Source organism: Streptomyces sp. NPDC007896 (assembly GCF_042959425.1).
GTDB lineage: Bacteria > Actinomycetota > Actinomycetes > Streptomycetales > Streptomycetaceae > Streptomyces.
In genome coordinates this window covers 412,042-524,660 of sequence record NZ_JBIBKX010000001.1, presented here as the reverse complement: position 1 = coordinate 524,660, position 112,619 = coordinate 412,042, and the positions used below count along the sequence as shown (strand labels likewise).

Sequence of the window (112,619 nt, the reverse complement as noted above, 5' to 3'; positions counted from 1 at the left end):
CCGCCCGCACCCGGTGTCCGGTCAGCAGCGCCAGCTCGCTGCCGTCCGGAACCCGTACGGGCTGCGGCAGCCCGGCCGGCACCTCGACGGCGGGCCCGTCGTGCGGATGCGAGAGCAGGACCTGCCGTACGCCGCCCAGCGAGTGCCCGGCGCGGGCCGCGGCGAACGCGGCGCCGGGCGTGAGGTCGAGCAGCAGGGTGCCGTCCACGAGCAGCGCGGTGGCCGCCCGCGCGTCCTCGCCGAGCGCACTCGCACAGGCCGCACAGGGACAGTCGGGACGGGGCAGGCCCTCGGGGGCGCCGGTGCCGAGCAGAGTCAGTTCCACGCCCTGATTTTCCCGTGTCACCGTGGGTGGCGCGCGTTCGGGTGCAGCGCCCGCAGGCGCGCTGGGCCGTTCAGGACCCGCGACGCGTGCCGCGACTCGCGATCTTCTGTTCCGCACCCGGCTCAGCGCCTGGACGAGGGTGTCCAGGCCCAGTTCGTGACGACCGACCTCGGAATCAATCATCTCCCGTGCTATTTTTGTGAGCAACCGTTCAACTATGGAGGTCGGGATGGGGCGCAGACAGCTCTGGGACCGGGACGAGGTGCTGGCCTCGGCCATGCGGCTCTTCCGCCACCGGGGGTACCTCGGCGCCTCGCTGCGGGACATCGAGGAGGCCACCGGACTGCACCCGGGGAGCCTGTACCGGACCTTCCAGAGCAAGGACGGCCTGTTCCACGCCGCCCTGGACGCCTACAACGAGCGTGTGGTGCAGGGCCGGGTCCGGGTCCACCTGCTGGAGCCGGCGGACCCCCTGGCCGGCATCCGTTCGTTCTTCACCTCGGTGATCGAGACCGGCGCCGAGCCCGACCCGGGCTGCCTGCTCACCAACACCGCCGTCGAGTCCTTCACCCTTCCCCAGACCGCCGCCGGCGTGCACCACGGCCTGGCAGCGATCGAAGGCGGCTTCGCCGACGCGCTGACCCGCGCCCGGCAACGCGGCGACACGCCCCCGGACCTGGACGTCGGGACCACGGCCGCCCACCTGCTCGCGCTCTACCAGGGCCTGCTGGTGCTCGTCCGGGCCGGCCTGCCCCGCACCACACTGCACAGCGTCACCGACGGCGCGATGGCGTCGATCGGCTCCCTGAGGACCCCACGAAAGCAGGACGACCATGAGTGACACCCAGCGGCTTTGGAACGACTACGCCGCCTGCTGGTCGGCCGAACCCGCCGACCGGCTCGCCGCCCTCGGCGCGGTCGCGGTGGACGAGGTCGCCTACCGCGACCCCGGGACCGAGGTCGGCAGCCTGACCGAACTCGCTGCCTACATGGCCGGCTTCGCCCAAGCCTTCCCCGGCCACCGGTTCCGCATCGACGAAGTGCTGGAGCACCACGACCGCTCCCTCGCCCGCTGGACCCAGCTCGGCGGGCAGGACGAGACTGCGTCGACCGGCGTCAGCGCCGCCCGCCACCACGAGGACGGGCGCCTCGCCGACATCACCGGCTTTTTCCTCCCGGCGTAGCTGGACGATTGATTTCGAGGTCAGTGTTCGTAGGCGGTGAGTGATCGCAGGGCTGGCCGGCCGGTCTTGTCGTTGTGTCAGATCGCTGCGGTCAGCGCGAGGATGCGCTGCAGGATCCGGACGGTCACGCCGGTCGGGGTGCGTCCGCCGTGGCGTTCGAGGTCGAGCTGACCCTTGAGTGTCCGAATTCGCCGACTCGATCAGCTGCCGGAGCGGCTTGAACAGGTGCGATCCGGCCCGAAGGCACCAGACCCCGCTCACCGGCACTGCCAAGGCCCCGCCGCTTTTCTGTGACTTGATCGGCCGGACAGGCCCTAGGCTTCGGACGGGAGCCGGATCTTGTGCGGCTTCCGCTGTGCAGTGTGCTCATACCTGGGAGGCGTACATGGCGGCATGGACGTGGCGGTTCGAGAAGTCCGACGGGACAGAGGTCCAACCCGCGGTGCAGCCCGAGGAGTTCACCACACAGGGGGATGCGGAGTCCTGGATCGGCGAGGTCTGGAAGGACCTCCTGGAGGGCGGCGCGGACCAGGTGTTCCTCTTCGAGGACAGCACGAAGATCTATGGGCCGATGAGCCTGCACGCCGAACCGGAGTAGGCCGGCCGGGGTTGCCGGGACCGCTCCCGGCAACCCCGTTCGCCGTGCGTCAACCCCTCGCCGCCGCCTTCATCCCGTACCTACTGCTCGCCCAGCCGCACGTCGACCGTCCGCTCGGTCCCGCCCCGGACGAACGTCACCCGGGTCCGTCGGCCCGGCTTGTCGGCCGCGAGCGCCTCGGCGAGCGAGGTGAGGGTGGTGATGTCGTTCGTGCCGATCCGGGTGATGATGTCGCCGGGCCGGATGCCCGCCGTGTCGGCCGCGCCACCGGGCTTCACCTCGACCACGGCGACACCCGCGGGAGCGTAGGTCTCGTCGAGCACCGTACGGCCGGTGATGCCGAGCGCGGCCCGCCCCGAGTCGGTGACCTTGCCGGTTCTGATGATCTGGTCGGCGATCGTCCGCACCATCGAGGCGGGGATCGCGAATCCGATACCGGGCGCCGTGCTGTTCCCCAGGCTCGGGTCCGTCGCGGCCAGCGTGGGAATGCCGATGACCTGCCCGTTCAGGTTGACGAGCGCGCCGCCGCTGTTGCCCGGGTTGATCGCGGCCGACGTCTGCACCATGTTGGCGATGGTGGCCCCCGTCCCGCCGCCGGTGCTGCTCTCGCTGACGGTGCGCCCGGTCGCCGACACGATGCCCTGGGTCACGCTGGACGACAGACCGAGCGGCGAGCCCATCGCGAGCACGATCTGGCCGACCTCGACCTTCTCCGAGTTCCCGATGGTGGCCGCCCTCAGCCCGCTCGGCACCTTGTCCAGTTCGATGACGGCGAGGTCCTGGCCCGGGTAGGTGTACACGAGCTTGGCCGTCAACGCGTTCTGGCTGTTGGCCGTCGTCACCCTGAACGTCTTCTCGGTCCCGACCACGTGCGCGTTGGTGACGATGTGTCCCTGGTCGTCGTAGACCACGCCTGAGCCCAGGCCGTGGCCCGCCTGGATCTGCACCACCGAGGGCAGGACGTTCTTGATCACCTTCAGATACGCGTTCTGCAGATCGTCGGCCGCGAGCGGGACGACGGCCTGGGTCGTCCCGTCCTTCGTCCCGTTCCTCGTGCCGCCCTTCTGGGCAGGCGACCCGGCGTCGGAACAGCCGGAGAGCAGGGTGGTGGCGCAGACGAGGGCGGTCATGGGGAGCAGCAGACGCGATATGCGGGCACGGGTGGCAGCCATGTCCCGAGTGTCCCTTTCGCGGCTCTGTTCCGGCTTGTGGTGCAGGGCCGAACAGGGGGCGACCGGGCAGCGGTCAGCCGCGTACGCCGCAGGGATCGATCAGCCGCGTACGCCGCAGAGATGCAGCAGGGCCGCCACCTGGCGATAGGGGTCCGTCCGCCCGGCCCGCTCCTCCGCGGCCAGGAGAGTCTCCACGTCCTCGGGGACGGGGGCCCCGTCGGGCGCCGTGTCCGTGAAGACCCGCACGCCGTACCAGGCGTGCAACGCCGCCCCGATCCCCGCGAGCGTCGACGTCAGCGTGGCGAGCCGGTCCGCGCGGACGGCGAGGCCGAGCCGATTGACGTAGGCGTCCGTGTCGAACGCGGCCAGGGTCGCCGTCCAGTCCCCGGACAGGCCCGGCCGCATGGCCAGCGCGTCGGCGTTGCGCACCAGCAGCGAGAGCAGTCCGCCCGGGGCCAGCATCCGCGCCAGCCCCGCGAGGAGCGGGTCCGGCTCCTCGACGTACATGAGTACGCCGTGGCACAGCACCACGTCGAAGCTGCCGGGCAGGAAGTGCACGCCCGTCTCGCGTCCGTCGCCCTCGATGAGCCGCACCCGGCTCCGGATGCCCTCGGGTTCGGCGGCCAGCGCCTCCCGGGCCACGGCGAGCATCTTCGCGTCCTGCTCGAGGCCGGTCACCTGATGCCCGGCGCGGGCCAGCCGCAGCGCCTGCGTGCCCTGGCCCATTCCGACGTCGAGCACCCGCAACCGCTGCCCGACCGGGAACCGCCCTGCTATCTGCTCGTCGAGCTGCCGGGCCACCAGCTCCTGTCGTACGACATCACGCAGTCCGCCCAGCTTGCTCAGCCAGGCATCCGCCGCGCCTCCGGAGAACGATGTCGCGCTCAGGGCCGCTCTCCGCGCTTGACCTGCGGCTTGGGCAGCCGGAGGCGACGCATCTGGAGGGTGCGCATCAGCGCGTACCTGACCGCACCTTTGGTGGGCACGTCGGGGAAGCGGGCGGGCAGCTGCTTCTTCAGACGGATCGCGATGCCGATCGAGTCGACCACGATCATCACGATCACCACGAGCCACAGCAGCAGCGCGACGTTCTGCAGCGGGCCCACCCGCACCATGCTCAGCACGAGGATGACCACGGCCATCGGCAGGAAGAACTCCGCGACACAGAAGCGCGAGTCCACGAAGTCGCGTGCGAACTTCCGCACCGGCCCCTTGTCACGGGCGGGCAGATAGCGCTCGTCGCCGTTGGCCAGGGCCTGGCGCTGCTTCTCCATCTGGACACGACGTTCGTCGCGCTGCCGCTTGGCCGCCTCCTTGCGCGTCGTCGGCGTCTGGGCGACGCTGCGACGCTGGGTCTGGGCCTCACTGCGCTTGGGCGTGGGGCGGCCCTTGGGGGCCTGCGGGTCACGGGTCTGCTTGGAGTCGGTCACCTGCGCCTTGTCGGCGGGGGCCTTCTCTTCCTTGGCACGGCTTCGGAACACAAAACCCAAGGGTACGGGGTGCGGCGGCATGGACGTCGTTCGAGTGGGGAACGATCCGGCAACACCGCACGTCTGTAGTGGGACAGAGGGGACGTTGTGTACGGGTGGACCCCGAGTCCCACCTACTCCCTACGCCGGAGCGGTGCCGTACGCAGTCGTCCTTGGGGATGAGCGCATCCGTCCCCGAACAGTGCGGTAATGGATGCAGGGCCCGTACTGTGGGTTCTGTTGCAGTACCTGGAGCTGAAGTCCGTCAGAAGGGGGCGCGCGAAGCCCATGAGCGGTGTCATGAAGCGTATGGGGATGATCTTCCGCGCGAAGGCGAACAAGGCCCTTGACCGGGCCGAGGACCCGCGCGAAACCCTCGATTACTCGTACCAGAAGCAGCTGGAGCTGCTGCAGAAGGTGCGCCGCGGCGTCGCGGATGTGGCGACCAGCCGCAAGCGCCTCGAACTTCAGCTGAACCAGCTCCAGAACCAGTCCACCAAGCTGGAGGACCAGGGCCGCAAGGCGCTCGCGCTCGGCCGCGAGGACCTGGCCCGCGAGGCGCTCTCCCGCCGGGCGGCGCTCCAGCAGCAGGTGACGGACCTGGAGACGCAGCACCAGACCCTCCAGGGCGAGGAGGAGAAGCTCACCCTCGCGGCGCAGCGACTCCAGGCCAAGGTGGACGCCTTCCGTACCAAGAAGGAGACCATCAAGGCGACCTACACGGCGGCCCAGGCGCAGACCCGTATCGGAGAGGCCTTCTCCGGCATCTCCGAGGAGATGGGCGACGTCGGCATGGCGATCCAGCGTGCCGAGGACAAGACCGCGCAGCTGCAGGCCCGCGCCGGCGCGATCGACGAGCTGCTCGCCTCCGGTGCGCTCGACGACCAGTCCGGTCTGGCCAAGGACGACATCCAGAGCGAGCTGGACCGGCTCTCCGGTGGTACGGATGTAGAGCTGGAACTGCAGCGCATGAAGGCCGAGCTCGCCGGTGGTTCGCCGCAACAGGCGATCGAGGGCGGCACGGGACAGTCGCAGTCGCAGTCCCAGCCGCGGGACACCCCGCGCTTCGACAAGCAGTGACCCACACCTAGGGCGCCTGAGGAGGGCGACATGATCGTACGGATCATGGGGGAGGGGCAGGTGAGGTTGGACGACAGCCACCTCACCGAACTGAACAAGCTGGACGACGAGCTGCTCGCCGAGATGGAGAGCGGTGACGAGGCCGGCTTCCGCCGCACCCTGACCACTCTTCTCGACTCGGTCCGCCGTCTGGGCGCTCCGCTGCCCGACGAGGCCCTGGAACCCTCGGACCTCATCCTCCCGTCCCCGGACGCGACCCTCGACGAGGTCCGCGCCATGCTGACCGACGAGGGCCTGATCCCAGGCTGACGGTTCCCTCCGGGGGTGAGCGGGGGGACCTCCTCAGCTCCGGAAGTGCCTTGGCCGCGGGCCGGTGGGGGCTTGTCGCGCAGTTCCCCGCGCCCCTGAAGGGCGCTGCGTCGTCGGCGATGTCCAGAGCCCCGTTCCGCCCCCTGCAAGGGCCCCGTACCGTAAAACGAGTGAGCACCCTAGAGCGCGCGAAGTACAGACTCCGCGCGCATCCCATGGCCCTGGACGCCACCCTGGCGACCGGCGTACTCGTGACGATGATGGCCGGCTCCTTCGTCGACCCCCACGGGGAGAACGGAGCGACCTGGGGCACGCACACCCCGAACGCCCTCAGCCTCACCCTCATGGTGCTCAGCGCCGCCGCCCTCGTGTTCCGCCGCCGCGCCCCCAGAACGATCCTCGCCACGACCGGCGCCTTCTCCGCCCTGGAACTGGTGGCCAGCGACCCCAGAGCCCCGGTGGTGATGTCCGCCGTCGTCGCCCTCTACACCGTCGCGTCGGCCACGGACCGCCCCACCACCTGGCGCGTCGGCCTGCTCACGATGACGGTGCTGACGGCCTGCGCGATGCTGGTCGGCCCCCTGCCCTGGTACGCGCAGGAGAACCTCGCGATCTTCGCCTGGACGGGCATGGCCGCCGCCGCGGGCGACGCCGTACGCAGCCGCCGCGCCTTCGTGCACGCCATCCGCGAACGCGCCGACCGCGCCGAGCGCACCCGCGAGGAAGAGGCCCGCCGCCGGGTCGCCGAGGAGCGGCTGCGCATCGCCCGCGACCTGCACGACGTCGTCGCCCACCACATCGCCCTGGTCAACGTGCAGGCCGGAGTCGCGGCCCATGTGATGGACAAGCGCCCCGACCAGGCCAAGGAAGCCCTCGCGCACGTCCGCGAGGCCAGCCGCTCGGCCCTCAACGAACTGCGCGCCACCGTCGGCCTGCTGCGCCAGTCCGGCGACCCCGAGGCCCCCACCGAGCCCGCCCCGGGCCTCGCCCGCCTCGACGAACTCGCCGACACCTTCCGCAACGCCGGACTCCCCGTCGAAGTCGCCCGCGCCGACCACGGCACCACCCTCCCCGCCGCCGTCGACCTCGCCGCGTACCGCGTCATCCAGGAAGCCCTCACCAATGTGCAGAAACACGCGGGCCCGGAGGCGAAGGCCGAGATCAGCGTCGTACGTGTGGGCCCGAACGTGGAAGTGACCGTCCTCGACAACGGACCCGGGCAGGACGACGGCCCGGAGGAGGGCGGCGGGCACGGGCTGCTCGGGATGCGCGAGCGGGTCACCGCGCTCGGCGGCACCTGCACGACCGGTCCCCGCTACGGGGGCGGCTTCCGGGTCCATGCGATCCTTCCGGTCAAGAACCGCACCGCGCCCGCCCTGGGGGACTCCGCATGACCATCCGTGTCCTGCTCGCCGACGACCAGGCGCTGCTGCGCAGCGCGTTCCGTGTCCTCGTCGACTCCGAGCCCGACATGGAGGTCGTCGGCGAGGCGTCCGACGGCGCGGAGGCGCTGCGGCTCACCCGGGAGGCCCGCGCCGACGTGGTGTTGATGGACATCCGGATGCCGGGCACCGACGGCCTCGCCGCCACCCGGCTGATCAGCGCCGACCCGGGACTCGCGCACGTACGGGTGGTCATGCTGACGACCTTCGAGGTCGACGAGTACGTGGTGCAGTCGCTGCGGGCCGGCGCCTCCGGCTTCCTCGGCAAGGGCGCGGAGCCGGAGGAGTTGCTGAACGCCATCCGGATCGCGGCGGGCGGCGAGGCACTGCTGTCCCCGGCGGCCACCAAGGGGCTGATCGCCAAGTTCCTCGCCCAGGGGGACGGTTCGGACGAGGGCCGGGACTCCGCCCGGGCCGAGCGGCTCCAGGCGCTCACCGGGCGCGAGCGCGAGGTGCTCGTCCAGGTCGCGGGAGGCCACTCCAACGACGAGATCGCCGAGCGGCTGGAGGTCAGCCCGCTCACCGTGAAGACGCACGTCAACCGGGCCATGGCCAAACTCGGCGCCCGCGACCGGGCCCAACTCGTCGTCATCGCCTACGAGTCGGGCCTGGTACGCCCGAGGGTGGAGTGATCCCGGTACGCCCGAGGGCGCAGTGATCTCCGAGTTACGGCAGCGCCAGCATCCGCTCCAGCGCCAGCTTCGCGAACGCCTCCGTCTCCTGGTCCACCGCGATGCGGTTGACCAGGTTGCCCTCGGCGAGGGACTCCAGGGTCCACACCAGGTGGGGGAGGTCGATGCGGTTCATGGTGGAGCAGAAGCAGACCGTCTTGTCGAGGAAGACGATCTCCTTGTCCTCGGCCGCGAAACGGTTCGCCAGGCGGCGGACCAGGTTCAGCTCCGTGCCGATCGCCCACTTGGAGCCGGCCGGAGCGGCCTCCAGCGCCTTGATGATGTACTCCGTGGAGCCGACGTAGTCCGCCGCCGACACGACCTCGTGCTTGCACTCGGGGTGGACGAGGACGTTCACGCCGGGGATGCGCTCGCGGACGTCGTTCACCGAGTCCAGCGAGAAGCGGCCGTGGACCGAGCAGTGGCCGCGCCACAGGATCATCTTGGCGTCGCGCAGCTGCTGCGCGGTGAGGCCGCCGTTCGGCTTGTGGGGGTTGTAGAGGACGCAGTCCTCCAGGCTCATCCCCATGTCGCGGACGGCGGTGTTGCGGCCGAGGTGCTGGTCGGGGAGGAAGAGGACCTTCTCGCCCTGCTCGAACGCCCACTCCAGGGCCCGCTGGGCGTTGGAGGAGGTGCAGATCGTGCCGCCGTGCTTGCCGGTGAACGCCTTGATGTCGGCGGACGAGTTCATGTACGAGACGGGCACGACCTGCTCGGCCACCCCGGCCTCGGTCAGCACGTCCCAGCACTCGGCGACCTGCTCGGCCGTCGCCATGTCGGCCATGGAGCAGCCCGCGGCGAGATCGGGGAGGACCACCTTCTGGTCGTCGGACGTCAGGATGTCCGCGGACTCCGCCATGAAGTGCACACCGCAGAAGACGATGTACTCGGCCTCCGGGCGCGCGGCGGCGTCGCGGGCCAGCTTGAAGGAGTCACCCGTGACGTCGGCGAACTGGATGACCTCGTCGCGCTGGTAGTGGTGGCCGAGCACGAAGACCTTGTCCCCGAGTTTCTCCTTGGCCGCACGGGCGCGCTCCACGAGGTCCGGGTCGGACGGCGAGGGCAGGTCTCCGGGACACTCCACGCCGCGCTCGCTCCTCGGGTCGGCCTCACGGCCGAGCAGCAGCAGGGCGAGGGGCGTCGGCTGTACGTCGAGCTCCTGGGTCTGGGCGGTGGTCACGACACGCACCCTTTCTGTTCTGCGCTCGCTTGGATCACGGGGATGATCCAGCGGGACATTCGGACTAGCCTTTTCGTCGAAATGACGCTATCTATCATAACCGCTTCACGTCATGTTGACGATGCCCATAGTGTCGATGTGACGTGAATCCCGGAGGTTGTCCACAGGTCGCTGTCCGCGCTGCGGAGCGTGTGCGAGCATGGGAGACGAGAACGGAAAGACCACGGAAAGGCAGACTCTCGGCCCGGAATGAATCCGCGGCCCCGACGGTTGCAATCGTCGGCAAGCAGTCTCCGTACAACCCGGGAGAGAAGCAGATGTCCGTATCGGACGAGAAGACCACCGTGAGCGACGGCATCATGCTGTCCGACGCCGCCGCGGGCAAGGTCAAGGCCCTGCTCGACCAGGAAGGCCGCGACGATCTGGCGCTGCGCGTCGCCGTTCAGCCCGGCGGCTGCTCCGGTCTGCGCTACCAGCTCTTCTTCGACGAGCGCTCCCTCGACGGCGATGTCGTCAAGGACTTCGGTGGCGTCAAGGTCGTCACCGACCGCATGAGCGCTCCGTACCTGGGCGGCGCCTCCATCGACTTCGTGGACACCATCGAGAAGCAGGGCTTCACGATCGACAACCCGAACGCGACGGGCTCCTGCGCCTGCGGCGACTCCTTCAGCTGAGCCCCGGCCGACTGCCGAACGCGTAACGCGTACGAAGGCGGCGTCCCCCTCCGACAGGGACGCCGCCTTCGCGTATCCGGGGCCAGGTGCAGAACGGTACGGACCGCTCCCGCGCCTATCGCGCCCGAGGCGTCTTCACCGAGGCGCCGGCCACCTTGCCCTCCGGGATCGGCGTGCCGTCCGACCCGACGACCTTCCGGTCGCCGAGCGGCCGGTCGAGGTGCACCGTCTTCTCGTACACCTTGGCGATGAGGATGCAGATCTTGCCCTGCCACGGGGTCTCGGTCACCTTGACGGTCACCTTGTCCGTGCTCTCGCTCGCCGAGGCGGAGTAGTCCGCGCACACCCCGCCCGTGAAGCTCACGGTCAGATCCTTGCCGTCGGCCGTGTAGCCCTGCACCTTGACGTCGCGGGACGTGGGCGCCGCGGTCGGTCGCGGGCTGGGGGTGGCGGTCGGTGTCGGCGCCCGGCTCGGCTCCGGCGAGGTCAGGTACTTCGGGTCGACCGCCGGATGCGTCACCGTGAAGGCGGAGTCCGTGCCTGTCGGCCGTACCTCGAACAGCCAGGAAGGCACCAGCGTCTGGTGCCCGGACACGAAGTGCGAGGCCAGCCCGAAGACGGCCTTCTCGACGGCCACCGACTCCCGCTTCGGCACCGCCGTCGACGCGCCGCACGGCGTCTCGTCACGGTCCTTCAGCGGTACGGCACTGGCGCAGCCGCCGGGTCCCATGCGCCCGCCGCCCGGCGTCGCGAGGGAGGCCGGAGCGTTCATCAGGTCCAGGGTCTTGCGCGCGCTGATCACGGGATACGTGTCGCCCTTGACCGGCGTCTTCAACAGGCCGTTGCCGCCCACCACCTGGCCGTCCGGGCCGACCTGGACGCCGGTCGTCCAGCCGTACGTGGGCAGGCCCCCGACCTTCGGGTCCGCGTTCACCACCCGTACGGCGCCCATGAGCTCGCTCGCGTCCAGCTTGGCGTCGTCCTGGCCCAGCGCCTTCAGCACGGGCACGGCGGCCTTCTTCGCGGCGGCCTCGGTCACCGCGTGGCTGCTCGGAGAGCCGGGGTCGCTCCTGCACACCACGCCCTTGCAGTTGTCGGTGCCGGGCGCATACCGGCTGAACGTCCAGGTCCCGGGGGCCCGCCGGTTCACCTGGAGGCTGGGTCCCGAGCCGTCCTTGTCCTGGCCGACCTTCCAGGTCTCGCCGGTGAGCTTCGGGGTGCCCGCGATGTCGAGGGCCTTCGCGAGGCGGGTCACCTCGGCCGCCGTGACCTCGCCCTTCGCCGCGTAGACGGGCGCGGAATGCGGGCCGGCGGGCAGGGCGGCGTCCGCGTGGTAGGTCGTGCCGTAGGGGTTGGGCTCACCGGGCGCGATATCGCCCGTACCGCCCGTGCCACCCGTACCGCCCTCGGTGTAGCCGTCGAGGGCCAGCGGCGGGGGAGTGCCGTCGGCGCCGGGGGTCGCGGAGTGGCCGCGGTCGCTCCCGCCGCCGGACGCGGTCGCGGCGACATAGGCGCCGCCACCGCCGACGAGCAGCACCGCCGCCGCTACCGACGCGACGGCCGCCGGGGAATGGCGGCGGCGCGGCTTCGCCTGCTCGCCGCCGTCCGCGGGGGGCTCGGGCGCTTCGGTCTCGGGTCGCTCGGTGCTCACCGCATCGCTCCTTCTGGTCGTACACCGCATCCCCTTTACGGGGGACAGCGATGGGACGCAGCGGGGGAGCGCACGGTTCCCTGCGGGCGCCGTTCGGGGCCGCCCTCTTCGAGATCCTTTCGGGTCCTGTCAGTCGCCGTAGTCGGACATCGCGTCCAGCAGGCGGGCGGACGCGGGAGGCACGGTCACCCCGTGGATGCGCGACGGGGACACGGGAAGGTCAGGACGGGAGATGATCGGTTCCGGCGCCGCCCAGTGCCGAGCCATGGCGCCGTCGCCGCGCAGCGACGCCAGGTCGCCTTCGAGGTCGTGCGGAACGGAGCCGTGGACCTTGAGGTTCGTCATGACGGAACCGTATGCACGCCGAGCGTTACGAAGAAAGACCTACTATCGGGTAGTTTTGACCGCTTCAGAGGGCACGTGCCGACCGGGTAGCGTGAACTGTCAATCCCCCTCCGTCGCAGGAGCGTGTCCTCGCCGTGCGTATCGCAGTCACCGGCTCCATCGCCACTGACCACCTCATGACCTTCCCCGGCCGTTTCGCCGACCAGTTCGTCGCGGACCAGCTGCACACGGTCTCCCTGTCCTTCCTGGTCGACAACCTCGACGTACGCCGGGGTGGCGTCGGCGCGAACATCGCCTTCGGCATGGGACAGCTGGGCACCCGGCCGATCCTGGTCGGGGCCGCGGGCTCCGACTTCGACGAGTACCGGGCGTGGCTCGACCGCCACGGCGTCGACACCGACTCGGTCCGGATCTCCGAGGTGCTGCACACCGCGCGCTTCGTGTGCACCACGGACTCCGACCACAACCAGATCGGCTCCTTCTACACGGGCGCGATGAGCGAGGCCCGGCTGATCGAGCTCAAGTCGGTCGCGGACCGGGTCGGCGGCCTCGACCTCGTCCTGATCGGCGCCGACGACCCGGAGGCGATGCTCCGCCACACGGAGGAGTGCCGCTCCCGCACGATCGCCTTCGCCGCGGACTTCTCGCAGCAGATCGCCCGTATGAACGGCGACGAGATCCGGATACTGCTGGACGGGGCGACCTACCTCTTCTCCAACGAGTACGAGAAGGGGCTCATCGAGTCCAAGACCGGCTGGAGCGACGAGGAGATCCTGTCGAAGGTCGGTCACCGTGTGACGACCCTCGGCGCACGGGGCGTGCGCATCGAACGGGCCGGTGAGGACCCGATCGAGGTCGGCTGCCCGGACGAGGAGCGCAAGGCGGACCCGACGGGCGTCGGCGACGCGTTCCGCGCCGGTTTCCTCTCCGGCCTCGCCTGGGGAGTCTCCCTGGAGCGCGCCGCCCAGGTCGGCTGCATGCTCGCGACACTGGTCATCGAGACGGTCGGCACCCAGGAGTACCAGCTCCGCCGCGCCCACTTCATGGACCGCTTCACCAAGGCGTACGGCGACGACGCGGCCATCGAGGTCCGGGCCCACCTGGCCTGATCACCGAGGTCCGGGCCCGCCCGGCCTGATCAGGACAGCCTTCCGGCCGACCGCCTAGGACACCCGGCGGACCACATAGGCGAAGCCGTGGTCCGCCGGCTCCTCCCCGACGTACTCCTGCCCCCGCATCTCGCACCACGCCGGGATGTCCAGGCGGGCGGCCTCGTCGTCCGAGAGGACGCGAACCGTGCCGCCCACCGGCACGTCCCCGATGACCTTGGCCAGTTCGATGACCGGGATGGGGCAGAGCTTGCCGAGGGAGTCCACCACGAGCGCGTCGGAGTCGGAGGGGGACGGGGAGGGCGCCGCCGACGCCGTCGGGGCGCCAAGTTTCTCGCGTACGTCCGCGACCGCGCCCGGCAGCACCGACAGGAACCGGTCGATGTCCTCGGACGGCGTACCCGGCGGCAGCGAGATTCGGACGTTGCCCTCGCTCAGGACGCCCATCGCCTTCAGGACATGGCTCGGGGTCAGCGTGCTGCTCGTACAGGAGGAGCCGGAGGAGACCGAGAAGCCCGCCCGGTCCAGTTCGTGCAGGAGTGTCTCCCCGTCGACGTACAGGCAGGAGAAGGTGACGATCCCCGGGAGCCGGTGAACCGCGTCCCCGACCACCTCCACGTCCGGGACCAGTTCGGGCACCCGTACGCGGATCCGTTCCGTCAGTTCCCGCAGGCGCGCGGCCTCCGCGGCCGCCTCCGCCCGTACCGCCCGCAGCGACGCCGCCGCGGCCACCACGGCCGGGATGTTCTCGAAGCCCGCCGCCCGCCCCGACTCCCGCTCGTCCACGGGCCCTTGGGGAGCGAACCGCACCCCCTTGCGCACGACGAGCAGTCCGACCCCCGAAGGGCCGCCCCATTTGTGGGCACTTGCCGTCAGGAGGGACCAGTCGCCCTCCACCCGGCGCCAGGGCAGTGACTGCGCCGCGTCCACCAACAGCGGCACCCCCGCCGCCCGGCACGCCTCCGCGACCTCCCGCACCGGCTGCTCCGTCCCCACCTCGTGGTTGGCGGACTGGAGGCACGCGAGCGCGGTGTCGGGGCGCAGGGCGGCGGCGTAGGAGGAAGGGGAGACGGTGCCCGCGCGGTCGACGGGCACCGTCGTCACCGAGCCGCCCGCCGCCTCGTGGACCTCTGCCGAATGGAGTACCGACGAGTGTTCGACAGCTGACACGATCAGGTGGCGTCCGACGCGCCGGCGGCCCGCCAACGCACCCTCGATCCCGGAGTGCACCGCCCGGGTGCCGGACGAGGTGAAGGTCAGCTCGTCCGGGCGGCACCCCACCGCCTCGGCCGCCGCCTCGCGCGCCGCGTCGAGCAACAGCCGGGCCCGCCGCCCCTCCCGGTAGAGCCGCGCGGGATCGGCCCACCCCTCGTCGAGTGAGGCCTGCAGGGCCTGCCGGGCGACGGGATGAAGAGGAGCAGCGGAAGCAGCATCGAAGTAGGCCACACCCCAACGCTAAAGCCCCGGTCAGGGCAGCGCCTCAGAGGGGCGCGGGGCTGTGACATCTGCGGCTCCGCCGCGGGGCGCGACAAGCCACAACGAGCCCGCAGCCGCCGAAGGACCTGGTCGACCGGGCTACGAGGCACCCGAACCCCCCGTCAGAAAGCGACCCAGGGCGGGGCATCCCACCCCTTCAGAGTGACCCGCGGCGCGTTGGGCACCCTCCCCGCGCGACCCCAAATAGCGTCCAGTAGGGTTTGGTCCGCATAAACATCCAAACCCCTGCCCGACGCAGGGCGGCGACCGACCAGCGAGAAGGCCGCAGCCAACCGCGCGGGCGAGACTCTCGGGAAGGCGCTACGTGAGTCCCAACGGCTCCGACCGCTCGCCGCGGCGCCCGATGCGGCGGAAGCTGCTGCAGGCACTGACTGCGGGCCTGGTCCTGGCGACCGCCACCGGTTGCACATACAAGGACTTCCCCCGCCTTGGTATGCCCACCCCGACCACAGAAGAGGGTCCGCGGATCCTCTCCCTGTGGCAGGGGTCGTGGGCGGCCGCGCTCGCCGTTGGCGTGCTGGTGTGGGGCCTGATCCTGTGGAGTGTGTTCTTCCACCGGCGCAGCCGCACCAAGGTCGAAGTTCCTCCGCAGACCCGGTACAACATGCCCATCGAGGCGCTGTACACGGTAGTCCCGCTCATCATCGTCTCGGTGCTGTTCTACTTCACCGCCCGCGACGAGACGAAGCTCCTCAGCCTCAAGCCGAAGCCCGACGTCACGGTCAACGTGGTCGGCTATCAGTGGAGCTGGGGCTTCAACTACATCGAGGACGTTCCCGGTGTCACCGGCAACGCCAAGATCGACCCGAACCTGCGTGCCATTCCGGACCGGTTCAAGAAGGACTTCCCGGCGAACGCCGGTGGTGTCTACGAGGTCGGTACGCCGGGTGAGCGGAACCCGCAGACGGGCAACCCCGGTCCGACCCTCTGGCTGCCCAAGGGCAAGACGGTCCGCTTCGTCCTCACTTCGCGTGACGTCATCCACTCCTTCTGGGTGGTGCCGTTCCTGATGAAAATGGACGTCATCCCGGGCCACACCAACTCCTTCCAGGTGACCCCCAACAAGGAGGGCACCTTCCTGGGCAAGTGCGCCGAGCTGTGCGGCGTCGACCACTCCCGGATGCTCTTCAACGTGAAGGTCGTCTCCCCCGAGCGCTACGAGGCCCACCTCAAGCAGCTCGCGGCGCAGGGACAGACCGGTTACGTCCCGGCCGGCATTGAGCAGACGGGCCACGAGAAGAACCGGGAGACGAACAACCTGTGAGCATCCTCAACGAACCTCAGGGTGCCGGGGCAGCCGAAGACTCGTACGAGAACGAGCTGCCGGTGCGGCGCAAGCAGCCGGGCAACGTCGTGATCAAGTGGCTCACCACCACTGACCACAAGACGATCGGCACGCTCTACCTCGTCACGTCGTTCGCGTTCTTCTGCATCGGTGGCGTCATGGCGCTGCTGATGCGCGCCGAACTGGCTCGCCCCGGCACGCAGATCATGTCGAACGAGCAGTTCAACCAGGCGTTCACGATGCACGGCACGATCATGCTGCTGATGTTCGCGACGCCGCTGTTCGCCGGCTTCACGAACTGGATCATGCCGCTGCAGATCGGCGCGCCCGACGTGGCGTTCCCGCGGCTGAACATGTTCGCCTACTGGCTCTACCTGTTCGGCTCGCTCATCGCGGTCGGTGGCTTCCTCACCCCGCAGGGCGCGGCCGACTTCGGCTGGTTCGCCTACAGCCCGCTGTCGGACGCGGTCCGCTCGCCGGGCGTCGGCGCCGACATGTGGATCATGGGTCTGGCCTTCTCCGGCTTCGGCACGATCCTCGGTGCGGTCAACTTCATCACCACCATCATCTGCATGCGCGCCCCCGGCATGACGATGTTCCGCATGCCGATCTTCGTGTGGAACGTGCTGCTCACCGCGGTGCTGGTGCTGCTGGCCTTCCCCGTGCTGGCCGCCGCGCTGTTCGCGCTGGAGGCGGACCGAAAATTCGGTGCGCATGTGTTCGACGCCGCCAATGGCGGAGCCTTGCTATGGCAACACCTCTTCTGGTTCTTCGGCCATCCAGAGGTGTACATCATCGCTCTACCATTCTTCGGCATCATCTCCGAAGTCATCCCGGTGTTCTCCCGCAAGCCGATGTTCGGCTACATGGGCCTGATCGCCGCGACGATCTCCATCGCCGGTCTGTCCGTGACCGTGTGGGCGCACCACATGTACGTCACCGGTGGCGTACTGCTCCCGTTCTTCTCCTTCATGACGTTCCTCATCGCCGTGCCGACAGGCGTGAAGTTCTTCAACTGGATCGGAACGATGTGGAAGGGGTCCTTGAGTTTCGAGACCCCGATGCTCTGGGCGGTCGGCTTCCTGATCACCTTCACCTTCGGTGGTCTGACCGGTGTCATCCTGGCCTCGCCGCCGATGGACTTCCACGTCTCGGACTCGTACTTCGTGGTGGCGCACTTCCACTACGTGATCTTCGGTACGGTCGTGTTCGCGATGTTCTCCGGATTCCACTTCTGGTGGCCGAAGTTCACCGGCAAGATGCTCGACGAGCGCCTCGGAAAGATCACCTTCTGGACGCTGTTCGTGGGCTTCCACGGCACGTTCCTGGTGCAGCACTGGCTGGGTGTCGAGGGCATGCCGCGTCGCTACGCGGACTACCTCGCCGCAGACGGCTTCACCGCGCTGAACACGATCTCGACGATCAGCTCGTTCCTGCTCGGCCTGTCGATCCTGCCGTTCTTCTACAACGTGTGGAAGACCGCCAAGTACGGCAAGAAGGTCGAGGTCGACGACCCGTGGGGTTACGGCCGCTCGCTGGAGTGGGCCACGTCCTGCCCGCCGCCGCGCCACAACTTCCTCACGCTGCCGCGGATCCGTTCCGAATCCCCGGCCTTCGACCTGCACCACCCGGAGATCGCCGCTCTCGACCAGCTCGAGAACGCCGGTCACGGTGAGAAGGCCCTCGCTGGTGGCAAGGAGGCCGGCAAGTGAAGGTCCAAGGCAAGATGTTCCTCTGGCTGGCTGTCTTCATCCTCGTCATGGCGATCGTCTATGGCGTGTGGTCGAAGGAGCCGGCCGGCACCACGGCGCTGTTCCTGGCCTTCGGCCTGAGCGTGATGATCGGCTACTACCTGGCCTTCACGGCCCGGCGGGTCGACCAGCTGGCGCAGGACAACGACGAGGCCGATGTCGCGGACGAGGCCGGCGAGGTGGGCTTCTTCAGCCCGCACAGCTGGCAGCCGCTCGCGCTCGGTGTCGGCGGCGCGATCGCCTTCATGGCCGTCATCTTCGGCTGGTGGATGCTGTACTTCGGGTTCCCGCTCATCCTGATCGGCCTGTGGGGCTGGGTCTTCGAGTACTACCACGGTGAGAACCGCACCCAGTAGCACGCTCGCGGTCCCGTAGCGATCGCTGGACACCCCGGAAGCCCGGATTCTCCTGACGGAGAGTCCGGGCTTCCTCTTTTGCCGCACGTCGCATCCCCCACACGGCTCACTCGCCGCGCCATGGTTGACGGGTGTTCATAGCGTGAGTCCATGAATCACGCACCGCGAATCCGCACGGTCGTCAGCCGCACCACGCTGGTGGTCGCCCTCGGCGCGGCCGCCGCTGCCTGCGGCGGAAGCGGCCACCCGCTCTCCGCCAGGCCGTACGACGCGGCGGGTCAGCTCTCCTTCACCGACGTGGTCGGCGACAGCCGCAAGGTCGACCCGGACAAGCCGCTGGAAATCACCTCCAAGGGCGACGACGAGCGCATCACCGATGTGACGGCCGTCGACGCGTCGGGGCGCTATGTGGCCGGCGAACTCGCCGCCGACGGCACCCGGTGGCACAGCACCTCACCGCTGGCCGCGGGTGCCCACTACACGGTGCACGTGAGCACGGAGGACGAGGACGGCGCACCCGGCCGCCAGATCGTCGACTTCGAGACGACCGCGCCCACCACGAACAAGCCCCTGGGCGTGACGCTGGGGCCCGTCTCGGGCGAGTACGGCGTCGGTCAGCCCATCACCGCCGAACTCAGCGCCCCGGTCAAGGACAAGGCCGCCCGCGCGATCGTCGAGGGCGCCCTGAAGGTCGACTCCGTGCCCGCCACGGAGGGCGCCTGGCACTGGGTGGACGACAAGACGCTGCACTACCGCCCCAAGGAGTACTGGCCCATCCACGCCACCATCCAGGCCCACAGCAACCTCAAGGGCATCAAGGTCGCCGACCGGCTCTGGGGCGGCGACGCGAAGCCCCTGACGCTCACCACCGGGGACCGCTTCGTCGCCGTCACGGACGCCGCCGCGCACTCCATGACGATCTACAGGAACGACCAGGTGATCAACCAGATCCCCGTCACCACCGGCAAGCCGGGCTATGAGACCCGCAACGGCGTCAAGGTCGTACTGAGCAAGGAACCCTACGTACGGATGCGCGGCACCACCGTCGGCATCGCCGAGGGCAGCGCGGACTCCTACGACCTGCCCGTCTACTGGGCGACCCGGGTCACCTGGAGCGGCGAGTACGTGCATGCCGCGCCCTGGTCGGTGGGGGAGCAGGGGTCCGCCAACGTCAGCCACGGCTGCACGGGGATGAGCACCAGCAACGCCGAGTGGTTCTTCAAGAACGTCCGCCCGGGCGACATCGTGAAGGTCCAGAACTCCAACGGTGACCAGATGACCCCGTTCAACAACGGCTTCGGCGACTGGAACGTCGACTGGAAGGCCTGGCGCAACGGCAGCGCTCTGACAGCGGGCACCCCGGAGGGCCCGAAACCGATGGACCGGGCGAGGCTGCGCCCGGAGAGCGTTTGAGATCGTCCCGCGCCCCGGAAGGGGGGCGCGGGGCTGTCTTCTTTCGCGGCTCCGACGCGGGGCGCGAGCAACCACGCATCACCTGCAGACGCCGGTCTACGTGGCGGAGCGAGCTCTCAGGCGCCCAAAAGGGCCTTGCGGCGGAGCAGCGAGGCCAACGCGGAGGCGAACTCGACCGGATCCACCGGAAGGGTCACCGCCGCGTCCGCACGGCTCCACGTGGCCAGCCAGGCGTCCTGAGGCCGCCCGATGAGCACCAGCACGGGCGGGCAGTTGAAGATCTCGTCCTTGATCTGCCGGCAGACGCCCATGCCGCCCATCGGAACAGCCTCGCCGTCCAGCACACAGACGTCGATCCCGCCCTTGTCCAGCTCCGTCAGGACGGCGGCGGGCGTGGCGCACTCGATGAACTCGACCTGGGGGACGTCGGGGGCCGGTCTGCGGCCGGTCGCCAGCCGCACCTGCCCCCGGGTGTTGGAGTCGTCGCTGTAGACCAGCACCGTGGCGGTCGGCTGCATTGTTCCTCCACGCATCTAAGAAGCACGGCATTGCTCGGGAACTCCTGGTACCGATGGCGCGGATGCTACCCCCTCGAACACCTCGTCAACACCGGTTCGGACAGGGCTTCGATGGGCCATACGGGCTGGACACAACCCATCAACACCCCGAACGGCACCCCCGGGCGTGAGGGCGGGATAAGCGACCGACATAATGTCGGTCGTGGCGACAGCAACGACAGTAGAAACCGGGCACGCGCACCCGTCGGTCAATCGACCGAACCTCACCAGCGTCGGAACCATCATCTGGCTGAGTTCCGAGCTGATGTTCTTCGCGGCCCTCTTCGCGATGTACTTCACCCTGCGATCGGTGACCGGACCGGATCACTGGAAGGAGATGGCGAGCCATCTCAACTTCCCGTTCTCGGCCTCGAACACCACGATCCTGGTGCTCTCCTCCCTGACCTGCCAGCTCGGTGTGTTCGCCGCCGAGCGCGGGGACGTGAAGAAGCTCCGGATGTGGTTCACCGTCACGTTCGTGATGGGTGCGATCTTCATCGGCGGTCAGATCTTCGAGTACACCGAGCTGGTCAAGAAGGACGGGCTCTCGCTCTCCTCCGACCCGTACGGCTCGGTGTTCTACCTGACCACCGGTTTCCACGGCATGCACGTGACGGGTGGACTCATCGCCTTCCTGTTTGTCCTCGGTCGCACCTACGCGGCCAAGAGGTTCACTCACGAGCAGGCAACCGCAGCCATCGTCGTGTCCTACTACTGGCACTTCGTCGATGTCGTCTGGATCGGCCTCTTCGCCACGATCTACATGATCAAGTAACCGGGCGGCGTCCGCGGCGAACCGATCGCACGCGACGAACCGATCCATTTCCAGAAGCATCGACGCAGAAGATCCTGACACCGGGGTAATCCGTGAAAAAGCTCTCCGCACGACGACGCCATCCGCTGGCGGCGGTCGTCGTCCTACTCCTCGCGCTGGCGGCCACCGGGGGGCTGTACGCCGCGTTCGCACCCGCGAGCAAGGCGCAGGCCGATACGACCGCCCAGTCCCTTGCCATCGACGAGGGCAAGAAGCTCTACTCCGTGGGCTGCGCCAGCTGCCACGGAACCGGCGGTCAGGGGTCCTCCGACGGGCCGAGCCTGGTGGGTGTGGGCGCCGCGGCGGTCGACTTCCAGGTCGGCACCGGCCGTATGCCGGCCCAGCAGCCGGGTGCTCAGATCCCGAGCAAGAAGGTCATCTACTCGCAGGCCGAGATCGACCAGCTCGCGGCGTACATCGCCTCGCTCGGCGCCGGTCCCACGATTCCGACGAAGAGCCAGGTCAGCCCCGAGGGCGCGGACATCGCCAAGGGCGGCGAGCTCTTCCGTACGAACTGCGCGCAGTGCCACAACTTCACCGGCAAGGGCGGCGCGCTGACGCACGGCAAGTACGCGCCCAGCCTTGAGGGTGTCGACCCCAAGCACATCTACGAGGCCATGCAGACGGGCCCGCAGAACATGCCGTCCTTCCCCGACACCACGCTGTCGGAGAAGAACAAGAAGGACATCATCGCGTACCTCAACGCGGTCAACGGTGACGACACCGAGAGCCCCGGCGGTCTGGAGCTGGGCGGCCTCGGGCCGGTCAGTGAAGGCCTCTTCGGCTGGATCTTCGGTCTTGGCGCCCTGGTCGCCGTCGCCGTCTGGGTCGCCGCTCGGACCGCAAAGGCCAAGAAGTCATGAGTAGCCAAGACATTCCAGAAGAGAACCTGCCCGCTGAGCAGGTCGACGAGCACGGTCACGGCGCCGTAGCCCTCGCGGACGAGACCAACCCGTTCGCGGACCCGGGCCTGCCGCCCCACGAGCCCCGCATCCAGGACATCGACGAGCGGGCCGCCAAGCGGTCCGAGCGCGTCGTCGCCATGCTGTTCACGTTGTCGATGCTGGCCACCGTCGGCTTCATCGCCTCGTACGTGGCGATCCCGAGGGACAAGTCGATCTTCGTCTTCCCGCTCGGGCACATCAGCGCGCTGAACTTCGCGCTGGGGATGACCCTCGGTGTGGCGCTGTTCGCGATCGGCGCGGGCGCGGTCCACTGGGCCCGCACCCTGATGTCCGACGTGGAGATCGCCGACCAGCGTCACCCGATCGAGGCGGAGCCCGAGGTCAAGGCCAAGGTCCTGGCCGACTTCAAGCAGGGCGCCAAGGAGTCCGCGCTCGGCCGCCGCAAGCTGATCCGCAACACGATGTTCGGCGCGCTGGCCCTGTTCCCGCTCTCCGGCGTCATGCTGCTGCGCGACCTGGGCCCGCTGCCCGGCACCAAGCTGCGCCACACGCTCTGGTCCAAGGGCAAGCTGCTCGTCAACATGAACACGAACGAGCCGCTGCGCGCCTCCGACGTCGCCGTCGGCTCGCTCACCTTCGCCAAGCCCGAGGGCCTGGAGGAGCACGACGAGGACTTCCAGCTCCAGATCGCCAAGGCGGCCCTGATGATCGTCCGGCTCCAGCCGGAGAACATCAAGGACAAGCGTGAGCTCGCCTGGTCACACGAGGGCATCGTGGCGTACTCGAAGATCTGCACCCACGTCGGTTGCCCGATCTCCCTGTACGAGCAGCAGACGCACCACGTGCTCTGCCCCTGCCACCAGTCCACCTTCGACCTCTCCGACGGTGCCCGAGTGATCTTCGGCCCGGCCGGTCACGCCCTGCCGCAGCTGCGCATCGGCGTGAACGAACAGGGCTACCTCGAAGCGCTCGGCGACTTCGAAGAGCCCGTCGGTCCTGCCTTCTGGGAGCGCGGATGAGCACTACCACCACTTCCGACTCGCGCCCCTCGCGCGAGAAGGCCCCGGCCGGCGAGAAAGTCGCCGACTGGGCCGACGGACGGCTCGGGATCTACTCCCTGGCCAAGTCCAACATGCGCAAGATCTTCCCCGACCACTGGTCGTTCATGCTGGGTGAGATCTGCCTCTACAGCTTCATCATCATCATCCTCACGGGTGTGTACCTGACGCTGTTCTTCCACCCGTCGATGAACGAGGTCACGTACCACGGCAGCTACGTCCCCCTGCAGGGACAGCTGATGTCCGAGGCGTTCAACTCGACCATGCACATCTCCTTCGAGGTGCGCGGTGGTCTGCTGGTCCGGCAGATCCACCACTGGGCGGCGCTGATCTTCCTCGCCGGCATGTTCGTGCACATGATGCGCGTGTTCTTCACGGGTGCGTTCCGCAAGCCGCGTGAGGTCAACTGGCTGTTCGGCTTCCTGCTGTTCGTCCTGGGCATGTTCACCGGCTTCACCGGTTACTCGCTCCCGGACGACCTGCTCTCCGGCACCGGTGTCCGCTTCATGGAGGGCGCGGTCCTGTCCGTGCCGGTCGTCGGCACGTACCTGGCGTTCTTCCTCTTCGGCGGCCAGTTCCCGGGCGGCGACTTCGTCGCGCGGTTCTACTCGGTCCACATCCTGCTGCTGCCGGGCATCATGCTCGGCCTGGTGGTCGGCCACCTGATCCTGGTCTTCTACCACAAGCACACGCAGTTCGCGGGCCCCGGAAAGACGAACAACAACGTCGTCGGCATGCCGCTGCTGCCGGTCTACATGGCCAAGGCCGGAGGCTTCTTCTTCCTGGTCTTCGGTGTCATCGCGGCCATCGCGGCGATCGCCTCGATCAACCCGATCTGGTCCATGGGCCCCTACCGTCCGGACATGGTGTCCACGGGCGCCCAGCCCGACTGGTACATGGGCTTCTCCGAGGGTCTGATCCGAGTCATGCCGGGCTGGGAGATCAACGTCTGGGGTCACACGCTCGTCCTTGGTGTGTTCATCCCGCTGGTGATCTTCCCGCTGGTCCTGGTCGCGATCGCGGTCTACCCGTTCATCGAGTCCTGGGTCACCGGCGACAAGCGTGAGCACCACATCCTGGACCGCCCGCGCAACGTCCCGACCCGGACCGCGTTCGGCGCCGCCTGGATCAGCTGGTACTTCGTCCTGCTCGTCGGTGGTGGCAACGACATCTGGGCCACGCACTTCCACCTGTCGATCAACTCGATCACCTGGTTCGTGCGCATCGGCTTCTTCGTCGTGCCGGTCATCGTGTTCGTCATCACCAAGCGTGTCTGCCTCGGCCTCCAGCGCCGCGACAAGGACAAGGTGCTGCACGGCCGCGAGTCGGGCATCATCAAGCGCCTGCCGCACGGTGAGTTCATCGAGGTGCACGAGCCGCTCAGCCAGGACGCCCTGCACACGCTCACCGCGCACGAGCAGTACCAGCCCGCCGAGATCGGCCCGATGGTCGACGAGAACGGTGTCGAGCGCAAGGTGAAGGGCTCGGAGCGGCTGCGCTCCAAGCTCAGCGAGGGCTTCTACGGGGAGGACAGCCAGATCCCCAAGCCCACGGTCGAGGAGTACAAGGAGATCACGAGCGGCCACGGCCACCACTGATCCTCCGACCGGTTGACCGGTCTTCACTGATCGCCACGGCGAGAGCCTCCGTCCATTGCCTGGACGGGGGCTCTTTGCCGTCTCCGGGCCTGGATAGGGTGTTCCCATCTACACAAGGCGTCCCTTTGCGGGGACGACGGACCCAGGAGCGGCTTATGAGCGCTGTGAACCCCGCTGGAGGCAACACCGCGGCGGGCCGTTCCTGGCCCGACGTACTGAGTGCACTGCTCGGCGGCCAAAACCTGAGCGCCGCTGATACGGCGTGGGCGATGGACCGCATCATGAGCGGTGAGGCCGCGGACGCCCAGATCGCGGGCTTCCTGGTGGCGCTGCGGGCCAAGGGAGAGACGGTCGAGGAGATCACCGGTCTCGTGGAGGCGATGTACGCGCACGCGCAGCCGCTGCACATCCCGGGGCCGGCCGTCGACATCGTCGGTACGGGGGGCGACCGGGCCAAGACGGTCAATATCTCGACGATGTCCGCCATCGTGATCGCGGGGACCGGGGCGAAGGTCGTCAAGCACGGCAACCGGGCGTCGTCCTCGGCGAGCGGGTCGTCCGATGTGCTCGAGAAGCTCGGCATCAACCTGGACCTGCCGCCCGAGCGGGTGGCGCGGGTGGTGGAGGAGGCCGGGATCACCTTCTGCTTCGCGGCCAAGTTCCATCCCTCGATGCGGTTCGTCGGCGCGGTCCGCCGGGACCTTGGGATTCCGACCTCGTTCAACCTCCTCGGCCCGCTGACCAACCCCGCCCGGGTCACCGCCTCCGCGGTTGGCTGCTTCGACACCCGGATGGCGGGGCTCATCGCCGGTGTACTGGCTGAGCGCGGCTCGTCCGCGCTGGTGTTCCGTGGCGACGACGGCCTCGACGAGCTGACGACCACGGCCACCTCCCGGGTGTGGATCGTCCGCGACGGCAAGGTCACCGAGGAGGCGTTCGACCCGCGGGACGTCGGCCTCGAGCTGGTGCCGGTGGAGGCGCTGCGGGGTGCCGACCCCTCGTACAACGCGGACGTCGCCCGTCACCTGCTGAACGGCGAGACGGGGCCGGTACGGGACGCCGTGCTCCTGAACTCCGCGGCGGCCCTCGTCGCCCTGTCCCCGACCGACGCGCCACTCGCGGACCAGCTCCGCGCCGCGATGGCGAAGGCGGCGGAGGCGATCGACTCGGGGGCGGCGAAGCGAACGCTGGAACGCTGGGTGGCGGCGAGCCAGTCGTAGTCCACTTCTCCCCCCGCGGGCGCGTGGGGGTTGCTCGCGCAGTTCCCCGCGCCCCTGGGGCGGGGCTGCGCCCCGATTCCCCGCCCGCCCCGGTTTTGTTCGTCCGCGCAGTTCCCCGCGCCCCTTTTTTAGGGGCGCGGGGAACTGCTTTTAGGGGCGCGGGGAACTGCGCGGGCTTTTGGGGGTCTGGGGGCGGAGCCCCCAGGTGGGGATGGGACGGGTAGGGGCGGCGGGGGCGAGGAACGTGGGGCCGCCCCCCACTCGGCGTCCCGGTATACGGACGCCGGGTTGCGGGCGGAAGATCTTGTGGCAGGATGCCGTATCAGGTCATGAGTGACAGCCATCAGGCCCCGGCCGGCTGTCCGGCAACCCTCCGTCCGTGGCGGGGTGCCCCGGGTGAAGACCAGGTCGTAGGCAGCGAGGTCTACGGCAAGCGCGGACCCCTCGAGAATCCCAGGGGTCCTGGTCGTTCGAGGGAGCCTTCTGTGAGCAAGCGAATGCGATAGGGCGTAGAGCCCCGCCTCCGCACACCCCTTTCGCCTTTCCTCCCTGCGCCGAGCCGTGCAGCCGCACACCCGTACCCCCGTGCACCCGGCCCGCGCAGCGATTCCGCCTGCCTCTCACAGGAGCTCGCCATGTCTGTCTCCACCGCTGCCGCCGACCAGACCGTTTGTGCCCCCCTGCCCGTTCTGGGCCGAGACGTCACCGTCCCGCTCGTGACCGGCGGCGAGGTCACCTACGCCGCGCTCGACTACGCCGCCAGCGCCCCCGCCCTCCAGCGGGTGTGGGACGACGTCGCCGCGTACGCCCCGTACTACGGCAGCGTGCACCGAGGCGCCGGGTACCTCTCCCAGCTGTCCACCGACCTCTTCGAGAACGCCCGCAGGACCGTCGCGGAGTTCCTCGACTGCCGGGGCGACGACCAGGTCGTCTTCACCCGCTCCACCACCGACTCCCTGAACCTGCTCGCCGCCACCCTGCCGGCCGACTGCCAGGTGTTCGTCTTCGAGACGGAACACCACGCCTCGCTGCTGCCGTGGAAGGACGCCCAGGTCACCTACCTCAACGCGCCCCGCACCCCGCAGGAGGCCGTCACGGCCCTGGAGCGGGCCCTCGCCGCCCGTGACCCCCACGGCCCGGCCCTCGTCTGCGTCACCGGCGCCTCGAACGTCACCGGCGAGCTGTGGCCGGTGCGCGAGCTGGCCGCCGCCGCGCACGCGCACGGTGCCCGGATCGTCCTGGACGCCGCCCAGCTCGCCCCGCACCACCCGGTGTCGGTGCGGGACCTCGACGTCGACTGGGTCGCCTTCTCCGGGCACAAGCTGTACGCGCCGTTCGGCTCGGGCGTGCTCGCCGGCCGCGCCGACTGGCTGCGCGAGGCCGAGCCGTACCTCGCGGGCGGCGGCGCCAGCCGCAAGGTCACGCGACGGGTGGACGGCGGCGTGGACGTGGAGTGGCACGAGAGCGCGGCCCGGCACGAGGCCGGTTCCCCGAACGTGATCGGCGCCTACTCCATCGCCGCCGCCTGCAAGGCGCTGACCGAGGCCGGTTTCGACACGCTCGTCGCCCGCGAGGAGCAGCTGATCGGGACCGTCCGGGCCGGTCTGGCCGAGGTGCCCGAGGTCCGCGTCCTGTCGCTCTTCGGCGACGACGCCCCGCGCGTCGGCGTCATCTCGTTCGTCGTCGAGGGCTGGAACAGCTCGCACTTCGCGGCCGCGCTGTCCGCCGAGTACGGGATCGGGGTGCGGGACGGTCTCTTCTGCGCCCACCCGCTGGTGCGCACGCTGCTCGGCAGCGATCCGCAGACGCAGGGGGAGTGCGGGGCGCCCGAGGCGGCGCCCGGGGAGAAGTCCCTCAACGCGATCCGTGTCAGCTTCGGGGCCGGTACGCCCGACGAGCATGTGGAGCGCTTCGTGCGTGCGGTGAAGGAACTGGTGCGGGACGGTGCCAAGTGGAACTACCGCACGGAGGACGGCCGCTGCGTCCCGGCGGTCTGAGGCCGTCGGCGGTAGGTGGGGGCTCCGCCCCCACACCCCCGAAGAGATTGCGCGGCTGTGCCTAGCTGTCCAGACCGATGGCGAACGCCGCCTCCAGGTCGTGCTGGGAGTACGTGCGGAACGCGACGTGGGTGTCCGTCGCCTCGACGCCGGGGATCTTGCTGATCTTGCCGGGGATGACGTCCGCCAGGTCGTCGTGGGCCTTCACCCGGACCATGGCGATCAGGTCGTACGTACCGGTGACGGAGAAGACCTCGCTGACACTGTCCAGCGCGGCGATCGACTCGGCGATCTCGGGGATCCGGTCCACGCTGGTCTTGATGAGCACGATCGCGGTGATCACGGCTGGTTTTCTCCCTCGGGGGCTGCTGCTGGGGATTTCACTCTAGTCGGCCGCCCGAACCGCACCCACGCGTAGACGAACCCCAGCGAGAAGCCCACCAGGTGGGCCAGATAAGCGACCCCGGGGCCCGAGGGGCTGCGGCCCGCCGCCAGCCATTGCAGGGTCACCCAGAAGGGCAGCACGACCCAGGCGGGGAAGCGCAGCGGCAGGAAGAAAAGGAACGGGAAGAGACTGGTCACCCGGGCCTTGGGGAACAGGTACAGGAACGCTCCCAGGACCGCGGAGATCGCCCCCGAGGCGCCGACCAAGGTCTGCTCGGAGCCGGAGTTGGCGATCGCGTAACCCAGTAGAGCGAGGTAGCCGCAGACCACGTAGAAGACGGCGAACTGGACGTGGCCCATGCGTTCCTCGGTCATCGCTCCGAAGACGTAGAAGAAGAGCATGTTGCCCAGGAGATGGAGCCAGCTGCCGTGGATGAACAGGGCCGTGGCCGGGGTGAGCCAGGCGCCCGGGATCCCGTGGAAGAGCTCGGCGGGGATCACACCCCAGCGCCGGAAGTAGGCCCGCTGGGCGACCACGAGCGCATCTCCGGTGCCGAACGACGGATTGAGTCCCGAGGCGGGACCGATCAGGAAGATCAGGCAGCACAGGAAGATCAGTCCGTACGTCACCGGCGCGGACTGACCGCGCATCGTCCTGCCGACCGCCGTGCCCCAGGTGCTGATCATGGGACAGAGCATGACGTAACCGGACCGACGTATGCAGAGTGCCTCGCCGCCGTGGACGGCCGAGCGTCGAGTACCCGCCAGGCCGTAGGGTAACGAGCCACACGCGCCGGAGACCGGCGCTGGACGGACACTAGAAGGAAAGCGACTGCCACATGACGGTTCCCCTCCCGACCGCCGAGACTCGCTGGCGCTGCACGCTCTGCGGCAACCTCACGCGATTCGACGTGACCCGCTCGTCCAAGGTCGTCGAGTATGTGCACCTCGACCTGGCCGGTGAGCCGAACGTCGAGGAGCGCAAGGTGGTCAGTGAGACCATCGAGTCGGTGCGCTGCCGGTGGTGCAATGCGGTGGACCAGGTGGAACTGGTGGACAGGCCGGGCGCCGGCTCCTGAGGGAGCGGGCCCCGCACAGACATTGGGGTGACGGATGGTGGAGACCACAGGCGGGGAGCCGGACGACGGCGCCGCTGAGGTGCTCGACCGTCCGCTGCCCGACGGTGTGCGCCGACGGGTCGTACAGATCGTGTCGGACGGGTTCGGCGGGTTGACTGTCACCGAATTGCCCGCCCAATTGCGGCAGTATGCGCGGTTCGCCCCCAATAGGCGGGCGAAGTTCGCCGGCAACGCCATGGCCGCCGCGCTGGAGACCGATCCGCTGTTCCGGCAGCGTATCGCCGAGAAGCTCAGAGAGGCGCAGCCGGAGCTCGCCGGTGCCCTCGACTCCGGCGCGCCGCCACCGGCCGCGGATCCGCTGGACGTGGCGGCCGCGGCCTATGTGCTGCGCCCCACGGGCTGGGTGAAACTGGTGACCGCCGCGGGCGAGGAGGCCCTGCGGGCGGACGCCGAGCGCGCGGACGAGGAGAGCCGGGCGGAGCTGGAGCGGCTGCGCGAGGAGCTTGCGCAGGCGCGTGGTCAGACCAAGGCCGAAACCGAGCGGTTGCGCATGGAGTTGGAGTCCGCGAAGAGGGAAGCCGAATCGCTTCACCGTAAGTTGCGCGGCGCCCTCAGCGACGTCAAGCGGGGCGAGGCCGCGCTGCGCAAGCTGCAGGGCGAGATGGACACCGCGAGGGCGGACGGGCAGGCCCAGGTGTCCGCCGCCGAGAGCGAGACCCGGCGGCTCAAGGCGCGGCTCTCGGAGGCCGAGGCGGCCCTGGAGGCCACCCGCAAGGCGGCACGCGAGGGTCGCAGCGTCGAGGACATGCGCGTACGGCTGTTGCTCGACACCGTGCTGGAGGCGGCGCAGGGGCTGCGCCGGGAGCTCGCGCTGCCGCCGGTGTCCGTACGGCCGGCGGAGACCGTGGACGCGGTCGAACCGGGGCGCATGACGCCCAAGGACATCGCGGCCCGCGCCCTGTCCGAAAATGATCCCGCGATCGTCGACCAGCTCCTCGCGCTGCCGCAGGCGCATCTGGTCGTCGACGGCTACAACGTCACCAAGACCGGCTATCCGCAGATGCCGCTGGAGAAGCAGCGGCTCAGGCTGCTGGGGCAGCTCTCGCAGCTCGCCGCGCAGACCGGGGCAGAGGTGACGTGTGTCTTCGACGGGGCCGAGCTGGCGGCGCCCGTGCTGCTCGCGCCGCCGCGCGGGGTGCGGGTGCTGTTCTCCAAAGCGGGTGTCACGGCGGACGAGTTGATCCGCCAGCTGGTGCGCGCCGAGCCGCCCGGGCGGCCCGTCATCGTCGTCTCCACCGACCGTGAGGTGGCCGACGGGATCGCCAAGGCGGGCGCCCGCCCGGTGGCCTCCGCGGTGCTTCTCAAGCGCTTTTCGCGCGGCTGAAAAGCGGCTGAAACAGCGACTGAAGAGCGGCTGAAACAGCGACTGATCCAGCGGTCGGAACGGCGACTGAACAGCGATCTGTGATCTGTGCTGTTCGCCCCAAAGGGCCCGTAAGTCCCATCCGTAACATCCACGCGTTGTGCCCGAATTGGCGAAACCTTCACGCAACGTAGCGTCAGGCTGGCATCACTGCATGTGAGTTGAGTGCAAAGAATGCGCTGGGTGACTAAGAATTTTCAGGTTTGGATTTGAACTGATCACAGGAAGGTCACTAGGGTCTGGGCTCGAACCTCCGCTCGGGTGATCGCTCATTGGGAGCGACGGCGGAGGGACACCGCCCGTCGGCGTCTCGGCAGGCGGCTGGAGGAAGAAGGAGCTCGCCTTCGTGGCGTCCCACCGTCGACCCAAGCAGCCGAGCCGCACCCGTGTGACCGTGCTCACCACCGCCGCCGCTGCAGCCGTGGCCCTCAGCGCCAACGCCGCCAACGCCGCGCCCAGCGAGAAGCCGAGCAAGGACGAGGTCAAGAGCAAGGTCGACCAGCTCTACCAGGAGACCGAGCAGGCCACCGAGAAGCTCGACGGGGCCAAGGAGAAGCAGGACAAGCTGGAGAAGGAAATCAGCACCCTGCAGGACAACGTGGCCCGCGGCCAGGACGAGCTCAACGCCCTGCGTGACGGGCTCGGAACGATGGCCAGCGCCCAGTACCGCACCGGCGGCATCGACCCCTCCGTGGCGCTGTTCCTCTCCTCGAACCCGGACGACTACCTGGACAAGGCGTCCGCGATGGACCAGCTGAGCAGTCAGCAGGTCGAGGCGCTGAAGAAGGTCCAGGAGAAGCAGCGTTCGCTCGCCCAGCAGCGGCAGGAAGCCTCCGCGAAGCTCAAGGACCTCGCCGACACCCGTACGGAACTGGCCAAGCAGAAGAAGACGGTCCAGACCAAGCTCGCCGCGGCGCAGAAGCTCCTCAACTCCCTGACGGCCAAGGAGAAGGCGGCTATCGACGCGGAGCAGTCCCGCGCCACCCGCGCCAGCGAGCGCACCGTTCTCGGTGACCCCGGTACACCCGCGTCCGGGCGCGCCGGTGCCGCCTTCTCCGCCGGACAGACCAAGATCGGCTCGCCGTACGTCTACGGCGCCTCCGGCCCCAGCTCCTTCGACTGCTCGGGCTTCACCTCCTGGTCGTACGCCCAGGCCGGTGTCTCCATCCCGCGTACCTCGGAGTCGCAGGCGACCATAGGCACCCGCATCTACTCGCAGAGCGATCTGCAGGTCGGCGACCTGGTCTTCTTCTTCGGCGACCTGCACCACGTCGGCCTCTACGCGGGCAACGGCCAGGTGCTGCACGCCCCGCGTACCGGAACGGTCGTGCGCTACGAGTCGATGAGCACCATCGGCGGAGCGTTCCAGTTCGGCGTCCGGGTCTGATCCGGCTCCCCGAACCCTGCGAGATCCTTATCGAGGCCCCCCTCTACATGCCGCCCGAACGGGCGAATTGCGGTAACTCCCGCTGACCCCATGCCCCGTCGGTGACCTGCGTCTCCGGCGGGGCGCCGCGTTGTGCGCCCCTGGAGGCCTTTGGCCGGTGCGTAGTCGCACGGCTACTGTCTGGCGCGTTTCCCCCAACTCCGGGGGACCGTCAGCGGAAGGGAGAGCGGCTACTCGTGGGGTCCCATCGCCGCCGTCCACCGTCCGGGTTCGACCGGGGCGTCAGCGCCGCGGGCATCGCCGGCGTCGCCGTGACCGTGATGTCCGTCGCGGCCGCCGCCCTCGGGGCCGTACCGGCCGCCGCAGCACCGAAGGACGACACCCGGGCCGAGGTGGACCGCCTGTACACCCAGGCGGAGAAGGCAACCGAGGCGTTCAACAAGGCCGACGAGCGCGCGGGAGCCCTGCGCAAAGAGGTGAGCACGGCACAGGACCGCATCGCCCGGCAGCAGGAGCGCATCAACACCATGCGGGACGCGCTCGGTTCGCTCGCCGGGGCCCAGTACCGCGCGGGCGGCCTCGACCCCTCCCTGGCACTGCTCTTCTCCGACAACCCCGCCGAGTACCTCGACAAGGCCGCCGCGCTCGACCGGATCAACGCCCACCAGGCGGGCGAACTCAAGGACCTCCAGATCGCCATGCGCGACCTCGCCCAGGAACGCGAGGAGGCGACCGCCGAACTCGCCGAGCTGGAGAAGAGCACCAAGGCCGTCGCCCAGCACAAGCGGACCGTCGAACAGAAACTCGCCAAGGCGCGCCTCCTGCTCAACTCGCTGCCGTCCGCCGAGCGCGCCGCCTACCACCGGGCCTCCCGCTCCGGACGCTCCGACCTGCCCGAACTCGGCAGTGCCACGCCCGCCTCGGGGCGCGCCGCCGCCGCCCTCGCCGCGGCCCGCTCCGCACTCGGCCGCCCCTACGTGTGGGGCGCCAACGGGCCCGGCGGATTCGACTGTTCGGGCCTCATGCAGTGGTCGTACCGGCAGGCGGGCGTCGGTCTGCCGCGCACCTCCCAGGAACAGCGGTACGCCGGACGGCAGGTGTCGCTCTCCCAGGCGCAGCCCGGCGACCTCGTCACCTACCGCGCCGACGCGAGTCATGTCGCGATCTACGCCGGCAACGGCCAGGTGATCCACGCGCCCTATCCGGGGGCGCCGGTGCGCTACGACCCGGTGGGCATGATGCCCATCTCGTCCGTGACGCGGGTCTGACCCCCGCGCCCGGGCGCCGTACGATCGGGAACGTGGCTGGTCGAAGGCGTGCGTCGCGGGCGGGGTGCTCCCTGGTGCTGCTGCTCGCCGTGCTGGTGGGCTGCGGCGGCAGGCCGTCCCAGGACTCCGCGTCCGCCGATGTGCAGCGGGTCCTCGACCGGCGGGCGGCCGCGGTCCTGGACCGGAACGAGTCGGCGTACCGGGCCACGGAGGAACCGTCCGGCTCGACCGCGGAGTTCACCAGGCTGCGCGCCGTTCCGCTGGCCGACTGGTCGTACCGCCTGACGGACCTGCACCGCTCCGGCGACCGCGCCACCGCGGGCGCCGAGCTGCGCTACCGCATCGAGGGCTACGACAGGGCGCCCGTCACGGCGGCCCGCACCCTGCGCCTGGTCCGCGACGGCGGGACCTGGCGGGTCGCCTCCGACGTGCCCGCCGAGCGGGCCAGTCAGCAGCTGTGGGAGCAGGGGGCGGTGACGGTCGTACGGGGCGCGCACAGCCTCGTCCTGGGGGTCGGGCAGTCCGGTGAGCGGCTGCGGGCGTACGCCGGCCTCGCGGACCGCGCCGTGCCCGCCGTGACGGACGCCTGGGGCGCGGACTGGTCGGGGCACGTCGTCGTTGTCGTACCCAAGTCGCTGGAGGGCATGGCGGGACTGCTCGGGGCGCCCGCGTCCGGGTACCGGGGGATCGCGGCGGTCACGACCGGAGAGGCGGGCGGGACGGCCAGGGCGCCCGCGGACCGGATCATCGTCAACCCCGATGCGTACGGCCTCCTCGGCGACTTCGGCAAGCAGGTCGTGCTCACCCACGAGACGACGCACGTGGCCACCCGCGCCCACACCACCGCCGCCACACCCCTGTGGCTCTCCGAGGGCTTCGCGGACTGGGTCGGCTACCGCGGCGGCGGCCGTACGGCGACGCAGGCGGCGCCGGAGCTGGAGCGGGCGGTGCTGGACGGGCACGTACCGGCCGCGCTGCCGGACGACAAGGACTTCGGGTTCGCCGGGGACGCGGCGCGGCTGGCGCGGGCGTACGAGGGCGGCTGGATGGCCTGCCGGCTGATCGCCGACCACTGGGGCGAGGTCCGGCTGAACGAGTTCTACCGGGCCGTCGGCGACCACAAGAAGCGGGCGGGGGCCGTCGAGGGCGCGCTGCGGGACGTCCTGCACACGACGCCGGAGCAGTTCACGCAGCAGTGGCGGGCGTACCTGAAGGCGCAGCTCGGCTGAATCAGCCCGTCGGCGTGTCCAGATGGGCGATGGCCTCGGCCAGCCACTCCCGCTCCGCCTCGCCCGTCGCCCGTGCCACCCGCAGCATCCCCTGCCGGAACAGGTCGCCGGCCTCCTCCGCCCGTACGGGCTCGCCGTCCCGGTAGAAGAAGCTCGCGGGCGTCAGCAGGAACTTCTGGCGGCGGCGCAGGACCGCGGCCTGCTCCCGCGGGTCCGGGAGGTGACGCAGGAACGCCAGCAGGGTGTTGAAGCGGACGTGGTCGGTGATCTCGGCCTGCTTGGGGTGGCGCAGCCGCTCCAGGAGCTCGGTACGGCCCTTCTCGGTGAGCGACAGGATGCGACGCGGGGCGGCGCCGCTGCCGGGCTCCGTGTGCTGGTCCAGCTGTCCTGCGGCCACCAGGCGGGAGATCGCAGGGTAGAGCGCGCCGTCGCTGACCGGGCGGACATGGCCGCTGAGCGCCTTGATGCGTTCCTTCAACTCGTAGCCGTGCAAGGGCTCTTCGAACAGAAATCCGAGTATCGAGAGCTCCAGCATGCGGGGCGCTCCTTGCTTGCGGGTGTCGGAGCGCCCATGGTACCTCTTATCGAGCTACCTCTAAACGATGTAGCTCGATAAGAGGGAATCAAGGAAATCGAGGGAACCATCGGTGAACGCCCACCGGAAGCAGCTCATATCGCTCGCCCACCCCGTGTACCTCTCCCTGCTCGCCTCCGTCGCCGCCGGAATCATCAACACCGTCTGGGTCTCCCGGCTCGGCGGTCCCGCCGTGGCCGCTGTCGCTGTCGCGACCAACACCGAGAACGTGCTCCTCGGCGTCGCCCTGGTCTTCGCCTCCGGTACGACCGTCCTCGTCGCCCACGCCAGAGGGGCCCGGGATCCGGGCGCGCTCCGGGCGGCCGTACGCGGCGGACGGGCTCTGTGCGCCGTCGTGACGCCCGTGGTCGCCGTGGGCGGGTACCTGCTGCGCGAACCGCTGGCCCGGCTGGTCCTGGGCGGCGACGGGCGCGCCCTCGCCCTGGCGGTCGCCTACTTCGGGATCTCCCTGCCGGGCATCGCCGTCTTCTTCGTCCAGAACCTCGTCGACGGCATCCTGAAGGGCGCCGGTGACACCCGTACCCCGATGCGCCTCGCCCTGCTGGCCAACGGGCTGATCCTCGGCCTCGACCCGCTGCTCATCCACATCTACGGCGTCCGGGGCGCCGCCGCCTCCACGGTCCTGTGCCGCTGCGTGGCCCTCGCCGTCGGCCTGCGCGCCCTGCGCCGCAACGCGCCGCTGCGCGAGGCCGCGGCTCACCGTCCCGCCGAGCCCACCGGCGCCGCCCTGCGCCGCACCCTGCGGACCGGACTGCCCATGTCCGCCGACTTCACCGTGCGCCAGGGCGGAGCGCTGGTCCTGGTCGCGATCGTGGCCAGGCTCGGGGTGACGGCCGTGGCCGCGTACTCCATCGCGTACAAGGTCATGTACGTCGCGACCATGGCCTTCTACGCGGTGCGGCAGGCCGCCTCGATCCACACCGCGCACACCCGGGGCGCCGGCCGGGACGAGCGGGGCGCGATCGGGCGGCAGGCGGTGATCGTCTCCGGGGCGGTGGGCCTGGTGGCAGCCGTCCTGCTCGGCGCGTTCGCCCCCTGGATCATGCGGGCCTTCGGCGCCGGGGACGCGGTCGCCCACGACGGCGTGCTGTTCCTGCGCTGCGTCGGCCCGTACCTGCTGCTGATGGCCTGCTTCATCGCGCTGGGCGGGGTCTTCGAGGGGAGTGGGGGAGCGCCGTTGTTGCTGCGGGTGACACTGCTCGGCACCGCCGTCCAGCTGCCCGTGGCGTATGCCCTGTCGGGGCTCGGGCTGCCCGGGATCTGCCTGGCGCTGGCGCTGTCCATGGCGGTGCAGTGCACGGCCGTCGGACTGCTTCTCGCCCGCGCCCGCCGCCTTCAGGAGGAGCTCAGGCGCTCCTTGGTGCGGGTGGCCTGAGCGGGCAGGGTCGGGGCCGGGTCGGACACCGTGGCCCGCCACAGTTCGCGGGCGGCGAGCAGGGCCGCGAGCACCAGCAGGCCGTTGCGCAGGAAGAGCAGGGTGATGCCCAGCCGGTCACTGCCCACGACGTGCGAGAACCAGATCGGGAACTCCAGGACGGTCACGAAGCACGCGGCCAGCACCAGCCCGACCGGCAGCGTCATCCGGCTGCCCCGGAAGCACAGGCAGACCGCGCCGATCCCGACCAGCCACACCATGTACTGCGGGCTGATGACCCGACTGGTGGCCGTGAACATCAGCACCGCCACGAACGCGGCGTCGGCGAGCGTGCGCGGCCGGAAGCGCTGGGCGCGCAGCCGCCACAGCAGCAGCCACGCGAAGGCGATCGCGGTGAGCGCCAGGGCCAGCCTGCTCACCACGTCGACGTACGGACCCAGGAACTCCACCGAGCCGTAGTTGAGCAGCACCTGACCGTCCCAGCCGAAGTGTCGGCCCACATGGAAGACGAGGGAGCCCAGTGACTCCACCTCGGTGCCCCGGTCGCGCTGGAAGGTCAGGAAGGAGAAGGCGCCGGGCATCGACAGCCCGAACAGCACCGCGATCCCGCCGGCGGTCACCGCCGCCGCGGCCCACGCACGCCGCTTCACGGCCCCCAGGAGCAGGAGCGCCGGCCACACCTTCACCAGCGCCCCGAAGCCCACGAGAGCGCCCATCACCCGTGGATGGCGGGCTCCCGCGAGGAGCGCCGCGACTGCCACGGCCGTCACCATCACGTCGTAGCGGGCGTAGACGGTCGGTCCGAGCAGCGGGACGCCGATCACCCACACCCAGGCGCCGCGCAGCGTCTTGCCGGGGCGCCGGCCGGCGTAGTGGAGCAGCGTGTACACCACCAGGTCGGCGACGAAGGCCAGCAGGAAGAAGGCCTGCGCGTAGTCGAGAAAGGGCAGCAGCCCGGGGGAGAGGATCGCGAGCGCGGCGGCCGGCGGGTACTGCCAGGTCACGTCGTCGAGCGGGAAGGTGCCGGTGCGCAGGATCTCGTACCAGCCCTGGTAGATCACCGAGACGTCACTCGTGACGTCCGGGCCCGGGAAGACGAACACCCTGGAGACGAAGAGCAGAAGCAGAAGCCTGGTCAGGCCCCAGGTTCCCAGCAACGCGTATGGAACCCCTTCCCCCCGTGTGCCCTTCATGCTCACCTGGCCCTCGTTCGTCGGTGTCTGTGCGGTGGTGACATGGTGCGGTGGTGCGGTGGTGCGGAATCATGATGACGTGCCGGGCTGTGCGCGGCCCATGAAGCGCGGCCGTACGGAGCTGTGACCACCGGTGGAATACAGCTTCGCCGCTGTGGACCGCTCGCGTGGGGATTCGAAGGTTTCGGTAGTGTCGAACGCGATGCACAAGACCCTGATCGTGACCAACGACTTCCCACCCCGCCCCGGCGGCATCCAGGCATTCCTGCACAATATGGCGCTACGACTGGACCCCGAGCGGTTCGTAGTCTACGCATCCACGTGGAAGCGGAGCCGGGAGGGCATCGAGGCGACGGCCGCCTTCGACGCCGAGCAGCCCTTCACCGTCGTCCGGGACCGTACGACGATGCTGCTGCCCACGCCGGGCGCCACCCGGCGCGCCGTCGGGCTGCTGCGCGAGCACGGCTGTACGTCGGTGTGGTTCGGGGCGGCGGCCCCGCTCGGTCTGATGGCGCCCGCGCTGCGCAGGGCGGGCGCCGAGCGCCTGGTGGCGACCACGCACGGCCACGAGGCGGGCTGGGCCCAGCTGCCCGCCGCACGGCAGCTGCTGCGCCGTATCGGCGAGTCCACGGACACGATCACCTACCTCGGTGAGTACACGCGCTCGCGCATCGCGTCCGCGCTGACGCCCGAGGCCGCCTCCCGCATGGTCCAGCTCCCTCCGGGGGTCGACGAGAAGACCTTCCACCCCGGCTCGGGCGGCGACGAGGTCCGCGCCCGCCTCGGCCTCACCGACCGCCCGGTGGTGGTCTGTGTCTCCCGCCTGGTCCCGCGCAAGGGCCAGGACACGCTGATCCTCGCCATGCCCCGCATCCTCGCCAAGGAGCCGGAGGCGGTGCTGCTGATCGTCGGCGGCGGGCCGTACGAGCAGGACCTGCGCAAGCTGGCGTACGACACCGGGGTCGCCGACGCGGTCCGCTTCACCGGCGCGGTCCCCTGGTCGGAGCTGCCGGCCCACTACGGCGCGGGCGACGTCTTCGCGATGCCCTGCCGCACCCGCAGGGGCGGCCTCGACGTCGAGGGCCTCGGCATCGTCTACCTGGAGGCCTCCGCGACGGGCCTGCCGGTCGTCGCGGGCGACTCGGGCGGCGCCCCCGACGCGGTCCTCGACGGTGAAACGGGCTGGGTCGTCCGAGGCGACGTGCCGGACGACTCCGCCGACCGCATCATCACCCTCCTCGGAGACCCCGAACTCCGCCGCCACATGGGCGAACGGGGAAGGCAGTGGGTGGAGGAGAAGTGGCGCTGGGACCTGCTGGCGGAGGGCTTGAAAGAGTTGCTCTAGGCGCGCGACCGGCCACAAACCACCCGCACTCTCCCCACTCGTCGCGGCGCCCCCTGAAAACCCGGCAAAAGGCCTAGGCGGAAGCAAATAATCCGCCGATGCTGCGGTCATGACAGAAAAACTGACTCATCATCAGATGAGTAACCGTCAGCTGACAAACCGTCACCTGACCAGACGCCACATCCTGGGCATGGTCGCCCTCCAGACGGCCGCCGCGGCCGGCCTCACCCGCGTAGGCCTCCAGTCCGCCCACGCCGCGGAGCCCGCCGCGGCCGACACCGCGCCCGCCATCGTCATCGGATCGGGCTACGGCGCCGCCGTGGCCGCCCTCCGCCTCGGCCAGGCCGGCATCCGCACCCTCGTCATAGAGATGGGCAAGCTCTGGAACACCGCCGGCTCCGACGGCAAGGTCTTCTGTTCCACCAGCGCCCCCGACGAGCGCTCGATGTGGTTCCGCACCCGCACCGAGGCCCCGCTCGCCACCTTCCTGTGGCTGGACGTCGTCAACAAGGACATCGGCCTCTACCCAGGAGTCCTGGACCGGGTCCACTACGACAACATGTCGGTCTACGTCGGCCGAGGCGTCGGCGGCGGCTCGCTGGTCAACGGCGGAATGGCCGTCACGCCCCTCCAGTCCTACTTCTCCGAGCAGTTCCCCACGGTCGACGCCACCGAGATGTACAACACGTACTTCCCGCGCGCCCGCACCATGCTCGGCGTCAACACGGTCGACCCCACCTGGTTCGAGTCCACGGAGTGGTACCAGTTCACCCGCACCTCCCGTAAGGCCGCCGCCAACGCCGGCCTGAAGACGACCTTCGTCCCGAACGTCTACGACTTCACCTACATGCAGCGCGAGGCGGCCGGCACCGCCACCAAGTCCGCACTCGCCGCCGAGGTCATCTACGGCAACAACTACGGCAAGAAGAGCCTCGACAAGACCTACCTCGCGGCAGCGCTCGGCACCGGCAACGTCACCATCCACACCCTGGAGAAGGTCCGGGCGATCAGCCGGGCCACGGACGGCACGTACACCCTGACCGCCGACCGGATCGACACCACCGGCGCGGTCGTGGAGACCAAGCAGTACAGCTGTACGTACCTCTTCCTGGGCGGCGGCAGCCTCGGCACCACCGAACTCCTCGTCCGGGCCCGGGAGACGGGCACGCTGCCGGCCCTGGACGCGAGCGTCGGCACCGGCTGGGGCACCAACGGCAACGTGATGACGGGCCGCGCCAACCACATCTGGGACACGGTCGGGGCGAACCAGTCGACGATGCCGGTCATGGGCATCGACGACTGGTCCAACACCGCCAACCCCGTCTTCGCCGAAATCGCCCCGCTGCCCATGGGGTTGGAACACTGGATCAGCCTCTACCTGGCGATCACCAAGAACCCGCAGCGCGCGTCCTTCACGTACGACGCGGCGACGGACTCCGCGAAGCTCGGCTGGACCGCTGCCCAGAGCGCGGTCTCCGTGAGCATGGCCAAGAAGCTCTTCGACCGGATCAACTCGGCCAACGCGACGATCTACCGCTACGACCTCTTCGGCAACAACAAGACCTTCGCCGACGACTTCTGCTACCACCCGCTGGGCGGCTGCGTGCTGGGCAAGGCCACGGACGACTACGGCCGCGTCAAGGGGTACTCGCACCTGTACATCACCGACGGCTCGCTCGTGCCGGGCTCGATCGGTGTGAACCCGTTCGTCACGATCACCGCGCTCGCGGAACGCGGCATGGCGCGGATCCTCGCCGAGGACACCGCGCCATGAGAACCGCCAGGTCGGGCCGTCAGCCCCGGTAGATGGCCTCGATCTCGTCCGCGTAGTCCTTCGCCACCACGTTGCGCTTGAGCTTCAGGGACGGCGTGAGGTGGCCCGACTCCTCCGAGAACTGGGAGGACAGAATGCGGAACTTCCGCACCGATTCCGCCTTCGACACCGCGGCGTTGCCGTCGTCGACCGCGTCCTGGATCGCAGCGATCAGATCCGGGTCCTCGCGCAGCGACGCCGCGGTGGAACCCGCCGGCTTGCCGTGCTCCTCGGCCCAGCGGCCCAGGAACTCCTCGTCGACGGTGACCAGCGCGCCGATGAACGGGCGCCCGTCACCGACCACCATGCACTCCGCGACCAGCGCGTGCGCGCGGATGCGGTCCTCGATCACGGCCGGGGCGACGTTCTTGCCGCCCGCGGTGACGATGATCTCCTTCTTGCGGCCGGTGATACGAAGGTAGCCGTCCTCGTCGAGGGTGCCGATGTCACCCGTGTGGAACCAGCCGTCCGCGAGCGCCTCGGCGGTCGCGGCCTCGTTGTTCCAGTACTCCTTGAACAGGTGCTCGCCGTGCAGCAGCACCTCGCCGTCGTCGGCGATCCGGATCACGGAGCCGGGCAGCGGCTGGCCGACCGTACCGATCTTCGTACGGTCCCAGGGGTTGAAGGCGGTGGCAGCGCAGGACTCGGTCAGGCCGTAGCCCTCCAGGACCGTGAAGCCGATGCCGCGGAAGAAGTGGCCCAGGCGCTCGCCGAGCGGGGCGCCGCCGGAGATCGCGTACTCACCGCGACCGCCCAGCACCGCGCGCAGCTTGCTGTAGACGAGCTTGTCGAAGGTCTTGTACTTGATCTTCAGGCCGAGCGACGGGCCGGAAGGGGTGTCCAGGGCGCGGCTGTACGCGATCGCCGTGTCCGCCGCCTTGTCGAAGATCTTTCCCTTGCCGTCCGCCTGCGCCTTGGCACGCGCCGAGTTGTAGACCTTCTCGAAGACGCGCGGCACACCGAGGATCAGCGTCGGCCGGAACGCGGCCAGCTCGTCGGTGAGGTTCTTGATGTCCGGGACGCAGCCCAGCTTGATCGGCGCCATCATCGGCGCGACCTGCACCAGCCGTCCGAAGACGTGCGCGAGCGGCAGGAAGAGAAGGACGGAACACTCGCCCGTACGGAACAGGGGGCGCAGCCGCTCCACGATGTTGCCGCACTCCGCGAAGAAGGCGCGGTGGGTGAGGACACAGCCCTTGGGGCGGCCGGTCGTACCGCTCGTGTAGACGATGGTCGCCGGGTCGTCCGCCTTGGCGAGCGAGCTGCGCTCCTCGACGGTGGCGTCGCTGACGTCCTGGCCCGCGCGCCCCAGTTCCTCCACCCCGCCGGCCTCGATCTGCCAGACGTGCTTGAGGGCGGGCAGCCGGTCGCGCACCGACTCCACGGAGGCCGCGTGCGTGTCGAGCTCGACGATGCAGGCACTCGCGCCCGAGTCGCCGAGTATCCACTGCACCTGCTCCGCCGAGCTGGTCTCGTACACCGGCACGGTGACCGCGCCCGCGCTCCAGATCGCGAAGTCGAGCAGCGTCCACTCGTAGCGGGTACGGGACATCAGAGCGACCCGGTCGCCGGGCTGTACGCCCGAGGCGATCAGGCCCTTGGCCGCGGACCGCACCTCGGCGAGGAAGGTGGTGGCGGTGACGTCCGTCCACGTGCCGCCCACCTTGCGGGCGATGACGGCGACGTCGGGATGCTGCGCGGCGTTTCTGCGGACGATGTCGGTCAGATTTCCGTCCGCAGGGACCTCGTACAAAGCCGGAAGGCTGAACTCGCGCAAGACTGCTGCTCCTCATAGGGCGCCGACGCCACGACGGTGTGTGATGCGACGGAGCGGGTCCAAGGCTCGGGCAGGTACCCAGGAACATCATTGTTGAAATCCTGAGTACGACTGGACTGCCCGGACGTTACCCACCGGTACGGCTGTTTCGATAGGGGGTCCCGCCGAGATGTTCCCTGCGTCACACAGGTTGGCGCGTCGCACCGGATGGCGTTCCTTCACGCACAGTAGTCCACGCTCTTCTTGCCGTGCCAGTAACCGCAGGTCCGACCGCCTCTATTCACGTTTGCCCCACACGCCTACGCTTGATCGTCATGGCACCCACACCAGGCGGTAACCGCAGGACGCGCATTCATGTGGTCAGTGACGTGCACGGCAACGTGCGTGACCTGGCCCGGGCCGGCGACGGCGCGGACGCCCTGCTCTGCCTCGGTGACCTGGTGCTCTTCCTCGACTACGCCGACCATGCGCGCGGCATCTTCCCCGACCTCTTCGGCGCCGAGAACGCCGACCGGATCGTCGAGCTGCGTACCGCCCGCCGCTTCGCCGAGGCGCGGGAGTTCGGGCGGCGGCTGTGGGACGAGATCGGGATGGACCATTCCGTGGCCATCGAGAAGGCGGTGCGCAAGCAGTACGCCGAGCTGTTCGCCGCGTTTCCGACACCGACGTACGCGACCTACGGCAATGTCGACATGCCCCCGTTGTGGGCGGAGTACGCCGGACCCGGCACGACGGTCCTCGACGGTGAGCGGGTGGAGATCGGCGGCCGGGTCTTCGGCTTCGTCGGCGGGGGGCTGCGCAGCCCCATGCGGACGCCCTACGAGATCGACGACGAGGAGTACGCGGCGAAGATCGAGGCGGTCGGCGAGGTCGACGTCCTGTGCACGCACATCCCGCCGGACGTACCGGAGCTGGTCTACGACACGGTGGCGCGCCGCTTCGAGCGCGGCTCCCGTGCCCTCCTGGACGCGATCCGCCGCATCCGTCCCCGTTACTCCCTCTTCGGCCATGTCCACCAGCCGCTCGCGCGCCGGATGCGGATCGGGACGACCGAGTGCGTGAACGTCGGCCACTTCGCGGCGTCGGGCCGCCCGTGGGTCCTTGAGTGGTGAACGGCAGGTGGGGTGGCGATGGTTCGGCGGGCGCGCGGTAGCCTTCACGCTGCACACACGTGCGTACCACCCTCCCTCACCGGACCGCATCTGGAGGAGCCCCCGCGATGGCGGAACACACCAGCTCGAGCATCACGATCGAGGCGGCACCGGCTGATGTCATGGCGGTCATCGCCGACTTCGCCCGCTACCCGGACTGGACGGGAGAGGTGAAGGAGGCGGAGGTACTCGCCACGGACGGGCAGGGCCGCGCCGAGCAGGTACGCCTCGTCATGGACGCGGGTGCGATCAAGGACGACCAGACCCTGGGGTACACCTGGACCGGCGACCACGAGGTCGCCTGGACCCTGGTCAAGTCCCAGATGCTCCGCTCCCTGGACGGCTCGTACATCCTCAAGCCCGCGGGCGCCGGCGCCACCGAGGTCACCTACCGGCTCACGGTCGACGTCAAGATCCCCATGCTGGGCATGATCAAGCGCAAGGCCGAGAAGGTCATCATCGACCGCGCGCTGGCAGGTCTGAAGAAGCGAGTGGAGTCGGGCGAGGCGGGCTGATCCCGCTCCGCGGGCCGACGGGGGCCGACGGCCGTACCCCGCCCTCAGGGGCGGGGGAACTGCGCGACCGGCCCCCACCCACCCGCAGGTGACACACCCGCCCGGGGGTCTGGGGGCGGAGCCCCCAGACCCGGGCAGGGGCGGCGGGGGCGCTCGACGCAGGTAGCGTTCATGCAATGCGCACCATCCTGATCACAGGCCAGGGCGGCACGGGCCGTACGACGGTCGCGGCGGCCACCGCGCTGAAGGCCGCCCGCGAGGGCACCCGCACCCTCCTGCTCACCGCCGACCGCACCGACACCCTCGGCGCCGTCCTCGGCGTACCCACCGGCGCGGAACCCACCGACGCCGCGCCCCGCCTCACGACCTGGCGCCCCGACGCGAACGCCCGCTTCCGCGAGGACCTCACCGCCTTCCAGGACCGCGCGACCACCGCCCTGGACCTCCTCGGCGCCTCACGCCTGGACGCCGAGGAGCTCACCCCCCTGCCCGGCGCCGAGGAACTCGCCCTGCTGCGCGCCCTGCGCGACGCGGCGACCTCGGAGACGTACGACCTGCTGGTCGTGGACCTCCCGCCGACCCCGCAGGCGCTCGCCCTCCTCGCCCTCCCGGAGGAGCTGCGCCGTTACCTGCGCCGACTGCTCCCGCCCGAGCGCCAGGCGGCCCGCGCCCTGCGCCCCGTCCTGGGCCGCCTCGCGGGCGTCCCGATGCCCGCCGAGTGGCTGTACGAGACGGCGGCACGCTGGGACATCGAGCTGGCCGCCGTCGCGGCGGTCGTCGAGGACCGCGCCACGACCGTACGGCTGGTCGCCGAGCCGGGCCCGGCCGGCACCGACGCCGTACACGCCGCCACCACCGCCCTCGCCCTGCACGGTCTGCGCGTGGACGCGTTGGTCGCGAGCCGGGTACTGCCCGCCGCCAGCGCGGACGCCTGGCTGGGCGCCCTCGCCGCCCAGCAGCGCAAGGCGCTGGACGAGTGGCAGGAGACGTACACCGTCCACGAGGTCCCGCATCTCGGCCGCGACCCGCGCGGCACCGACGACCTCGGCGCGCTCCCCGTGCCCGGTGTCAACCGGGCGCCGACCCCGGTCGAGTGGCCCGTCCTGGACCACCTCGCCGACGACGGCGTCCTCGTATGGCACATCCCGCTGCCCGGCGCGATACGCGAGGAACTGGACCTGATCCGCCGGGGCGACGAACTACTCGTCACCGTGGGCCAGTTCCGCAGGATCGTGCCGCTGCCGTCCGCGCTGCGCCGCTGCACCGTGGCCGGCGCCGCCCTGCGCGAGGGGGAACTCAGGGTGCGTTTCGCGCCGGACCCGGATCTGTGGCCCCGGACACGGTGAACGGCGTACCCCCGTTCGGGTACCGTCGAAAGGAAGAACCATAGGCAGGAGTCCGCCATGAGCGAAGAGCGCCCCACGTCCGACGCCGCTCAGGAGGCGAACGACGAAGCGCGCGCGAGCGACGCCGACGCCTGGGCGAAGGCGTGCGCCGAGGACCTCGCGGCGGAGAAGGCCCGCCGCCGCGCCCAGTACGGCCCGCCGCCCGGCTCGGCCGCGGAGGAACTGCGCAAGCTGATCGACACGGTCGCCGACAAGTTGTCCGGACTGAACTCGCCGCTGTTCGGTGTGGTCGCCTCCGGCACCGCCCAGCAGATGGTCAACCAGGTCGTACAGCAGGCCAAGGCCGCCGTCGAACCGGTCATGGAGCGCAACCCCGATGTTTTCGATCACCTCGCGGCCGCGGGCAACGAGCTGCTCGCCGCCTACCGCTCGGCCGTCGAGGCACAGGAACGACGCTGGACCACCCGGGAGCGTGGCCCCCGCGACGAGGGGACCGGTCCGGGGGAGCGGATTGACTTGGACTAAAGGCTGCTCGGGTACGGTTGGCCGTAGCGGGGCTCGACCGAAACTGAGGGATTCATGGGACTCACCATCGGCGTCGATATCGGCGGCACGAAGATCGCGGCCGGTGTGGTCGACGAGGAAGGCAACATCCTCTCGACGCACAAGGTGCCGACCCCCACCACGCCGCAGGCCATCGTGGACGCCATCGCCGCCGCAGTGGAGGGCGCGCGCGCAGGTCACGACATCGTCGGCGTGGGCATCGGTGCCGCCGGATACGTGAACCGCCAGCGCTCGACCGTGTACTTCGCGCCCAACATCGACTGGCGGCAGGAGCCGCTCAAGGCCGAGGTCGAGGCGCGCGTGGGGCTGCCCGTCGTCGTCGAGAACGACGCGAACGCGGCGGCGTGGGGCGAGTACAAGTTCGGCGCGGGCAAGGGCCACCGGAACGTCATCTGCATCACCCTGGGCACGGGCCTCGGCGGCGGCATCATCATCGGCAACAAGCTGCGCCGCGGGCACTTCGGTGTGGCCGCCGAGTTCGGCCACATCCGCATGGTGCCGGACGGTCTGCTGTGCGGCTGCGGCTCGCAGGGCTGCTGGGAGCAGTACGCCTCCGGGCGCGCCCTCGTCCGCTACGCCAAGCAGCGGGCCAACGCCACCCCCGAGAACGCGGAGATCCTGCTCGCGCTGGGCAACGGCACCCCCGACGGCATCGAGGGCAAGCACATCTCGGTGGCCGCCCGCCAGGGCGACCCGGTGGCGGTGGACTCCTACCGCGAGCTGGCCCGCTGGGCCGGCGCCGGCCTCGCCGACCTGGCCTCGCTCTTCGACCCCTCCGCCTTCATCGTCGGCGGCGGCCTCTCGGACGAGGGCGAGCTGGTCCTCGACCCCATCCGTAAGTCGTACAAGCGCTGGCTCGTCGGTGGCAACTGGCGCCCCGTGGCCGAAGTGATCGCCGCCCAGCTCGGCAACGAAGCCGGCCTCGTGGGCGCGGCGGACCTGGCCCGGGAGCCCGACCCGATCATGTAACCGACTTGATCACGCAGTACACACACCTCGCCCGCCGTGCCCTTCAGGGGTACGGCGGGCGAGGTCGTACCGCGCCCCTTTCGGCGGGGGCGCGGATGGCGCCCCTCAGGGGCGCGGGGCTGTCACGTCATGCGGCTCCGTCGCGTGGGCGCGACCAGCCCCCACCGGCCCGCAGCCGACAAACCACCCGCAGCGTTCCGGCGCCGCCGAGCAGCGCATCCACGTATGTTGATCCACATGGCGACGACCCCGCTGCCCCGCTCCCACACCGAACCCGACGGCTCCGCCGTCATCCGCGTCCTCAGCTACAACATCCGTTCGATGCGCGACGACACCACCGCCCTCGCCCGCGTCATCCACGCCTGCGCCCCCGACCTGGTCCTCGTCCAGGAAGCTCCCCGCTTCTTCCGCTGGCGCAAGAAGCTGGCCCGGCTCGCGGCCGCGTCCGGCCAGACGATCCTGTCCGGCGGCGCGACCGCCGCGGGACCCGCGCTCCTGTGCTCGATGCGGGCCACCGTCGAACGCACCGAGGACGTCCTGCTGCCCCTCACCCCCGGCCTGCACCGCCGCGGCCTCGCCACCGCCGTCGTCCGCTTCGGTGCCGCCCGGCTCGGCGTGGTGAGCTGCCACCTCTCGCTCCAGAAGGACGAGCGGTACACGCAGAGCGGTCTGCTCCTCGACCGCCTCGCCGCCCTCGGCACCCCGCACGCCCTCGCCGGCGGCGACCTGAACGAACGCCCCGACGGCCCCGCCTTCACCCGCCTCGCCGCCGGACTCCAGGACTGCCGGGCCACCGCGCCCTGGGGCACGGAGTACACCTCGACGTCCGCCGATCCCCACCAGCGCATCGACGCGATCTTCGCCACCCGCGGCATCGAGGTCCTCGGCTGCGGGGTCCCGTACGGCCACCCCGGGGTCACGGAGAGGGACCTGAGGGCGGCCACGGACCATCTGCCCGTGCTGGCCGCCCTCAGAGTGCCCGCCGCGTAACCGGCCGCGTCAGACCACCGCGCCCCGCCCGGGATCGCCCTCGTCCTCGTCGTCGGGCTTCATGCGCGCCACGAGGGTGGCGAAGCCGCCCAGAAAGCCGCCGATGCCGACTGTGGCGAGCCACCACGTCATGTCCCAGCCGAGCAGGATGGCCAGCAGCAGCACGATCGGGCCGCCGACGACGGCGAGCCAGGCGAACTTGGCCGTGGTGTCGGCGCTGGGCAGCGGGGGCGGCTCCGGGGGGACGAAGTGGCCCTCGTCGTCCCCGTCGAAGTCGTCCTCGGAGGGCTCGGGCGCCTGGTAGTCGCGCGGACCGCCGACGCCGGGCGCGAAGGAGACGGAGCCGCCGAGGGGCTTCGCCGCGGCGGGCTGCTCCCCGGCCTCGTCGCCGGCCCTGTCCTTCTCGCTCGTCCCGACGGTCCCGCCGGTCTCGTTCTTCTTGCCTTTCTCGGGCCTCTCGGGTGCGTCCCCGCCGCCCTGGGCGTCGTTCGTCACCGGGTCGAGGAGCGCCAGGTCCTCGATCGACTTGAACGGTTTCGCGCCAGGCGGGTCCGGCGGCTCCTCGCCGTACCCGGCGACGATCGCCTGCCACGCGGCGTCCTCGTCGAACGGCACAGCCTGCTCGTCACCGAGAGGCTCGCCGACGGGTACGCCCTTCTCGTCGGGCTCGCCGCGCTCCGCGTCGTGCTCAGCCACCAGTGGCCGTCCCTTCCTGCTGACCCACCTGACCCGTGTCGGACCGCTTGCCGACACTGGGCGCGAGCCGGGCGATGAACGCGTAGCTCTCCTCGAAGATCCGGTCCGCGTCATGGTCCAACGTCGCCACGTGGTAGCTCTGTTCCAGCAGGATCTCCGTCACATCGGTGGACGACACCCGGCTCAGGATCCGGGCCGAGTCGACGGGCGGCACCACATGGTCCTGGGGGCTGCGCAGCAGCAGCATCGGCTGGGTGACCTGGGGCAGTTCACCGTCGACCATCCGGTAGAAGTTCCGCATGGAGTGGGCTGCGTGCAGGGGCACCCGGTCGTAGCCCACCTCCTCGACGCCCTCCTTGGCGATGTCGCTGGTGATGCCGCTCACCGTCCGGACGAGGTGGCGGAGCACCGGAAGGGCGTGGGCGGCCGCCCCGTGCACCTTGTTCGCCGGGTTGACGACGACGATGCCGCTCACCTCGTCCCCGTGCTTCGCGGCGAGCCGCAGGGTCAGCGCGGCGCCCATGGACAGGCCGAAGACGAACACCCGGGCGCAGCGCTCCCGCAGAGCGCGCAACTCGCGGTCCACCTCCGCGTACCAGTCCTGCCAGCCCGTGAGCTGCATGTCCTCCCAGCGCGTGCCGTGCCCCGGCAGCAGGGGCAGCGCGACGGTCAGACCGCGCTCGGCGAGATACTCCGCCCAGGGGCGCAGCGACTGCGGGGAACCGGTGAAGCCGTGGCAGAGAAGGACACCGACCTCTCCGCCCTCGTGGCGGAACGGCTCGGCTCCAGGAAGGACGACCGGCACCTTCGGTCTCCTGTTCATCAGACGGGCGGAATGCGAGGCGTACTTCACCGTACGCGACCGCACTGACACCGACCAGGGTCGTCGGGGCCTTTGACAGCGCGCCGGGATAAGGTCTCATCGACTACACAGGAGGCATTCGGTTGATCTACGGCGCCATGAAGTTTTCCATCGGAGGGCCGCTGAAGCTTGCCTTCAGGCCCTGGGTGGAAGGCCTCGAGAACATTCCCGCCGAGGGCCCCGCCATCCTGGCAAGCAATCATCTGTCGTTCTCGGACTCGTTCTTCCTGCCCGCGGTCCTCGACCGCAAGGTGACCTTCATCGCGAAGGCCGAGTACTTCACGACGCCCGGGGTCAAGGGCCGGATGACCGCCGCCTTCTTCAAGGGCGTCGGCCAGCTCCCGGTGGACCGCTCCGGCGCGCGCGGCGCGGGCGAGGCGGCCGTCAAGAGCGGCATCGACGTCATCGAGCGCGGTGAGCTGTTCGGCATCTACCCGGAGGGCACGCGCTCGCCCGACGGGCGGCTGTACCGCGGCAAGCCGGGCGGCCTCGCGCGCGTGGCGCTCGCCACCGGCGCCCCGGTCATCCCGGTCGCCATGATCGACACCGAGAAGATCCAGCCGCCGGGCAAGGTGATGCCCAAGCTGATGCGCCCGGGCATCCGCATCGGCAAGCCTCTCGACTTCAGCCGCTACAACGGCATGGAGCACGACCGCTTCGTGCTGCGCGCGGTGACCGACGAGGTCATGTACGAGATCATGAAGCTCTCCGGCCAGGAGTACGTCGACATCTACGCGACGGCCGCCAAGCGGCAGATCGCGGACGCGGCGAAGGCCGAGAAGCAGGCGCTCAAGGAAGCGGAACAGGTGCAGAAGGAGGCCGCGAAGGCGGCCGAAGCCGAAACCGAAGAGGGACGGGCCGGCTCCTAGACGCTTGCGTCGGGGGACGGTGGGGGTGGGGGACATGGCCAAGCGCGAGAGAGTCATGAGGATGTCGGTCGAGCAGCCGCTGTGGCGTGCGCTCACCGCCTACCGCGTGCTGACAATGCTGTACGCGATCGGGCTCTTCGCCACCGCGTTCCGCAAGTTCGCCCATCCCTGGGTGGCCATCGGGTACTACGCGGTCCTGTTCGTCTGGACGCTCGCCACCCTGCCCAGGGTCGCGAACGCGGCGAGCTGCACCAAGCGCTTCCTCGCCGTCGACCTGACCATCGCGCTCACCGGCATCATGCTCACGCCCGTCGCGGACGCCCACCACCGTGTGGTGACCGGCGGCCCCACACTCCCGTCGATATGGACCGCGGGCTCCGTCCTGGCCTTCGCCATCAAGGGCGGCTGGCGCTGGGCGGCGTTCGCCTCGACGCTCGTCGCGGTCGCCAACCTCGTCGAGCGCGGCGCCCCCACCCGCGACACGATCCACAACGTGATCCTCGTCTGGGTCGCCTCCATCGCCATCGGATACGTCGTCGAGGTCGCCCGCGCCTCCGAGCTCACCCTCGCCCGCGCCCTGGAGATCGAGGCCGCGACCCGCGAGCGCGAGCGCCTCGCCCGTGACATCCACGACGGCGTCCTGCAGGTCCTCGCCATGGTGCAGCGACGGGCCTCCGCGCTCGGCGGCGAGGCCGCGGAGCTGGGCCGGATGGCCGGCGAGCAGGAGGTCGCGCTGCGCACCCTGGTCTCGGGCGGCCTGGTGCCCGTCTCGCGGGTGTCCGAGGACGCCTCCCTCGGCGCCGTCGTACGGGCCGTCGAGGAACCGGACGACGACCAGGACTCCCAGGGCCCTGTCGACCTGCGCGCGCTGCTCGCCCCGTACGCGACCGCGCGCGTGACCTTCTCCGAGCCGGGCGCCCCGGTGCCTCTCCCCCCGGCCGCCGCCCGGGAGTTGGCCGCCGCTGTCGGTGCCGCCCTGGACAATGTCCGGGGGCACGTCGGCGAGGACGCCCGCGCCTGGATCCTCGTCGAGGACGAGCCGGACGAGGTGATCGTGACCGTACGCGACGACGGCCCGGGCATCCCGGAGGGGCGGCTCGCCCAGGCCGAGAGGGAGGGGCGGCTCGGTGTGGCCCTGTCGATCCGGGGCCGGCTGCGCGACCTCGGCGGCGCGGCCGAACTGATCTCGGTGCCGGGCCAGGGCACGGAGGTCGAGCTGAAGATACCGAAGGTTTCCAGGGTTTCACGGGGGAAGGCGGACCAGCGATGACGGAGGTCACCGACGTGGCGGGGCAGGAGCCGATCAAGGTCATGGTGGTGGACGACCATCCCATGTGGCGCGACGCGGTCGCCCGCGACCTGGACGCGTCCGGTTTCGCCGTGGTCGCCACCGCGGGCGACGGCGAGCAGGCGGTGCGCCGTGCCCGGGCCGCCGCGCCCGACGTCCTGGTGCTCGACCTGAACCTGCCCGCCAAGCCCGGCGTCCAGGTCTGCAAGGAACTGGTCGGCACCAACCCGGCGCTGCGCGTCCTCGTCCTGTCGGCCAGCGGCGAGCACGCGGACGTCCTGGAGGCGGTGAAGTCCGGCGCCACCGGCTATCTGCTGAAGTCGGCGTCCACGGAGGAACTGATCGACGCGGTGCGCCGCACGGCCGTCGGCGACCCCGTGTTCACGCCGGGCCTCGCGGGCCTGGTCCTCGGCGAGTACCGCCGGCTGGCCTCCGAGCCCGCCCCCGCCACGGGCGCCGACGAGCCCAAGGCCCCGCAGCTCACCGACCGCGAGACCGAGGTGCTGCGCCTGGTCGCCAAGGGCCTGAGCTACAAGCAGATCGCCGAGCGCCTGGTCATCTCCCACCGCACGGTCCAGAACCATGTGCAGAACACCCTCGGCAAGCTCCAACTCCACAACAGGGTCGAGCTGGTGCGCTATGCCATAGAGCGCGGTCTCGACGAGGCGTAGACCCCGACGAGTGGGCGGCGTAAACCCTGGTTGACCCACCATCGAGTGAAGGCGAGTGATCAACACCCGCACAATTCACCGGAATTGCCCTTCCGCCCCATGCCGAAGTGACCTGGATCACTATTAGCGTGAGTCCCATCAGGCAACCGCGGCGAAGGGACTTTTCCATGCGGGTCGGAGTACTGACCGGAGGCGGCGACTGCCCCGGACTCAACGCCGTCATCCGGGGCATCGTCCGCAAGGGCGTGCAGGAGTACGGGTACGACTTCGTCGGCTTCCGGGACGGCTGGCGCGGACCTCTCGAGAACGACACCGTCCGGCTGGACATCCCCGCCGTGCGCGGCATCCTGCCGCGCGGCGGCACCATCCTCGGCTCCTCGCGGACGAACCCGCTCAAGCAGGAGAACGGTATCCGCCGCATCAAGGAGAACCTCGCCAAGCTGGAGGTCGAGGCGCTCATCGCGATCGGCGGCGAGGACACGCTCGGCGTCGCCGCGCGCCTCACCGACGAGTACGGCGTGCCCGTCGTCGGCGTACCGAAGACCATCGACAACGACCTGTCCGCCACCGACTACACCTTCGGCTTCGACACCGCCGTCGGTATCGCCACCGAGGCGATCGACCGCCTGCACACCACCGCCGAGTCGCACATGCGCGTCCTCGTCTGCGAGGTGATGGGCCGTCACGCGGGCTGGATCGCGATCCACTCGGGCCTGGCCGGCGGCGCCAACGTCATCCTCATCCCCGAGCAGCGCTTCGACGTCGACCAGGTGTGCGCCTATGTGACCTCGCGGTTCAAGGCCTCGTACGCGCCGATCGTGGTCATCGCCGAGGGCGCGATGCCCAAGGACGGCCAGATGGTCCTGAAGGACGAGTCCCTCGACTCCTTCGGCCATGTACGCCTCTCCGGGGTCGGCGAGTGGCTGGCCAAGGAGATCGAGAAGCGCACCGGCAAGGAGGCCCGCACCACGGTCCTCGGGCACATCCAGCGCGGCGGCACCCCCAGTGCCTTCGACCGCTGGCTCGCCACCCGCTTCGGGCTGCACGCCATCGAGGCCGTCCGTGACGGCGACTTCGGCAAGATGGTCGCCCTGCGCGGCACGGACATCGTCCGGGTCCCGATCGCGGAGGCCACGGCCAAGCTGAAGACGGTCGACCCCAAGCTGTACGAGGAGGTCGGGGTCTTCTTCGGCTGACATTTCCCCTCCCCGCGATCCCGCCGGCCGCACGGGCCTCCCGACACCCGTGCGGCCGGCGTCCTCGACCACGGCTGCCACGACTACACGGAGGGCCGCCGCTCCGACAACGTGCCGGTGCCCCGCAGCTGACCGACCAACTCCCGTACGACGGCCGTCCCGTTCAGCGTCAGCACCGACTCCGGGTGGAACTGCACGCCCGCGAACCCGGGCCCGCGCAGCGCGTGCACCTCGCCGCCTCCGGTGCGGCTGACCTCGATGCCATGGGCCGACAGCTCGGCCGCCGTCTCCGCGTCGCAGTGCGCCACGAAGCTGTTGTAGAAACCGACGGTCTCGGCTCGCCCGAAGAGATCGATCTCCGTCTGCGCGCCCTGGTACGGGACCTCCTTGCGTACGATCTCCAGGCCCAGCTCCGCCGCGATCAGCTCGTGCCCGAGGCAGACGCCGAGCACGCCGTGCCCGTGCCCCCCGATCACCTCGGCGGTGAGCTCCCGCAGGAACCGCATCTTGGGATCGTCCCTGTCCAGGGGGTCGCCCGGGCCGGGGCCCAGGACCAGCGGCCCCTCGTGAGCCCGCACCGCCTCCCGCAGCCCCGGCTCGTCGTAGCGCCGCACGGTCACCTCGAGTCCCGAGGACCGCAGCACATGCGCGAGCATCGCCGTGAAGGTGTCCTCCGCGTCCACGACCAGCGCATGCCCCTGCAACTCGCGCGCCTGCTCCTGCATCCGCAGCCAGAACGGCGCGAGCGAGGCCCGCCGCCCGTCCAGCGCCGCCCGCACCCGGGGATCGTCGGCCAGCCTCGGCCGTACGCCCTGCGCGCGAGCCCCGGCCTCCACGACCCCCAGCGCCGCCAGCACCCCCGCCGCCTTCGCATGCGTCTCGGCGACCTCCCCCGCCGGATCCGATCCCCGGACGAGGGTGGCGCCGACCGGCACCCGCAGCCGTCCGTCCGCGTCGATGTCGGCGGTCCGGATGAGGATGGGCGAGTCGAGGGTCTGGGCACCGACAGACCCTTCCCGCCCGCCACCCGCGTTCCGGCCGATGAGGGCCAGCGCACCCGCGTAGTAGCCCCGTCCGCCGACCTCGTGCCGCTCGATCACCCGGCACGCGTTCTGCACCGGTGACCCCGTGACGGTCGCCGCGAACATGGTCTCCTTCAGGACCTCGCGCACATCCAGGGAGGACCGGCCCCGCAGCTCGTACTCGGTGTGCGCGAGGTGGGCCATCTCCTTGAGCCGCGGACCGATCACCACGCCGCCCATGTCACCGACCGTGCACATCATCTTGAGCTCCTCGTCGACGACCATCGAGAGCTCCTCGATCTCCTTGCCGTCGGCGAGAAAGCCGAGCAGGTCCTCCGCGGAGGGCCCCTCGGCGGGATAGCGGTACGTGCCGCTGATGGGGTTCATCACGACGGTCCCGCCCGACATCCGCACGTGCACCTCGGGGCTCGCGCCCACAAGCGTGCGCTCCCCGGTGTGCACGACGAACGTCCAGTACGCGCCCCGCTCACCGACAAGCAGCCGCCGGAACAGGGCCAGCGCGTCGGCCCTCCCGAACCCCGGGATCGTGCCCTCGTACGTACGCCGGATCACGAAGTTCGCGCCCTCGCCGCGCCCGATCTCCTCCTCCAGCACGCGCCCGACGATTCCCGCGTACTCCTCGTCGGCGACATCGAAACCCCCGCCGGTGACACGCACCTCGTGCGTCGGCAGCTCCGCCAGCGCCCGCTCCAGCGGCAGGACGTGCGTCTCCTCGGGCGTCAGCACCGAGAGCGGCGTGCCGTCGTCGCGGACGTCGAAGCCGCGCTCCCTGATCTGTCGGAAGGGGACGAGCGCGAGGCCCTCGTCGGGGAGGTCGGCGAGGCGGTCGCAGGTGCTGACCGGGCCGAGCAGCAGTTCGACGGTGTCGTGATCGTGACCGGGGGTGCGGCGGCGCAGCAGGGCGAACGGACGGGGATCGTCCAGCAGGTCGAGCAGGTTCATCGGTCCTGTTCCTCTCGGATTCCCGGATTCTCGGATTCCCGAAAACTCGGAGAGGAACGGCCCGTGTCCGCAAACACCGAAGGCCGCCCCTCGGGCGGCCTTCGCGAAGTCTTGCGTACGCGCAGTCAGTGGGCCGCCGGATGAGCGGTCCACCACCAGTTCTGGGTCGAGTGCGCGAACATGCGCCGCACCTTACCCGACGTCAGGGTGCGGGCAACAGCGTGAACCGTCCGCGCCCTGCGTTCCTACTGCTCGGTCACCGGCCATGGATGGCATGGCCCAGGAAGCCCGACCGAGGAGAGAACCATGTACGCAGCCCGTTCACCCCGGCCCCGCCGTGGCGGCGTCCGAACGCTCGCCGTGTGCGCCGCCGCCGCGGCCCTCGCCGCCGGCCCGCTCGGCACCGCACGCGCCGCCGGGACCGACGACACCGTCAAGGTCACCTACCGCGGCCACGAGTTCACCGTCCCCGCCTCCTGGCCGATCGTGGACCTGGAGAAACATCCGGACGTCTGTGTCCGCTTCGACCGGCACGCCGTGTACCTCGGCACGCCCGGCGACCAGCAGCGGTGTCCGGCGGGTGCGAAGGGACGTACCGAGGCGTTCCTGATCCAGCCGTCCGTCGTCAAGGGCCGCACCGTCAGCGAGAACCGCACGGCCCGCACGTTCCGGGTCACCGCCGACCGGATCGCCGTGACCGCCGCGTACGCGCAGGACCGTACGAGGATCCGGGACATCCTGCGCGACGCCGGTCTGCCGGACGCCGCCGCGGGGACCGACGCGACCGCGGGCGCGCCCGCCGCGGCGCCGCTGCCCGCCGACGCGACGTCCTTCCGAGGCGAGGGCTTCGACGCCTGCACCGCGCCGGGCCAGACGGCGATGGACGCCTGGCAGGACGACTCCGACTACGGGGCCGTCGGCGTCTACATCGGCGGGGTCAACCGTGCCTGCGCCCAGAGCAGACTCACCGCCGGCTGGTTGCGGTCGCAGTACGCCAACGGCTGGCGGTTCATCCCGCTGTACGTCGGCCGTCAGCCCTCCTCCGACGGGGGCAGCTGCGGTGGCGGCTGCGAGGCGATCACCGACCCCGTGCCGCAGGGCACCGAGGCCGCCGACGACGCCGTCGAGCAGGCCACCACGCTGGGCTTCCCCAAGGGCACGGTGATCTACGACGACCTGGAGAACTACGCCCCCGGCTCCACCGTCACCAGCCGGGTGCTGTCGTACCTCGATGCCTACACCAAGCGCCTGCACGCACTGGGTTACCGCTCCGGCGTCTATGGCAACACCTCGTCCCTGGTCGCCGACCTGGTCGCCCACAAGGGCCGCGTCACCCTGCCCGACGTGCTCCACTTCGCCCGCTGGAACGGCAAGTCGACGACCACCGACTCGAAGATCCCCGCGAACCTGTGGGCCGACCACCAGCGCATCCACCAGTACATGGGCGACACGACCGAGACGCACGGCGGCGTGACGATCTCCATCGACCGCGACCGGCTCGACGTGGACTAGGGCCTGGCCACCCGCCCGGTCCGGGCGGTCGCGGGGACCTGCCGTGCGGCCGCCCGGAGCGCGTCGCGATCGAGCGCGGTCCATCTCAATTGATGGGCATGGGGATGGACGCCCGACACGACCCCGTAATGTTGTCAGGGTGACCGTGAACGCTAAGCCCAGCGCGAGCGCTGGCAACACCTGGCGAGACCTGCCCGCGGCGCAGCAGCCCGAGTACCCCGATGCCGAGGCTCTGCGCGATGTGATCGCGGACCTCGAGTCGTATCCGCCGCTCGTCTTCGCGGGCGAGTGCGACCAGCTGCGCGCCCGGATGGCGTCCGTCGCCAAGGGAGAGGCGTTCCTTCTCCAGGGCGGCGACTGCGCCGAGGCCTTCGACGCGGTGTCGGCCGACCACATCCGCAACAAGCTCAAGACCCTGCTCCAGATGGGCGCCGTGCTCACGTACGCCGCCTCGGTGCCGGTCGTGAAGGTCGGCCGCATCGCCGGCCAGTACTCCAAGCCGCGCTCCAAGGGGACCGAGACCCGCGACGGCGTGACCCTGCCGACGTACCGGGGCGACTCGGTCAACGGCTTCGACTTCGACGAGAAGGCCCGTATCCCGGACCCCGAGCGCCTGAAGCGGATGTACAACGCCTCCGCCTCCACGCTCAACCTGGTGCGCGCCTTCACCACCGGCGGTTACGCCGACCTGCGCCAGGTGCACGCCTGGAACCAGGACTTCGTGAAGTCCTCCCCGTCCGGGCAGCGCTACGAGCAGCTGGCGCGGGAGATCGACAACGCGATGAACTTCATGCGGGCCTGCGGGACCGACCCGGAGGAGTTCAAGACCGTCGAGTTCTACGCGTCCCACGAGGCGCTGCTCCTCGACTACGAGGCGGCGCTGACCAGGGTCGACTCGCGTACGGGCCAGCTGTACGACGTCTCGGGCCACATGGTGTGGATCGGTGAGCGCACCCGGCAGCTGGACGGCGCGCACATCGAGTTCGCCTCGCGGATCCGCAACCCGATCGGCATCAAGCTCGGCCCGACGACGACGGCCGAGGAGGCGCTCCAGTACATCGACCGTCTCGACCCGGACCGCGAGCCCGGCCGGCTGACCTTCATCGTGCGGATGGGCGCCGACAAGGTCCGCGACAAGCTCCCCGAGCTGGTCGAGAAGGTCACGGCGTCGGGCGCGGTGGTGGCCTGGGTGACCGACCCGATGCACGGCAACACCTTCGAGGCGGCCTCCGGTCACAAGACCCGCCGCTTCGACGACGTGCTCGACGAGGTCAAGGGCTTCTTCGAGGTCCACAAGGGTCTGGGCACGCACCCGGGCGGTATCCACGTCGAGCTCACCGGTGACGACGTCACCGAGTGCGTGGGCGGCGGCGACGAGATCTTCGTCGACGACCTCCACCAGCGCTACGAGACGGCCTGCGACCCGCGTCTGAACCGCAGCCAGTCCCTCGACCTGGCCTTCCTGGTCGCGGAGATGTACAGGGACCAGTGACGGGTTCGCCTGTTACACCTGAGTGAAGTGGGGCGCGGATCACATACGATCCGCGCCCCCTCCCACTTTTGCGGCTCCCGAGTGATGGGTAAGGTTAGGTTTGCCTCACCGATTAACGGGACGGCATCAGACTTCAATCCCGCCGGGAGGTGAACCGCGTGTACGTATGCAGTTGCTTCGGGGTCACCGAACAGCAGGTCAAGCAGCACGCGGAGAACGGCGCCTGTACGCCCCGCCAGATAGCCTCCGCCAGCAAGGCGGGCACGGACTGCGGCTCCTGCGTCCGCAGTATCCAGGCGATCCTCGGCCGTGGCGCCTGTCCCCGCCGTGAGCTGGCCGAACAGGGCAAGCCGGTGCTGGCCGAGCTGTCCTCGGCGCGGGGCCTGGAAGAGGCCGCCTAGGGCCTGTCCGGCGGATCACGCCGAAGACGCGGGTCAGCTGTCGGGCTGCTCGATCACCTGGGCGATGTAGAGCGCCTCGCCGAGCTTCTCCACCAGCTCCAGCTGGGTGTCCAGGTAGTCGATGTGGTGCTCCTCATCCGCGAGGATCGACTCGAAGATGTTCGCGGACGTGATGTCGCCCTTGTTGCGCATCACCTCGATCCCGCGCTTGAGGCGGTCGATCGCCTCGACCTCCACCTGCCGGTCGGCCTGGAACATCTCGGTGACGGTCTGCCCCACCCGGACGTGGAAGAGCCGCTGATAGTTCGGCAGGCCCTCCAGGAACAGGATCCGGTCGGTGAGCACCTCGGCGTGCTTCATCTCGTCGAAGGACTCGTGGCGCGTGTACTTCGCGAGCTTCGTCCAGCCGAAGTTCTCCTGCATCTTCGCGTGCAGGAAGTACTGGTTGATCGCGGTCAGCTCGCCGGTCAGCTGCTCGTTGAGGAATTCGATGACCTCGGGGTCGCCCTGCATCGCAGAGGCTCCTTCCAAGCGGGGGACTGGGCAGATTGCGCCGCATCCTCGCATCGGCGTCCCGGGTCGTCCAGTAAGTGCACGCTTAGTACGAGTTGCCCGATTCCGTACTGGGCTGGTCATTGCACTGTCCCGGGTCTGTCAGGATGGAGTCATGGGTCAGCCGGTGGAACGTGGAACGGGAGAAGCGGCACAGTCGGAGCTTCCGCCGGGGCAGCGACTGCAGCGCGGCTGGCCGGTCACGCACTACGGTCCCGTACCCAAGTTCCGTCCCGAACGCTGGGAGTTCAGGGTCTTCGGCGCCACCGCCGACGGTGAGAAGCACTGCTGGACCCACGAGGAGTTCACGGCCCTGCCGTACACCTCGGTCGTGGCCGATCTGCACTGCGTCACGAAGTTCAGCATGCTCGGCGCCGAATGGGGCGGTATCCCGGCGCGCACGATCCTGGAGATCGCCCCGCCCGCGCCCACCGTCACCCATGTCATGGTCTGGGCGGAGTACGGCTTCAGCTCGAATCTGCGCCTCGACGACTTCGCCTCCGACCGCGCGATCTTCGCCACCCACAAGGACGGCGAACTCCTCACCGCCGAGCACGGCTTCCCGCTGCGCCTCGTCGTCCCGCACCTCTACGCCTGGAAGGGTCCCAAGTGGGTCCGCGGCGTCGAGTACATGACGGCCGACCGCCGCGGCTTCTGGGAGGAGCGCGGCTACCACAACATCGGCGACCCCTGGCGCGAACAGCGCTACTCCTACCAGGAGGAGCCAGGGGACGGCCCCGAGCTCTGACTCGGGGCGCCTTTTCGGGCGGCGTCAGCCGTCCCTGAGTTTCTTCAGGCGCTCCACGTCCGCCGCGTGCCCCTCCTTCCCGCCCGGCGTCTCGATGATCAGGGGTACGCCCTCGGTGGCGGGGTGGGTCATCAGCGCGCGGAACGGGTCCTCGCCGATGTGACCGGAGCCGATGTTCTCGTGGCGGTCCTTGTGAGCGCCGACCACGTCCTTGGAGTCGTTGGCGTGGATCAGCTTGAGCCGGCCCTCGCCGACCATGTCCACCAGCAGGTCGAGCGTCTGGTGCATGCCGCTCGGCCCGGTCAGGTCGTGCCCCGCCGCGTAGATGTGGCAGGTGTCGAGGCACACGCCCAGCTTCGGATGGGCGTCCAGCGCCTCGAAGTACGGCCCGAAGTCCCAGGTGCGCGAGCAGAGCGAGGCGCCCTGGCCCGCGGTCGACTCCAGGAGCAGATACGGGTCGTCGTCATGCGTCAGCTCGTCCAGCAGGGGCAGCAGATGCTCACGTACCTGCTTCAGGGCGACGGATCGCTCCCGGCCCCCGGTGGCGCTCCCCGTGTGCACAACCACGCCGAGCGCCCCGATCTCCCGGCCCCGCCGCAGCGAGTGCCGCAGCGACTCCACCGACTTCTCGACCGTCGCCTCGGTGTGCGAGCCGAAGTTGATCAGATACGGGGCATGGACGTACGCGGGGATCGACTCGGCGGCACAGGCCGCCCGGAACTCCTCGTCCTGGCGGGGACTGCCGACGGGCGTCGCCCAGCCGCGCGGGTTGGCGACGAAGACCTGGACGGTCTCGGCGCCCATCTCGCGTGCGTAGGTCAGGCCGACGGAGCTGAGGCCGCCGGCCACGGGGACATGGCCGCCGACGGGGTTGCGGAGCTGCTTGCTGGTCACGCTCTTCAGGGTGTCACGTGCTCCCGGACGGCCCGTCGGCGGACCTCGATGCCGTGGCCTCGGCGCTGCTGTGGCCTCAGCGTTGCCGTGGCCTCAGCGGATCACGATGGTGATCGTCGACCCCTTGGGCGCTGTCTTGCCACCCTCCACCGACTGGCTCTTGACGTGGTCCCCGAAGAGCCCGAGTAGCCCGCGGTCCTCGCTGACCTGGAACCCGGCGTCCTCCAGCGTCTTCTTCGCGTCGTCCACGCTGTTGCCCACCACGTCCGGCACCGAGATCATCTCGGGGCCCTTGGAGACCGTCAGCGTGATGGTGTCGCCCCCGGCGACCTGGCTGCCCGCCTGCGGCGACTGCTGGGCGATCTGGCCCTGGTCGAACTCCGAGTTGACCCGCTGGGTGGCGATCTTCACCTTCAGGCCCGCCTGCTCCAGCTCCGAGGTGGCGTCCGCGACGGACGCGCCCGTGACATCCGCGACCTCCACCGGGCTGCCCTTGCTGACGGTGAGGGCGATGGCCGAACCGGCGTGCCGCTCCGTGCCCGCGCCCGGATCCGAACTGATCACGAAGCCCTTGAGAACGTCCTGGCTGAACTCCCGGGTGACCATGCCCGCGGCGAGCCCGTCCCCCTTCAGGACCTCCCGTGCCTTGAACAGCGCGAGTCCCGTCAGGTCGGGCACCTTCACCGTCTCCGGGCCGTTGGAGATGGTCAGCGTCACGGAGTCGTTGTCCCGGATGCGCGCGCCGGGTGCCGGGTCGCTGCTGATGACGGTGCCGCGCTTCACGGTGTCGCTGTACGCGTGCTTGACCTGCCCGACGTCGAGACCGGCCTGCTCGATCCGCGCCTTGGCCTGCGCCTCGGTCTTCGCCAGCAGCAGCGGGACCTTGGTGAACTGGCCGGAATTGATGTACCAGACTCCCGCGCCGAGCCCGAGCACCAGCACGACCGCGGCGATGATCGCGAACATTCCGCGCCGGGGCCGTGCGCCGCGCCGCGGGGGAGCGGGCGGTCCGGACTCGAACGGGCTGGTCTGCTCGAACCGGCTGGTCCGGTTCAGCGGGTCGCCGCCGTCGCCGCCGCCGTCCTCGTAGTCCTCGTTCACCGGCAGCAGGCGGGGCACGGAGAGCGAGCGCGGGATCACGCTCGTACGGTCGCCCGCGTTGTCGTGCCCCACGGCGAGCGCCTGCGGGGGTATGGCGTCGAGCTGCTCGGCGGTGAGGCCCGCCCGCGCCTGGAGGACCTGGCCGAGCAGCACCACCGCGTCGTGCGGGCGCACCTCGGGGTTGCGGGCGGTCGCCGCGGCGACCAGCTCGTCGAGGGCGTGGGGCATGGAGGGCACGGCGGCCGAGGGCGGCGGCACATCCGCGTGCAGGTGCTGGTAGAGCACCTGGGCGGGGGAGTCCCCGGAGTGCGGCTTGCCGCCGGTGAGCATCTCGTAGAGGACGACCCCGCAGGCGTAGACGTCGACGCGGGTGTCCGCGGTGCCGTGCTCGATCTGTTCGGGGGCGAGGTACGACACGGTGCCGAGTACGGCCCCTGTCGTGTTCGTGACGGTGTCCACGGCCCGGACGAGGCCGAAGTCGGCCACCTTGACCCGGCCGTCGTCCCCTATCAGGACGTTCTCCGGCTTCATGTCGCGGTGCACGAACCCGGCGCGGTGCGCGGCGCCGAGCGCGGCGAGCACCGGCTCCAGGACGTCCAGGGCGGCCCGCGGTTGCAGCGCCCCTCGCTCGCGCAGCACGTCGCGCAGGGTGCAGCCGGCGACGTACTCCATGGCCAGATAGACGTACGACCCGTCCGCGCCCTGGTCGAAGACCTGCACCACGTTGGGGTGCGCGAGCCGGGCCACCGACTTGGCCTCCCGGATGAACCGCTCGACGAACGAGCCGTCGGCGGCCAGCGTCGGGTGCATCACCTTGAGCGCGAGCACGCGGTCGAGGCGGGTGTCCAGGGCCCGGTAGACCGTGGCCATCCCGCCGACCGCGATCCGTGCGTCGACGCGGTAGCGGCCGTCGAGCACTTGCCCGACAAGCGGGTCCTGAAGGGTCGTATCCACGCAGGCGAGTCTACGAGCCGCCACTGTCACCCCCACCCTTCCGGCCAATTCCGGAGCGGGACTGCAGCCGACCTGTGACGGATCTCGCACGCTTGATCGATCCGGTCCATATGTCGTGCACAGGGAATGTAAGGCAGTCTGCCCCTCCACCCCCCAGCCGCCAACGGCGCTCCACCCTCATGGGCGACGCACACTTTCCAGCCGCCTGGAAACGGGCGGTGCGCGGGCGGGAGAAAAAACACACCAGCGCCGGGTGCCTAGAAAGCAGGACGCTCAGGATCCAACCGCGCCAGCCCCTCCGCAGGAGACGACGCGGAGGCGAAGTGCCGCCGGGGAATCCGCCCCGCACGCCAGGCAAGCCGCCCGGCTTCCACCGCGTGCTTCATGCCCTCGGCCATCAGCACCGGCTCCTGCGCCCGGGTCACGGCCGACGCCAGCATCACGCCCGCACACCCCAGCTCCATCGCGAACGCGGCGTCCGACGCCGTACCGGCCCCCGCGTCCAGAATCACCGGCACACGCGCGTGCTCCACGATCAGCTGGAAGTTGTGCGGGTTGCGGATGCCGAGACCGGACCCGATGGGCGACCCGAGCGGCATGACCGCCGCGCAGCCCACGTCTTCCAGCTTCCGCGCGAGCACAGGATCGTCGTTGGTGTACGGCAGCACGGTGAAACCGTCGTCGACCAGCGTCTCGGCGGCGTCCAGCAACTCGATCGGATCCGGCAGCAGGGTCCGCTCGTCGGCGATGACCTCCAGCTTGATCAGCTCCGTACCGAGCGCCTCCCGCGCGAGCCGCGCGGTCAGCACGGCCTCGCCCGCGGTGAAGCACCCCGCCGTGTTCGGCAGCACCCGGATGCCCAGCTTGTCGAGCACGGACAGCACCGAGCCGTGCGCCGAGGGGTTCACCCGGCGCATCGCGACCGTCGTCAGCTCCGTGCCGGACGCCACGAGCGACCGCTCCAGGACGTCGAGGCTGGGCGCACCCCCCGTACCCATGATCAGCCGGGACGAGAAGGACGTACCTCCGAGGACAAACGGGTCGTCGGCCATGGTTCAGCCTCCTTGGACTGCGGTGAGGACTTCGACGCGGTCGCCCTCGGAGAGGGCCGTGGACGACCACTGCGTGCGCGGGACGACGGTTTCGTTGAGCGCGGCGGCGACGCCGGAGGGCGCGACGGTGAGGGTGGCGACGAGCGTGTCGAGGGCCGTGTCGGCGGCGACGAGCCGTCGCTCTCCGTTGACGAAGATGTTCATACGGTCTGCTCCGTGAGTGCTGTGCTGAAGCGCCCGGGGGCGAAGGGGCGGGCCTCTTCCGGAAGCTCGCCGGTGGTCAGGACGTGCGCCATGGCGTCCCCGGTGACGGGCGTGAGCAGGACGCCGTTGCGGTAGTGCCCGGTGGCCAGCAGCAGCCCGTCGAGCGCGGTCGGGCCGAGCAGCGGCGCGTTGTCGGGCGAGCCCGGCCGCAGGCCCGCGCGCGTCTCGGTGAGCGGCAGCTCGGTGATCCCCGGCACCAGCTCATGGGCGTCGCGCAGCAGCTCGTAGACCCCGCCCGCGGTCACCGTCGTGTCCCAGCCCAGCTCTTCGCTGGTGGCGCCCACGACGAGCTCACCGTTCTCCCGCGGCACCAGATAGACCTGGCTGCCGCGCACCACGGCCCGCACGGTGCGGCTCAGGAACGGCGCGTACCGCTTCGGCACCATCAGCCGCAGCACCTGACCCTTCACGGGCCGTACGGGCGGCAGTACGTCGGCGGGCACGCCCGGGAGCTTCCCGCTGAGGCTTCCGGCGGCGAGCACCACCTGCCCCGCGACCAGCTGTTCACCGTCCGTCGTGACGACCCCGGCGGCCCGGTCCCGTACGACGGTCAGGCGCTCCGCCCACGTCCGGTGGAACTCAACTCCGGCCCGCTCGCACGCCGTGACCAGGGCCTTCGCGAGCCGGCGCGGGTCGATCTGGTGGTCTCCGTCGACCCGCAGCCCGCCGCGCACGCCCGGCGCGAGCATCGGCTCCAGACGGCGGCACTCCCGGCCGCTGAGCCACTCCGATTCGAGCCCCGAGCGGTGTTGCAAGGCATGCAGTTCGCGCAGGTGGGCGCGGTCGTCGGCGTCCAGCGCGACGGCCAGCGTGCCGCACCGGCGGTAGCCGAGGTCCTGGCCGCTCGCCTCGGTGAGTTCGGCGGCGAAGTCGGGATAGCGGCGCGCGGAGGCGAGGTTCAGGCCCAGCAGGGTCTGCTCGCCGTAGTGCAGCTCGGTGACGGCGGCGAGCATTCCGGCGGCCACCCGTGCCGCCCCGCCGCCCGGCTCGGGGTCCACGACCGCGACGGTGAACCCGCGCTGCGCGGCCCGCCAGGCGGTCACGAGACCGATGATCCCGCCCCCGATGACGAGGACGTCCGACGTACGTGCGTCCGATGACGGCGCATCCGATGAACGTGCAGGTGTACGCGTAGGCGACATGGGCGTCCAGCCCCTCCCTTCGCCGGCATGACCCGGATCAGGTTCGTACGGTCGGAGGCCGCCAGCCTCCCTCTCAGCCCGGTGCGTCCGGGCTCCCGCGAGTGCTTTACGTTCGCCACCCTAGCCCGCTGCCGTATGTCTCAGTAAGGGAGCCTCCGTCCGGGGCCCGTTCGCGGGTCCGTACGCGCACCCGGTTCGCGGACCGAGAGAAGGACGGCGGGATCCGTTGTGGAACAGGTCACTGCGCACGTCCCCTGACTGACAGATTGTCAGTTGTCTATGGTGATCAGGTGAGCGAGCAGACGCGGGCACAGGTGCGGACGCAGGGGCGTACGGCACGGCGGGTCGTCATCGTGGGCGCGGGCATGGCCGGCGTGCAGACGGCGGTCGCCCTGCGGGAACAGGGTTTCACCGGGGACGTGACGCTGATCGGCGCCGAGCCGCACCAGCCGTACGACCGGCCACCCCTGTCCAAGGCGGTGCTGCTCGGCAAGGCCGAGGGCTCCGCCTTCGACATCGACTTCGAGGCGCTGGGCATCGAACTGCGACTCGGCTGCGAGGCGCTGGGCCTGCGCCCCGCAGACCACGAGCTGGACACCGAGGCAGGACCGGTGCCGTACGACGTCCTGGTCCTCGCGACCGGCGCGGAACCGATCCAGCTGCCCGGCGCACAGGGCGTCCCCGGCGTCCATCTGCTGCGGACGCTGGACGACGCCGAGCGACTGCGCCCCGTGCTCGCCCAGCAGCACGACATCGTGGTCGTCGGGGCGGGCTGGATCGGCGCGGAGTTCGCGACGGCGGCGCGTGAGGCCGGGTGCGCGGTCACGGTCGTCGAGGCCGCCGACCGGCCGCTGGCCGGGGCACTGCCCGCGGAGGTGGCCGCGCCGATGACCGCCTGGTACGCGGACAGCGGCGCGTCGCTGCGCACCCACGCGCGCGTGGAGCGCGTCGAGCCCGGTGCGGTGGTCCTCGACGACGGCTCGCGGGTGCCGGCGGGCGCCGTGGTCGTCGGCATCGGCGCGCGCCCCGCCACCGCCTGGCTGGCCGGTTCCGGCGTCGAGCTCGGCGCCCACCGGGAGGTGGTGGCCGACAGCCACCTGCGTACCTCCGTGCCGGACGTCTACGCGGTCGGCGACTGTGCTTCCTTCCCGTCGGGCCGCTACGAGGAGCGCCTTCTCGTCCACCACTGGGACAACGCCCTCCAGGCGCCGCGCACGGTCGCGGCGAACATCATCGGCGAGGCCCCGGTGGCGTACGACCCGGTCCCGTACTTCTGGTCCGAGCAGTTCGGCCGCTTCGTCCAGTACGTCGGCCATCACGCCCCCGCCGACACGACCATCTGGCGGGGTGACCCGTCGGGTGCGGCCTGGACGGTGTGCTGGCTCCGCGAGAGCCGCCTCGTCGCCCTCCTGGCCGTGGGGCGTCCCCGTGATCTGGCCCAGGGCCGCCGCCTGATCGAGGCGGGCATGCCCATGAACCCGGACATCCTGGCCGACCCGTCCCGCCCTCTGAAGGACGCCACGGCATGACCGCCCGGTTTCCGTCGCCCGGACGGCGGTCCGGGGGGCGCTCGGGTACCGAGTGTCAGTCCGGGATGGCAGGCTTGTCCCGTGACCGAGATTGACGCAAAGATCGATGCTCTCGTCCCCGCCTGGCTCACCCTCCCCGACATCGCCGAACAGCTCGGCGTCGAGGTGACCCGCGTCCGGCAGCTGGTCAAGGAGGGCCAGCTGATCGCCGTACGCCGTGGTGAGAACCGCGCGCTGCACGTCCCCGCCGCCTTCATCGACGGGAACGAACAGAAGGTCGTCAAGGGCCTGGCCGGCACCTTGACGCTCCTGCGGGACGACGGCTTCTCCGACGAAGAGATGCTCGAGTGGCTCTTCACCCCCGACCCGAGCCTGCCCGGCACCCCCGCGCAGGCTCTGAGCGAGAATCGCGGCACGGAGGTGAAGCGCCGCGCCCAGGCGCTCGCCGTCTGATTCGACCGACCGTCCGGCGTACGGACCACGGCCGGCCCCGGACCACCCCGGCCGCCGCGGTCCGTACGCACCGCATCACATCCGTAGGGTGCCTACGACAGCCGTACGCACCGCACCACGGGGGATACACGCATGCCCGAGAACGCCGCCCGCACCCGCCTCGCCGACGCCCGCGTCTACCTCTGCACGGACGCCCGCAAGCGCCAGGGCGACCTCGCCGAGTTCCTGGACGCGGTCCTGGCCGGCGGCGTCGACATCGTGCAGCTGCGTGACAAGGGCATGGAGGCCGCCGAGGAGCTGGAGCACCTCCAGGTCTTCGCGGACGCCTGCGCCCGCCACGGCAAGCTCCTCGCGGTCAACGACCGCGCGGACGTCGCCCATGCCATCGGCGCCGACGTACTCCACCTGGGCCAGGGCGATCTTCCCGTCCCCGCCGCCCGCGCGATCCTCGGCGACGAGGTCCTGATGGGCCGCTCCACGCACGCCGAGTCCGAGGCGGCGGCCGCCGCCGTCCAGGACGGCGTGGACTACTTCTGCACCGGCCCCTGCTGGCCCACCCCCACCAAGCCCGGCCGCCACGCCCCGGGCCTCGGCCTGGTCCGATACACGGCCTCCCTCGCCACCGACCGCCCCTGGTTCGCCATCGGCGGCATCGACCTCGGCAACCTCGACGAGGTACTGGAGGCGGGCGCCCGCCGCGTCGTCGTCGTACGGGCCATCACCGAGGCGGCGGATCCCGGCGCGGCGGCGGGCGAATTCGCCAAGCGGCTGCGTCAGGCGTAAGCGGCGGCCGCGTCAGGCACAGCGGGCGCGTCGATGGTCCGGCCAACGGTTGGACCGGTTGTCCCACCGGTGTCCGAGGGGTGGACAAGAAGTCGACAAATTGGACAATTGGCGTCGGTTCGGTTGGGAGACCGCCGCCCCCTGACTAACCTGCGGGTATGGCCCTCGGATCTGCTTCCACCAGGACTGATCGCGCACGCACCGTGCGCGACATGCTCGCCACCGGCAAGGCGACGTACTCGTTCGAGTTCTCCGCGCCGAAAACCCCCAAGGGCGAGCGGAACCTGTGGAACGCGCTGCGTCGCGTCGAGGCCGTCGCCCCCGACTTCGTCTCCGTCACCTACGGTGCCGGTGGCTCCACCCGCGCGGGCACGGTCAAGGAGACCGAGCAGATCGTCGCCGACACGACGCTCACCCCGGTCGCCCACCTCACCGCGGTCAACCACTCCATCGCCGAACTGCGCAACATCATCGGCCAGTACGCCGACGCCGGCATCCGGAACATGCTCGCGGTCCGCGGCGACCCGCCCGGCGACCCGATGGGCGACTGGGTCCCGCACCCCCGGGGCCTGACCTACGCCGCCGAACTCGTCCGTCTCATCAAGGAGTCCGGCGACTTCTGTGTCGGCGTCGCCGCCTTCCCCGAGATGCACCCCCGCTCCGCGGACTGGGACGTGGACGTCGCGCACTTCGTCGACAAGTGCCGGGCCGGCGCGGACTACGCGATCACCCAGATGTTCTTCCAGCCCGAGTCGTATCTGCGCCTGCGTGACCGGGTGGTGGCGGCCGGCTGTACGACACCGGTCATCCCGGAGGTCATGCCGGTGACGAGTGTGAAGATGCTGGAACGACTTCCGAAGCTCAGCAACGCTTCGTTCCCGGACGTCCTGAAAGAGCGGATCCTCACAGCCAAAGACGATCCGGCGGCTGTACGCTCCATTGGCATCGAGTTCGCGACGGAGTTCTGCGCGAGACTGCTGGACGAGGGAGTCCCCGGACTTCACTTCATCACGCTCAACAACTCGACGGCGACGCTGGAAATCTACGAGAATCTGGGCCTGCACCACCCGCAGCAGGCCTAGACCGGTCGCACCCACGTACGACACACTGCGTAGCGGCCACTGGGAGAGGGGCGTACATGGGCTGGACGGTCCTCTATATCGCGTTCGGCATCGTCGCGCTGTGGCTGCTCGGCGAGGTCCTGCTGCAGTACAAGGCGCGGTTGCGCTGGCGCTTGCTCGCGTTCGTGGGCTTCCTCGGTGTCGTCTTCGGCGTGCTGATTCCCTCCGTGATCGTCATCGGGCTCGGCGCGGCGGCCTTCGCGGTCGGCCAGACGTACGTCACCCTGTCGTTCCGCCGCGGTTTCGCGGAGGGCTGGGCCGTGGGCAACCGGCAGGGCGCCGACAGCGGCGCCGGCAAGGGCTTCGGCAAGAGCAAGCGACGCCGCGGTGAGGAGCACCAGGACCCGGCGCTGGAGGTCTCCGACCTCGAAACGGACGAGGGAGCCGAGGCCAGGGCCGAAGGAACGGCCCGAGGCGCGGCGTATCCCCAGGGCGACGACTTCACCCGCGAGGACGACGTGTTCTCGCCCGCGCACTCCGACCGGTTCATGCCGCCCGGCTCCGGCGACCTGACGGCCGCCGAGGCCACCGCCGTGTACGAGCCCCAGCCCCTGCCCGACGACACCGGCTCCTACGGCGTCTACAGCGACACCGCCTACGCGGCCGCCACCGACCAGTCCTACGCCACCGCGGCCCAGCCCCAGGACCAGCAGGCCTACGCGTACGACGGTTACTCGACCGGGTACGACCAGCAGCAGTACGGCTACGACAACGGCCAGCAGCAGTACGCCGCCTACTCCGACCCGTACAACGGCACGCAGACCTACAGCGGCGCCTCGTACGACACGACCTACGGCGGCGGCGAACAGCAGTACACGCAGCAGCAGGCCTACGGCCAGGACCAGTACGCCACCGGCGGCTACGGCGGCGAGACCCCGGCCGGCGGTGTCTGGGTCCCGCAGCAGCGCAGCACCGACGACCCCTACGGCGGCGAACTCCCGCCGGAGCAGCCCTATCCGTACCAGGGCAACGGCAACGGCAACGCCAACGGCGCCGGGTACGACGAGCAGTACCGGTACTGAGGGCCGCCCTCCCCGGGCGGCCTTCGGCGCGCCGGTGCGCTCACTGAGAGCCCCGGAACTGCGGTCCCTCCACGATCAGCCCGGACACCAGGGCGCCCGACATGCCCGCGTGCGGGAGGCCACCGCCCGGATGGGCCCAGCCGCCGACCACGAACAGCCCCGGCACGCGGGTGGTGTTCGACGCGTGCAGCAACCGACCGTCCGCCGCGGCGAGCGCCGGGGCGGGGACGGCGCCGCCGTCCGCACCCGTCTCCTCGGCGAAGTCGGCCGGAGTGCGGACCTCGTGCCACAGCAGACGGTCGCGCAGGCCCGGTATCGCGCGCTCGGCGATATCGAGCACCCCCTCCACGTCCGCCTCGGACACCGACAGGCCCGACGGCACCGTGACGCTCAGCGTGACCGCCTCGTGCCCCGCGTCCGGCGCGAGGGCGGGGTCGTCAGGGCGCGTCACCGTCACGGTGGGCGAGGAAGGGAACCCCGGACGCTCACCGAAGAGCCGGTCCAACTCCTCGGCCCGGTCCGCCGCGTGCACCACCGTGCGGTGTGCCACCCCCTCGGGACGCCCTCCGCGCAGCGCCAGTAGCACGGTCAGCCGACTCGGCGCCCCGCGCTGCGGCGCGACCTCGTCACCGCCCCGCAGCGCCGCCCCGGGGACCAGGGCGTCGAGCGCTGCGGGCGCGACACCGGCGACCACGAAGTCGGCGTCCGCGACCTCGCCGTCGGCCAGCTCCACACCCGCCACCCGGCCGTCCTTCTCGACGATCCGCGCGACCGGCGACCCGAAGCGGAACTCCACCCTGCGGGCCACGCACCGCTCGTACACCGCGCGCGCCAACTCCCGTATGCCGCCGCGCACATACCAGGTGCCGAAGGCGTGCTCCATGTACGGCAGCACGGCGGCGCTCGCCGGGGTGATACGCGGATCGAGCCCGTGGGCGAGGGCGTGACTCTCCAGCAGGGCCGTGAGGCGCGGGTCGCGCAACTCCCAGGCGCCGACCTCGGCGAGGGTCGTGGCGCGGCGGGTGCGCAGCAGCTTCTTGTGCGGCACCGAGGGGTAGGGCTCGCGCTCGGCGAGCACCGGCCAGTTCGGCCACAGCGGCTCCTCCAGGAGCGGCCTGCGGGTGCGGTCCCAGGCCTCGCGCGCCCGCACCAGGAAGTCGCCCCACCGTGCGCCCGCGCCCGCCCCGAGGGCCTCGTCGAGGGCGGTGACGGCGCCCGCGCGCGAGGCGTTCGGCAGACCGACCTTCGTGCCGTCGGCGAAGACATGGCGCGAGGACGGGTCCACCTGGACCAGCTCGACGCACGCCTCCAGCGGCTCCTTGCCCGTCTTGACGAACAGATCGCGGTAGACCGCGGGCAGCGGGAGCAGTCCCGGGCCCGTGTCGAACATGAAGCCGTCGCGCTCGAAGCGGCGCACCGCGCCGCCGTACGTCGCCGTGCGCTCGTACACCACCACCCGGTGGCCCGCGACGGCCAGCCGGGCGGCGGCCGCCATCGCGCCCATCCCGGCGCCGATCACCGCAATCCGTCCCATGCCGGCGACTTTATCGGCCGCCACTGACAACCCGGCCCGCGGTGCTCAGTCGGGTGGCTGTCCCACCCGCTCGGCCAGGCGTCTCTCCTCCCGGCGCTGGGCCCTGCGGCGCAGGAACCGGCGGATCCGTGAGATCAGGAAGAAGAGCGCCAGCAGCCCTGCGAGTAGCAGCACGCCCGCGATGATCGCCGCGGCCTCCGGGTGGAACATCGCGAAGGTCAGGATCCCGGCGACCCCGAGATCCTCGGCGGTGCTCATGATGAGGTTGCTGAACGGCTCCGGCGAGGTGTTGATCGCCATTCGTGTCCCGGCCTTGACCGTGTGGCTCGCCAATGCCGTCGAACCGCCGATCGCACCCGCCGCCAGATCGGAGAGCGAACCGCTCTGCCCGGCGAGCAGGGCCCCGACCCACGCCCCCGCCGCTGGGCGGATCACGGTGTGCACCGAGTCCCACACCGAGTCCACGTACGGGATCTTGTCGGCGACCGCCTCGCACAGGAAGAGAACGCCCGCTGTGATCAGGATCTCAGGGCGCTGAAGGGACTCGGGGACGTCGTCGCTCAGGCCGGTCGCTCCGAAGATGCCGAGGAGCAGCACCACCGCGTACGCGTTGATGCCACTGGCCCAGCCGCTGGTGAAGACCAGGGGGAGTACGGACACGGACGCGATCGTAACCAGTCGACGACGGTCCGTCCTGGGCATGAGTGCGTACGGCTGAGTATCCGTACCTAGTGCGTGAGATGAGTACGCGCGCGGATGGGGCCCGACCTGCGCGAAAGAGAGAGTGGAGGCACGGAAAGGGGCGCGGCTCCGGCACCGCCGACACGGGGCGGCGGAACGGTCCTCGCGCCCTTGGCCGCTCCTTCCGCCGACTCCGTCGGCGGGAGTGAGGCACGGGGGAACCCGGGGGACGACCGAACGGGGGCCCAACGGGGGAGTACGGGGGAGCACGGGGGAGCACGGCGAAGCGCCGGTTCGAGGTGGCCCGTGAAGGATGCGGCCACCTCGGACCGGCGCTTGGCCGTGCTCCGCTTCCGTACCGAGCCCTGTCAGCTCACCGGTTGCCGCTCACGCGCCCCTGGAGCAGCCGCGACAGCGCCGCGTGGACGTCGTCCAGGGAACGCTCCGGCTGGAAGGCCTGCCAGTCCAGGGCGGCCACCAGGACCATCCCGACCAGCGCGGCGGCCGTCAGCGGAATGTCGATCTCGTCGCTGAGCTCGCCGTTCGCCACCCCTTCGCGCAGCACGCGCTCGACGACCGCGACCGCCTCCTGCCGGACCACCATGAGCGTGGACTGCCAGGCCCGGTTGGTGCGCCACAGCTCGGCCACGTAGAGCTGGGTGAAGGCCGGGTAGCGGTTGATGAAGGCGAGCCCGGCCCTGATCATCGCGTCCAGTGCGTCGACCTTGGTGCCGCCGTCCCGCTCGGTGCGCTCGGCGGCCTCCCGCAGGGAGGCGGTGAGGAGTCCCACGCCGTGCCGCAGCAACTCCTCGAAGAGGACGGACTTGCTCGCGAAGTTGTAGTAGACGGTGCCTTTCGCGACCCCGGCCCGCTCGGCGATCTCGTCCACGGTGGTGGCGGAGAACCCCTGTTCCGCGATGAGGGTGACCGCCGCCTCGTAGAGCTTCTGCCGGGTCGCCTCGCGACGGCCGCCGCCTGCCGTGGTGCTGCTGCTTTCCATGGCCCTGATTGTCACAGGCTCAGCTCGGGGTGCAGACGGTCGAGGGTCCACACCTGCTTGCGGTGTGCCGACAGGGCGGTGAGCGCGAGCGCGCCCGCGGTGAACGCCGTCAGGACGGCGCACGCCTCCCAGACCGGTCCGAGACCGCCGCCCGTGATGAGCCTGCGGAGGGCCTCGACGACGTAACTCATCGGCAAGAAGGGGTGGATCGCGTTGAAGAAGCCCGGACTGGTCTGGACGGGGTACGTGCCGCCCGCCGAGGTCAGCTGGAGCATCAGGAGGGCGAGTACGAGGATCCGGCCCGCCGCTCCGAAGCGTGCGTTCAGCCACTGCACGAGCGCCGCGAAGCACGCCGTCACCAGGCACAGGAAGCCGACGGTCCCGGCCGCCCGCACCATCTCCAGGCCGATCGCCCAGTGCAGCACGGACATCAGGGCCACCGTCTGGAGCACGCCCAGGGCGGCCACCGGCAGCCAGCCCGCCAGCGCGATGCGCCACGCCGAGGCACCCACCGCGAGCGCGCGCCGGTTCAGCGGCTGGATCAGCATGTACGCCACCATCGCGCCCACCCACAGGGACAGCGGGATGAAGTACGGGGCGAAGCCGGTGCCGTAGTTGGGCGCCTTGTGCAGGTCCTTGGAGGCGAGCTTCACCGGGTCTGCCATGACCTGGGTGCGCAGGTCGCGGTCCTGCCGGTCGTAGTCGGGGATCTGCCCGGCGCCGTCGTGCAGTCCGCCGGCGAGCTGCCCCGAGCCGCCGACGAGCTTGTACATGCCCTCGTCGAGGGTACTCGCGCCCGTCTTCAGCTTGCCGACACCCGTGTCGAGGTCCGCCGCGCCTGTCTTGGCCGTTCCGAGCCCCGTGCGCAGCTTCTTGGCCCCCGCGGCGACCTTTTCGGCGCCCTCGTTCAGCTTGTTGACCTTGGAGACTGCGTCCGCGAGGTCTTCGGAGAGGTGCGGCGAGCGATCGGCGAGGGCCTGGGCCTGCTTCTGGAGGGTGCCCAGGTTCTTGTCGAGCCGGTCGAGATCGCCGTTCTGGTCGCCGATGAGCGTGTTCACGTCGTCGGCGACCTCGGCCACGTCCGCGGCCGCCTGCTGGGCCTTCTTCAGGTCGGGGCACGCGGCGTCGGGCAACGGCAGGGTCTCGCAGCGTGCCCTGTAGACGGCGCTCAGCGCGTCGGACGCCGTATGGGCGCCCTTGGCGGCGGCCGGGGCCCTCTTCACCAGCGTGTCGAGGTTGTGGCGGATCCCCGCGGCGGAGTCGGCGACGAGCCGGGCCGTGTCGCCGATGGACTTCTCGTTGTCCTTCAGAAAGGGGCCCACCTTGTCCGCGGCCCCGTTGACCTTGTCGGCCAGCGCCCCCGTGCCATCGGCGACCTGCCGCGAGCCGTCCGCCAGGTCGCCGGCGCCCTTGTCGAGCTTTCGCAGGCCCCCGGAGAGCTTGCCACTGCCCTCCTTGGCGTCCTTCAGGCCGTCGGCGAGGTCCTCGGAGCCCTTCCGGGCCCTGCCGATCCCACCGCTGAGTCTGTCGGCCCCCTTGGCGGCCTTCTCGGTCGCCCCGTGGATGTCCGAGAACGAGATGAAGATCTTGTCGAGGAACGACCGGGAGGCCTTCGTGGACGCCGCCGTGCGCACCTCGCCGAACACCGTCCGTGAGATCTGCCCGACGATGTAGTTGTTCGCGTCGTTCGTACGCACCTGGAGGGCGCCCGTCTCCGGCGCCTGTCCGGAGCTGGAGGCGATCCTCCTGCTGAAGTCGGACGGCATGGTCAGCGACAGGTAGTACGTGCCGTCCTCGACGCCCCGGCGGGCCTCGGCCGCGCTCACCTCGTGCCACTCGAAGGTGTCGCTGTCGCGCAGCCCCTTGGTGATGTCCTCGCCCGCCGAGAGCTTCTTGCCCGCGACGCTCGCCCCCTTGTCGTCGTTCACGAGCGCCACGGGGATGCGGTCCAGCCGGCCGTACGGGTCCCAGAACGACCACAGGTAGAGGGCGCCGTACAGCAGCGGCAGCAACAGGAGCGCGGCCAGCGCGGCGCGCGGGAGTTTGCCCCGGCCGAAGCGCCTGAGCTCAAGAACGGCCAGTCTCGGCGAGCGCATCGGCCGTCTCCTTGTCGTCGGTCTCGCTGGTGTGGTCGGTCGGGCGGGTGGACACGAGGACGGCCCCCTCGGGAGCCTCGCTGCACACCGCCACGACCGTGGTGCCCGACTGGGCGATCGACTTCAACAGGGCCCAGGTCTCGGCCCGTTCGGCATCCGACAACTTGAGGTCGGTGTCGTCGACGCCGAGCAGCCCCGGGCGGCCGACGAGGGCCAACGCGACGGACAGCCGCAGGGCTTCGAGCCGCTCCAGGTCACGCACGGCGGTCCGGGAGCCCTTGGGCAGGGCCCCCCGGTCCAGCCCGGCGGCGGCCAGCGCGGAGTCGATCCGCAGCTTCCCCTCGGCCGCCCGCCCGGCTCGCGGACGCAGCGGCCCGCGCAGGGAGCCCTTCAGGGAACCCCCGAACCGCCGCTGCAGCAGCGCCCGTTCGAGCAGGTGCTCCCCGACGGTCAGGGCGGGGTCCAGGTCGGTGACCCCCGGGACATGGGCGAGCGCGCTCGCGCGACGCACCGCGGCCATCTGTCGCGGCAGCGTCGCCCCGCCCACGGTGGCCGTCCCCTCGGTGGACCGCATCCGGCCCGTGAGCGCGAGCAGCAGGCACGTACGGCCCGAGCCGGACGGCCCCTCGACCGCGATCAGCGAGCCGGGCTGCGCATCGACACCGACCCCGCGGAACGCCCAGCCGCGAGGGCCCTGGAGTCCGAAGTCCCTGGCCGTGACACCGAGTCCGCGCGGACCGTCCACAGCGTCCCCATCCCCTGAACATTTTTGAACTGACTGGTCAGTGCAAAAACTAACCCGAACTCTCGATCGAAGCAAAGGCCCAGGTCAGAACGGATTGTCAGTGCCATACCTCACGATGGGCACATACGGCCACAGTGCCGTCACACAGACGACAGGAGGTTCGTCATGGCCACCTCTTCCGCAGCCGCCGCCCACCGGCGCCGCGCCACCGGCCCTGCCCCCTCACTGACCGGCCCGGCGAGCGACGTACACCCCGTGCTCCGCCGGGCCACGGCCCCGCCCGCCGCCCTCGACCTGCTCGCCCAGGCCCGCGCCGGCCTCGACGAGGCGACCGCCCTGGAAACACCCAATGAGCGCTACGCGACGGCGCACTTGGCGGCCCTGCGCACCGCCGCCGCCGTGCTCGCCGCACGGGGCCGCCCGGAGCCTTCACCCCGACGCCGCGCCCGCATCCGGAGCGCCTGGGAAGTGCTCCCCGAGATCGCCCCCGAACTCACCGAGTGGAGCGCCCTGTTCGCCTCCGGAGCCGACCGGCGCGCCCGCGCCGAGGCGGGCATCCGGGGCGCGGCCGGCACCCGCGACGCCGACGACCTGATACGGGACGTGGCGATGTTCCTGCGCATCGTCGAGCGGATGCTGGTGCTGCAACCCGTACTGCCCCAGCCTCGTCGCAACGGCGAGGAGGGGGACGGAGACAGGGAGGACAGGGGGGACAGGGAGGTCCCGGACGCGGGCTGACCCCGTGATCCGCCCGGTGATCCGATGCGTGATCCGACGCGTGATCCGCCGAGTGAGACGGAGGATCGGGTACGACGGCGGAGGCAATAGGGTGGAGGCGCCTGAAGCCTCCTGCCGGGAGGCCCCCCGATCGCTCCGCCGCGCAAGAGGCGGTGCCGCTCCGAGGAGTCAACTGCCGTGCCGGACCCGACGCGCCCCCGCGCTTCTCTCCGTACCGCCGTGGTGTGGGAGGTCCTCAAGGACGCTCTCGACCGCCGGGTCAAGGCCACGGGGCGGGAGTTCCTGGATGTCCTCGACACCGGAGGCGGCAGTGGCAACTTCGCGGTGCCCGTGGCCCGCCTCGGCCACCGTGTCACCGTCGTCGACCCCAGCCCGAACGCGCTGTTCGCGCTGGAGCGTCGGGCCGCCGAGGCCGGGGTCGCCGACCGCGTCAAGGGTGTCCAGGGCGACGCCCACGGTCTCTTCGACGTCGTCGAGCGAGGCGGCTACGACGTCGTGCTGTGCCACGGGGTCCTGGAGTACGTGGACGACCCCGCCGACGGTGTGCGCAACGTGGTGGACGCGCTGCGTCCCGAGGGCGTTCTCAGCCTCCTCGCGGCGGGCCTGGGCGGCGCCGTGCTCGCCCGCGCCCTCGCCGGGCACTTCAAGGAGGCCAAGCAGGCGCTCGACGACCCGGACGGACGCTGGGGCGAGGGTGATCCCGTACCCCACCGCTTCACCGCCGACCAGCTCACCGCGCTCGTCGAGGGCGCGGGTCTGCGCGTCGGCGCCGTGCACGGCGTACGGGTCTTCGCGGACCTGGTCCCCGGCGTCCTCGTGGACACCGAGCCGGGGGCCGTGGAAGCCCTTCTGAAGCTCGAGGCGGCGGCCGCTGAACTCCCCGCGTTCCACTCCGTGGCCACTCAGCTTCATGTGCTCGGTGAGGCGCAGGGGGCCGACGAGGGTTGAGCCGCCTCTCATGTTGCGCCCCTGATCAGGGGCGGGGCGGCAGATGGAGTACGCCACAGGCCACCCGATCGGGCACTCGGCGCCGTATGATCGAGGGAGACCGTCCGGCATGACGGGCCGGTTGCTGGGGAATGCACGCCTCAGTGAATCGGGGTGCCATGGCGGGTTCCGGTTGGCGAATTGGCGCAGAGGGGCGGGTTTCACGGGGGCGATTCCCTGCCTATCCTGAAGGGGACCCCCGGTCGCCCCGGCGACTGCACGATGAGGAGGACGCCGTGCCGCTCTCGGAGCACGAGCAGCGAATGCTCGAGCAGATGGAGCGAGCGCTGTACGCCGAAGATCCCAAGTTCGCGACAGCGCTTGAGGGAAGCGGGCTGCGTACGTACACCCGGCGACGGGTCTACCAGGCGGTCGCGGGCTTTCTGGTGGGTATCGCGCTCCTCATGGCCGGAATGGTCTCGAAGCAGATCTGGGTCAGCGTGGTGGGTTTTCTCGTCATGCTGGGCTGTGCGGTGCTCGCCGTCACCGGTTGGCGCAAGGCTCCCAAGCCGGGTGAACAGCCGGCCGGTCCCGGCGCACCCGCCGCGCGCCGCCACCAGGGCCGACAGCGCCGCTCCATGATGGACCGCATCGAACAACGCTGGCAGCGACGCCGGGACGAGCAGGGGCAGTAGCCCCGCGGGGTCAGTAGCCCTGCGGGCGCCCGCAGTCAGAAGACAACGCGTGAGGGGGTGTCCCACCCGGGCCGGGTGGGACACCCCCTCAGTCGTACCCGGGCCAGGCGTCCTGCCCGCGCCGACGTGAAGTGGCGGCCGTGAAGCCGACGTGAAGTGGCGGCCGTGAAGCCGACGTGAAGTGGCGGCCGTGACGCCGAAGTGAAGTGGCGGCCGTGGCGCCGGCGTGAATCGAACTCTCGCCCGTGGGGCGCCGGCCGGCACCGGCGGCCTCCGTCCCGGTCGCGCACCCAACCACATGTGGCCCGTGTCCCCGGCCGGGGACACGGGCCACATGGTTCAACGCGACGTCAGCTGTTCTGCCCCGAAGGACGTCGCAGCAGGGTCTCTCTGCGCGCCGCCAGCCGGGCCGACAGAGCCGTCCAGTAGGCCGACGCCGCCCAGGCCACCCGGACGGCTGAGCGGGGCGCGAGCAGGGCACGCAGGCGGGCGGTGCGGCTCGCCCGGGCGCCGAGGGCGTCCGTGACACGACGGGCGTCTTCCGCGAGCCCCGCCGTCAGCCGCGGGTGCGGGGCGTACAGCACCTGCTCCACCGCCGCGGCCATCCGGTGCACCGCCTCCGACGCCTCGGCTTCGAGGAGCCCGAGCCGCACGATCCGCGCCGCGGCCTTCCGTGGTGTCTGGGAGTCGTCCGGCACGATTCCGTAGTCCCACGCCGTATCGGTCACCTCCAGCCACGTCGCCAGCGTGTACGCGGGTGCGTCCGCCTCACTGCGGCCGTGCGCACCCAGCCGCACGGACCGGAGCCGCATCCGCCACAGCATCGGCAGCATCGGCACGATCAGCAGCAGGAGCCCGGCCAATGTGTACCCCAGGATCTGGAACCACGGAGTGCCGTCGTCCTTCGAGCCCACCGCGGCCGGCGCGGACTGGCTCGGGCACGCCTCCAGCTTCTTCTGCTCGGCCGGGCAGTCGCCGCTGGCCGACGGGGCGGTGGAGGGCGCCGCGGAGGACGACGTGGACGGCTTCGGCACCGTCGACGAGTCCGATCCGGGCGTGTTCGTCTGGGTGTACTCCGGCACCGAGCCCCGGTTCGGGGTCGGCTCGAAGCGGGTCCAGCCCACGCCTTCGAAGTACAGCTCGGGCCAGGCGTGCGCGTCCCGCAGTCCCACCGACATCGAACCGTCGGCCTGCGGGGAGCCGGGCGTGAATCCCACCGCGACCCGGGCCGGAATCCCCAGCGTGCGGGCCATCGAGGCCATCGCGAAGGAGAAGTGGACGCAGAATCCCTGCTTGTCCTTCAGGAAGCGCGCGATCGCGGCCGAGCCGCTGCCCACCTGCACCTGGGTGTTGTAGGTGAATCCGCCGTTCACCGCGAAGTAGTCCTGGAGTTTGACCGCCTGCTCGTAGTGGTTCGTCGAGCCCGCGGTGACCTTGCGCGCGGTGGCGGCCACCACCGCGGGCAGCGACGACGGCACCTTGGTGAACTCGCGCTTCAGGGCCTTCGACGGCTCCGGCGCGTTCGCCAACTGCTCCGCGGTCGGCTGCACGATCAGGCTGGTCACCTCGTACTGCACGCCGCGCGTGTTCTGACCGTGGTCACCGACGAGCGTGCGGCCGACCGGCTCGTACCGCCAACTGCCGCTGATGTTCACCTTGCTGACCGGGTACGGCATGGGCAGCCAGTCCTGCGCGTACCAGTCGGCCGCCGAGATGCGGGTCTGGATCTCGCTGCGCTGGACGTCGGCCCCGAGGCCGATCGGCGTCGGGAACGTGTCCGGCACGTCCTGGATGTGTCGCTGGGCCGGCTTCCACGCCGTGCCGTCGAAGTCGTCCAGGGACACGATCCGCAGATACATGTCCTGCGTGTCCTCGGAGTTGGTGCGGTAGGACATGACCTGGCGGTCCTCGTCCACGTTCAGGCTGTCGCGGAGCGAGACCAGCGGGTTCACCGCGGAGATCGTGCCGCCCCCGGAACCCGAGCCGACGCCCGCCCCCGCGCCGCCCAGCAGACCGCCGCCGAGGGCGGGCAGGCCGAGCGGCACCGCCAGGGCGATGCCCAGCGCGACCGCGCCGATGCGCCGTCCCGTGCGGACCGGTGCGACCGTGCCCGAGGAGGCGTCCAGCCCCTGTGAGCGGGGCGCGCCGCCGAAGACCCGGCCCCACTGGGAGAGCCGGTCGCGGCCCTCCGCCAGGAGCAGCATCAGATAGCCCGCGGCCGCCAGCAGGAACCACAGCCAGGCCCAGCCGCCGCCCGACAGGCCGGCGGCGACCGAGTACAGCGCGAGCAGGGGGAGTCCGGCGGGGGCCGCGCTGCGGAACGTCACCGCGAGCGTGTCCACCGCGAGACCGATCACCAGGACACCGCCGACCAGCATCAGGCGGATGCCGTCGGACAGCGGCGCCGGAATCGCGTACCGCCCGACGTCGTCCGTGCCCGCCTGGAGCAGATCGCCGAGATGCCGGAACGCCTCCGGTCCCGGGACGAAGCCGAGGAGGGCCTGCTGCTGGGCGAAGACCAGCGTCAGCAGCATCAGCGTCACCAGCGCCTGCGCCGCCACCGTCAGCGGCCGGGCCAGCGGAACCCGCCGGGTCAGCGCGCCCACACCGGACTGCAGCGCCAGCAGGAACGCCGCCTGGAAGATCCACGTCGCCGGCTTGACCAGCGGCAGCAGCGCGCACGCCGCCATCAGTGTGGCCGCCGCCGAATACAGCGTCAGCCGAGCCCGCCCGCTCATGATCTTCCACCCCCAGCCGTACTCCCCGTCGAGGCGGCACCCATGCGCTGCTGGTCCGCCTGCCGCCACAGATCTGCGAGTTCCGCCCCCCGTGGCACCGTCACGGCGGTCCAGCCCGCCTCGCGCAGCATGCGCAGTCGATCCTCGCTTCTGTCCAACGGGCCGGGGACATCGGTCGGTTCCCGCACCCAGGTCTCGCTGTCCAGCAGGAAGGCGACGGCCCCGCCGCTGCGCTGGCGCATCTTGGCGAGCACCGTCGCCTGCTCCTCGTCGAGGTCACCGAGAAAGGCGATCAGCAGCCCTTCGTTGCCCCCGCGCAGGACGTCGTAGGCCCGGGAGAGCCCGGCGCCGTCCGAGTGGTCGATGACCGCGAGCGTGTCCATCATCAGTCCGGCCGCGTCCGCCGACTCCTGGCTCGCGCCCGCGAAGCCGTCGGCGCCCTCGCCGGGCACCGAGTTGCCGTCGTCCGTCAGCAGCCGCACCGAGAAGCCCCGCTCGAGCATGTGCACCAGCGTCGACGCCGTCCCCGACACCGCCCACTCGAAGGCGGAGTCCGGGCCGGCGCCTTCGTAGGCGATGCCCCGGGTGTCGAGCAGCACCGTGCAGCGGGAGCGCTGCGGCTGTTCCTCGCGACGGACCATCAGTTCGCCGTAGCGCGCGGTCAGGCGCCAGTGCACCCGGCGCAGGTCGTCGCCGTAGCGGTAGCCGCGCGGGATGATGTCGTCCTCGCCCGCCAGTGCCAGCGAGCGCTGCCGCCCGTCGCCGTACCCCTTCGCCTCACCGCTCAGCCGCACCGGCGGCAGCGGTTCGACGCGCGGGATGACCGTCAGGGTGTCGTACGTCGAGAAGGAGCGGGTCAGCTCGCACATCCCGAACGGGTCCGTCAGACGCAGTTGCAGCGGACCCAGCGGATAGCGGCCGCGCAGGTCGGAGCGGACCCGGTAGGACACCTCGCGTCGGCCGCCCGCCTCCACACGGTCCAGGACGAACCGGGGCCGCGGGCCGAGCACGTACGGCACCCGGTCCTGGAGCATCAGCAGGCCGGTGGGCAGCCGCGAGACGTTGTCCATCCGAAGATGGACGCGGGCCTCGGAACCGGCGGGCACCCGCCCGGGGGAGAGCCTGCGGCTGCCCGCGACCCGGTAGCGCGTGCGGTACAGCACGGTCGCGCAGACCAGCGGCAGGACCGCGAGAAGCAGGCCGACCCGGAGCAGATCGCTCTGCCCCAGGACGTACGCGCAGATCGCGGCCGCGATGCCGGCGGCCAGGAAGGAGCGTCCGCGGGTGGTGAGTCCGGTGAGCGCGGTGCGCAGCCCGCCCTTGTCCTCCTCGGCGTCGCCGGTCCCCCCGGGCGTCATCACAGCCTCCGGGGCGGCTGCTGGTCGTACGCGGGCGCGCCGCGGCCCATCGTGAAGCCCGGCTGCTGCTGGGGCGCCGCGGGAACGGCGGTGTGCTGAAGGATCTCCTGGACGACCTGCTCGGCCGTACGACGATTCAACTGCGCCTGGGCCGTGGGGAGCAGACGGTGGGCCAGGACCGCCACGGCGAGTGCCTGGATGTCGTCCGGCAGTGCGTAGTCCCGGCCGCTGAGCGCCGCGGAGGCCTTCGCCGCGCGCAGCAGATGCAGCGTGGCACGCGGTGAGGCGCCGAGTCTGAGGTCGGGGTGGGTGCGCGTGGCGGCGACCAGATCCACCGCGTACCGCCGGACCGTCTCCGCGACGTGGACCGTGCGGACCGCGTCGATCAGCTTCACGATCTCGTGCGCGTGCGCCACCGGCTGGAGGTCGTCCAGCGGGGAGACCCCGCCGTGGACGTCCAGCATCTGAAGCTCGGCTTCCGCACTGGGGTAGCCGATGGAGACGCGGGCCATGAAGCGGTCGCGCTGGGCCTCCGGCAGCGGGTAGGTGCCCTCCATCTCGACCGGGTTCTGCGTGGCCACCACCATGAAGGGGCTGGGCAGTTCGTAGGTCTGCCCGTCGATGGTGACCTGGCGCTCCTCCATCGACTCCAGGAGCGCGGACTGCGTCTTGGGGGAGGCGCGGTTGATCTCGTCGCCGATCACGATCTGCGCGAAGATCGCACCCGGTTTGAACTCGAAGTCCCGGCGCTGCTGGTCCCAGATGGACACACCCGTGATGTCCGAGGGCAGCAGGTCGGGCGTGAACTGAATACGCCGCACCGAGCAGTCGATGGACCGTGCCAGTGCCTTGGCGAGCATGGTCTTGCCGACGCCGGGGACATCCTCGATCAGAAGATGTCCCTCGGCGAGCAGCACGGTCAGCGAAAGCCGTACGACCTCAGGCTTGCCTTCGATCACTCCTTCCACCGAACTGCGGACACGCTCCACAGTGGCGGTCAGATCTGTAAGGCTCGCTCGATCGTCATAGGTCGTCACCCGGCCCTCCTCGGCCCGTTCTCGGGCCGACGCCCTGTGCGGACCGGCCCACCCCGAAACACGGACACCACGCGCGAGAGGTTCCGCGTGACGCCACAACCGCATTCTTGTTGCCGTTACCGGTTCGTGTCACTCGCCTGTGGATAACTGGCTGCGATATGTCAGGTCTTGCGACCCTTTGGGCGCCGGTGGGTCGGGGTTCTTTCGTGAAGTGAGGGTCCCACGAGGGCCCCAGGAAGTTTTACGAGGGGCCCGGTGCGAGTGTTCAGGCGGGGTCGATCTCGCGCAGCAGGCCCGTCGTCACGTCGAAGACGAAGCCGCGCACGTCGTCCGTGTGCAGGAGGAACGGTGAGGTGCGCACGCGCTGCATCGACTGCCGTACGTCCTGTTCGACGTCCCGGAAGGCTTCGACCGCCCAGGCGGGGCGCTGGCCGACCTCCATCTCCAGGTCGTGCCGGAAGTCCTCGGTGAGGGACTCCAGGCCGCAGCCGGTGTGGTGGATGAGCACGACACTGCGGGTGCCGAGCGCCCGCTGGCTGATGGTGAGGGAGCGGATCACGTCGTCGGTGACGACGCCGCCGGCGTTGCGGATGGTGTGACAGTCGCCCAGTTCCAGGCCGAGTGCGGCGTGCAGGTCGAGCCGGGCGTCCATGCACGCGACCACCGCGACGTGCAGCACGGGGCGGGCGTCCATCCCGGGATCGGTGAACGCGCCGGCGTACTGCTGGTTCGCCTCGACGAGACGGTCGGTCACGCCGCCGCCCGTTGTTATGGCGTCTTCGGGCTCTGTGGGTACGGATGCAGAAGTCGTCATAGCTATGACGTTACTGGTCACGTACGAAGTAGTCCTGCTGTGAGAGGGGACAAAGAACGTCATCGTGTCTTGTTGTGAGGTAACCCACATGGGTGTTTGGAGATCACCTGGATAGGTGATTTTTGCTGATTCATAGCTTCGATCGGGGGTTCATGGAGGAGCGGTCCGCGACGCGCATGCCGGTTGATTGACCGCGAGACACCGTGGACTAAAGTGACGCGAAGCGGGAGGCGCGTCTCTCCCTGCTGGACTGCTTTCCCCTGGAGACCCGGCGATTTTCCGGCGTCTCCCCCCGCGTGCGCGGCGCGTACGTACGGCTCGGCCTCCTCCCGCTCCCGGTCGGCTGACGCCACTCACCCGGCGCCAGCAGGCCTCCCCTTCTCGAGCGGGTGGGGACCCGGCGGTGCGTATGGCCGCGCCGGACCTGAGAGGGCCCCTTGAGCCAGAGTCGACACGTCCCGGTGATGCTCCAGCGGTGCCTGGACATGTTGGCCCCGGCCCTCACCGCGCCGGGCGCCGTGGTCGTCGACTGCACCCTGGGGCTCGGCGGCCACAGCGAGGCGCTGCTGACACAGTTCCCCGAGGCCCGTCTCGTCGCCCTCGACCGGGACAAGGAGGCGCTGCGCCTCTCCGGAGAGCGGCTCGCCCCCTTCGGCGACCGTGCCACCCTCGTGCACGCGGTCTACGACGAACTGCCCGAGGTGCTCGACCGCCTCGGCATCCCGCGTGTCCAGGGCGTCCTGTTCGACCTCGGTGTCTCCTCCATGCAACTCGACGAGGCCGACCGCGGCTTCGCCTACGCCCAGGACGCCCCGCTCGACATGCGGATGGACCAGACGACGGGCATCAGCGCGGCCGAGGTGCTCAACACCTACCCGGCGGGCGAACTGGTGCGGATCCTGCGCGCGTACGGCGAGGAGAAGCAGGCCAAGCGGATCGTCTCCGCCGTCGTGCGCGAACGCGAGAAGGAACCCTTCAGCAACAGCGCGCGGCTCGTCGAGCTGATCCGTGACTCCCTGCCGCAGGCCGCCAAGCGCACCGGCGGCAACCCCGCCAAGCGCACCTTCCAGGCGCTGCGCATCGAGGTCAACGGGGAGCTCAGCGTCCTGGAGCGGGCGATTCCCGCGGCCGTGAAGGCGCTCGCCGTCGGCGGCCGGATCGCCGTCCTGTCGTACCACTCGCTGGAGGACCGGCTGGTCAAGCAGGTGTTCGCGGCCGGCGCCGCCACCACCGCGCCGCCCGGTCTGCCGGTCGTGCCCGAGCGCTACCAGCCCCGGCTCAAGCTGCTCACCCGCGGTGCCGAACTTCCCACCGAGGAAGAGGTCGCCGAGAACCGGCGAGCGGCTCCCGCACGGCTGCGCGGGGCCCAGCGCATCCGCGAGGACGCCGAGTGAGGCACGAGGAGGGGGAGGTCGAGTGAGTAGGAAACCCGAACTCAAGGGGCGGGCCGCCCGGCTCGCCCGGCTCCTCCCCGCCGGCGGGGGCCAGGCCGCCCGCACGCCCTTCGTCCTGCTCGTCGTGCTCCTGCTCGGCGGCGGCCTGATCGGCCTCCTCGTGCTGAACTCCGCGCTGAGCGAGGGCTCGTTCCGCCTGGACGACCTGCAGCGGGACACCAAGAGCCTCACCGACGAGGAGCAGGCGCTGCAGCGGGACGTGGACACCTACTCCGCGCCCGACGCCCTCCAGCGCCGCGCCCACGAGCTGGGCATGGTGCCCGGCGGCGACCCGGCCTTCCTCAACCCGGACGGCAGCGTCAAGGGCGTCCCTGGAACGGCCGCCCGGCAGTCCTCCGCACGCACCCCGGTGGTCCGCCCGCCCGAGGTCCTCGCCCTCACACAGACCACGGCCCCGGCCACCAGCGCCCCGACGGCCGCCGTCTCCTCCGCCGGCGCCGCCCCGCATACCGCCATCCCGCATACCGCCACCCCGCATACCGCCACCCCGCATACCCTGACCCCGCGTACCCCCGCCCCCACCCCGTCCGCGCAGCCCTCCTCGACCCCCGGCAGGTGACGGAAGTGTCCGACAGGGAACCGCCGCGCCGCCGTGTGCCGGGCCCCGCCAGGCCCGTACGCCCCGGCGGCCAGCGGCGTCCGGGCCCCGGCGCCCGCCCCGCACGCCGCCCGGGCGCGCCCCGGCCCGGCGGCCCGCAGGTCCTGCGGCTGGGCAGCCCCCGGCCCCGGCTGCGCATGATCAGCCTCACCCTGACGCTGGTGATGATCGCCTTCGTCGTGCGCCTGCTCCAGGTGCAGGCCGTGGATGCCAACGCGTACGCCGCGAAGGCCGAGCAGAACCGGTACGTCGGCCGCACCCTGGCCGCCACCCGCGGCGGGATCACGGACCGCAACGGCGTGGAGCTCGCGACGAGCGTGGACGCGTACGACATCACGGCCGACCCCACGATGTTCACGCGGGAAGCGACGAAGGTGACGGACGCGCCTGAGCAGGCCGCGGCGCTGCTCGGGCCGATCCTCGGCCAGGACATGGACACCGTCGCCAAGAAGCTCCGTACGAAGAACACCCGCTACACCCTGCTCGCGCACCGCCAGACCCCCCAGGTCTGGAAGCAGATCAAGGACCTGAGGAACACGCTCGCTGTCAAGGCGGAGACCGACAAGAGCACCGTCAACTTCCTCGCGGGCGTCGTCGCGGTCCCGGCCAGCAAGCGCGTGTATCCGAACGGCGATCTCGCCGCCGGGATACTGGGCTGGGTCAACGCCGACGGCAAGGGCGGCGGCGGAGTCGAGCAGAAGCTGAACAAGGAACTCGCCGGCAAGGACGGCAAGATCCGCTACGCCCAGTCCGGCGGCCGTCAGGTGCCGACCGCGGGATCGACGGAGACACCCGCCGTGGCGGGCTCCGACGTCGAGCTGACCATCAACCGCGACATTCAGTGGGCCGCGCAGAACGCCATCACCGAGCAGGTGAAGGCGTCCAAGGCGGACCGCGGGTACGTGATCGTGCAGGACGCCCGCAGCGGCGAGATCCTCGCCATGGCGAACTCACCGGGCTTCGACCCCAACGACCTCACCCAGGCCAACGCGGCGGCCCTGGGCAACGCGGCCCTCCAGGACGCGTACGAACCCGGCTCCACCGCCAAGGTCATGTCGATGGCAGCCGTACTGGAGGAGAACGTCGCAACGCCCGAGACGCACGTGGTCGTGCCCAACCGGCTGCACCGCGGCGACCGCCTCTTCCAGGACGACATCGACCACGCGACCTGGAACCTGACGCTCAACGGCGTGCTCGCCAAGTCCAGCAACATCGGCACCATCCTGGCGACCGGCCAGCTCGGCAAGACGCAGAAGGACGCGAACCAGGTCCTCTATTCGTATCTGCGCAAGTTCGGCATCGGCAGCTACACCGGGCTCGGCTTCCCCGGCGAGACGAAGGGCATCCTCGCGCCCGCCGACAAGTGGTCGACCTCCCAGCAGTACACGATTCCTTTCGGCCAGGGCATGTCGATCAACGCGATGCAGGCGGCCTCCGTCTACTCGACGATCGCCAACGGCGGTGTACGCGTCGAGCCGACGCTGGTGCGCGGCACGAAGGGGGCCGACGGCCGGTTCACCCCGGCCGCCCAGCCGAAGAAGACGAGGGTCGTGAGCGAGAAGACGGCGAAGACCCTCGCCCAGATGCTGGAGTCCGTCGTGGACGACGAGCAGGGCACCGGCGCCAAGGCGCGCATCCCCGGCTACCGGGTCGCGGGCAAGACGGGTACGGCCAACCGCGTGGATCCGGCCACCGGCAAGTACCACGGCTACACCTCGTCGTTCGCCGGATTCGCCCCCGCCGACAAGCCCCGGATCACCGTCTACTGCGCGATCCAGAACGCCACCAAGGGCAGCTACTTCGGCGGCCAGATCTGCGGACCCATCTACAAGCAGGTCATGGAGTTCGCGCTCAAGACCCTCCAGGTCCCGCCCACCGGAGCGGGGGCCGCCAATCTGCCCGTGACCTTCACGCCGTGATCGATTCCGGCCATACTCCCTGATCAGGACTTGATCAGGTCCGGCCAGGACCCGGACAAGACCGCACGCACAACGGACCAGGAACCAGCTCGTGACAACGATCACCCCGGATTCCGGGAACCACGGCTCGCCACGCCCCTCGCTTCGCTCCGGCGGGGGTGAGCCCGGTACGCTCACCGCCGTGCCACACGCTGATCAGTCCCAAACCACCCAGAAGGGCGTTCCTGTGACATATCCGGGGCCGCCGCGACCGGTCCAGAACTCCGCCACACCCCTCGCGGAGCTCGCCGATCAGCTGGGTGTCACCGCCCCGGCGCCGAACGCGGAGGTCACGGGCATCACCCATGACTCCCGCGCGGTGCGCCCCGGAGACCTCTACGCCGCGCTGCCGGGCGCCCGCCTGCACGGCGCCGACTTCGTGACACAGGCGGCCGGTCTCGGCGCGGTCGCCGTGCTGACCGACCCGACCGGCGCCGAACGCGCCGCCGCCACCGGGCTGCCGGTCCTCGTCGTCGACGACCCGCGCGGCCTGATGGGAGAGCTCGCGGCCACCATCTACGGCCATCCCGGGCGCGATCTGCTCCAGATCGGTATCACCGGCACCTCCGGCAAGACCACCACGGCCTATCTCGTCGAGGGCGGCCTGAAGACGCTCCGCTCCACCGGCCTGATCGGCACCGTGGAGATGCGCATCGGCGAGGAGCGCATCAAGTCGGAGCGCACCACCCCCGAAGCAACCGACCTCCAGGCGCTGTTCGCGGTCATGCGCGAGCGCGGCGTCGACGCGGTCGCGATGGAGGTCTCCAGCCACGCGCTGGTCCTCGGGCGGGTCGACGGCTGTGTCTTCGACATCGCGGTCTTCAACAACCTCAGCCCGGAACACATGGAGTTCCACTCCGACATGGAGGACTACTTCCGGGCCAAGGCGCAGCTGTTCACACCGCAACGCAGCAAACTCGGCGTCGTCAACCTCGACGACGAGTACGGGCGCAGGCTGGCCGAGGAGGCCACCGTCCCCGTCGTCACCTTCTCCGCCGAAGGACACCCGGACGCCGACTGGCACGCCGAGGAGGTCGAGGTCGGCCCGATGGACTCCGCGTTCGTCGCGGTCGGCCCCAAGGGCGAGCGGATCACCGCCAAGTCGCCGCTCGCGGGTCCCTTCAACGTGGCGAACACCCTCGCCGCGATCGTCGCCCTCGCCGTCGCCGGGATCGACCCGCAGACCGCCGCCGACGGCATCGCCGTCGTCCCGGGCGTGCCGGGCCGCCTGGAGCGCGTGGACGCGGGCCAGCCCTACCTCGCGGTCGTCGACTACGCCCACAAGACGGACGCCGTCGAATCGGTCCTGCGCGCACTGCGCAAGGTCACCGAAGGCAGGCTGCACATCGTGCTCGGCTGCGGCGGCGACCGTGACAGGACCAAGCGGATGCCGATGGGCGCCGCCGCGGCGCGGCTCGCCGACACCGCCGTACTGACATCGGACAACCCCCGCTCGGAGGACCCCCTCGCGATCCTCGCGACGATGCTCGCGGGCGCCGCCGAGGTGCCGGCGCACGAGCGTGGCGAGGTCCAGGTCTTCGAGGACCGGGCCGCCGCCATCGCCGCCGCCGTCGCCCGGGCGCGGCCCGGCGACACCGTGCTGGTCGCGGGCAAGGGCCACGAGCAGGGCCAGGACATCGCCGGGGTGGTACGTCCCTTCGACGACCGCCAGGTGCTTCGCGAAGCTATCCAGAAGACCCAGGGATGAACTTGTGATCGCCCTCTCTCTCGCCGAGATCGCAGCAGTCGTCGGCGGGCAGACGTACGACATACCGGATCCGGCGGTACAGGTCACCGGACCGGTCGTCAGAGACTCCCGTGAAGTGGAGCCAGGCAGCCTCTTCGTCGCCTTCGTCGGCGAGCGCGTGGACGGCCATGACTTCGCCGAGGCCGTCGTCGCGGCGGGCGCGGTCGCCGTACTGGCCTCCCGGCCCGTCGGCGTGCCCGCGATCGTCGTCGCGGACGTGCAGGCGGCCCTGGGCGCCCTCGCGCGTCACGTCGTCGAACGGCTCGGCGCGACCCTCGTGGCCCTCACCGGCTCCGCGGGCAAGACCAGCACCAAGGACCTGATCGCCCAGGTCCTGCGGAGCAAGGCGCCGACCGTCTTCACGCCCGGCTCGCTCAACAACGAGATCGGACTGCCGCTGACCGCGCTGAGCGCCACCGAGGAGACCAGGTTCCTCGTCCTGGAGATGGGCGCCCGCGGCATCGGCCACATCAGCTACCTCGCGGACCTCACGCCACCGAGGATCGGCCTCGTCCTGAACGTGGGGACCGCCCACATCGGTGAGTTCGGCGGCCGCGAACAGATTGCACAGGCGAAGGGCGAGCTCGTCGAGAGCCTCCCGTCGGCGGAAGCGGGCGGCGTCGCCGTCCTCAACGCCGACGACCCCCTCGTACGCGCCATGGCGTCCCGCACGAAGGCGCGCGTGATCCTCTTCGGAGAGTCCGGCGAAGCGGACGTACGTGCCGAGAACGTCCGTCTCACGGGCGCCGGACAGCCCGCATTCAGGCTTCACACACCCTCCGGGTGCAGCGATGTGACCATGCGCCTGTACGGTGAGCATCACGTGTCGAACGCGCTCGCCGCGGCCGCCGTCGCCCATGAGCTGGGCATGTCCGCAGACGAGATCGCCCTCGCGCTCTCCGAAGCGGGCTCCCTCTCCCGCTGGCGGATGGAGGTCACCGAGCGCCCGGACGGCGTGACGGTCGTCAACGACGCCTACAACGCGAACCCCGAGTCCATGCGAGCCGCCCTGCGCGCGCTCGCGGCAATGGGCAAAGCCTCACAGGCACAAGGGGGTCGGACGTGGGCGGTGCTCGGTCAGATGGCCGAGCTCGGGGACGAGGCGCTCGCCGAGCACGACGCGATCGGGCGGCTCGCCGTCCGACTCAACGTCAGCAAGCTCGTCGCGGTCGGGGGCAGGGAAGCTTCCTGGCTCCAACTGGGCGCATATAACGAGGGTTCGTGGGGTGAGGAGTCGGTGCACGTGTCCGACGCACAGGCGGCTGTCGACCTGTTGCGCAGCGAGTTGCGCCCGGGGGACGTCGTGCTCGTGAAGGCGTCCCGGTCGGTCGGGCTCGAACGGGTGGCGCAGGCGCTGCTCGACAGTGGTGCCGAGGGTGAGGTCGCGGCCCGATGATGAACCAGATCCTGTTCGCAGGAGTCATTGGTCTGTTCCTGACCCTGATCGGGACCCCGTTGCTGATCAAGCTGCTGGCCCGCAAGGGCTACGGGCAGTACATCCGCGACGACGGCCCGAAGGAGCACCACAGCAAGCGCGGTACTCCGACCATGGGTGGTATCGCCTTCATCCTGGCGACGATCATCGCGTACTTCCTGTCCAAGGTGATCACGGGCAAGCCGCCGACCTTCTCGGGTCTGCTGGTGCTCGGGCTGATGGCCGGCATGGGCCTGGTCGGCTTCCTGGACGACTACATCAAGATCGTCAAGCGGCGTTCGCTCGGTCTGCGGGCCAAGGCGAAGATGGCCGGTCAGCTGATCGTCGGCATCTCCTTCGCGGTCCTCGCACTGCAGTTCGCGGACAACCACGGCAACACCCCGGCCTCCACCAGGCTCTCCTTCGTGGAGGACTTCGGCTGGACCATCGGCCCGGTGCTCTTCGTGGTCTGGGCCCTGTTCATGATTCTCGCCATGTCGAACGGCGTGAACCTGACCGACGGTCTGGACGGTCTCGCCACCGGCGCCGCGACCATGGTCTTCGGCGCGTACACCTTCATCGGCGTCTGGCAGTTCCAGGAGTCCTGCGCCAACGCGCAGACCCTGACCAACCCGGCCGCCTGCTACGAGGTACGAGATCCACTCGACCTCGCGGTCGTCGCCTCCGCCCTGATGGGAGCCTGCTTCGGCTTCCTGTGGTGGAACACCTCGCCCGCCAAGATCTTCATGGGTGACACCGGTTCGCTGGCCCTCGGCGGCGCGCTCGCCGGCCTCGCGATCTGCTCCCGCACGGAGCTGCTGGTCGCGCTCCTCGGCGGCCTCTTCGTCCTGATCACCATGTCGGTCGTCATCCAGGTCGGCTCCTTCCGTCTCACCGGCAGGCGCGTCTTCCGCATGGCACCACTCCAGCACCACTTCGAACTAAAGGGGTGGTCCGAAGTCCTTGTCGTGGTCCGCTTCTGGATCATCCAGGGCATGTGCGTCATCGTGGGTCTGGGCCTCTTCTACGCAGGATGGGCAGCCAAGAAGTGACCGACTGGCAGGGCAAGCACGTCACGGTCGCCGGGCTCGGCGTCTCCGGCATCCCGGCGGCCAAGGTGCTGCACGGTCTCGGCGCCGTCGTCACGGTCGTCAACGACGGCGACGACGAGCGCTCCCGGGCGCAGGCCGCGGAGCTGGAGGCGCTCGGCATCACCGTGCGTCTCGGTGACGGCGCCACCCTGCCCGAGGGCACCGAACTCATCGTCACCGCGCCCGGCTGGAAGCCGGACAAGCCACTGTTCGCCGCGGCCGCCGCGGCGGACGTCCCGGTCTGGGGCGACGTCGAACTGGCCTGGCGGCTGAGAGGCCCCGACGCGGCCCCCTGGCTGGCCGTCACCGGCACCAACGGCAAGACCACCACCGTGCAGATGCTCGCCTCGATCCTGACGGCGGCCGGGCTGCGCACGGCCGCCGTCGGCAACATCGGGGTCTCGCTCCTTGACGCGGTCCTCGGCGAGGAGCGGTACGACGTCCTGGCGGTGGAGCTGTCGAGCTATCAGCTGCACTGGGCGCCGTCGCTGCGCGCGCACTCGGCCGTCGTACTGAACCTGGCACCGGATCACCTCGACTGGCACGGCTCCATGGAGGCGTACGCCGCCGACAAGGGCCGTATCTACGAAGGCAATCGGGTCGCCTGCGTCTACAACCTCGCCGACAAGGCCACCGAGGACCTGGTGCGAGAGGCGGACGTCGAGGAGGGCTGCCGGGCGGTCGGCTTCACCCTCGGCACCCCCGGACCGTCCCAACTCGGTGTCGTGGAAGGCATCCTGGTCGACCGCGCCTTCGTCGAGAACCGGCAGAAGAACGCCCAGGAACTCGCCGAGGTCTCCGACGTCAACCCGCCCGCCCCGCACAACATCGCCAACGCCCTTGCGGCGGCGGCCCTGGCACGTGCCTTCGGGGTGCCCGCCGCGGCCGTACGGGACGGGCTGCGGGCCTTCACGCCGGACGCCCACCGCATCGCGCACGTCGCCGACGTGGACGGCGTCGCGTACATCGACGACTCCAAGGCGACCAACACGCATGCCGCGGAAGCCTCTTTGGCGGCGTACGAGTCGATCGTGTGGATCGCGGGCGGGCTCGCCAAGGGCGCGACCTTCGACGAGCTGGTCGCCAAGTCGGCAAAGCGACTTCGGGGCGTCGTGCTCATCGGCGCGGATCGGGCTCTGATCCGTGAAGCCCTTGTGCGACACGCGCCGGAAGTACCCGTCGTCGACCTCGACCGGACCGACACTGGGGCGATGCACGCGGCGGTTCGGGAGGCGCGGGGGCTCGCCCGCGAGGGCGACACGGTGTTGCTGGCGCCGGCCTGTGCCTCCATGGACATGTTCGCCAACTACAACAAGCGCGGGGACGCGTTCGCGGAGGCGGTCCGCGAACTCGGCGCGAGCGCCTGACGGCGGGTCTCGGACGGTCCGGGCGCGCCCGGGACCCTTGGGAGGGACGCGTGACGCCATTGTGGGGACCCTCATCGCCCTGCGGGACGCCCTCCCGGGGCATGGCGGACGGAGCCGGTGATGGCCAGTAGCCGCACTGGCCGTCCCCCCGTCCAGCGTGCCCCACGGCGCCCCGCCGGACGCCCCCGGCCCCCGCGCGACAACCCCCTGCGTCTGCTCTACCTGCGCGCCCACAAGGCCTGGGACCGTCCGCTCACCGCCTACTATCTGATCTTCGGCAGCAGCCTGTTGATCACCGTGCTGGGCCTGGTGATGGTCTACTCGGCCTCGATGATCACGGCGCTGCAGCTCTCGCTGCCGGGGTCGTTCTTCTTCCGCAAACAGTTCCTCGCGGCCTCCATCGGCACCGTGCTGCTCCTGATCGCCATGCGGGTGCCGGTGAAACTGCACCGGGCGCTGGCGTATCCGATCCTGGCCGCCGCGGTCTTCCTGATGATCCTCGTGCAGGTCCCGGGGATAGGGATGGCGGTCAACGGCAACCAGAACTGGATCTCCCTCGGCGGCTCGTTCCAGATCCAGCCCAGCGAGTTCGGCAAGCTAGCGCTCGTGCTGTGGGGCGCCGACCTGCTCGCCCGCAAGCAGGACAAGGGCATGCTCACGCAGTGGAAGCACATGCTGGTGCCGCTCGTCCCGGGCACCTTCCTGCTGCTCGGGCTGATCATGCTCGGTGGCGACATGGGTACGACGATCATCCTGACCGCGATCCTGTTCGGGCTGCTGTGGATGGCCGGGGCGCCCACGCGTCTGTTCGCCGGGGTGCTGAGCGTCGCCGTGGTGCTCGGCGCCATCGCCATCAAGACCAGCCCGCATCGCCTGAACCGGCTCGCCTGCATCGGCGCCACCGACCCCGGACCGAACGACATCTGCTGGCAGGGTGTGCACGGCATCTACGCGCTCGCCTCCGGCGGAATCTTCGGTTCCGGCCTCGGCGCCAGTGTGGAAAAATGGGGCCAACTTCCCGAAGCGCACACCGACTTCATCTTCGCCATCACCGGGGAGGAACTGGGCCTCGCGGGGACGCTGTCGGTGCTCGCCCTCTTCGCGGCTCTAGGCTATGCGGGTATCCGCGTGGCCGGACGCACGGAGGACCCCTTCGTGAGGTATGCCGCGGGAGGCGTGACCACCTGGATCACGGCCCAGGCCGTGATCAACATCGGTGCGGTGCTCGGTCTGCTGCCGATCGCCGGAGTCCCGCTCCCGCTGTTCTCCTACGGAGGGTCCGCCCTGCTGCCGACCATGTTCGCCATCGGGCTGCTGATCGCCTTCGCACGCGACGAGCCCGCTGCGCGGGCGGCGCTTGCGATGCGGCAACCCCGCTTTGGCAGAAAGCGTGCTGCGGTGAGAGGCTCCGCGGGGGCCGCGGGGCCTCGGAGATGGAACACGATGCGACGGCGTGCCTCGGCGGCGCGTTCGTCCGGAGAGCGGTGAATTTCGGTGCATGTCGTACTCGCCGGCGGGGGGACCGCCGGCCACATCGAGCCCGCGCTCGCCCTCGCGGACGCCCTGCGCAGGCAGGACCCGACCGTGGGGATCACGGCCCTGGGCACGGAACGCGGACTTGAGACCCGGCTCGTACCGGAGCGGGGCTACGAACTCGCGCTGATCCCCGCCGTCCCGCTGCCCCGCAAGCCCACACCCGAGCTGATCACCGTCCCAGGGCGGCTGCGCGGCACGATCAAGGCGGCCGAGCAGGTCCTGGAGCGCACCAAGGCGGACGCGGTCGTCGGCTTCGGCGGCTATGTGGCGCTGCCCGCCTACCTCGCGGCCAAGCGCCTCGGCGTGCCGATCGTGATCCACGAGGCCAACGCCCGGCCGGGCCTCGCCAACAAGATCGGTTCCCGGTACGCGGCGCAGGTCGCCGTCTCGACCCCGGACAACAAGCTGCGCGGCGCCCGCTACATCGGCATCCCGCTGCGCCGCTCGATCGCCACCCTCGACCGGGCCGCCGTACGCCCCGAGGCGCGCGCCGCGTTCGGTCTCGACCCCTCGCTGCCGACCTTGCTGGTTTCCGGCGGCTCGCAGGGCGCACGGCGCCTCAACGAGGTCGTCCAGCAGGCGGCTCCGTACCTTCAGCAGGCCGGTATCCAGATCCTGCACGCGGTCGGCCCGAAGAACGAACTGCCGCAGGTCCACCAGATGCCGGGAATGCCCCCGTACATCCCGGTACCGTACGTGGACCGGATGGACCTCGCGTACGCCGCGGCCGACATGATGCTCTGCCGCGCGGGCGCGATGACCGTCGCCGAACTCTCCGCCGTCGGGCTGCCCGCCGCCTACGTCCCGCTGCCCATCGGCAACGGCGAACAGCGGCTGAACGCCCAGCCGGTGGTCAAGGCCGGTGGCGGCCTCCTTGTCGACGACGCGGAGCTGACGCCCCAGTGGGTGCAGCAGAACGTGCTGCCCGTGCTCGCCGACCCGCACCGGCTGTACGAGATGTCCCGCGCCGCCAGCGAGTTCGGTCGCCGGGACGCCGACGACCTGCTCGTCGGCATGGTGTACGAGGCGATCGCCTCTCGCCACCGCTAGGACCGCATGAGGGAAGGCAGGGAGCGTGGCCGGACCGACGACCGCCGAGCGCGGTGAACGGCAGAAGTTGGAGTCCGGCTCGCCCCGCCTCAGGCGGTTGCGTCGCCTTCGTGTGCTCATCATCCTTTTGATCGCGGTGGTGTTGGTGACGGCGGCCGCGCTCTGGCTGCTCTACGGCTCGCCGTGGCTGCGGGTCGAGAAGGTGTCGGTCTCCGGGGTGCGGGTCCTGACGGACCGGCAAGTGCGCGACGCGGCCGACGTGCGGGTCGGATCGCCGCTGATTTCCATCGATACCGATGCCGTTGAGGCGCGATTGCGCCGGAAATTGCCCCGAATCGACTCGGTTGATGTCGTCCGTTCCTGGCCGCACGGAATCGGGCTGAAAGTGACCGAACGCACCCCGGTGCTCATTCTCAAAAGCACCGGAAACGGCGGCAAGTACGTCGAAGTGGACGCCAAGGGCGTGCGTTTCGCGACAGTTTCTACTGCCCCGAAGGGCGTGCCCGCGCTGGAATTGGCGGTGTCCAAGGCGGCCGTTCTGCGCCGCTTCCCGGTCGACCGGCTGGTGCGCGAGGCGGTGGGGGTGGCCGGGGACATTCCGGCCGCCGTCCGTCGCGACACCCGGATCGTCAAGGTCCGTTCGTACGACTCGATCTCGCTGGAGTTGAGCGGCGGACGCAGCGTCCAGTGGGGGAGCGGCGAGAACGGCCGCGCGAAGGCCAGGACGCTCACCGCTCTCATGAAAGCAGCTCCAGGGGCCCGGCACTTCGATGTGAGTGCCCCCATCGCCCCTGCTTCATCGGGGAGTTGACGCACATCAGTGCAGGCCAGCACCCTGGTTGGGCAGCGCTACGGCTGATCACATAGGGTGAAAAGAAAAACGGGAGGTTCGGCGTGTTCGTTGAACGTGCGCCACTTGTCGACTTAGTGTCCTGTTCGGAAGAGTCCAAGGAACAGACACACTGGTAACCCTAAACTTCAGCGTTAGGGTTCGGGTCGGCGTTCGGACCGTCCCATTCGGCATCAGTCGTCGGATCGCGAGCGTGCGAGGCGACGACACGTAACTCGAGGCGAGAGGCCTTCGACGTGGCAGCACCGCAGAACTACCTCGCAGTCATCAAAGTCATCGGTGTCGGCGGCGGTGGTGTCAATGCCATCAACCGGATGATCGAGGTCGGTCTCAAGGGCGTCGAGTTCATCGCCATCAACACGGACGCGCAAGCTCTGTTGATGAGCGACGCCGACGTCAAGCTCGACGTCGGCCGCGAACTCACGCGCGGACTCGGCGCCGGAGCCAACCCGGCCGTCGGCCGCAAGGCGGCAGAGGACCACCGCGAGGAGATCGAGGAGGTCCTCAAGGGGGCCGACATGGTCTTCGTGACGGCCGGTGAAGGCGGCGGCACCGGCACCGGCGGCGCGCCCGTCGTGGCCAACATCGCCCGCTCGCTCGGCGCCCTCACCATCGGCGTGGTCACCCGCCCCTTCACCTTCGAAGGACGGCGTCGCGCCAACCAGGCCGAGGACGGCATCGCGGAACTCCGCGAAGAGGTCGACACCCTCATCGTCATCCCGAACGACCGACTGCTGTCCATCTCGGACCGCCAGGTCTCCGTCCTCGACGCCTTCAAGTCGGCGGACCAGGTCCTGCTGTCGGGTGTTCAGGGCATCACCGACCTCATCACCACGCCCGGTCTGATCAACCTCGACTTCGCCGACGTCAAGTCCGTGATGTCCGAGGCGGGTTCCGCGCTCATGGGCATCGGCTCGGCCCGCGGCGACGACCGCGCCGTGGCGGCGGCCGAGATGGCGATCTCCTCGCCGCTCCTGGAAGCCTCCATCGACGGCGCGCGCGGCGTCCTGCTCTCCATCTCCGGCGGCTCCGACCTCGGCCTTTTCGAGATCAACGAGGCCGCCCAGCTGGTCAGCGAGGCCGCGCACCCCGAGGCCAACATCATCTTCGGCGCGGTCATCGACGACGCGCTCGGCGACGAGGTGCGGGTCACCGTGATCGCCGCCGGCTTCGACGGCGGCCAGCCGCCGGCCAAGCGGGACAACATCCTCGGCTCCACCTCCGCCAAGCAGCGCGAGGAGCCCGCGCCGGTACGGGCCGCCGAGAGCCGTCCGTCCTTCGGCTCGCTCGGCAGCGTCACGCCGAAGGAGGCCCCGGAGCCCACCCCGGAGCCGGTCAACGAGGTCCCGGTCGCTCCGCCGGTCCCGCCGTCCCGCGCCTACTCGGACAGCGCGGCCGAGGAGCTGGACGTGCCGGACTTCCTGAAGTGATAGGACATCGCTCCGAAACGAGCACCGTGAGCGGCGCGCACTTCGCCTTCACCGACCGGTGGGGCGGGGTGAGCGCCGTTCCGTACGAGGAGCTCAACCTCGGCGGAGCGGTCGGCGACGATCCCGACGCCGTACGGACCAATCGTGAACTGGCCGCCAAGTCGCTCGGACTGGACCCGGCCCTGGTCGTGTGGATGAACCAGGTGCACGGGCCGGACGTGGCGGTGGTCGACGGACCGTGGCTCTCCTCGGAGATCCCGTCGGTCGACGCGATCGTGACCGCGCGGCGCGGGCTCGCCCTCGCCGTCCTCACCGCCGACTGCACGCCGGTCCTGCTGGCCGACCCGGTCGCCGGGATCGCGGCCGCCGCCCACGCGGGTCGGCCCGGCATGGTCGCCGGGGTCGTCCCCGCCGCCGTACGGGCCATGGTGGAACTCGGCGCCGAGCCCGGGCGGATCATCGCCCGCACCGGACCCGCGGTCTGCGGCCGGTGCTACGAGGTGCCGGACGAGATGCGCGCCGAAGTCGCCGCCGCCGAGCCGGCGGCGTACGCCGAGACCAGCTGGGGCACTCCCGCGGTCGATGTGACCGCCGGAGTGCACGCGCAGTTGGAACGACTCGGGGTGTGCGACCGGGCGCAGTCGCCGGTGTGCACGCTGGAGTCGGACGACCACTTCTCGTACCGACGGGACCGCACGACCGGGCGGCTCGCAGGCTATGTCTGGCTGGACTGATGGGGCATGACGGACCGTAAGGCTCAACTCGCCGGAAATCTGGCGAAAGTGGAAGAGCGCATCGCGGCGGCCTGTGTGGCCGCCGGGCGCAAGCGCGCAGAGGTGACCCTGATCGTGGTCACCAAGACCTACCCCGCCAGTGATGTGCGGGTTCTGTCGGAACTCGGTGTGCGCCACGTCGCCGAGAACCGGGACCAGGACGCGGCGCCCAAGGCGGCGGCTTGCTCGGATCTGCCCCTCTCGTGGCATTTTGTCGGTCAGTTGCAGACCAACAAGGTGCGCTCTGTGGTCGGTTATGCGGATGTGGTGCAGTCCGTGGACCGTGCCCGGCTTGTCACGGCCCTGTCGAAGGAGGCGGTGCGGGTGGAGCGCGAGGTGGGCTGCCTCATCCAGGTCGCACTGGACGCGCAGGAGAGCGGCCGGGGTGAGCGGGGAGGCGTCGGAGTCGGCGGAATCGAAGAGTTGGCCGACCTCGTCGCCGGGGCGCCCGGGCTCCGGCTCGACGGACTGATGACCGTCGCACCGCTCACCGGGGCTTACGCCGGGCGCCAACAAGCGGCGTTCGAGAGGCTGATGGATTTGTCGACTGCTATGCGCCGCACGCATCCTGCTGCGAACATGGTGTCTGCAGGGATGAGTGCGGACCTCGAGCAGGCCGTGGCGGCCGGAGCGACACATGTACGCGTCGGTACGGCGGTACTCGGAGTCCGACCCGGGCTCGGGTAACGTCGCCAAGAAGTCGGACCACAGCAGAAAATATGGTCATTACCGCCACTGGCGGGCATAACGACCTCGTGGATCGCGGGCACTTGGCACTTCGTCAGCCGATCCACCACAGAGCGGAGGACTCAGAGCATGGCCGGCGCGATGCGCAAGATGGCGGTCTACCTCGGCCTCGTGGAGGACGATGGGTACGACGGCAGGGGATTCGACCCCGATGACGAGTTCGAGCCCGAGCTCGACCCGGAGCCCGAGCGTGACCGGCGGCGGCACGAGCCGCCCCACCAGTCGCATCAGGCACACCAGTCCCAACGGGATGAATCGGTACGAATGGTGCAGCCTCCGGCACCTCGCGATCCGGTGCCGCATTCCGCTTCGCTCACTGCGGAATCCAGCCGTCCGGCGCGGATCGCGCCCGTGGCGTCCATCACACAAGAACGCGCAAGCCTGGAGAAGAACGCACCGGTGATCATGCCCAAGGTCGTGTCGGAACGAGAGCCGTACCGGATCACCACGCTTCACCCGCGGACCTACAACGAGGCCCGTACCATCGGGGAACACTTCCGTGAGGGCACCCCGGTGATCATGAATCTGACTGAGATGGATGACACAGATGCGAAGCGACTTGTCGACTTTGCGGCCGGTTTGGTGTTTGGTCTCCACGGCAGCATCGAGCGGGTGACGCAGAAGGTGTTCCTGTTGTCGCCTGCTAACGTCGATGTCACGGCGGAGGACAAGGCCCGCATCGCAGAGGGCGGGTTCTTCAACCAGAGCTGAGACGCAGGACCGGATCAAGGTACGGAAACTGGGGAGAGGGAAGCGCGGATCATGAGCGTGGTCGGGCAGGTTCTCTACATCGCGCTGACGTGTTTCCTCGTCGTGTTGATTTTCCGGTTGGTCATGGACTACGTCTTCCAGTTCGCCCGCTCATGGCAACCCGGCAAGGCGATGGTGGTCGTTCTCGAGGCCACCTACACTGTCACCGATCCACCGCTCAAGCTTCTGCGGCGGTTCATTCCGCCGCTGCGTCTCGGGGGCGTGGCGCTTGACCTGTCCTTCTTCGTACTGATGATCATCGTCTACATCCTGATCTCCGTCGTGAGGCAGCTGTGAACGATACGGTCTTGCCGAATGCCGACGACTACGTTGAGGTGAAGAGATGCCGTTGACCCCCGAGGACGTGCGGAACAAGCAGTTCACGACCGTCCGCCTCCGAGAAGGCTATGACGAGGACGAGGTCGATGCCTTCCTCGACGAGGTCGAAGCCGAACTGACGCGGCTGCTCCGCGAGAACGAGGACCTGCGCGCCAAGCTGGCGGCGGCCACGCGCGCGGCTGCGCAGAACCAGCAGCAGGGCATGCGCAAGCCGCCCGAGCAGCAGGATCAGCAGGGCCCGCCGCAGGGCATGCGAGGTCCCGGCGCCCCCGTACCCGCCGGCATATCGGGCCCGCCGCAGCAGCAGATGGGTGGCCCCATGGGTGGTCCGCCCCAGCTGCCCAGCGGTGCGCCGCAGCTGCCCGCGGGCCCCAGTGCCCAGGGCGGCCAGCAGGGCCAGGGCCCCATGGGTCAGGGTCCGATGGGCCAGGGCCCCATGGGTCAGGGCCAGATGGGCCAGGGCCCCATGGGCCAGGGTCCGATGGGTCAAGGGCAGATGGGCCAGGGTCCGATGGGCCAGGGTCCCGGCCAGCAGATGCAGCAGCAGATGCCGGGCCAGATGCAGCCCCAGATGCAGCAGCAGATGGGTGGCCCGATGGGCGGACCCATGGGTGGCCCCATGGGCGGTCACGGCCCGCAGATGCCGCAGCAGGGCCCCGGTGGCGACAGCGCCGCGCGTGTTCTCTCGCTGGCTCAGCAGACCGCCGACCAGGCGATCGCCGAGGCCCGCTCCGAGGCCAACAAGATCGTCGGCGAGGCCCGCAGCCGCGCCGAGGGTCTCGAGCGTGACGCCCGTGCCAAGGCCGACGCGCTGGAGCGGGACGCGCAGGAGAAGCACCGTGTCGCGATGGGCTCCCTGGAGTCCGCCCGCGCCACGCTGGAGCGCAAGGTCGAGGACCTGCGTGGCTTCGAGCGCGAGTACCGCACGCGTCTGAAGTCCTACCTGGAGTCGCAGCTGCGCCAGCTGGAGACGCAGGCGGACGACTCGCTCGCCCCGCCGCGTACGCCGGCCACGGCCTCCCTGCCGTCGCCCTCCGCGCCCTCGATGGCTCCGGCCGGCGCGAGTGCGCCGTCGTACGGCGGTCAGGGCATGGGCGGCGCCCCGGCACCGGCCGCGCCCTCCTACGGCGGGCAGCAGCAGATGTCGCCGGCCATGACCCAGCCGATGGCTCCGGTACGGCCCCAGGGACCGTCGCCGATGCAGCAGGCGCCCTCGCCGATGCGTGGGTTCCTCATCGACGAGGACGACAACTGACGGCCTTGAGTACGCCTTAGGCGTCGGCAGCGTTCAGGGCGGAGCCCCGGATCTTTCCGGGGCTCCGCCCTTTTGCTGTGCCCTTTTGCTGGGTTGTTTCGGGCGGGCGTGCGGTTCCCTTGGGGCATCTGTACGGGGTACGCAACGCCGAAGGCCGGGGCCCACCAAGATCTTTGGTGGGCCCCGGCCTTCGTGCTTCGGCTGCGGGTGGGTGGGGGCTGTTCAGATCGACAAAAGGGCCGGGGGCGCAGCCCCGGCCCGGGGGCGCGGGGAACCGCGCGATCGGCCCCGCCGCCGCCCGGGGCTACGCCTTGCGGAGGCGGAAGGTGAGGGACAGCCCCTCGTCGGTGAACGGAGCGCCGTAGGTGTCGTCCGCCTCGCCCTGGGCGAAGTCGGTGGCGAGGACCTCGTCGGCGATCAGCGCGGCGTGCTCGTTCAGGGCGGCGATGACGGCCGGGTCGGTGGACGTCCAGCGCAGCGCGATCCGGTCGGCCACGTCGAGGCCGCTGTTCTTGCGGGCCTCCTGGATCAGCCGGATCGCGTCACGGGCGAGGCCCGCCTGCCGCAGCTCCTCGGTGATCTCCAGGTCCAGAGCGACCGTGGCACCCGAGTCGGACGCCACCGACCACCCCTCCCGCGGGGTCTCCGTGATGATGACCTCGTCCGCGGCCAGCGTCACCGTCTCGCCGTCGACCTCGACCGAGGCGGTGCCCTCGCGCAGGGCGAGGGAGAGGGCCGCCGCGTCCGTCTCGGCGATCACCTTGGCGACCGCCTGGACGCCCTTGCCGAAGCGCTTGCCCAGCGCGCGGAAGTTCGCCTTGGCCGTGGTGTCGACCAGCGAGCCGCCCACCTCGGAGAGGGAGGCGAGGGAGGTGACGTTCAGCTCTTCGGTGATCTGCGCGTGCAGCTCCCCGTCGAGGGACTCGAAGCCGATCGCCCCGACCAGCGCGCGGGACAGCGGCTGGCGCGTCTTGACGCCCGACTCCGCGCGCGTGGCGCGGCCCAGCTCCACGAGACGCCGGACGAGGACCATCTGCCTCGACAGCTCCGGGTCGATGGCGGACAGGTCCGCCTCCGGCCACGAGGACAGGTGTACGGACTCGGGGGCGCCCGGCGTCACGGGGACGATCAGGTCCTGCCAGACCCGCTCGGTGATGAACGGGGTCAGCGGGGCCATCAGCCGCGTGACCGTCTCCACGACCTCGTGCAGGGTCCGCAGCGCGGCCTTGTCGCCCTGCCAGAAGCGGCGGCGGGACCGGCGCACGTACCAGTTCGAGAGGTCGTCGACGAACGCGGAGAGGAGCTTTCCGGCGCGCTGGGTGTCGTACGCCTCCAGCGCCTGTGTGACCTGGTCGGTGAGCGCGTGCAGCTCGGAGAGCAGCCAGCGGTCGAGGACCGGACGGTCGGCCGGGGCGGGATCGGCCTCGGAGGGGGCCCAGTCGGAGGTGCGGGCGTACAGGGCCTGGAAGGCGACCGTGTTCCAGTAGGTCAGGAGCGTCTTGCGCACCACCTCCTGGATGGTGCCGTGGCCGACGCGGCGGGCCGCCCAGGGCGAGCCGCCGGCCGCCATGAACCAGCGCACCGCGTCCGCGCCGTGCTGGTCCATCAGCGGGATCGGCTGCAGGATGTTGCCCAGGTGCTTGGACATCTTGCGGCCGTCCTCGGCGAGGATGTGGCCGAGGCACACCACGTTCTCGTACGAGGACTTGTCGAAGACCAGGGTGCCGACGGCCATCAGCGTGTAGAACCAGCCGCGGGTCTGGTCGATGGCCTCGGAGATGAACTGCGCCGGGTAGCGGCTCTCGAAGAGCTCCTTGTTCTTGTACGGGTAGCCCCACTGCGCGAACGGCATCGAACCCGAGTCGTACCAGGCGTCGATGACCTCCGGCACGCGCGTCGCCGTCCGTCCGCAGCCGTCCTGCGGGCACGCGAAGGTGACCTCGTCGATGAACGGGCGGTGCGGGTCCAGGTTCGACTGGTCGGTGCCCGTCAGCTCGGAGAGCTCGGCGCGGGAGCCGACACAGGTGAGATGGCCCTCCTCGCAGCGCCACAGCGGGAGCGGGGTGCCCCAGTAGCGACTGCGGGACAGCGCCCAGTCGACGTTGTTGTTCAGCCAGTCGCCGAAGCGGCCGTGCTTGACGGAGTCCGGGAACCAGTTGGTCTTCTCGTTCTCCTGGAGGAGACGGTCCTTGATGGCGGTGGTGCGGATGTACCAGGACGGCTGCGCGTAGTAGAGGAGCGCGGTGTGACAGCGCCAGCAGTGCGGGTAGCTGTGCTCGTACGGGATGTGCTTGAAGAGCAGACCGCGCTGCTGGAGGTCCTCGGTGAGCTTTTCGTCCGCCTTCTTGAAGAAGACACCGCCGACGAGCGGGACGCTCTCCTCGAAGGTGCCGTTCGGGCGGACGGGGTTCACCACCGGCAGTCCGTACGCCCGGCAGACCTTGAGGTCGTCCTCGCCGAAGGCGGGGGACTGGTGGACCAGACCCGTACCGTCCTCGGTCGTCACGTACTCGGCGTTGACCACGTAGTGGGCCTCGGTGGGGAACTCCACCAGCTCGAACGGACGTTGATAGGTCCAGCGCTCCATCTCGGCGCCGGTGAAGGTCTCACCGGTGGTCTCCCAGCCCTCGCCGAGCGCCTTCTCGACGAGCGGCGCGGCGACGACGAACTTCTCCTCACCGTTCGTCGCGACGACGTAGGTGACCTCGGGGTGCGCGGCGACCGCGGTGTTGGAGACCAGCGTCCACGGGGTCGTCGTCCACACCAGGAGCGCGGCCTGGCCGGCCAGCGGACCGGAGGTGAGCGGGAAACGGACGTACACGGACGGGTCGACGACCGTCTCGTAGCCCTGCGCCAGCTCGTGGTCCGACAGACCCGTCTCGTCGCGCGGGCACCACGGGGCCACGCGGTAGTCCTGGACCAGCAGACCCTTGTTGAAGATCTCCTTGAGCGACCACCACACGGACTCCACGTACTCGGGGTCCATCGTGCGGTAGGCGTCATCGAGGTCGACCCAGTAGCCCATGCGGTTCGTGAGCTCGGTGAACGCGTCGGTGTGACGGGTCACGGACTCGCGGCACTTGGCGTTGAACGCGGCGATGCCGTACGCCTCGATGTCCTGCTTGTCGGTGAAGCCGAGCTCCTTCTCCACCGCGAGCTCGACCGGGAGGCCGTGGCAGTCCCAGCCGGCCTTGCGGGCCACGTGGTAGCCGCGCATGGTGCGGAAGCGCGGGAAGACGTCCTTGAAGACGCGCGCCTCGATGTGGTGGGCGCCCGGCATGCCGTTCGCGGTGGGCGGGCCCTCGTAGAACACCCACTCGGGGCGCCCTTCGGACTGCTCAAGGCTCTTGGCGAAGATCTTCTGCTCGCGCCAGAAGTCGAGCACGGCGTGCTCGAGGGCGGGCAGGTCGACCTGGGCGGGCACCTGGCGGTACGTCGGCGTTGTCATCAGCGAGCTTCCTCCGGCGGACTTTCTGCCTTCCGTCCGGAGGGACGAGAGCCTGAGCAGCCATCTCCTGGATGCTGCGGACGCCGTGCGCGGCGCGCTCCCGCGGTACCACCCTCCTTGGCTCCCCAGTGCGTGCTGTGCACCAGTGAGCCCCCTCATTGGGGTCGCGATGCCGGTTCTACCGGCCGCTGCTCGCTCGCTGCGGCTTTCTTCCGGCGGCTCCGGGGTGATCTTCGCGTCGCGCTCGCCCCCGGGCTTCCACCGTCCCCGGGTCGCTCTTGGCTGCGTTCGCCGCTACTCGTCCCCATCCACGCTTTTCGCTGCGCCCAGTGTACGGCGCCGCGCGGACGGCGGCCGACCGGTTTTCCGGGGTACGCCGCCGGGGCCGCCCGGGGTGGTGCCGCGGCCTGCGCGGTGACCCGAACGGCGAGGCACGGGCGTCCGGATCCTGGGACGCCGGACCTGGCGGATTACCCTGCGGGGAGCTGGGCACAACGCATGCAGGTTCCTCGCGAGGGACCCGCGGGGCGGACGAAACGCTGGTGCGCCCGGTTGCCGTGGACCAGAAGTCGATTTATCGTCCCAGCACGATTTGCGCGCAAAATCACAATATGTGAAGGGGCCGCGGCCATGGTGGCGAAGAAGACCGCCGTACAGCAGTCGGCGTCCGGCAGATCCACGGGTCCGACGGCCAAGGACGTGGGTGGGAAGAAGAGCGCGTCGGTGGCGCCCGTGGCGCACGCGGCGGCCGACCCGGTGAAGACCGCCACGAAGACCGTCGCCAAGACGGCCACGAAAGCCGCTGTCGGCAAGAAGGCGGCGGCCACCAGGAAAGCGGCTGCGGGTAAGGCCGCCGGAGTCGGGAAGACGGCCGCTCCGAAGACCACCACCGGCAATGCGGCCGCTACGAAGGGAGCCACCAAGAAGACGGTCGCCAAGAAAGCGGTCTCCAAGAAAACGGTGGCCAAGGAAGTGCTGGCCAAGGAAGCCGTGGCCCGGAAGACGGTGGCCAAGAAGGCCGACGGGAAGAGCGTGGCCAGGAAGAGCACCGGCACGGCAAGGAAAAGCACCAGTACGGCGAAGAAGTCGGTCGCTTCCGCGGCCGAAGGCGCGGCCAAGGCCGCGAAGACGACGGGAGCCACGACGGTGGTTGCGAAGAAGACTCCTGGCACGGCCACGGCGGCGCAGAACCCCACCGCGGTTCCCAAGGCACGGATCGCCGCGGTGGAGCCCGGCGAGCTCGCGGTGCGCCCCGGCGAGGACCCCTGGACTCCGGAGGAGGTCGCGGAGGCGCGTGTCGAACTCCAGTCCGAGGCGTTGCGGCTGAGCACCGAGATCTCGTCGTCCGAAGAGGCGATCGCGGGCCTGATGCGCGACTCCGGCGACGGTGCGGGCGACGATCAGGCGGACACCGGCACGAAGAACATCACACGCGAGCACGAGATGGCCCTGGCGGCCAACGCGCGCGAGATGCTGGAGCAGACCGAGCGAGCGCTGGAGCGGCTCGACGCGGGCACGTACGGGCTCTGCGAGAACTGCGGCAACCCCATCGGCAAGGCGCGGATGCAGGCCTTCCCGCGGGCCACCCTGTGCGTCGAGTGCAAGCAGAAGCAGGAACGCCGCTACTGAATGACGCGGGAGGGCTCCTGCGCACGTGGGCGCCGGGGGGTGTGCCGTACCCTCGTCCTCAGTCAGGCACCTAGGTCGAGGGACTCACTCACGTGGCAGAGGCGGAGCGCATCATCGGTACGCCGGATACCCCAGGAGCGGGCGGCGCCGAGCCGGAGCAGTCCGGCGTGGAAGGGACCGGGGCCCCGGCCGAGGGGCCCAGGGGCAGGCGCAGGATCGCCGTCCTGTTCACCGTCGCCGCCCTGGCGTACGCCCTCGACCTGATCAGCAAGCTGATCGTGGTCGCGAAGCTGGAGCACCACGCGCCGATCCAGATCATCGGGGACTGGCTGAGGCTCGAGGCGATCCGCAACGCGGGAGCGGCCTTCGGCTTCGGCGAGGCGTTCACGATCATCTTCACGGTGATCGCCGCGGCCGTGATCGTGGTGATCGCGCGGCTCGCGCGCAAGCTCTACAGCCTGCCCTGGGCGATCGCGCTCGGTCTGCTGCTGGGCGGTGCGCTCGGCAACCTGACCGACCGGATCTTCCGTTCGCCCGGGATCTTCGAGGGCGCGGTCGTGGACTTCATCGCGCCCAAGCACTTCGCGGTCTTCAACCTGGCCGACTCGGCGATCGTCTGCGGCGGCATCCTGATCGTGCTGCTGTCCTTCCGCGGGCTCGACCCGGACGGCACGGTCCACAAGGACTGATCGGTCCACAAGGACTGATCGGACCGCACGGAGTGTCGTACGGGGACGTCTGGAAGGACTCCGGAAGGACGTCTGGAGGCAGGTCCACGGGCACTGCTGTTCGGGCGATGGTCCGGCGGTGTCCGAGCCGTCCGGCATACTCGACGGGTGAGCACCATTCCCGAGATCCGCAACCTGCCCGTGCCCGACGGCCTGGAGGGCGAGCGCGTCGACGCCGCCATCTCCCGCATGTTCGGCTTCTCCCGCACGAAGGCCGCCGAGCTCGCCGCGGCGGGGAAGGTCACGGTCGACGGCTCGGTGGTCGGAAAGTCCGAGCGGGTGCACGGCGGCGCCTGGCTCGAAGTGGAGATGCCGCAGGCTCCCGCCCCCGTGCAGATCGTCGCCGAGCCCGTCGAGGGCATGGAGATCGTGCACGACGACGACGACATGGTCGTGATCATCAAGCCGGTCGGTGTGGCCGCGCACCCGAGCCCCGGCTGGAGCGGTCCGACGGTGATCGGCGGCCTCGCGGCGGCCGGATACCGGATCTCGACCTCGGGTGCCGCCGAGCGGCAGGGCATCGTGCACCGGCTGGACGTCGGCACCTCCGGGCTGATGGTCGTGGCCAAGTCGGAGCGCGCGTACACCTCGCTGAAGCGGCAGTTCAAGGAACGCACGGTCGACAAGCGGTACAACGCGCTGGTCCAGGGGCACCCCGACCCGATGAGCGGCACCATCGACGCGCCCATCGGCCGGCACCCGAACCACGACTACAAGTGGGCGGTGACGGCCGAGGGCAAGCCGTCCGTCACGCACTACGACCTGATCGAGGCGTTCCGCGCGGCCAGCCTGCTCGACATCAAGCTGGAGACCGGCCGCACCCATCAGATCCGTGTCCACATGGCGGCCCACCGCCACCCCTGCGTGGGCGACCTGACCTACGGCGCGGACCCGACGATCGCCAAGCGGCTCGGCCTGACCCGGCAGTGGCTGCACGCGGTGCGGCTCGGCTTCGAGCACCCCGGGGACGGGCAGTGGGCGGAGTTCGAGAGCGACTACCCCGAGGACCTGCAGAAGGCGCTCGACAAGGTGCGTGAGGAGAGCTACGCGTGAGCGCCTCGGACGGGGCGCGGGGCGGCTCCTACGCGGTGCGGGTGGCCGAGGACGCCACGGACCGCGAGGCGTGCTTCGCGGTGCGCAAGGAGGTCTTCGTCGGCGAGCAGGGCGTCCCTGAGGACATCGAGTACGACGCGTACGACGCCGGTGCCCTGCATGTGCTGGCGATCCGCGAGGACGGGGTGCCGCTGGGCACCGGGCGGCTCCTGTACGGCCCGGAGGCCGCCGCCAAGACCGGCGGCGACCTGACGGTCGGCTCGCTCGGCCGGCTCGCCGTGACGAAGACGGCGCGCGGGCTCGGCGTCGGCGTGGCCCTCGCAGGGGCCATCGAGGACGCGGCACGCGCGCGTGGGCTCGCCGCGGTGGACCTGCACGCGCAGACGCAGGCGATGGGGTTCTACGAGCGGCTCGGGTACGTGGCGTACGGCGAGGAGTTCCTCGACGCCGGGATCGACCACCGGGCGATGCGCAAGGCTCTGTGAGACGGGGTTCGTCGCACGCGGGCTGCCGGGAGGGCATTGTCGTAGGCGCGTGGCACGCTTGAGGTCTGGCTCTTCCTTGATCGCCCAGACCTTGCCGGAGCGCTGACCGTGGATCAGTTGGCCCTGTTGTTCGTGCTGATGCTCGGGGCCGTGGTGAGCGTCCCGGTGGGGGACCGGTTCGGGCTGCCGGCGCCCGTGCTGATGACGCTCCTCGGGATCGTGCTGGCCGTGCTGGACTTCGTACCCAACGTGGACGTCCCGCCGGACCTGATCCTGCCGCTGCTGCTGCCTCCACTGCTGTACGCCTCGGTGCGACGCACCTCGTGGAGACAGTTCACCGCCAACAAACGGCCGATCTTCCTGCTCGCCGTGGCGCTGGTGTTCGTCACCACCGCGGCCGTGGCCTTCGTCGCCAGCGCCATCGTGCCGGGGCTGCCGATCGCCGCCGCCGTCGCCCTGGGCGCGCTGGTGGCGCCGCCGGACCCGGTCGCCGCGACGGCCGTCGCGGGGCAACTCGGGTTGCCCCGCCGACTGGTGTCGATCCTGGAGGGCGAGGGGCTCTTCAACGACGTGACGGCCATCGTGCTCTACCACGTCGCGATCGCCGCCGCCCTGAGCGGCACCTTCTCGCCGTGGCGGGCCGGGCTCGATCTCGTGCTGTCCGCCGTGGTCGCGGTCGCCATCGGGCTGGCGCTGGGGTGGGCGGCGAACAAGCTGATGTCGCTGCTCGGTGACGCCACGCTGCAGATCGGGATGACGCTGCTGGTGCCCTTCGCGTCGTACGTCCTGGCGGAGGAGCTGCACGGGTCGGGGGTGCTCGCCGTGCTCACCACCGCGCTGTTCCTCGCGGAGTACGCCACGGATGCCGACGACGTCCTGACGCGGCTCGCCGGGTACACGTTCTGGGACGTGGTGGACACGCTGGTCACCGGGGTCGCGTTCGGACTGATCGGGCTCGAGCTGCACAACGCGATCAGGACGGCGTCGGGGCGGTGGGGCGAGATGCTGGGCTGGGCCGCCGCGATCGTCGCCGTCGTGGTGTTCGTACGGCTGGCGTATCTGATGCCGGCGACGTGGCTGACGAAACGGCTGCATGCGAAACGGGACTACGACGAGGAGATTCCGACCTCGTGGCGGGAGACCGTGATCATGTGGTGGTCGGGGATGCGGGGGGTCGCGTCCGTGGCCCTCGCACTGGCCATTCCGCTGAAGATGGACGACGGGTCGCCGTTTCCCGACCGGGACGAGATCATCTTCATCGCGTTCGGGGTGATCATGGCGACGCTGGTGCTCCAGGGGCTCACGCTGCCGTGGCTGGTGCGCCGGCTCGGGGTGCGGGCCGACGAGGATGTCGAGAAGGCGTTCGAGAAGGAGCTGGCGGTTCGGGCGGCGAAGGCGGCGAAGCGGAGGCTCAAGGAGATCGAGGAGGTGGAGGAGCTGCCGGAGGAGTTGTCCGAGCAGCTGATTCGGCGGGCCTTCGACATCGGGACGCGGATCAGTCCGGATCTGGGGGACGAGGAGCGGAGGGAGGCGCATGAGCAGCGGGCTCGACGGGTGAAGCGGTTGCGGCGGATTCAGGGGGAGATGTTGAGTGCGGCGCGGCATGAGGTGTTGTCGGCGCGGAGTGAGCCGGGGGCGGACCCGGAGATCGTGGACCGGGTGCTGCGGCACCTGGATGTCCGTAGTTTGCGTTGAGGGTGTTCTCCCGCCCGCGCACCGCCCGTTTCCACCCCGCTGACAAGTGACGGTCGCTTGTGGGGGTGACTCGCCGTCGGCGGCTGCGGGGGAGAGGCATACGGATACTCTGCGCGGCCTGCGGCCTGCGGCCTGCGGCCTGCGGCCTGCGGCCTGCGGCCTGCGGCCTGCGGCCTGCGGCCTGCGGCCTGCGGCCTGCGGCCTGCGGG

At 70.3% G+C, this 112,619-nt stretch carries 104 protein-coding genes, 1 pseudogene and 2 riboswitches (1 of these 107 running past the window's edge); of the genes and pseudogenes, 70 read left to right on the top strand and 35 right to left on the bottom strand.

The features are described 5' to 3' along the window. On the bottom strand, window positions 1-325 hold the 5' end (the start) of the coding sequence (locus ACFZDJ_RS02405; protein WP_391055497.1) for a bifunctional adenosylcobinamide kinase/adenosylcobinamide-phosphate guanylyltransferase. The gene continues 875 nt to the left of window position 1, outside the view; only the first 325 of its 1,200 coding nucleotides appear in the window; its start codon is at window positions 323-325; the stop codon falls past the left edge of the window. A 229-nt stretch (window positions 326-554) separates the two neighbouring features. On the opposite strand from ACFZDJ_RS02405, the gene ACFZDJ_RS02400 reads away from it, so the two are divergent. Both ACFZDJ_RS02400 and ACFZDJ_RS02395 read left to right on the top strand, forming a co-directional pair. Beyond that, a complete protein-coding gene (locus ACFZDJ_RS02400; protein WP_391055494.1) occupies window positions 555-1,166 on the top strand; it encodes a TetR family transcriptional regulator in 612 nt (203 codons plus the stop codon). Further along, window positions 1,159-1,509 (top strand): nuclear transport factor 2 family protein, encoded by a 351-nt coding sequence (locus ACFZDJ_RS02395; RefSeq protein WP_358541088.1) that lies wholly within the window; start codon window positions 1,159-1,161, stop codon window positions 1,507-1,509. Before ACFZDJ_RS02400 ends, ACFZDJ_RS02395 begins: the two co-directional genes overlap by 8 nt. 77 nt (window positions 1,510-1,586) lie before the next feature. Here ACFZDJ_RS02395 and ACFZDJ_RS02390 read toward each other — a convergent pair. Next, window positions 1,587-1,749, bottom strand: a pseudogene (locus ACFZDJ_RS02390) (IS982 family transposase); the annotation flags it as partial. Between the two features lie 145 nt (window positions 1,750-1,894). Here ACFZDJ_RS02390 and ACFZDJ_RS02385 point away from each other — a divergent pair. Further along, window positions 1,895-2,107 (top strand): hypothetical protein, encoded by a 213-nt coding sequence (locus ACFZDJ_RS02385; RefSeq protein WP_054231569.1) that lies wholly within the window; start codon window positions 1,895-1,897, stop codon window positions 2,105-2,107. 80 nt (window positions 2,108-2,187) lie between these two features. Here the strand turns inward: ACFZDJ_RS02385 and ACFZDJ_RS02380 are convergent, their stop codons facing one another. The 3 genes from ACFZDJ_RS02380 to ACFZDJ_RS02370 form a co-directional block, all read right to left on the bottom strand. Then, on the bottom strand, window positions 2,188-3,279 hold the full coding sequence (locus ACFZDJ_RS02380; protein WP_391055490.1) for a trypsin-like peptidase domain-containing protein: 1,092 nt from the start codon (window positions 3,277-3,279) through the stop codon (window positions 2,188-2,190). 99 nt (window positions 3,280-3,378) lie between these two features. After that, complete coding sequence (locus ACFZDJ_RS02375; protein ID WP_390928030.1) at window positions 3,379-4,080, bottom strand: methyltransferase domain-containing protein; 702 nt, start codon at window positions 4,078-4,080, stop codon at window positions 3,379-3,381. A gap of 83 nt (window positions 4,081-4,163) precedes the next feature. After that, the gene (locus ACFZDJ_RS02370; RefSeq protein WP_168508244.1) at window positions 4,164-4,790 is read right to left on the bottom strand and encodes a DUF3043 domain-containing protein; all 627 of its coding nucleotides are present in this window, start codon (window positions 4,788-4,790) and stop codon (window positions 4,164-4,166) included. A gap of 246 nt (window positions 4,791-5,036) precedes the next feature. On the opposite strand from ACFZDJ_RS02370, the gene ACFZDJ_RS02365 reads away from it, so the two are divergent. The 4 genes from ACFZDJ_RS02365 to ACFZDJ_RS02350 all read left to right on the top strand — a co-directional run bounded on the left by ACFZDJ_RS02365 (window position 5,037) and on the right by ACFZDJ_RS02350 (window position 8,211). Beyond that, entirely contained in the window at window positions 5,037-5,828 is a 792-nt protein-coding gene (locus tag ACFZDJ_RS02365; protein ID WP_101408192.1) for a PspA/IM30 family protein, read from the top strand. A 30-nt stretch (window positions 5,829-5,858) separates the two neighbouring features. Then, on the top strand, window positions 5,859-6,137 hold the full coding sequence (locus ACFZDJ_RS02360; RefSeq protein WP_168490655.1) for a hypothetical protein: 279 nt from the start codon (window positions 5,859-5,861) through the stop codon (window positions 6,135-6,137). A gap of 170 nt (window positions 6,138-6,307) precedes the next feature. Beyond that, window positions 6,308-7,531 (top strand): histidine kinase, encoded by a 1,224-nt coding sequence (locus ACFZDJ_RS02355; protein ID WP_390928033.1) that lies wholly within the window; start codon window positions 6,308-6,310, stop codon window positions 7,529-7,531. Then, window positions 7,528-8,211 (top strand): response regulator transcription factor, encoded by a 684-nt coding sequence (locus ACFZDJ_RS02350; protein ID WP_101405587.1) that lies wholly within the window; start codon window positions 7,528-7,530, stop codon window positions 8,209-8,211. Before ACFZDJ_RS02355 ends, ACFZDJ_RS02350 begins: the two co-directional genes overlap by 4 nt. Before the next feature lie 34 nt (window positions 8,212-8,245). On the opposite strand, the gene nadA is transcribed toward ACFZDJ_RS02350, so the two are convergent. Further along, entirely contained in the window at window positions 8,246-9,430 is a 1,185-nt protein-coding gene (gene nadA / locus ACFZDJ_RS02345) for a quinolinate synthase NadA (protein WP_391055487.1), read from the bottom strand. A 317-nt stretch (window positions 9,431-9,747) separates the two neighbouring features. On the opposite strand from nadA, the gene ACFZDJ_RS02340 reads away from it, so the two are divergent. After that, on the top strand, window positions 9,748-10,104 hold the full coding sequence (locus ACFZDJ_RS02340; protein ID WP_054231562.1) for an iron-sulfur cluster assembly accessory protein: 357 nt from the start codon (window positions 9,748-9,750) through the stop codon (window positions 10,102-10,104). A 115-nt stretch (window positions 10,105-10,219) separates the two neighbouring features. On the opposite strand, the gene ACFZDJ_RS02335 is transcribed toward ACFZDJ_RS02340, so the two are convergent. Both ACFZDJ_RS02335 and ACFZDJ_RS02330 read right to left on the bottom strand, forming a co-directional pair. Continuing rightward, complete coding sequence (locus ACFZDJ_RS02335) at window positions 10,220-11,755, bottom strand: hypothetical protein (protein WP_391055484.1); 1,536 nt, start codon at window positions 11,753-11,755, stop codon at window positions 10,220-10,222. A 129-nt stretch (window positions 11,756-11,884) separates the two neighbouring features. Further along, entirely contained in the window at window positions 11,885-12,100 is a 216-nt protein-coding gene (locus tag ACFZDJ_RS02330) for a hypothetical protein (RefSeq protein ID WP_390928039.1), read from the bottom strand. 134 nt (window positions 12,101-12,234) lie between these two features. On the opposite strand from ACFZDJ_RS02330, the gene ACFZDJ_RS02325 reads away from it, so the two are divergent. Next, on the top strand, window positions 12,235-13,209 hold the full coding sequence (locus tag ACFZDJ_RS02325; protein ID WP_075026442.1) for a carbohydrate kinase family protein: 975 nt from the start codon (window positions 12,235-12,237) through the stop codon (window positions 13,207-13,209). Window positions 13,210-13,263: 54 nt separating this feature from the next. Here ACFZDJ_RS02325 and ACFZDJ_RS02320 read toward each other — a convergent pair whose 3' ends face one another. Continuing rightward, window positions 13,264-14,655 (bottom strand): aminotransferase class V-fold PLP-dependent enzyme, encoded by a 1,392-nt coding sequence (locus ACFZDJ_RS02320; RefSeq protein WP_390928041.1) that lies wholly within the window; start codon window positions 14,653-14,655, stop codon window positions 13,264-13,266. Window positions 14,656-15,010: 355 nt separating this feature from the next. Between ACFZDJ_RS02320 and coxB the strand changes: the two genes are divergently transcribed. The 4 genes from coxB (at window position 15,011) to ACFZDJ_RS02300 (ending at window position 19,511) form a co-directional block, all read left to right on the top strand. Next, on the top strand, window positions 15,011-15,970 hold the full coding sequence (gene coxB, locus ACFZDJ_RS02315) for a cytochrome c oxidase subunit II (protein ID WP_143601407.1): 960 nt from the start codon (window positions 15,011-15,013) through the stop codon (window positions 15,968-15,970). Further along, entirely contained in the window at window positions 15,967-17,703 is a 1,737-nt protein-coding gene (gene ctaD / locus ACFZDJ_RS02310) for a cytochrome c oxidase subunit I (RefSeq protein WP_054231556.1), read from the top strand. Before coxB ends, ctaD begins: the two co-directional genes overlap by 4 nt. Further along, window positions 17,700-18,098 (top strand): cytochrome c oxidase subunit 4, encoded by a 399-nt coding sequence (locus ACFZDJ_RS02305; RefSeq protein ID WP_390928044.1) that lies wholly within the window; start codon window positions 17,700-17,702, stop codon window positions 18,096-18,098. Before ctaD ends, ACFZDJ_RS02305 begins: the two co-directional genes overlap by 4 nt. Window positions 18,099-18,248: 150 nt before the next feature. Beyond that, window positions 18,249-19,511 carry an Ig-like domain-containing protein gene (locus tag ACFZDJ_RS02300; RefSeq protein WP_390928046.1) on the top strand — a complete coding sequence of 421 codons (1,263 nt, stop codon included), beginning with the start codon at window positions 18,249-18,251 and terminating at the stop codon, window positions 19,509-19,511. Window positions 19,512-19,627: 116 nt separating this feature from the next. Here the strand turns inward: ACFZDJ_RS02300 and ACFZDJ_RS02295 are convergent, their stop codons facing one another. Further along, a complete protein-coding gene (locus ACFZDJ_RS02295) occupies window positions 19,628-20,029 on the bottom strand; it encodes a response regulator transcription factor (RefSeq protein WP_075026437.1) in 402 nt (133 codons plus the stop codon). Between the two features lie 193 nt (window positions 20,030-20,222). Between ACFZDJ_RS02295 and ACFZDJ_RS02290 the strand changes: the two genes are divergently transcribed. The 6 genes from ACFZDJ_RS02290 to ACFZDJ_RS02265 all read left to right on the top strand — a co-directional run bounded on the left by ACFZDJ_RS02290 (window position 20,223) and on the right by ACFZDJ_RS02265 (window position 27,660). Then, a complete protein-coding gene (locus ACFZDJ_RS02290; RefSeq protein ID WP_054231552.1) occupies window positions 20,223-20,843 on the top strand; it encodes a heme-copper oxidase subunit III in 621 nt (206 codons plus the stop codon). Between the two features lie 92 nt (window positions 20,844-20,935). Continuing rightward, the gene (locus ACFZDJ_RS02285) at window positions 20,936-21,745 is read left to right on the top strand and encodes a c-type cytochrome (RefSeq protein WP_168508236.1); all 810 of its coding nucleotides are present in this window, start codon (window positions 20,936-20,938) and stop codon (window positions 21,743-21,745) included. Further along, the gene (locus tag ACFZDJ_RS02280; protein WP_054231550.1) at window positions 21,742-22,806 is read left to right on the top strand and encodes a ubiquinol-cytochrome c reductase iron-sulfur subunit; all 1,065 of its coding nucleotides are present in this window, start codon (window positions 21,742-21,744) and stop codon (window positions 22,804-22,806) included. Before ACFZDJ_RS02285 ends, ACFZDJ_RS02280 begins: the two co-directional genes overlap by 4 nt. Beyond that, window positions 22,803-24,443, top strand: a complete 1,641-nt coding sequence (locus ACFZDJ_RS02275; protein WP_391055482.1) for a cytochrome b N-terminal domain-containing protein — start codon at window positions 22,803-22,805, stop codon at window positions 24,441-24,443. The genes ACFZDJ_RS02280 and ACFZDJ_RS02275 overlap by 4 nt, the downstream gene beginning before the upstream one ends. A 155-nt stretch (window positions 24,444-24,598) precedes the next feature. After that, a complete protein-coding gene (gene trpD / locus ACFZDJ_RS02270) occupies window positions 24,599-25,663 on the top strand; it encodes an anthranilate phosphoribosyltransferase (protein WP_390928051.1) in 1,065 nt (354 codons plus the stop codon). 325 nt (window positions 25,664-25,988) lie between these two features. Beyond that, window positions 25,989-26,105, top strand: a riboswitch (SAM riboswitch). Between the two features lie 193 nt (window positions 26,106-26,298). Continuing rightward, window positions 26,299-27,660: an aminotransferase class V-fold PLP-dependent enzyme gene (locus tag ACFZDJ_RS02265; RefSeq protein ID WP_390928053.1), complete on the top strand. Its 1,362-nt coding sequence runs from the start codon at window positions 26,299-26,301 to the stop codon at window positions 27,658-27,660. Between the two features lie 61 nt (window positions 27,661-27,721). On the opposite strand, the gene ACFZDJ_RS02260 is transcribed toward ACFZDJ_RS02265, so the two are convergent. Together ACFZDJ_RS02260 and ACFZDJ_RS02255 are read right to left on the bottom strand one after the other, a co-directional pair. Continuing rightward, on the bottom strand, window positions 27,722-28,003 hold the full coding sequence (locus ACFZDJ_RS02260; RefSeq protein ID WP_101405598.1) for an Lrp/AsnC family transcriptional regulator: 282 nt from the start codon (window positions 28,001-28,003) through the stop codon (window positions 27,722-27,724). Further along, complete coding sequence (locus tag ACFZDJ_RS02255) at window positions 28,000-28,731, bottom strand: rhomboid family intramembrane serine protease (RefSeq protein ID WP_391055479.1); 732 nt, start codon at window positions 28,729-28,731, stop codon at window positions 28,000-28,002. Before ACFZDJ_RS02255 ends, ACFZDJ_RS02260 begins: the two co-directional genes overlap by 4 nt. Window positions 28,732-28,883: 152 nt before the next feature. Between ACFZDJ_RS02255 and ACFZDJ_RS02250 the strand changes: the two genes are divergently transcribed. The 5 genes from ACFZDJ_RS02250 (at window position 28,884) to ACFZDJ_RS02230 (ending at window position 34,430) form a co-directional block, all read left to right on the top strand. Continuing rightward, window positions 28,884-29,123 (top strand): hypothetical protein, encoded by a 240-nt coding sequence (locus tag ACFZDJ_RS02250; RefSeq protein WP_054231545.1) that lies wholly within the window; start codon window positions 28,884-28,886, stop codon window positions 29,121-29,123. Window positions 29,124-29,157: 34 nt separating this feature from the next. Then, complete coding sequence (locus tag ACFZDJ_RS02245; RefSeq protein ID WP_385380697.1) at window positions 29,158-30,507, top strand: NYN domain-containing protein; 1,350 nt, start codon at window positions 29,158-29,160, stop codon at window positions 30,505-30,507. A gap of 385 nt (window positions 30,508-30,892) precedes the next feature. Then, window positions 30,893-31,933: an NlpC/P60 family protein gene (locus ACFZDJ_RS02240; protein ID WP_168508229.1), complete on the top strand. Its 1,041-nt coding sequence runs from the start codon at window positions 30,893-30,895 to the stop codon at window positions 31,931-31,933. Window positions 31,934-32,169: 236 nt separating this feature from the next. Further along, on the top strand, window positions 32,170-33,201 hold the full coding sequence (locus ACFZDJ_RS02235; RefSeq protein ID WP_390928057.1) for an NlpC/P60 family protein: 1,032 nt from the start codon (window positions 32,170-32,172) through the stop codon (window positions 33,199-33,201). 32 nt (window positions 33,202-33,233) lie between these two features. Further along, window positions 33,234-34,430, top strand: a complete 1,197-nt coding sequence (locus tag ACFZDJ_RS02230; protein WP_384905846.1) for a hypothetical protein — start codon at window positions 33,234-33,236, stop codon at window positions 34,428-34,430. 1 nt (window position 34,431) lies between these two features. Here the strand turns inward: ACFZDJ_RS02230 and ACFZDJ_RS02225 are convergent, their stop codons facing one another. Further along, window positions 34,432-34,965, bottom strand: coding sequence for a helix-turn-helix transcriptional regulator (locus ACFZDJ_RS02225; RefSeq protein ID WP_391055476.1), 534 nt, complete (start codon window positions 34,963-34,965; stop codon window positions 34,432-34,434). Between the two features lie 112 nt (window positions 34,966-35,077). On the opposite strand from ACFZDJ_RS02225, the gene ACFZDJ_RS02220 reads away from it, so the two are divergent. Further along, window positions 35,078-36,400, top strand: coding sequence for an MATE family efflux transporter (locus ACFZDJ_RS02220; protein WP_391055473.1), 1,323 nt, complete (start codon window positions 35,078-35,080; stop codon window positions 36,398-36,400). On the opposite strand, the gene ACFZDJ_RS02215 is transcribed toward ACFZDJ_RS02220, so the two are convergent. After that, complete coding sequence (locus ACFZDJ_RS02215; RefSeq protein ID WP_391055470.1) at window positions 36,361-37,593, bottom strand: glycosyltransferase 87 family protein; 1,233 nt, start codon at window positions 37,591-37,593, stop codon at window positions 36,361-36,363. The two genes, ACFZDJ_RS02220 and ACFZDJ_RS02215, sit on opposite strands and share 40 nt — an antisense overlap. A 202-nt stretch (window positions 37,594-37,795) precedes the next feature. Here ACFZDJ_RS02215 and ACFZDJ_RS02210 point away from each other — a divergent pair, with 202 nt between their 5' ends. Together ACFZDJ_RS02210 and ACFZDJ_RS02205 are read left to right on the top strand one after the other, a co-directional pair. Beyond that, the gene (locus ACFZDJ_RS02210) at window positions 37,796-38,938 is read left to right on the top strand and encodes a glycosyltransferase family 4 protein (protein ID WP_384905850.1); all 1,143 of its coding nucleotides are present in this window, start codon (window positions 37,796-37,798) and stop codon (window positions 38,936-38,938) included. Window positions 38,939-39,128: 190 nt separating this feature from the next. After that, entirely contained in the window at window positions 39,129-40,712 is a 1,584-nt protein-coding gene (locus ACFZDJ_RS02205) for a GMC oxidoreductase (protein ID WP_391056795.1), read from the top strand. A gap of 19 nt (window positions 40,713-40,731) precedes the next feature. Here ACFZDJ_RS02205 and ACFZDJ_RS02200 read toward each other — a convergent pair whose 3' ends face one another. Next, on the bottom strand, window positions 40,732-42,528 hold the full coding sequence (locus ACFZDJ_RS02200; RefSeq protein ID WP_168508223.1) for a long-chain fatty acid--CoA ligase: 1,797 nt from the start codon (window positions 42,526-42,528) through the stop codon (window positions 40,732-40,734). 314 nt (window positions 42,529-42,842) lie between these two features. Between ACFZDJ_RS02200 and ACFZDJ_RS02195 the strand changes: the two genes are divergently transcribed. From ACFZDJ_RS02195 to ACFZDJ_RS02170, 6 genes are all read left to right on the top strand, one after another. Beyond that, complete coding sequence (locus ACFZDJ_RS02195; protein WP_168508222.1) at window positions 42,843-43,640, top strand: metallophosphoesterase; 798 nt, start codon at window positions 42,843-42,845, stop codon at window positions 43,638-43,640. 107 nt (window positions 43,641-43,747) lie between these two features. Further along, the gene (locus tag ACFZDJ_RS02190) at window positions 43,748-44,194 is read left to right on the top strand and encodes an SRPBCC family protein (RefSeq protein ID WP_168508221.1); all 447 of its coding nucleotides are present in this window, start codon (window positions 43,748-43,750) and stop codon (window positions 44,192-44,194) included. 176 nt (window positions 44,195-44,370) lie between these two features. Next, window positions 44,371-45,540 (top strand): ArsA-related P-loop ATPase, encoded by a 1,170-nt coding sequence (locus ACFZDJ_RS02185; RefSeq protein WP_390928070.1) that lies wholly within the window; start codon window positions 44,371-44,373, stop codon window positions 45,538-45,540. 57 nt (window positions 45,541-45,597) lie between these two features. Then, on the top strand, window positions 45,598-46,065 hold the full coding sequence (locus ACFZDJ_RS02180; protein ID WP_390928074.1) for a DUF5304 family protein: 468 nt from the start codon (window positions 45,598-45,600) through the stop codon (window positions 46,063-46,065). 54 nt (window positions 46,066-46,119) lie between these two features. Beyond that, entirely contained in the window at window positions 46,120-47,073 is a 954-nt protein-coding gene (locus ACFZDJ_RS02175; protein WP_054231531.1) for an ROK family glucokinase, read from the top strand. 237 nt (window positions 47,074-47,310) lie between these two features. Further along, window positions 47,311-48,063: an endonuclease/exonuclease/phosphatase family protein gene (locus ACFZDJ_RS02170; protein ID WP_384905854.1), complete on the top strand. Its 753-nt coding sequence runs from the start codon at window positions 47,311-47,313 to the stop codon at window positions 48,061-48,063. Window positions 48,064-48,072: 9 nt separating this feature from the next. Here the strand turns inward: ACFZDJ_RS02170 and ACFZDJ_RS02165 are convergent, their stop codons facing one another. After that, window positions 48,073-48,759 (bottom strand): hypothetical protein, encoded by a 687-nt coding sequence (locus tag ACFZDJ_RS02165; protein ID WP_390928078.1) that lies wholly within the window; start codon window positions 48,757-48,759, stop codon window positions 48,073-48,075. Further along, window positions 48,752-49,582 (bottom strand): alpha/beta fold hydrolase, encoded by an 831-nt coding sequence (locus tag ACFZDJ_RS02160; protein ID WP_390928080.1) that lies wholly within the window; start codon window positions 49,580-49,582, stop codon window positions 48,752-48,754. Before ACFZDJ_RS02160 ends, ACFZDJ_RS02165 begins: the two co-directional genes overlap by 8 nt. A gap of 137 nt (window positions 49,583-49,719) precedes the next feature. Here ACFZDJ_RS02160 and ACFZDJ_RS02155 point away from each other — a divergent pair, with 137 nt between their 5' ends. The 4 genes from ACFZDJ_RS02155 to ACFZDJ_RS02140 all read left to right on the top strand — a co-directional run bounded on the left by ACFZDJ_RS02155 (window position 49,720) and on the right by ACFZDJ_RS02140 (window position 53,645). Next, the gene (locus ACFZDJ_RS02155; RefSeq protein WP_391055466.1) at window positions 49,720-50,490 is read left to right on the top strand and encodes a 1-acyl-sn-glycerol-3-phosphate acyltransferase; all 771 of its coding nucleotides are present in this window, start codon (window positions 49,720-49,722) and stop codon (window positions 50,488-50,490) included. A 34-nt stretch (window positions 50,491-50,524) separates the two neighbouring features. Beyond that, window positions 50,525-51,760 carry a MacS family sensor histidine kinase gene (gene macS / locus ACFZDJ_RS02150; protein ID WP_390928084.1) on the top strand — a complete coding sequence of 412 codons (1,236 nt, stop codon included), beginning with the start codon at window positions 50,525-50,527 and terminating at the stop codon, window positions 51,758-51,760. Next, complete coding sequence (locus tag ACFZDJ_RS02145; RefSeq protein WP_384905859.1) at window positions 51,757-52,449, top strand: response regulator; 693 nt, start codon at window positions 51,757-51,759, stop codon at window positions 52,447-52,449. The genes macS and ACFZDJ_RS02145 overlap by 4 nt, the downstream gene beginning before the upstream one ends. A gap of 167 nt (window positions 52,450-52,616) precedes the next feature. Then, entirely contained in the window at window positions 52,617-53,645 is a 1,029-nt protein-coding gene (locus ACFZDJ_RS02140; RefSeq protein WP_168508216.1) for a 6-phosphofructokinase, read from the top strand. 83 nt (window positions 53,646-53,728) lie between these two features. Here ACFZDJ_RS02140 and ACFZDJ_RS02135 read toward each other — a convergent pair whose 3' ends face one another. Both ACFZDJ_RS02135 and ACFZDJ_RS02130 read right to left on the bottom strand, forming a co-directional pair. After that, complete coding sequence (locus tag ACFZDJ_RS02135; RefSeq protein ID WP_391055464.1) at window positions 53,729-55,630, bottom strand: chorismate-binding protein; 1,902 nt, start codon at window positions 55,628-55,630, stop codon at window positions 53,729-53,731. Between the two features lie 125 nt (window positions 55,631-55,755). Beyond that, window positions 55,756-55,812, bottom strand: a complete 57-nt coding sequence (locus tag ACFZDJ_RS02130; protein ID WP_071528813.1) for a trp operon leader peptide — start codon at window positions 55,810-55,812, stop codon at window positions 55,756-55,758. Between the two features lie 124 nt (window positions 55,813-55,936). Here ACFZDJ_RS02130 and ACFZDJ_RS02125 point away from each other — a divergent pair, with 124 nt between their 5' ends. The 3 genes from ACFZDJ_RS02125 to ACFZDJ_RS02115 all read left to right on the top strand — a co-directional run bounded on the left by ACFZDJ_RS02125 (window position 55,937) and on the right by ACFZDJ_RS02115 (window position 59,035). Further along, the gene (locus ACFZDJ_RS02125) at window positions 55,937-57,142 is read left to right on the top strand and encodes a glycoside hydrolase domain-containing protein (protein ID WP_391055462.1); all 1,206 of its coding nucleotides are present in this window, start codon (window positions 55,937-55,939) and stop codon (window positions 57,140-57,142) included. A 139-nt stretch (window positions 57,143-57,281) separates the two neighbouring features. Continuing rightward, window positions 57,282-58,634 carry a class II 3-deoxy-7-phosphoheptulonate synthase gene (locus ACFZDJ_RS02120; protein WP_054231523.1) on the top strand — a complete coding sequence of 451 codons (1,353 nt, stop codon included), beginning with the start codon at window positions 57,282-57,284 and terminating at the stop codon, window positions 58,632-58,634. Window positions 58,635-58,783: 149 nt separating this feature from the next. After that, a complete protein-coding gene (locus tag ACFZDJ_RS02115) occupies window positions 58,784-59,035 on the top strand; it encodes a bacterioferritin-associated ferredoxin (RefSeq protein ID WP_384905863.1) in 252 nt (83 codons plus the stop codon). 33 nt (window positions 59,036-59,068) lie between these two features. Here the strand turns inward: ACFZDJ_RS02115 and bfr are convergent, their stop codons facing one another. Continuing rightward, the gene (gene bfr / locus ACFZDJ_RS02110) at window positions 59,069-59,548 is read right to left on the bottom strand and encodes a bacterioferritin (protein ID WP_168508212.1); all 480 of its coding nucleotides are present in this window, start codon (window positions 59,546-59,548) and stop codon (window positions 59,069-59,071) included. 154 nt (window positions 59,549-59,702) lie between these two features. Between bfr and ACFZDJ_RS02105 the strand changes: the two genes are divergently transcribed. Then, the gene (locus ACFZDJ_RS02105; RefSeq protein ID WP_390928091.1) at window positions 59,703-60,335 is read left to right on the top strand and encodes a molybdopterin-dependent oxidoreductase; all 633 of its coding nucleotides are present in this window, start codon (window positions 59,703-59,705) and stop codon (window positions 60,333-60,335) included. 24 nt (window positions 60,336-60,359) lie between these two features. Here ACFZDJ_RS02105 and ACFZDJ_RS02100 read toward each other — a convergent pair whose 3' ends face one another. From ACFZDJ_RS02100 to thiO, 5 genes are all read right to left on the bottom strand, one after another. Beyond that, window positions 60,360-61,229, bottom strand: coding sequence for a deoxyribonuclease IV (locus ACFZDJ_RS02100; RefSeq protein ID WP_391055459.1), 870 nt, complete (start codon window positions 61,227-61,229; stop codon window positions 60,360-60,362). A 93-nt stretch (window positions 61,230-61,322) separates the two neighbouring features. Further along, a complete protein-coding gene (gene pknB / locus ACFZDJ_RS02095) occupies window positions 61,323-63,284 on the bottom strand; it encodes a Stk1 family PASTA domain-containing Ser/Thr kinase (protein ID WP_391055456.1) in 1,962 nt (653 codons plus the stop codon). Between the two features lie 257 nt (window positions 63,285-63,541). Further along, window positions 63,542-64,336, bottom strand: a complete 795-nt coding sequence (locus ACFZDJ_RS02090; protein ID WP_054231517.1) for a thiazole synthase — start codon at window positions 64,334-64,336, stop codon at window positions 63,542-63,544. Window positions 64,337-64,339: 3 nt separating this feature from the next. Beyond that, window positions 64,340-64,540 (bottom strand): sulfur carrier protein ThiS, encoded by a 201-nt coding sequence (gene thiS, locus ACFZDJ_RS02085; protein ID WP_054231516.1) that lies wholly within the window; start codon window positions 64,538-64,540, stop codon window positions 64,340-64,342. Next, on the bottom strand, window positions 64,537-65,742 hold the full coding sequence (thiO, locus tag ACFZDJ_RS02080) for a glycine oxidase ThiO (RefSeq protein ID WP_390928098.1): 1,206 nt from the start codon (window positions 65,740-65,742) through the stop codon (window positions 64,537-64,539). Before thiO ends, thiS begins: the two co-directional genes overlap by 4 nt. Further along, a riboswitch (TPP riboswitch) is annotated at window positions 65,740-65,851 on the bottom strand. It overlaps the preceding gene by 3 nt. Before the next feature lie 181 nt (window positions 65,852-66,032). On the opposite strand from thiO, the gene ACFZDJ_RS02075 reads away from it, so the two are divergent. The 5 genes from ACFZDJ_RS02075 to ACFZDJ_RS02055 all read left to right on the top strand — a co-directional run bounded on the left by ACFZDJ_RS02075 (window position 66,033) and on the right by ACFZDJ_RS02055 (window position 70,650). Then, window positions 66,033-67,271 carry an NAD(P)/FAD-dependent oxidoreductase gene (locus tag ACFZDJ_RS02075; protein ID WP_384905868.1) on the top strand — a complete coding sequence of 413 codons (1,239 nt, stop codon included), beginning with the start codon at window positions 66,033-66,035 and terminating at the stop codon, window positions 67,269-67,271. A gap of 81 nt (window positions 67,272-67,352) precedes the next feature. Continuing rightward, window positions 67,353-67,724 carry an Rv2175c family DNA-binding protein gene (locus tag ACFZDJ_RS02070; RefSeq protein ID WP_101405624.1) on the top strand — a complete coding sequence of 124 codons (372 nt, stop codon included), beginning with the start codon at window positions 67,353-67,355 and terminating at the stop codon, window positions 67,722-67,724. Window positions 67,725-67,856: 132 nt separating this feature from the next. Further along, window positions 67,857-68,507 carry a thiamine phosphate synthase gene (gene thiE / locus ACFZDJ_RS02065; RefSeq protein ID WP_390928102.1) on the top strand — a complete coding sequence of 217 codons (651 nt, stop codon included), beginning with the start codon at window positions 67,857-67,859 and terminating at the stop codon, window positions 68,505-68,507. Window positions 68,508-68,665: 158 nt separating this feature from the next. Then, window positions 68,666-69,589 carry a methylenetetrahydrofolate reductase [NAD(P)H] gene (metF, locus tag ACFZDJ_RS02060; protein ID WP_101405626.1) on the top strand — a complete coding sequence of 308 codons (924 nt, stop codon included), beginning with the start codon at window positions 68,666-68,668 and terminating at the stop codon, window positions 69,587-69,589. Between the two features lie 56 nt (window positions 69,590-69,645). Then, the gene (locus ACFZDJ_RS02055; RefSeq protein WP_391055452.1) at window positions 69,646-70,650 is read left to right on the top strand and encodes a hypothetical protein; all 1,005 of its coding nucleotides are present in this window, start codon (window positions 69,646-69,648) and stop codon (window positions 70,648-70,650) included. 40 nt (window positions 70,651-70,690) lie between these two features. Here the strand turns inward: ACFZDJ_RS02055 and ACFZDJ_RS02050 are convergent, their stop codons facing one another. From ACFZDJ_RS02050 to ACFZDJ_RS02030, 5 genes are all read right to left on the bottom strand, one after another. After that, window positions 70,691-72,184, bottom strand: coding sequence for an FAD-dependent oxidoreductase (locus ACFZDJ_RS02050; RefSeq protein ID WP_391055449.1), 1,494 nt, complete (start codon window positions 72,182-72,184; stop codon window positions 70,691-70,693). Between the two features lie 45 nt (window positions 72,185-72,229). Next, entirely contained in the window at window positions 72,230-72,844 is a 615-nt protein-coding gene (locus ACFZDJ_RS02045) for a DUF4126 domain-containing protein (protein ID WP_168508204.1), read from the bottom strand. 394 nt (window positions 72,845-73,238) lie between these two features. Next, a complete protein-coding gene (locus ACFZDJ_RS02040) occupies window positions 73,239-73,865 on the bottom strand; it encodes a TetR/AcrR family transcriptional regulator (RefSeq protein ID WP_168508203.1) in 627 nt (208 codons plus the stop codon). Between the two features lie 11 nt (window positions 73,866-73,876). Continuing rightward, entirely contained in the window at window positions 73,877-75,961 is a 2,085-nt protein-coding gene (locus ACFZDJ_RS02035; protein WP_391055446.1) for a YhgE/Pip family protein, read from the bottom strand. Then, the gene (locus ACFZDJ_RS02030; RefSeq protein WP_391055443.1) at window positions 75,933-76,706 is read right to left on the bottom strand and encodes an ATP-binding cassette domain-containing protein; all 774 of its coding nucleotides are present in this window, start codon (window positions 76,704-76,706) and stop codon (window positions 75,933-75,935) included. The genes ACFZDJ_RS02035 and ACFZDJ_RS02030 overlap by 29 nt, the downstream gene beginning before the upstream one ends. Window positions 76,707-76,871: 165 nt before the next feature. Here ACFZDJ_RS02030 and ACFZDJ_RS02025 point away from each other — a divergent pair, with 165 nt between their 5' ends. From ACFZDJ_RS02025 to ACFZDJ_RS02015, 3 genes are all read left to right on the top strand, one after another. Next, window positions 76,872-77,444, top strand: a complete 573-nt coding sequence (locus ACFZDJ_RS02025) for an SAV_6107 family HEPN domain-containing protein (protein ID WP_390928113.1) — start codon at window positions 76,872-76,874, stop codon at window positions 77,442-77,444. Window positions 77,445-77,621: 177 nt separating this feature from the next. After that, window positions 77,622-78,392, top strand: coding sequence for a methyltransferase (locus ACFZDJ_RS02020; RefSeq protein WP_384905875.1), 771 nt, complete (start codon window positions 77,622-77,624; stop codon window positions 78,390-78,392). Window positions 78,393-78,667: 275 nt separating this feature from the next. After that, window positions 78,668-79,066 (top strand): DUF3040 domain-containing protein, encoded by a 399-nt coding sequence (locus tag ACFZDJ_RS02015; RefSeq protein ID WP_390928117.1) that lies wholly within the window; start codon window positions 78,668-78,670, stop codon window positions 79,064-79,066. Window positions 79,067-79,416: 350 nt separating this feature from the next. Here ACFZDJ_RS02015 and ACFZDJ_RS02010 read toward each other — a convergent pair whose 3' ends face one another. The 4 genes from ACFZDJ_RS02010 to ACFZDJ_RS01995 all read right to left on the bottom strand — a co-directional run bounded on the left by ACFZDJ_RS02010 (window position 79,417) and on the right by ACFZDJ_RS01995 (window position 85,013). Further along, a complete protein-coding gene (locus ACFZDJ_RS02010; RefSeq protein ID WP_391055440.1) occupies window positions 79,417-81,804 on the bottom strand; it encodes a transglutaminaseTgpA domain-containing protein in 2,388 nt (795 codons plus the stop codon). Further along, window positions 81,801-83,162 (bottom strand): DUF58 domain-containing protein, encoded by a 1,362-nt coding sequence (locus tag ACFZDJ_RS02005; protein WP_391055437.1) that lies wholly within the window; start codon window positions 83,160-83,162, stop codon window positions 81,801-81,803. Before ACFZDJ_RS02005 ends, ACFZDJ_RS02010 begins: the two co-directional genes overlap by 4 nt. Then, window positions 83,162-84,199, bottom strand: coding sequence for an AAA family ATPase (locus ACFZDJ_RS02000; RefSeq protein WP_384905878.1), 1,038 nt, complete (start codon window positions 84,197-84,199; stop codon window positions 83,162-83,164). Before ACFZDJ_RS02000 ends, ACFZDJ_RS02005 begins: the two co-directional genes overlap by 1 nt. Before the next feature lie 265 nt (window positions 84,200-84,464). Further along, on the bottom strand, window positions 84,465-85,013 hold the full coding sequence (locus ACFZDJ_RS01995) for a carbonic anhydrase (protein ID WP_101405638.1): 549 nt from the start codon (window positions 85,011-85,013) through the stop codon (window positions 84,465-84,467). A 437-nt stretch (window positions 85,014-85,450) separates the two neighbouring features. On the opposite strand from ACFZDJ_RS01995, the gene rsmH reads away from it, so the two are divergent. From rsmH to ACFZDJ_RS01915, 16 genes are all read left to right on the top strand, one after another. Continuing rightward, entirely contained in the window at window positions 85,451-86,407 is a 957-nt protein-coding gene (gene rsmH, locus ACFZDJ_RS01990; protein ID WP_390928123.1) for a 16S rRNA (cytosine(1402)-N(4))-methyltransferase RsmH, read from the top strand. A gap of 22 nt (window positions 86,408-86,429) precedes the next feature. Continuing rightward, window positions 86,430-87,026, top strand: coding sequence for a septum formation initiator family protein (locus ACFZDJ_RS01985; protein ID WP_391055434.1), 597 nt, complete (start codon window positions 86,430-86,432; stop codon window positions 87,024-87,026). A 5-nt stretch (window positions 87,027-87,031) separates the two neighbouring features. Then, window positions 87,032-88,984: a penicillin-binding transpeptidase domain-containing protein gene (locus tag ACFZDJ_RS01980; RefSeq protein WP_390928127.1), complete on the top strand. Its 1,953-nt coding sequence runs from the start codon at window positions 87,032-87,034 to the stop codon at window positions 88,982-88,984. 91 nt (window positions 88,985-89,075) lie between these two features. After that, the gene (locus ACFZDJ_RS01975; protein WP_384905882.1) at window positions 89,076-90,731 is read left to right on the top strand and encodes a UDP-N-acetylmuramoyl-L-alanyl-D-glutamate--2,6-diaminopimelate ligase; all 1,656 of its coding nucleotides are present in this window, start codon (window positions 89,076-89,078) and stop codon (window positions 90,729-90,731) included. A 4-nt stretch (window positions 90,732-90,735) separates the two neighbouring features. After that, window positions 90,736-92,166: a UDP-N-acetylmuramoyl-tripeptide--D-alanyl-D-alanine ligase gene (gene murF / locus ACFZDJ_RS01970; RefSeq protein ID WP_384905883.1), complete on the top strand. Its 1,431-nt coding sequence runs from the start codon at window positions 90,736-90,738 to the stop codon at window positions 92,164-92,166. After that, window positions 92,166-93,236 (top strand): phospho-N-acetylmuramoyl-pentapeptide-transferase, encoded by a 1,071-nt coding sequence (gene mraY / locus ACFZDJ_RS01965; protein WP_177323990.1) that lies wholly within the window; start codon window positions 92,166-92,168, stop codon window positions 93,234-93,236. Before murF ends, mraY begins: the two co-directional genes overlap by 1 nt. Beyond that, complete coding sequence (gene murD / locus ACFZDJ_RS01960) at window positions 93,218-94,642, top strand: UDP-N-acetylmuramoyl-L-alanine--D-glutamate ligase (RefSeq protein WP_390928129.1); 1,425 nt, start codon at window positions 93,218-93,220, stop codon at window positions 94,640-94,642. The genes mraY and murD overlap by 19 nt, the downstream gene beginning before the upstream one ends. A gap of 120 nt (window positions 94,643-94,762) precedes the next feature. After that, window positions 94,763-96,130 carry a putative lipid II flippase FtsW gene (ftsW, locus tag ACFZDJ_RS01955; RefSeq protein ID WP_391055431.1) on the top strand — a complete coding sequence of 456 codons (1,368 nt, stop codon included), beginning with the start codon at window positions 94,763-94,765 and terminating at the stop codon, window positions 96,128-96,130. A gap of 6 nt (window positions 96,131-96,136) precedes the next feature. Continuing rightward, complete coding sequence (gene murG, locus ACFZDJ_RS01950; RefSeq protein ID WP_101405646.1) at window positions 96,137-97,228, top strand: undecaprenyldiphospho-muramoylpentapeptide beta-N-acetylglucosaminyltransferase; 1,092 nt, start codon at window positions 96,137-96,139, stop codon at window positions 97,226-97,228. Between the two features lie 25 nt (window positions 97,229-97,253). Further along, window positions 97,254-98,039 carry an FtsQ-type POTRA domain-containing protein gene (locus ACFZDJ_RS01945; protein WP_391055428.1) on the top strand — a complete coding sequence of 262 codons (786 nt, stop codon included), beginning with the start codon at window positions 97,254-97,256 and terminating at the stop codon, window positions 98,037-98,039. A gap of 275 nt (window positions 98,040-98,314) precedes the next feature. Beyond that, window positions 98,315-99,508 (top strand): cell division protein FtsZ, encoded by a 1,194-nt coding sequence (ftsZ, locus tag ACFZDJ_RS01940; RefSeq protein WP_168508189.1) that lies wholly within the window; start codon window positions 98,315-98,317, stop codon window positions 99,506-99,508. Window positions 99,509-99,534: 26 nt separating this feature from the next. Further along, a complete protein-coding gene (gene pgeF / locus ACFZDJ_RS01935) occupies window positions 99,535-100,242 on the top strand; it encodes a peptidoglycan editing factor PgeF (protein WP_390928137.1) in 708 nt (235 codons plus the stop codon). Between the two features lie 6 nt (window positions 100,243-100,248). Beyond that, a complete protein-coding gene (locus ACFZDJ_RS01930; protein WP_384905889.1) occupies window positions 100,249-100,968 on the top strand; it encodes a YggS family pyridoxal phosphate-dependent enzyme in 720 nt (239 codons plus the stop codon). 129 nt (window positions 100,969-101,097) lie between these two features. Then, window positions 101,098-101,739, top strand: coding sequence for a cell division protein SepF (gene sepF / locus ACFZDJ_RS01925; RefSeq protein ID WP_054231485.1), 642 nt, complete (start codon window positions 101,098-101,100; stop codon window positions 101,737-101,739). A gap of 51 nt (window positions 101,740-101,790) precedes the next feature. Then, on the top strand, window positions 101,791-102,075 hold the full coding sequence (locus tag ACFZDJ_RS01920; protein WP_384905890.1) for a YggT family protein: 285 nt from the start codon (window positions 101,791-101,793) through the stop codon (window positions 102,073-102,075). A 46-nt stretch (window positions 102,076-102,121) separates the two neighbouring features. Beyond that, a complete protein-coding gene (locus ACFZDJ_RS01915) occupies window positions 102,122-103,372 on the top strand; it encodes a DivIVA domain-containing protein (protein WP_099923131.1) in 1,251 nt (416 codons plus the stop codon). A 304-nt stretch (window positions 103,373-103,676) separates the two neighbouring features. Here ACFZDJ_RS01915 and ileS read toward each other — a convergent pair whose 3' ends face one another. Then, on the bottom strand, window positions 103,677-106,820 hold the full coding sequence (gene ileS / locus ACFZDJ_RS01910) for an isoleucine--tRNA ligase (RefSeq protein WP_390928140.1): 3,144 nt from the start codon (window positions 106,818-106,820) through the stop codon (window positions 103,677-103,679). A 630-nt stretch (window positions 106,821-107,450) separates the two neighbouring features. On the opposite strand from ileS, the gene ACFZDJ_RS01905 reads away from it, so the two are divergent. The 5 genes from ACFZDJ_RS01905 (at window position 107,451) to ACFZDJ_RS01885 (ending at window position 112,410) form a co-directional block, all read left to right on the top strand. Beyond that, entirely contained in the window at window positions 107,451-108,449 is a 999-nt protein-coding gene (locus tag ACFZDJ_RS01905) for a TraR/DksA C4-type zinc finger protein (RefSeq protein WP_391055425.1), read from the top strand. A 92-nt stretch (window positions 108,450-108,541) separates the two neighbouring features. Continuing rightward, window positions 108,542-109,138, top strand: a complete 597-nt coding sequence (gene lspA, locus ACFZDJ_RS01900; protein ID WP_390928144.1) for a signal peptidase II — start codon at window positions 108,542-108,544, stop codon at window positions 109,136-109,138. 147 nt (window positions 109,139-109,285) lie between these two features. After that, window positions 109,286-110,230, top strand: a complete 945-nt coding sequence (locus ACFZDJ_RS01895) for an RluA family pseudouridine synthase (RefSeq protein ID WP_384905893.1) — start codon at window positions 109,286-109,288, stop codon at window positions 110,228-110,230. Next, complete coding sequence (locus ACFZDJ_RS01890; protein WP_391055422.1) at window positions 110,227-110,715, top strand: GNAT family N-acetyltransferase; 489 nt, start codon at window positions 110,227-110,229, stop codon at window positions 110,713-110,715. Before ACFZDJ_RS01895 ends, ACFZDJ_RS01890 begins: the two co-directional genes overlap by 4 nt. Window positions 110,716-110,823: 108 nt before the next feature. After that, on the top strand, window positions 110,824-112,410 hold the full coding sequence (locus ACFZDJ_RS01885) for a Na+/H+ antiporter (protein WP_391055420.1): 1,587 nt from the start codon (window positions 110,824-110,826) through the stop codon (window positions 112,408-112,410). Window positions 112,411-112,619: the final 209 nt, after the last annotated feature.

What these genes read in the sequence shown, in the direction of transcription:
- ACFZDJ_RS02280 (WP_054231550.1), top strand. Translation starts at nt 21,742, where the DNA reads ATGAGTAGCCAAGACATTCCAGAAGAGAACCTGCCCGCTGAGCAGGTC.
- mraY (WP_177323990.1), top strand. Translation starts at nt 92,166, where the DNA reads ATGAACCAGATCCTGTTCGCAGGAGTCATTGGTCTGTTCCTGACCCTG.
- ACFZDJ_RS02385 (WP_054231569.1), top strand. Translation starts at nt 1,895, where the DNA reads ATGGCGGCATGGACGTGGCGGTTCGAGAAGTCCGACGGGACAGAGGTC.
- sepF (WP_054231485.1), top strand. Translation starts at nt 101,098, where the DNA reads ATGGCCGGCGCGATGCGCAAGATGGCGGTCTACCTCGGCCTCGTGGAG.
- ACFZDJ_RS02210 (WP_384905850.1), top strand. Translation starts at nt 37,796, where the DNA reads ATGCACAAGACCCTGATCGTGACCAACGACTTCCCACCCCGCCCCGGC.
- ACFZDJ_RS02190 (WP_168508221.1), top strand. Translation starts at nt 43,748, where the DNA reads ATGGCGGAACACACCAGCTCGAGCATCACGATCGAGGCGGCACCGGCT.
- ACFZDJ_RS02010 (WP_391055440.1), bottom strand. Translation starts at nt 81,804, where the DNA reads ATGAGCGGGCGGGCTCGGCTGACGCTGTATTCGGCGGCGGCCACACTG.
- ACFZDJ_RS02195 (WP_168508222.1), top strand. Translation starts at nt 42,843, where the DNA reads ATGGCACCCACACCAGGCGGTAACCGCAGGACGCGCATTCATGTGGTC.
- ACFZDJ_RS02380 (WP_391055490.1), bottom strand. Translation starts at nt 3,279, where the DNA reads ATGGCTGCCACCCGTGCCCGCATATCGCGTCTGCTGCTCCCCATGACC.
- ACFZDJ_RS01920 (WP_384905890.1), top strand. Translation starts at nt 101,791, where the DNA reads ATGAGCGTGGTCGGGCAGGTTCTCTACATCGCGCTGACGTGTTTCCTC.
- ACFZDJ_RS02275 (WP_391055482.1), top strand. Translation starts at nt 22,803, where the DNA reads ATGAGCACTACCACCACTTCCGACTCGCGCCCCTCGCGCGAGAAGGCC.
- ACFZDJ_RS02170 (WP_384905854.1), top strand. Translation starts at nt 47,311, where the DNA reads ATGGCGACGACCCCGCTGCCCCGCTCCCACACCGAACCCGACGGCTCC.
- ACFZDJ_RS02175 (WP_054231531.1), top strand. Translation starts at nt 46,120, where the DNA reads ATGGGACTCACCATCGGCGTCGATATCGGCGGCACGAAGATCGCGGCC.
- ACFZDJ_RS02055 (WP_391055452.1), top strand. Translation starts at nt 69,646, where the DNA reads ATGGGCTGGACGGTCCTCTATATCGCGTTCGGCATCGTCGCGCTGTGG.
- ileS (WP_390928140.1), bottom strand. Translation starts at nt 106,820, where the DNA reads ATGACAACGCCGACGTACCGCCAGGTGCCCGCCCAGGTCGACCTGCCC.
- ACFZDJ_RS02395 (WP_358541088.1), top strand. Translation starts at nt 1,159, where the DNA reads ATGAGTGACACCCAGCGGCTTTGGAACGACTACGCCGCCTGCTGGTCG.
- ACFZDJ_RS02125 (WP_391055462.1), top strand. Translation starts at nt 55,937, where the DNA reads ATGTACGCAGCCCGTTCACCCCGGCCCCGCCGTGGCGGCGTCCGAACG.
- thiS (WP_054231516.1), bottom strand. Translation starts at nt 64,540, where the DNA reads ATGAACATCTTCGTCAACGGAGAGCGACGGCTCGTCGCCGCCGACACG.
- ACFZDJ_RS02265 (WP_390928053.1), top strand. Translation starts at nt 26,299, where the DNA reads ATGTCTGTCTCCACCGCTGCCGCCGACCAGACCGTTTGTGCCCCCCTG.
- macS (WP_390928084.1), top strand. Translation starts at nt 50,525, where the DNA reads ATGGCCAAGCGCGAGAGAGTCATGAGGATGTCGGTCGAGCAGCCGCTG.
- ACFZDJ_RS02145 (WP_384905859.1), top strand. Translation starts at nt 51,757, where the DNA reads ATGACGGAGGTCACCGACGTGGCGGGGCAGGAGCCGATCAAGGTCATG.
- ACFZDJ_RS02135 (WP_391055464.1), bottom strand. Translation starts at nt 55,630, where the DNA reads ATGAACCTGCTCGACCTGCTGGACGATCCCCGTCCGTTCGCCCTGCTG.
- murD (WP_390928129.1), top strand. Translation starts at nt 93,218, where the DNA reads ATGGGCAGCCAAGAAGTGACCGACTGGCAGGGCAAGCACGTCACGGTC.
- ACFZDJ_RS02370 (WP_168508244.1), bottom strand. Translation starts at nt 4,790, where the DNA reads ATGCCGCCGCACCCCGTACCCTTGGGTTTTGTGTTCCGAAGCCGTGCC.
- ACFZDJ_RS02350 (WP_101405587.1), top strand. Translation starts at nt 7,528, where the DNA reads ATGACCATCCGTGTCCTGCTCGCCGACGACCAGGCGCTGCTGCGCAGC.
- ACFZDJ_RS02035 (WP_391055446.1), bottom strand. Translation starts at nt 75,961, where the DNA reads ATGCGCTCGCCGAGACTGGCCGTTCTTGAGCTCAGGCGCTTCGGCCGG.
- ACFZDJ_RS02050 (WP_391055449.1), bottom strand. Translation starts at nt 72,184, where the DNA reads ATGGGACGGATTGCGGTGATCGGCGCCGGGATGGGCGCGATGGCGGCC.
- metF (WP_101405626.1), top strand. Translation starts at nt 68,666, where the DNA reads ATGGCCCTCGGATCTGCTTCCACCAGGACTGATCGCGCACGCACCGTG.
- ACFZDJ_RS02225 (WP_391055476.1), bottom strand. Translation starts at nt 34,965, where the DNA reads ATGCTGGAGCTCTCGATACTCGGATTTCTGTTCGAAGAGCCCTTGCAC.
- ACFZDJ_RS01905 (WP_391055425.1), top strand. Translation starts at nt 107,451, where the DNA reads ATGGTGGCGAAGAAGACCGCCGTACAGCAGTCGGCGTCCGGCAGATCC.
- ACFZDJ_RS02105 (WP_390928091.1), top strand. Translation starts at nt 59,703, where the DNA reads ATGGGTCAGCCGGTGGAACGTGGAACGGGAGAAGCGGCACAGTCGGAG.
- ACFZDJ_RS02215 (WP_391055470.1), bottom strand. Translation starts at nt 37,593, where the DNA reads ATGAAGGGCACACGGGGGGAAGGGGTTCCATACGCGTTGCTGGGAACC.
- ACFZDJ_RS02160 (WP_390928080.1), bottom strand. Translation starts at nt 49,582, where the DNA reads ATGAACAGGAGACCGAAGGTGCCGGTCGTCCTTCCTGGAGCCGAGCCG.
- ACFZDJ_RS02255 (WP_391055479.1), bottom strand. Translation starts at nt 28,731, where the DNA reads ATGATCAGCACCTGGGGCACGGCGGTCGGCAGGACGATGCGCGGTCAG.
- thiE (WP_390928102.1), top strand. Translation starts at nt 67,857, where the DNA reads ATGCCCGAGAACGCCGCCCGCACCCGCCTCGCCGACGCCCGCGTCTAC.
- ftsW (WP_391055431.1), top strand. Translation starts at nt 94,763, where the DNA reads ATGGCCAGTAGCCGCACTGGCCGTCCCCCCGTCCAGCGTGCCCCACGG.
- ACFZDJ_RS02360 (WP_168490655.1), top strand. Translation starts at nt 5,859, where the DNA reads ATGATCGTACGGATCATGGGGGAGGGGCAGGTGAGGTTGGACGACAGC.
- ACFZDJ_RS02040 (WP_168508203.1), bottom strand. Translation starts at nt 73,865, where the DNA reads ATGGAAAGCAGCAGCACCACGGCAGGCGGCGGCCGTCGCGAGGCGACC.
- trpD (WP_390928051.1), top strand. Translation starts at nt 24,599, where the DNA reads ATGAGCGCTGTGAACCCCGCTGGAGGCAACACCGCGGCGGGCCGTTCC.
- ACFZDJ_RS01915 (WP_099923131.1), top strand. Translation starts at nt 102,122, where the DNA reads ATGCCGTTGACCCCCGAGGACGTGCGGAACAAGCAGTTCACGACCGTC.
- ACFZDJ_RS02005 (WP_391055437.1), bottom strand. Translation starts at nt 83,162, where the DNA reads ATGACGCCCGGGGGGACCGGCGACGCCGAGGAGGACAAGGGCGGGCTG.
- ACFZDJ_RS02295 (WP_075026437.1), bottom strand. Translation starts at nt 20,029, where the DNA reads ATGCAGCCGACCGCCACGGTGCTGGTCTACAGCGACGACTCCAACACC.
- ACFZDJ_RS02025 (WP_390928113.1), top strand. Translation starts at nt 76,872, where the DNA reads ATGGCCACCTCTTCCGCAGCCGCCGCCCACCGGCGCCGCGCCACCGGC.
- ACFZDJ_RS02330 (WP_390928039.1), bottom strand. Translation starts at nt 12,100, where the DNA reads ATGACGAACCTCAAGGTCCACGGCTCCGTTCCGCACGACCTCGAAGGC.
- ACFZDJ_RS02340 (WP_054231562.1), top strand. Translation starts at nt 9,748, where the DNA reads ATGTCCGTATCGGACGAGAAGACCACCGTGAGCGACGGCATCATGCTG.
- ACFZDJ_RS02245 (WP_385380697.1), top strand. Translation starts at nt 29,158, where the DNA reads ATGGTGGAGACCACAGGCGGGGAGCCGGACGACGGCGCCGCTGAGGTG.
- ACFZDJ_RS02090 (WP_054231517.1), bottom strand. Translation starts at nt 64,336, where the DNA reads ATGGCCGACGACCCGTTTGTCCTCGGAGGTACGTCCTTCTCGTCCCGG.
- ACFZDJ_RS02250 (WP_054231545.1), top strand. Translation starts at nt 28,884, where the DNA reads ATGACGGTTCCCCTCCCGACCGCCGAGACTCGCTGGCGCTGCACGCTC.
- ACFZDJ_RS01995 (WP_101405638.1), bottom strand. Translation starts at nt 85,013, where the DNA reads ATGACGACTTCTGCATCCGTACCCACAGAGCCCGAAGACGCCATAACA.
- ACFZDJ_RS02365 (WP_101408192.1), top strand. Translation starts at nt 5,037, where the DNA reads ATGAGCGGTGTCATGAAGCGTATGGGGATGATCTTCCGCGCGAAGGCG.
- ACFZDJ_RS01930 (WP_384905889.1), top strand. Translation starts at nt 100,249, where the DNA reads ATGACGGACCGTAAGGCTCAACTCGCCGGAAATCTGGCGAAAGTGGAA.
- ACFZDJ_RS02205 (WP_391056795.1), top strand. Translation starts at nt 39,129, where the DNA reads ATGGTCGCCCTCCAGACGGCCGCCGCGGCCGGCCTCACCCGCGTAGGC.
- bfr (WP_168508212.1), bottom strand. Translation starts at nt 59,548, where the DNA reads ATGCAGGGCGACCCCGAGGTCATCGAATTCCTCAACGAGCAGCTGACC.
- thiO (WP_390928098.1), bottom strand. Translation starts at nt 65,742, where the DNA reads ATGTCGCCTACGCGTACACCTGCACGTTCATCGGATGCGCCGTCATCG.
- ACFZDJ_RS02180 (WP_390928074.1), top strand. Translation starts at nt 45,598, where the DNA reads ATGAGCGAAGAGCGCCCCACGTCCGACGCCGCTCAGGAGGCGAACGAC.
- ACFZDJ_RS02155 (WP_391055466.1), top strand. Translation starts at nt 49,720, where the DNA reads ATGAAGTTTTCCATCGGAGGGCCGCTGAAGCTTGCCTTCAGGCCCTGG.
- ACFZDJ_RS02300 (WP_390928046.1), top strand. Translation starts at nt 18,249, where the DNA reads ATGAATCACGCACCGCGAATCCGCACGGTCGTCAGCCGCACCACGCTG.
- ACFZDJ_RS02400 (WP_391055494.1), top strand. Translation starts at nt 555, where the DNA reads ATGGGGCGCAGACAGCTCTGGGACCGGGACGAGGTGCTGGCCTCGGCC.
- ACFZDJ_RS02140 (WP_168508216.1), top strand. Translation starts at nt 52,617, where the DNA reads ATGCGGGTCGGAGTACTGACCGGAGGCGGCGACTGCCCCGGACTCAAC.
- ACFZDJ_RS02185 (WP_390928070.1), top strand. Translation starts at nt 44,371, where the DNA reads ATGCGCACCATCCTGATCACAGGCCAGGGCGGCACGGGCCGTACGACG.
- ACFZDJ_RS02290 (WP_054231552.1), top strand. Translation starts at nt 20,223, where the DNA reads ATGTCGGTCGTGGCGACAGCAACGACAGTAGAAACCGGGCACGCGCAC.